This is a genomic window from Crystallibacter permensis (genome assembly GCF_025960875.1).
Lineage (GTDB): Bacteria > Actinomycetota > Actinomycetes > Actinomycetales > Micrococcaceae > Crystallibacter > Crystallibacter permensis.
In genome coordinates this window covers 1-114253 of sequence record NZ_JAODLR010000008.1, presented here as the reverse complement: position 1 = coordinate 114253, position 114253 = coordinate 1, and the positions used below count along the sequence as shown (strand labels likewise).

The following is a 114253-nucleotide window of genomic DNA, read 5'->3' as shown; positions in this document are numbered from 1 at the left end:
GGATCCAAGCCGGACTTCCTCCAGCGTGGTGGCAAAGCCCTGCTCACGGATGGTGTCGAGTTCCTTCGCCAGCCGGCCGGCGTGGATATGCGTATGGGCCGTTGGCCGTTCCAGCTCGCGGTTCAGGTAGGCGATGCGCACCCACTCCTCCTCGAAGGCCAGGATCACCTTGCCGACGGCGGTGGCATGCATCGGTAGCCGCCCGCCGACCCGGGAGGCGCGCGGGACGCGCTTAGTTCCGTAGATGCGCTCGATATAGAGCACCTCGTGCCCCTCGCGGACCGCGAGCTGGGATGTTTCACCGGTGAGGGAGAACAGTTCCTGGACGAAAGGCCGCGCGGCCTCGCGCAGCTGCCGTCCGGCGTTCTGCGCCAGCTCCCACAGCCGGATCCCCAGCTGGTAGCGGCCGTTGGCTCCGCGCGAGAGGAATCCCCAGTCGGCCAGTTCGGCGACCAGCCGGTGGGTGGTGCTGAGGGGCAACCCGGATCCCTCGGAAATCTCCGTAAGGCTGAGCGATCCGCGGGCCTTTTCGAAGGCCTCAAGGATGGCAAGCACCCTGGAGGTCACGGATCGTCCCGCATCGCGGCTCCCGCCCGCCATCGCTGCCTCCTCATCCGGCCGCTCCCGGCCCGGCACCTGCCGCCAGCCGAAACCGAGTCTAGTCCTCCGCCAGCAAGGCACGCCGCTGCGGCCACAGGGTCACCGACTCCAGCGCCGAGAATGCCCGCGCCATGGCTTTCGCTTCCTCGGTGAACAGGTGGCCGTGGACCCGCTGGCTGCACAGCCGCACGGCCTGCTCCCGCTCCAGGCCAAACCAGTCCATCACGGTGTCTATCCCGTGCGGGGTCAACCGCCAGGTCTTATCCGAATCCTTCACAATGGCGTCCTCGACCGAGAGTGCCTCGCGCCGCGAGTCGTGCCCGTCGATGATCTTCAGGATCGCGGGAGCTTTGGCCGCGTCGTAGCCGACCTCGGCCAGAATATCCGCCGCCAGGCGGGCACCTTCCTTCTCATGCAGCAGCACCAGATCCGGCCGCCCACCGCCCGGGGCGATTGCGGAGAGCACCTCGTCCGGGGGCACCTGCGACCAGCCGATGTCGTGCAGCATGATCGCCGGAAGAACGACGTCGGCATCCGCCTCCGGGCGCACGTCCAGCAAGGCGCGGGCAAGGCCGAAGGCGTACAGCGTGTGCGCGTCGTTGTCGCGGACGGCCAGCAAGGGCGCTGCCAGCTCCCAGATCCGGGCGAGGACCGGTTCCAGGGCGATCACGCCGTCGGGATTTGCAGCAATGGCACCGGAGACGTCGTGGCCGTACTGGTTGGCGGCAGGCAGGAGCTTGGTCATGCTCCCACCGTGGACCAGCAGCCGTGGCCGTGGCAACAATCGGATTCCACTGGCCGGAAGCGACGCCCAGCCCGCCTCAGCCGGTGTTGCGCAGACCCGCCGCCACGCCGTTGACCGTGATCAGCATGGCCCGCTGCAGGCTTTCATCCGGTTCCCCGCCCGAGGTCCCGTTCTCGCGCATCCGGCGCAGCAGCTCCACCTGCATGTAGGAGATCGGATCCAGATACTGGTCCCGCACTTCCAACGACTTTTTGAGCACCGGCTGGTTGTCCAGCAACCGCACTTCGCCGGTGAGGCGCCGGACCTCGGCCACCGTGAGCTCGAACTCCTCGCGGATCCGATCGAACAGGTGCTGCAACCGGGCAGGCACCAGCGTGGCCACATAATGCGCGGCGATGTCCAGGTCCGTCTTGACCAGCGTCATTTCCACATTGGAGACCACGGTCTGGAAAAAGTGCCACCGGTCCGCCATCTCCTGCAGCATCTCCCCATGACCGGCCTCGCGCGCGGCCTTCAGCCCCGAACCGACGCCGTACCAGCCGGGCACGATCTGCCGTGACTGGGTCCAGCCGAAGACCCACGGGATGGCCCGCAGCCCTTCCAGTCCGGCGCCCGAATCCGGCCGCATGGAAGGACGTGAGCCGATCTTCAGGGAGCCCAGCTGTTCTACGGGCGTCGAGGTGAAGAAATACTCCGGCAGGTCCGGATCCTCAATGAGCTCCCGGTAGCAGCGGAAGGACGCGTCGGAAACGGTCTCCATCACCTTCCCGTAGCGTTGGCGTTCGCTGGCGGAGGTGCGCGGCTCCCGGTGCAGGGCAGAGCCTTCGAGCACAGCCGCCAGCGCCAGTTCCAGGTTCTCCCGTGCCAGCGTCTGCAGCGAGTACTTGTCCGAAATGACTTCGCCCTGCTCGGTGAACTTGATTTCGCCTTCCAGCACGCCGTTCGGCTGGGCCAGGATGGCGTCATAGGTAGGCCCTCCGCCACGGCCCACGGATCCCCCGCGGCCGTGGAAAAGCCGCAGCCGGACACCGTGTTTGGCGGCTACGTCGCGCAGGACCCGCTGCGTCTGGTGGATTTCCCAGAGGCTGGTCAGCACGCCGGATTCCTTGTTCGAATCCGAGTAGCCGAGCATGACTTCCTGCACGTCGCCGCGGAGCCGGACAATCTCGCGGTACTGCGGATCCGCCAGCAGCCCGTCCAGAATCCGCTCGGACCGGCGCAGCTCCTCCACTGTTTCCAGCAGCGGTGCGAAGCCGATGCGCGCAAACGCGTCCCCGCCGTGCAGCCGCAACAGGCCGGCTTCCCGCGCCAGCACCACGGCGGCCAGCACGTCGTCGGGACCGCGGGTCATGGACACGATGTAGGTCTCCACGACGTTCGAGCCGTAGGTCTCCAAAGCCCGCTGGATTTCGCCGAACACCGCGTACGTCTTGGCTTCCTCGCCTGCCAGCGGGGCCGGCACCGGCGCCAGCGGACGGCGGGAGGCAAGCTCCTTCGACAGCAAGGCCTGGCGCTCGGCCCTGTCCAGGTCCGCGTACGGCCCGGGCAGTTCGCCCAGCCTGTCCATCAACACACCGACGACGGCGTGGTGCCGCTCGGCATGCTCGCGGATATCCAGCGTGGCCAGGTTCAGGCCGACGGCGGACATGATCCGGCGCACCCCCGCCAGCGCTCCATCCGCCGCCAGCGAGGACCCGTGGGCACGCAGCGATCGTTCCAGCAGCCCCAGCTCATCCAGCACCTGCGTGGCGGAGGAGTAGTCCCGCCCGGGCTGGTGCGCGGTGCCGTTCCGGACGCGGGCGGACGTGTTCATCAATTTCGCCTTGATGCACGTGAGCTTCAGCCTGTACGGCTCCTGGGCATTGAGCACGAGCACGCGCTTATCCAGCCCGGGCAGCTTTTCCAGGTCCTGCTGAATGGATTCCAGCAGCTCCGGCTCCGCTTCGGCGAGCGCAGTGGAGTTGGACAACACGGAGATCAGCTCGTCAATCTGCTCGATTCCGATCCGCACGGCGTGCTGGTTCTGCAGGGCGAGGATCTCCCGCGTTACGTCCGCGGTGACGTTCGGGTTGCCGTCCCGGTCGCCGCCGATCCAGCTGCCGAACCGCAGCGGCGAGCGCTCGGCGGACAGGGCGGCGCCGTGGCCGTCCAGCAGCTCCGCCAGTTCGGCCAACAGTTCCGGGACCGCGCCGCGGAAAATGTTGTCGAGGTAGTAGAGGGCGTTGCGGGCCTCATCCACCGGGCTAGGCCGCACCTGCCGCAGCTCGTCCGTCTGCCACATCTGGTCGATAATTTCCGCCAGCCTGCGGTCCTGCCGCCGCCTGGCCACGCTGTCCTCGGCCGTCCGCACCGCCAGCACGTCGGAGAGCTTGCGCAGCTTATCCAGCACCGAACGGCGCGATGCTTCGGTGGGGTGGGCAGTGAAGACCGGCCGTACATCCAGCGCGTCCACGGCCTCCTGCAGCACCGCCGGGCCCGCCTTCGTGGCCACGTCCGCCACCGCCTTGGCCAGCCAGCCGTCCTGTTCCGGCCGGGTCCGCAGGGTCCGGACGCGGTGGACCTGCTCGGCGGCATTGGCCAGATGGAAGTAGAAGGCGAAGGCCCGCACCAACTGCGTCGCCTGGACGGTGGGCAGTCCCGCCAGCAATTCCCGCACCTGGTCCGCCACGTCCCGCGCCGTCCAGGGACCGCTGGCCTCCCCGCCACCGCGGGCCGCCTCCTTGGACTCCTTGGTCAGCAGCCGCACCTGCTCCACCAGCTCCAGCAGCTCCGGGCCGTGCTGGCGCACCAGCGATTGCCCCAGCAGCGTGCTAACGCGCCGGACATCCGCGCGGAGCCTGGAATCGAGATCCCCTTCAGGCATGAAAACCCTCCTGTGCCATCAACCGGCCCTACAGATTGAACGCGGGCAGGTGCGAGGGCTGGTACAGCAGAATGTCGTCGGCGCCGGGCACCCGCAGCATCGCGCCGGTGCCGAAGCCCATGTCCGTTGCTTCCCCGCTGAAGTCCGCGCCGCGGCTTTCCAGTTCGGACATGGTGGCCGCCAGATCGTCGCACATCAGGGCGATCTGGTGGTGGCGCGGGGCGGAAAATTCCTCGCCTTCCCAGACGCCGCTGGTCGGGTGCACGCCCAGCTCGCTCGGACCGGTCTTGAAAATCAGCCAGTCCTCGCCCGAGCCGGCGTCGGGAATCGAGGGCCACTGCAGTACGTCGCGCAGGAACGCCCGGGTAGCCGCTGGATCGTCGGAGTAGATCAGCGTGTGCACGGAAGTGATCATGGATCCTAGGCTAGCGCCCAGCGCTGCCTCCGGTAACCTCCCCTGGACCTCCCGGTGCGGCTTGTCTTGCAGCGGCCCCCGAGGCAGACTGTGCTGATACAGCCCCGGGTGGGCGGTGACCGCCCCAGCCAGCCCCAAGGAGTGCCTTGACCAGCCTGGAAAACGAGATCACTACGGCCGAAGCCGAGTTCGATGCCTGGCACAGAAAGCGCAACGACGCTTTGGCCGAAGACTTCGGGCTGCTGACCCTCACCTCGTTCCAGTGGCTCGCCGCCAAGCCGTCCGCCGTCGACCTTGTCCCCGGGCTGTGGAGCGCGGACCTCCGGATGGCGAGTCTGAACGCCGGTGCCTCGGATGGCTTCGTGACGTACGACGGCGGCACACCGGTCCGCGGGATCCTCACCAAGGCGGTGGCCGAGCGCAGCCAGACGATGTGGGTGCGCTGGTCCGGCCGCACGGAAGAGGTGACGGTGGAGCTGGCCAGGCGCGACGGCCGCTATCTGATCCGCACCCGCGCCGCCTCCACCCCTGCACAGCAGAATTTCAGTGGCGTGCCGGTCTTCGACTTCGATCCGAACTGGATCATCAAGGGCAGCTATGTTCCGCACCTCTCGCCCCAGGTTGTGCGCATCTCCACGGCCCGCAGCGATACCTCGCTGACCGCGGTGTTGGCCGGCGGGATCACCTTCAACTACCAGGGCTCAAGCTACCGGCTGCAAGCCGAGTTCGAACCGCGCACGGGTGCGCTGCGGGTGACCTTCCACGACGCGACCAATGGACTTGGTACGGCAGCCTGGCGCTTCCTCGACATGCCGCCGCCTGCGCTGGACGGAACCGTGCTCCTGGATTTCAACCGCGCGCAGAACTACCCGTTTGCCTTCACCGAGTACGCAGTATGCCCGGCGCCGGTGGGCGTGAACCAGCTGCCCTTCGCCGTCACCGCCGGAGAGAAGCTGCCGGCCTGAACAGGCTGCCGGCTTTTAGGCCGCTCAGACGATCGCGGAAATCCCTGTCACGGCCCGGCCCACAATCAGGCTGTTGATCTCGTACGAACCCTCATAGGTGTAGATCGCTTCGGCATCCGAAAAGATCTTGGCCATCAGGTAATCGGTCACAATCCCGTTGCCGCCCAGAATGGACCGGCCAAGCGAGACGGTCTCGCGCATCCGCGCCGAGGTGTAGGACTTGGCCAGCGCGGCCTGCGCCATGTCGGCCCCGCTGTGCCGGGTGCCCTGCGGGCCGGTATGGACTTCCTCCTGCAGCTGGGCGACCCGGGCCAGCATGCCCAGCGACGCCGTGGCATTTCCGAGCATCCGCACCAGCTGGTCCTGGATCAGCTGGAAACCGGCGATCGGGCGGCCGAACTGCTCGCGTTCCAGCGCATACCGCCGGGCCACCTCGTAGGCCGCGAGCTGCTGGCCGACCGCCTGCCAGCCCACCATGATGCGCGAGCCCCGCAGCAGATGCTTGGTGTCGTCGAAGCTGCTGATCCCGGCAAACCGGTCCGCTTCCGCCACGCGGACGTTGTCCAGGATGATGTCCGCGTTCTGCACCGTACGCAGGGAGATTTTGTTGCCGATCCGCTCCGCCCGGAACCCCTCCAGCTTCGAATCCACAATGAAGCCGCGCACCTGGTTCGCGTCTTCGTCCCGCGCCCAGACCAGCATGTAGTCGCAGAACGTGCCGTTGCCGATCCACCGCTTCGCCCCGTTGAGGATCCATTGGTCACCTTCGCGCCGCGCAGTGGTCGCCATGCCGCCGGCCACGTCGGATCCGTGCTCCGGTTCGGTCAGCGCGAAGGCACCGGTGATACGCAGGGCCAGGGCGTCCTCGAGCAGGCGGGCCTTCTGCTCCGTGCTGCCGAACTCGTACAGCGCCTGCACAAACAGATCGTGGTGGACCATGAAGAAAGTGGCGATGGACGTGTCGGCTCGGGTCATTTCCGCGATGACCAGCCCGGCGAACAGGTGGCTGTAGCCCTGCTGGACCGGTGTGCTCAGCTCCAGCCCGGCCAGCCCCGGCAGCAGCTCCACCGGAAAGCGGCCGCGGTTCCACCAGTCCACCGCATGCGGTTCCACCTCGGCGGCCAGGAACTCGCGCAGCTGGGCCAGCTTCAGCCGCTCCCGGTCGCTGAGCAGGGACTCGAACCCGTAGAAGTCCGGCGGCGGCAGGTCCGCCATGTTCGCACTATTCACAATATTCTCCGTGCCCGGCATTAGCGCGGCGCCATCCGGATGGCGCCGTCCAGCCGGATGACCTCCCCGTTAAGCATGGCATTGTCGATGATGTGCGCGGCCAGATTCGCGTATTCGCCGGGCCGGCCCAGCCGGGACGGATGCGGCACCTGCTGCCCGAGCGAATCCTGCGCCTCCTGCGGCAGCCCGGCCATCATCGGCGTCTCGAAGATGCCCGGGGCAATGGTGACCACGCGGATCAGCGAGCGCGCCAGTTCGCGGGCGATCGGCAGCGTCATGGCGGCCACGGCCCCCTTGGAAGCGGCGTACGCGGGCTGGCCGACCTGCCCGTCGAAGGCAGCCACGGACGCGGTGTTGATGATGACGCCGCGTTCGGGCCCGCCCAGGTCGGTGCTGACCGGCTCCGTGTCGACCATGGCGGCGACGGCCAGACGAATCACGTTGAAGGTCCCGATGAGGTTGATCTGCACCACCTTGCTGAAGTTCTCCAGCGGGAGCACGCCGCCGCGCCCCAGCACCTTGCCCGGGGTGGCAACTCCGGCACAATTGACGACGACGCGCAGCGGGCCGAGCGAAACGGCCGCCTCAACCGCCGCCTGCACATCTTCCTCGCTGGTCACATCGGCTGGCGCGAAGACAGCGCGCTCCCCCAGTTCCGCCGCGTACTCGGCCCCCGCGGCTCCCGGCAGGTCGACGAGCACCACGGAGGCACCGGCGTCGTACAGTCGGCGGGCGGTGGCAGCCCCCAGGCCGGACGCACCCCCGGTCACCAGCGCAACGGAATTGGAAATCTCCACATGAACCTCCTGAAATGAATCCTTTCCGCCAGCCTAGTGTGGTCCGGCGCACAGCGCATTCGGACGGCTGCCGACCGGACATAACGTCCCTGTGAATACCCGGACCGGGACAGTTACGCTGGTCAGATGGTCGCAGAGTCCAGCAAGCTTCCCGGTGAACAACCGCCCCGGCCCACGTTCGCCTCGGGCCGGGCGGACGAGGCCGCCGTCGCTGTGGTCCGGCACTTCGGCCAGCGCCTGTTGGGCCTCCCGTTCACCCATCTCGGTGGGGTGGCCAGGCCCCGGCAGAGCTATCTGCCGCTGGTCGGGCCGTGGCACTACTGGTGGCAGGCGCACTATCTGGACTGCCTGGTGGATGCGGGCTGGCGCGAGCTCGAACGCCAGCAGCACTACGACGGCGGGTTCGGCGTCAGCGCCGGCCAGCTCGGTGCGCGTCTGCTGCGCAGCATCAAGTGGCGCAACTGCTTCCGGTTCACCAACTCCTACTATGACGACATGGCCTGGCTGGCGCTGGCCGTCGGGCGCCTGGACGCGCTGGCCGCCGCGACGGGCAAGCCGCGGTTCCGCAACCGGGCCGCTGCCCGCGCCCTGCTGCCGGCGCTGGAATCAGCCCATACCGCGGACCTGGGCGGCGGGTTGTTCTGGAACACCGCGCGCGATTTCAAGAACACCCCCGCCACGGCGCCGGCCGCCCTCCACTTTGCCCGCATCGGCCAGACGGACCGTGCGGCGGCCCTGCTGGACTGGCTGGATGACAAGCTTTACGGCGTCGATTCCGGGCTGTACCAGGACGGGCTGCGCATCGTGGGCGGCGAGCCGGTGCTGGTGCCGGACATCTACAGCTACAACCAAGGCCCGGTGCTGGCGGCGCTGCTGGACGTGGGCCGGGAGGCGGACCTGCAGCGTGCCGCGGACCTGATCAAGGCGGTGGCCGCCGGGCTCACCGCCGAACATGACGGCCTGCCCGTGCTGCGCACCCACGGCGACGGCGACGGCGGACTGTTCACCGGGATCCTGGCGCGCTACCTGGCCGTTGCGGCCAACTCGGAGCGGCTGCCCGCAGATACCCGGGAGCAGGCGCGCATGCTGGTAGCCAACACCGCCGCGGCGTTCTGGTCCGGGCGCCGGCTGGAGAACCACCGCACGTGGGAAGTGCTGGTGTTTTCCAAGGATCCCGTCCTGCCGGCCAAGACCACCTATCCCCCGGGCAGCCGCGTGCAGCTTTCCACCCAGCTCCAAGCCTGGATGACGCTCGAGGCCGCCGCCGCCGTCGCATGATATCCGGCGTCGTCGTCATGATTCGACAATAAGTCACATGGCTGTTGCTTATTTCGTTCGACTTCTGCCACAATGACGAGCACAGGTCAGCTAAGGCTAACCTAAGCTTTTACCGGGCACTGCGGTGGGGACCGCATCCCGGTCCCCATTTTCCTGAAAGGTTCTCCATGAAGATCCGCTTCCCGCAGCTTTCCGCAGCCGCCATCGTCGCCGCCGCTGCACTGACCCTGTCCGCCTGTGGCTCCGGCTCGACCTCGCCGGCTCCCGAAGGCTCCGCCGCCGCAGCCGGTGAAATCACTGTCTACAACGCGCAGCACGAGTCGATGACCCAGGCCTGGGTGGACGCGTTCGAGGCCGAGACCGGCATCAAGGTCAACGTCCGCCAGGGCAAGGACACCGAGATGAGCAACCAGATCATCGCAGAGGGTGAGGCCTCCCCCGCCGATGTCTTCATCACCGAGAACTCCCCGGCCATGACCCAGGTGGAAAACGCCGGGCTCTTCGCCGACATCTCCTCCACCGTCCAGGAGAACGTGCCCGAACAGTACCGGCCGTCGTCGAACAAGTGGTCCGGCGTCGCGGCACGGTCCACGGTCTTTGTGTACAACAAGGACGCCGTGAAGGAAGCCGACCTGCCGGCGTCGATCATGGATCTGGCCGATGACAAGTGGGCCGGCAAGTGGGGAGCGGCTCCGGGCGGAGCGGACTTCCAGGCCATCGTCTCTGCCATGCTGGAGCTCGAAGGCGAAGAGGCCACTGCCGAATGGCTCAAGGCCATGAAGGAGAACGCCAAGGCCTACCCGAAGAACGGCGCTGCCATGAAGGCCGTCAACACCGGAGAGGTCGACGGCGCTGTCATCTACCACTACTACTACACGGCGGACCAGGCCGAGACGGCCGAAAACTCCGGCAACGTCGCCCCGCACTACTTCAAGAACCAGGACCCGGGTGCCTTCGTCAGCGTCTCCGGCGGCGGCGTCCTGAAGTCCTCCAAGCACCCGGAAGAGGCGATGCAGTTCCTTGAATTCATCACCTCCAAGGAGGGCCAGGAATCTCTGGCTGCCGGCAGCGACTACGAATACCCCGTGGGCAAGAATGTCACCCCGCGCGAAGGACTTGTACCCCTCGAGGAGCTCGAAGCTCCCTCCGTCGACGCCGCCAAGCTGAACAGCCAGAAGGTTGTCGAGCTCATGACGGATGCCGGCCTGTTGTAGAACTGCCCATGTCGGTTCATCCACGAACGTCCACCGGTAGCCGGGCCCCTGCGGTCCCGGCTACCGGTGCGCCGTCTGTTGACGTTTCGGATGGACTGCCCCTGTTGGCTCGGCCGGACTTACCGACGGCGACCGATGCTCTGCCTATAGCCACGGCTGCGTCCGGCGCCGTTCAATCCGGCACTGTGCCAGCCGACACCGTTCCGTCCGGTCCTCAGTTACCCGGCCCGCCGTCTCCGATCCGACGTGCCCTTCAGCGCAGGCGCAGCCGTGCGCGACCGCCGTACGGAACGGTAGCGGCCGCCGTCGTTATTTCGCTGGCGACCCTGGTGCCGCTGGGGTTTGTCATCGTGATGACGGTGGCCACCGGCTGGGAAACGGCGGCCGAGCTGATCTTCCGGCCCCGCGTTGGCGAGCTGCTGTTCAACACCGTGGCGCTGGTGCTGGCGACGGTGCCGCTGTGCATCGTGATCGGCATTGCGGCGGCCTGGCTGGTGGAGCGGACGCAGCTGCCCGGCGCGAGGTTCTGGTCCCTGGTGCTCGCCGCGCCGCTGGCCGTGCCCGCTTTCGTCAATAGCTACGCCTGGGTGAGCACCATTCCGTCGCTGGGCGGGGTTGGCGGCGGCACGCTGATTTCGGTGCTCTCCTACTACCCGCTGGTCTACATTCCCGCGGCCGCGGCCCTGCGCCGGATGGATCCCGCGCTCGAGCAGTCCGCAGCGTCGCTCGGGCTGGGGCGCTGGCGCACTTTCTTCCGCGTGATCCTGCCCCAGCTCTGGCTGCCGATCACCGGCGGCGCGCTGCTGGTGGGCCTGCACCTGCTGGCCGAATTCGGGGCGTTTTCGATGATTCGGTTCCCCACCTTCACCACGGCGATCATGGAGCAGTACCAGTCCACCTTCAACGGCGCGGCGGCCAACATGCTCGCCAGCGTGCTGGTCTTCATCTGCCTGCTGATGCTGCTCGCCGAATCCCGCCTGCGCGGCAACGCCCGCTACGCCCGCCTGGGTTCCGGGGTGGCCAGCCGCCCGCCCGCCTTGCCGCTCGGACGGTACCGGGTTGCCGCCGTCGTTGGTGTGCTGGCCCTGGCGGTGCTGGCACTCGGGGTGCCGCTGGGCAACATCCTGCGCTGGCTGGTGGCCGGCGGGGCCGAAATCTGGAATCTTCCCGTGATCGGCGAGACGCTGCTGCAGACCCTCGGTTTCGGCGTGGCCGGTGCCCTGCTGACCGTGGTGCTGGCCTTCCCCGTGGCCTGGCTCGCCGTGCGGTATCCGGGCTGGTTCACCAAGATGCTGGAGAGCACCAACTACATCACGTCCTCGCTGCCCGGCATTGTGGTGGCGCTGGCCTTTATCACCGTGGCGATCAACTTCGCGCGGCCGCTGTATCAAACGGTGCCGCTGGTCATCGCCGCCTACGTGCTGCTGTTCCTGCCGCGGGCGCTGGTGAACCTGCGGGCCGGGCTGGCGCAGGCGCCGCAGGAGCTCGAAGAAGCCGCGCGGTCGCTGGGCAGTTCGCCGTTCAGGACGTTCTTCCGGGTGACCCTGCGCCTGACCGCCCCCGCTGCAGCCGGCGGGGCCGCCCTGGTTTTCCTGGGCATCGCCAACGAGCTGACCGCCACGCTGCTGCTGGCGCCCACGGGCGTGAATACGCTGGCCACCCGCTTCTGGGCGCTGAGCTCGGAGATCGACTACACCGGCGCTGCGCCGTACGCGCTGATCCTGATCCTGCTCTCGCTGCCGATGACCTACCTGCTCTACACCCAGTCGCAGAAGGCTGCCGGGCAATGACTTTTGTGAAAGGAACCAGCCTGTGAGCCCCGCGGACATTCCGGCGCCGGAGAGGCACCTGGTCATCGACGCAGTCACCAAGTCCTTCGGCGACACATCCGTGCTCCGCGGCGTCAGCCTGTCCGTCCACCGCGGAATTACGACGGCGATCGTGGGCCCCTCGGGCAGCGGCAAGACCACGCTGCTGCGGCTGATTGCCGGCTTCGAGTCGCCCGACTCCGGCTCCATTACGCTCGACGGCGCAGCGGTGGCCAACGGCGGCAGCCTGGTTCCCGCGCACCGGCGGAACGTTGGCTACGTGGCGCAGGACGGGGCGCTGTTCCCGCACCTTAGTGTGGGCCGCAATATCGCCTTTGGCCTGGAGAAGAAGCGGTTCGGCTCCAGGGCTGCGGTGGAAGGCCGGGTGGCGGAGCTGCTGGCCATGGTCTCGCTGGAACCGGAGTACGCCGGGCGCCGGCCGGACGAGCTCTCCGGCGGCCAGCAGCAGCGCGTCGCTCTGGCCCGGGCACTGGCCCGAGAGCCGGAACTGATGCTGCTGGACGAACCGTTCAGCGCGCTGGACGCCGGCCTCCGGGTAGCCACCCGCAAGGCGGTGGCCCGCACTCTCGCGGCAGCCGGGGTGACCACCATCCTGGTCACCCATGACCAGGCCGAGGCGCTCTCCTTCGCGGACCAGGTGGCGGTGATGCGCCGCGGCGTCCTGGCCCAGATCGGCAACCCCTTTGTGGTTTACACCCGGCCCGCGGACCGGGAGACGGCGGAGTTCCTGGGCGATGCGGTGATCCTCAACGCGGAGCTGCAGGGCTCCCTGGCCACCTGCGCCCTTGGCGGCATCCCGGTCCGCCGGCCCACGTGCCAAGGGAAGGTGCACCTGATGCTGCGCCCGGAGCAGATCCGCATTTCCGACGGCGGCCCCATCCGCGGCACCGTGCTGGAGACGGACTTCTTCGGCCCGGAAGTGACGGTGCGGCTGGAACTGCACGGACCCCGGGACGCGCAGGGAAACAGGCAGCGCGGGGAGACCATCACCATCCGCCACTGGAACGCGACGCTGGCCAAGCCCGGCTCGGAACTGTTCCTGCGCGTGATCGGCGAGGGCGTGGCCTTCCCGGCGTCCTGATTGAGTGGCGAGAACAGGGGCGCTGCAACGCTCGGCCGCCCGTGTTCTCGCCACTCAATCAATCAGCAGGCTTTTTCTTCTGCGGGTACGGCGCCTCGTGCCGGGCCAGCATCTCCACGAAACCGGCGATCTTCTTCCGCCGGGCGTCCTCCGTCTTGAGCTGGCTGAGCCGGAAGATCAGCGCGAACCGGTTCTGCGAGGTCAGCACATCGAACATGGCCTGCGCCTGAGGCACGGCCGCGATCGCTGCCGCGAGATCCTCGGGCACTTCCGCTGTCGCCGGTCCGGCATAGGCCTTCTCCCACCGCCCATCGGCCTGCGCCGCCGCGACAGCCGCGCGTCCGGCGTCGTGCATTTTGCCTGCCGCCTCCAACTGCTCGATCCGCGCCACATTGCGCAGTGACCAGATGCTGCGTTTGCCCCGCGGGCTGAACCGCTGGAAGGAACTCTCGGCGTCGCGCCGTTTGGCCTGCCCGTCGATCCAGCCGAAACACAGCGCTTCTTCGAGGGCACCGGCATAGTCGAGCGTGGTGACGGTTCCGCCCTTCTTGTGCAGCACCAGCCACACGCCGGGCGAGCTGCCATGGTTCTCCGCCAGCCAGGCGCGCCAGCTGGCGGCGTCGGGCAGCAGCAGTTCGGGGAGTTCGGCGGCCATGCGCACACACTAGCCGCGCAACCGGCCGCCGCGCCATACTCTGGGAAGAGGCCGCTACCGAGGAGACAAAAAATGCTGCGTGTCCGCCCCGTCCACTACACCTCCCGCATGCAGGAGTACAAGGCCCTGCTGACCGCGCTCGAGCTCGCCGTCACCGCGGACTACGAGACCTGGATGGAGTTCGACGCCGGCCATGGGCGGCTCGCGGTCCACGCCATGCCCGCAGGGCCCGACGACGGCGTCACCTCGCTCGGCTTCGAGGCGCGGGACCTGGAGGAATTCCGCCGCCGGACGGAGGAAGCCGGAACGCGGGCCGAACCGTTCTCTGCGGACCACGGCGGCAGCGTGAAGGTCACCTCGCCGGAGGGCACCGTGTTCCTGGTGGACCGGGCCAACGAGGCGGCCGAGCCACATGACGCGGATCCTTCGCTGACGGTAGCCGCGGTGTGGACCACAACCGAGCTGCCCGCCGCAGCCAAGGTGCTCGCGGATATCGGTGCCCGCCGGCGCCCCACCGCACGGGATGGCGGTCAGACCGGGTCCAGCCAGGTAGACCGGGATCTGACAGACGTGGGTCGGGCAGACTTCATGGCCAAGAACGGCGGGATTATCACGGTGCAGCAGGGCACTGTTGCCGGGATCGCCATCGGCTTCGAGTACGACGGCGGGCTAGAGGTTCTGCGCGACAGGCTGGCCTCGGCTGGGTTCCAGGCGCGGCTGACCGAGGACGCCGGTGGCCGCGTCCTCCTCGTGACGGACCCGGACGGCTCCCGTAGCGCAGGCAGCCCAGGCGGCGCAGGCGGCGGGACCATCAGGATCCGTGAGACACCCCCGCAGCAAGCCTGATCCCGGGTTCCCGCCCCTGCGCAGGCATCTCCGGACGCCAAACGATTCATCCGGAACACACCCCGCCGGCTTACGCTCTACGGAAAACCCGCCGCCTCCCGGCTGGTCACGCGTGACGGGTGCATCAGCGGTGCGGTACAACAAGTACATGAATGTTCGCACTCCCGACCCGTATCCAGGCTGGCTCTCCGAAGAGGATCTCTACGAGGCCCGGCAGCGTTTGCCCATGGTCTATGTGGAGGCCGTTCCGGTGCGGCTGGACTCCCTCGGCTATGTGACCGAAGTCGGGCTCCTGCTGCAGGCTTCCGACGAGGGGCAGATGGTGCGCACCTTTGTCTCGGGGCGGGTGATGTACCGGGAGACCATCCGTGCGGCGCTCATCCGGCACCTGGAAAAGGATCTTGGGCCGCTGGCGTTCCCCCAGTTGCCGGCATCCCCCGTGCCCTTCACCGTGGCCGAGTACTTCCCCTCGCCGTCGGAAACCGGGATGACGGATGACCGCCAGCACTGCGTTGCGCTGGCCTACCTGATTCCCGTCACGGGTGAGTGCGAGCCCCGGCAGGACGCGCTGGAACTGACCTGGATGACGCCGGACGACGCGCTGAGCGCGGGGGTCCAGTCGGAGTTCGTCGGCGGGCGCGGCAACCTGCTGCGACATGCGCTGGCCCACGCCGGCTGGTGCCGCTGACCGCACCTCATCCTGATAACGACGGCGGAGGTCCGGCTTTCGCCTCCGGCGCACCACCCGCTGCTGCCACGTGCTACCGGCGTGGCGCAACTTCGGCTTGCGAGGTAACAAATTCATATACTGAGGTTTGACCCTGAGCTTTGGAGGACCACCCAATGACCGAGCAACAGCCACAGACATACGTCCACAATGTCAAAGCTGAGGCGGTTGAACCGGGCCATATGTTTCTGCGCCGGCGCGGAAAGCAATCGGCCGCGGTGGTGTCCTCCGCCGTCGAAAAGGATGACTTCGGGTCGCCGGCGCTGGTGATTGCCAAGCTGGCCGACGGAACGCAGGTCCGCATCGCCCACGGTTCGAGCATCCGGGTTGCCTCCACGCGGCCCTTCCAGAAGGCTCCGACAGTCCTGACCAACAGCGATCTTGAGCTGATCCCGGCCGAGGAGGGCACGCCGGAGGCGGTTATCGTGGGCACCGCGCGGGCCCACCCGAAGGACATCAGGGTCCAGCGCCTCGCCGCCCGCCTGAGCAAGGGACTGAACACCAAGGCCGGCAGCAATCTGCAGGATGTGCGGGATCTGGCCCACCGGCTGTTCGTCGACTTGGCGGATGAGGACAACGCTCTCAATGTCTGCCGCCTGGTGACGGACCTGCCCTTCGACGGCAACTTCGGCCGTTGGAAGTGGATCCAGTCCACGCTGGCCATCGCCGCCTACATCACCCATGAGGCCGGGGACATCGATGAGTCCCAGCGGCTCGGCGACGCCATGCGCGCCCCGGATGAGGCGGAAGAGGAAGATCCGCTGCGCGCCAAGATGAACGCCGTGGTGCGCCAGCGCCAGCTCAACGAGCCCAACCTCTACGACTCGGAGATCCACCGGGCCATGGCCTCCGGAGACCAATCTGCGGAGCACGAATGGCGCGTCGAACGCCTGTCCACCCTGATGTACCTGCGTACCCATGGCGGCTCCGAGACCCTCGAGCCGGCCGAGCTGGACCGCCGCATCGCCAATGAGCTGGTGGCCATCCGCGCGCTGAACGGCAAGCTGACCGCTCCCTGATCCCCGGCCTGCGCAGACCTCTGGCCAGTCCAAGGGGCCCGGGGTAAAGTCGGCCTCATGACGGATAGCGCTGTGAAAACAGAATCTGGTCCCCGCAAGCTCAGCGTCCACATCAACGCAGACGCCCAGCAGGTATGGGTGATGCTGCGCGAACCGAAACGGCTTGCGCAATGGCACGGCTGGGAGCTGGACGGTCTCGATGAGGAGATCAAAGAGATCTACTTCGCCGGCGCCGTCGAAAGCCCTGACCATAAGAAGCTCACGCTGGGCAACGGCGATACTTTCATCATCGAGCCGGTAGAGGACGGCGTCCAGCTGACGCTCGAACGCGGGCTCCTGGACCCGGCATCGGAGATGGCGCATTGGGACAAGGACCTCACCGAAGGGTGGACCACGTTCCTGCAGCAGCTGCGTTTCATGCTCGAACGGCACCCGAATACGCCGCGGCAGACCACGTACTTTTCGGCCGATTCCGTGCCCGAAGGCGGCCTCCTGCAGAGCCTGGGCCTGTCGGACCTGCCGGAGCCCGGCGAGCCGTACGAGGCAACCCTGAGCACGGGCGAATCGATCAGCGGGAAGGTCTGGTTCCGCACGGAAGCGCAGCTCGGGCTGACGGTCCAGTCCTATGCCGAGTACGGAGACGGCCTGCTGATCCTCGCCACCATGCCCCAACTCATGGACGAAAGGCCCGACGGCGGCACTCAGGTTCTGATTACCACCTACAGCTTGGGTGCCAAGTCGCTGGCCGCCATCCGGGAGGCATGGGACGGCTGGCGGACGCAGTACTTCCCCTCCTCGGAGCCGCTGTCCACCCGCAGCCGCTCCCGTGACGAGCTACCCGTCCGCTAACAGCCGCCAAGCGCGCTGAGTCTGGGACCTGTAACCCTCAGGCCTCGGGATCCCGGTGCTTCCGCAGCCAGCGCCGGCCGCCGAGGTTGTGAGCAGTCAGACAAGGCCCCGGCGGAACCGGCCGGCCCGCTGGATAGGGCAAAATGGATAGGTGCCGCAATCTGATTTTTCCTTCACCGTAGGCAAACGCCTGTCCGAAACCGCCCCTCCCACCGCAGCCCAGGTAGAGGCCAACGGCGGTGAATTCAAGGGGCGAACCGGCACCATCGCCACCCCGCATGGCGAGATCCAGACGCCGGCCTTCATCGCCGTCGGAACCAAGGCCACGGTGAAGGCAGTGCTCCCCGAGTCCATGAAGGACCTCGGCGCCCAGGCCCTGCTGGCCAACGCGTACCACCTTTACTTGCAGCCCGGCCCGGAGATCCTGGACGAGGCCGGCGGCCTGGGGAAGTTTATGAACTGGGCAGGCCCCACCCTTACCGATTCGGGCGGCTTCCAGGTGATGAGCCTGGGCTCCGGCTTCAAGAAGGTCATCAACATGGACGCGGCCGCCGAGGCCGGGGCTGGTTCCGGCGCCGATGACCGCGTGGCGGCGGGCAAGGAACGCCTCGCGCACGTGGATGACGACGGCGTCTGGTTCAAGTCCCACCTCAACGGGGACCGGCACCGGTTCACGCCGGAGATCTCCATGCAGGTCCAGCACCAGCTCGGCGCGGACATCATGTTCGCCTTCGACGAGCTGACCACGCTGATGAACTCCCGCGCCTACCAGGAACTGAGCCTGGAGCGGACCCGGCTCTGGGCCGAGCGCTGCATCGTGGAGCACGAGCGGCTGACCAAGGAGCGTTCGCACCGGCCGTACCAAGCACTGTTCGGCGTCATCCAGGGCGCCCAGTACGAGGACCTGCGCCGCAAGGCCAGCAGCGATCTCGGCGCCATGAACTTCGACGGCTTCGGCATCGGCGGAGCGCTGGAAAAGGAGAACCTAGGCACCATCGTGCGCTGGTGCAACGAGGAACTCCCCGAGGACAAGCCGCGCCACCTGCTGGGCATTTCCGAACCCGACGACATCTTCACCGCCATCGAAAACGGCGCGGACACCTTCGACTGCGTCTCCCCCACCCGGGTGGCCCGCAACTCCGCCTTCTACACCCCGGACGGCCGGAAAAACCTCTCCAATGCCAAGTTCAAGCGGGACTTCACGCCGCTGGTGGAGGGCTGCGACTGCTACGCCTGTGCCAACTACACCCGCGCCTACATCCACCACCTGTTCAAGGCCAACGAGATGGTCAGCCACACCCTGATCTCCATCCACAACGAGCGCTTCACCGTGAAACTGGTCGACGACGCCCGCCTGGCCATCGAAGACGGTTCCTTCTTCGACTTCAAAAGCGAGACCTTGGGACGCTACTACGTCTGACCGCCGGCCGGCGGAACCTGCGGAAAAGCAACCACAAACCAAGTACGACGGCGGCAATCACCACGATCACGAGCGCCGGCAACAGTACGGCAGCTAAGGCGAGCGACAGGCTCGCCGTGTCCTCCACCGTGCTGACCACCGGCGCGGCTGCGCCGACGGTCGCGGCGTTCAGCACCGGCCGCGTCATCATTTTCACCAGGTGGACGGCAAACGCGATAACGATGCCGATGACCACGGGGATCCAGGCGTCGCCGCCGAAGAAGGCATCCGGGTCCGAGACGGTCACCGTTTCCGAGGACACCCCGCTGCCGAAGACGATGCCGCCGGCAGCCGGCCGGATGACGGTCTGGATCCAGTCGTTGATGCTGTCCACCATCGGGATTTTGTCCGCGGCGATCTCCAGCACCAGCAGCAGGCCCACAATCAGCAGCACCCACCCGTTGCCCAGCCACGCCCACTCGGCGGGCAGCTGGACCAGGTCCGTGTAGCGGTCCAGCAGGCCAAGAATCAGCATCGGGATGAACGCATTCAGTCCCGCTGCCGCAGACAATCCCGTGCCGGTCAGGATTTCGAACATGGCATAAGAGTAATCGCAAATCTGCGGGTCCGACGTGACCAAACGCTTCTATACTGGCGCCATGGGACCGTCGCTGGTTTTTGGCGCCGTGGCTTCCAGCGCACTGGTGCTGGGCGCGCTCATCGGAGTGAAATTCGAGCTGCCCAAGCGGTTCCTGGCCATGTTGCTCTCCTTCGCGGCGGGCGCGTTGATCACCGCGTTGAGTTTCGAGCTCTTCCAGGACGCCTACCAGCACGGCGGTATCTGGCGCGCGGCCATCGGGCTCTTCGTCGGCGCGGCCATCTTCACAGCCCTGAGCGCCCTGCTTGACCGCTGGGCCCAGCCCAAGAAGCGGCCCACCCCGGCCGACAAATATCAGGGCAGCGCCAAGCTGGACACCAACGCGGCCGCCGAGGACCGCGCGCCCACCAAGGAATCCACCCGGGGTGCGGCAGGCATGGCGCTGCTGGCCGCCGTCACCCTCGACGGCGTGCCGGAGAACCTCGCACTGGGCGTCTCGCTGACGGAAGGAACCGGCGGGCTGGCCCTGCTGGCCGCGATCTTTGTGTCCAATCTGCCGGAGTCCCTCGTCGGCGCCTCCTCCATGCGCAGCCAGGGCAAGTCCACGGGCAAGATCCTCGGTTTGTGGCTGGCGTGCGCGGTGCTGCTCGTCGTCGCCGTCGTTATTGGGGCCGGTCCCCTCTCGGGCAGTGACCCGGAAACGATCTCCCTGCCGCTGGCCTTCGCCGCCGGCGCAGTCATCGCCTCGCTTGCGGACACCCTCATGCCCGAGGCGTTCGAGCACGGCGGCCCGGCGGTCGCACTCAGCACCGCCGCCGGCTTTGTCCTGTCGTTCGTGCTGTCGCTCGCTTGAGACGCACAACCGATTTCCAGCCGCCATTTTCCGTTGTCCGGACCATTGACGCGTGCCCTGCGAGCGGGTAATCCGGGTTACATGACTCCAACAGGATTAACGCAGGATGCGGGCTGGGAGATGGGCGTCCGGAAGACGGTTGCGGCACCGTTGCCCCAGGTCTGGGACTTCCTCATCGGCGCAGGCCTGCCGCTGTGGCTAGGCGAAACGGACCTCGGCACCCGCCGCCGCGACCAATATGAAACCGCGGACGGCACGCGTGGCGAAATCCGCAGTTTCCACCCGCACGAGCGGATCAGACTGACCTGGGCGCCGCAGGCCTGGGACCACGAATCCATCCTGCAGATCACCCTGATGCAGGTGCAGGCTGGCACCACCATCGGCTTCCACCAGGAGCATCTTGCCAGTGCCGCGGAGCGGGAGGAGATGCTCGATCACTGGCACGACGTCGCCGACCGGATCGCCGCTGCCCTCGGCAAACGGACCGCGCGCTAGGGCGCTGCCGTCAGGGCGCGGCCAGGGTTGAGGACGCCGCCTGCCTTTAGGACGCAACCCCGTACGAAGGTTCCCGCTTCTTCACCCAGCCGATGGCCGCCGTCGTTAGTGGAACGAAGAGGAACTCAACCAGGGTCTTGTAGACAAAACCGACGACGACGTAGTTCACGAACGTGGGGATGTCGGTGATGCCGATGACCGAGGCCGCGATCGAGCAGAAGATCAGGGTGTCCGCGAATTCGCCAACGCCGGTGGAGCCCATCAGCCGCGCCCAGAGCTTGCGCTCCCCGAAGCGCTCCTTCATCTTCACCAGCACCCAGGAATTCAGCGTCTGGCCGACCAGGAAGCCCAGCAGGCTCGCGAGCACAATCAGCGGCACCGGGCCGAGGGCCAGTTCCAGCGCTTCCTGCTTGGCGATGCCGAAATCGTCGTTGAAGCCGGGCAGCGCGATGATGACCCAGTAGCAAAGCGAGGCGAAAACGGACAGGGCGAACGTGGTGAGAATGGCCTTGCGCGCCACCTTGAAGCCGTACACCTCGCTGACCACATCGCCGAGGATGTAGGCCAGCGGGAAGAGGAAGAAACCGCCGTCGGTGATGATCGGGCCGATGGCCACGCCCTTGGATGCGCCGATGTTGGAGAGGATCAGCACCACCGCCATGGCCGCGAGCATGATGCCGAAGTAGGGGCTGCCGATCGAGGCGAACTTGGCCGGAGCGTGGCCGGGGCGGGATTTCTGCAGGTCAGTCATTGTGGTTTTGTACCTTTTTAGAAGTAGTGGTTCGCGCAACGCCGCGATGCTGCCGGTAGTGCCGGCGTCGAAAGCGTTGGCTGTATTAACACTGGGCCCGTCTGCACCCGGACCGTCATCAATTCTCCCACGCCGCAGCTTGAGCGGTTGCGTTAAGGGCGCTTCGATCTATTCTGGGGGTAGATGACCCTCAGTCCGGCGCCGGCAGGGGACAGTGCCGCGGCGACTGTCACTGACCTCGGAAGGGGCACGCAATGACGCAGGACGGGACCAACGCGGATCCTATCGAACCGGGTCTGCCCGAGGACGAGCAGTTCGCTGACCAGCTGCTGGATCACAAGCCCGGCCATCGCGTCACGTTCGGCCCGCTGGCGTTCTTCACCGGTTTCTTCGTCACCATCGCCGCCTTCTCGCTCACCCTGATGCTGATCTCGATCGTCGGCGGCACGTTCAGCTGGCGGCAGGTCTGGCCGACCTTCGGCATGGCGTTTGTGGTGCTGCTCTACGCCGCCGGCATCGGCCTGATCATCGGGGCTCCTATCGCTTTCCTGCTGGGCCTGGCGCTGCGGCCGGTGCGGCGCCAATGGGTCCACGTGCTGGTGTTCTTCGTGGTCATTACCCTGGTGGCCTGGCTGATCTTCAGCGTGATGTACGGCGGGGCGGCGTGGGAGACGCTGCTGCTGGCCGCGCTGATCGGACTGTGCGCCGCCATCGGCCGGGCCTCCGTGTGGAAGCTCGTGACCGTCTACGACTGAGGGGCGCCGGGTCCGATGCAGACGCCGGTGCAGCCGGTGGATCGCGCCGGTTGGCCATCGGCGGGGGTCACGGTGGAAAATGGACGCATGCCTTCTTCCACTGACATTTCCGCCGACGCTGCCCTGGCTGCCCGTCCTGCCATCACGCTGACCATTGCGGGCTCCGAAGCCACCGGTGGCGCGGGTGCCCAGGCAGACCTGAAGACCTTCCAGGAACTCGGTACCTACGGAATCACCGCCCTGACCTGCATCGTCTCCTTCAACCCGAAGGACAACTGGAACCACCGCTTCGTCCCGGTCGACGCGAACGTCATCGCCGACCAGCTCGAAGCCATCCAGACCTGCTACGAGGGCTCGCTGAAGACCGTCAAGATCGGCATGCTCGGCTCCCCCGTCACCATCGATACGGTGGCCACCGCGCTGGGCAACCAGGAGTGGGACAACATTGTGCTGGACCCCGTGCTGATCTGCAAAGGCCAGGAGCCCGGCCACGCGCTGGACACGGACCAGGCGCTCAAGGCGCAGGTCCTGCCGCTTGCCACCTTCGTCACGCCGAACCACTTCGAGGCCGAGTCCCTCGCTGGCATCACCATCAACAACGTCGAGGACCTGGAGAAGGCCGCCCGCATCATCCACGAAGCATCCGGCGCAGCAGTGCTGGCCAAGGGCGGCGTGCGCCTCGAAGGCCCGGACGCCGTGGACGTGTTCTTCGACGGCGAGACCCTGGAGGTGCTGAGCACACCGAAGATCGGCGAAATTGCCGTCAGCGGCGCCGGTTGCTCGCTGGCCGCGGCCGTAACCGCCGAGCTGGCCAAGGGCGCCACTCCGCTGGAGGCCGCGCGGACCGCCAAGGCCTTCGTGACCGAGGGCATCAAGGCACGCGTCTCCTCCCACGCCCCGTTCGACGCACTGTGGCAGGGCTTCGCCAACTAAGGCGCGGGTCCGGCCGCTGGTCGGGTCGCTTTTCACGCGTTTCCGCCCCTTTTCCGCCCTGTTCAGACCCAAGTTTAGGCTTATCTGTCCAACTTTAGGCTTCAAGCATCCCGTTGACTTGGGACGATGTTTCGGGCGCGTTTTAAACGTGGGGAATTAGCGGGAACCAGGTCGAACGACGACGGCGGGGCCGTGTGGGGCAGAGGTCCCGGGATTCCGCTGGTCAGAGGTCCCGGGGATTCCGTGTATCGCGCCGGATCGGGTGGTCCGCCGGGACCTCCACCAGCACGATGCGCACGCCGTCCGGATCGGCGATCCACATTTCCAGCAGACCCCACGGTTCCTCTACAGGAGCACGCAGTACGTCCACCCCGGCGGCCTGAAGCTTTTTCCACTCGGCCTCGATATCGCGGACCTGGATCCACAACTCCAGCCGGCCGGTGCCCTCGTCGCCGCGCTGCCCGGACACCTCGAGCAGGCCGTTGCCGAGGAAGAATACGATGCCGGGGCTATCAGGATCGCCGAATTCACGGTAGACGGCCAGCCCCAGGACGTCGCGGTAAAAGGCCTGGCTCTTCGCCGGGTCGGAAGGCCGCAGGAGTACGCGGCTGCTCAGTGGCTCCATTCCGCGATCTTGTCCCAGCCATCCCCGGGCGTCAACCGCGGGCAGGTCTGCGGTAGGTCGGCGCGGGCCCACTTTGGACGGGAACTGGAACAGCCAGCCCTCCCGCGCTGCCCCTGGCAGGGGTACTCTAGGGCCAGCGCCGACGATGCTTCGACCAAGGAGAAGGCTGTGCCCGGGAACTATGTCGCTACCTCGACAATCTTGATCGACGCTCCGACGAGCCAAGTCTGGTCCATCATCACGGACCCCGAATCGATCCAGGAGTTCATGTTCGGCACCACCGTCGTCACCGACTGGACCGTTGGCAGCCCGATCAACTGGCGGGGCGAGTGGAAGGGCAAGGCCTACGAAGACAACGGCGTGATCCTTGAGGTCGAACCCGGAAAGCGGCTGGTGCACACACATTTCAGCCCGCTCTCCGGTCAGGCGAACGTGCCGGAGAATTACCACACGCTGACCTGGACGCTGGAGAACAAGGCAGACAAGACCAAGCTGACGCTCTCGCAAGACAACAACGCCAGCGCCGAGGAGGCGGAGCATTCGAAGGGCATGTGGGACAGCTTGGTCCAAGGCGTAAAGACGGTCGCCGAACGGAGCTAGCAACGGCCTGGAGCCTCGAGACCGACGACGCTGACCGCGGCCGCAGCTCCAGCAGCAAAGCTGCTGCGCGCTAACCCTTGACTGCCCCTCGCAACGACTGCCACGATGAAGTGCACATGGCGCATCGTTGCGCAGCATGCGCAACTGAAGAGTTCGGACTGGCGCCAAACTCTCGAAGGAGCAGCACCTCATGTCGCAAACCATTCCCGGTTCCGGTCCCGCCCAGCAGGCCGCCGCGAATCTGCCCGGCCCCGTGCCCCACCCCGGTATCACGCTGTACACGCGGCTACGGAAATCGCCCTACTTCTGGAAGTCCCGCGAGCACGGCGTCGCCGCCTATAGCGTCTACAACCACACCTACCACCCGCGCCACTACGGCGACCCGGCCAGCGAATACTGGTCCCTGCTCAACGATGTCACCATGTGGGACGTCGGCGTGGAACGGCAGCTGCAGATCAGCGGCCCGCAGGCTTTCGACTTCACCAACATGCTCACCCCGCGCGACCTGACCAAGTGCCAGGTAGGCCAGTGCAAGTACGTCTTCATCACCGCTCCTGACGGCGGGATCATCAACGATCCCATCCTGCTCCGCGTGGCGGAGGATAAGTTCTGGCTCTCGCTCGCAGACAGCGACGTCCACCTCTGGGCCATGGGCCTGGCGCACGCGGGCGGCTGGGACGTCACCGTCGAGGAGGTCGACGTCGCCCCGGTCCAGATCCAAGGCCCCAAGGCCAAGGGGCTGATGAGCGACCTCTTCGGACCGCAGATCCTCGACATGCCCTACTACCACCTGCAGCACCACACGCTCAACGGGATGGACGTCGTAGTCAGCCGCACCGGCTACACCGGCGAGGTCGGCTACGAAATCTATCTGGACAACGCCACCCTGAACGCAGGGAAGCTGTGGGATACGATCTGGGAAGCCGGGCAACCTCATGACCTCCGTGTGATCGGCCCCTGCCACATCCGCCGGATCGAGGCGGGCATGCTGGCGTACGGCTGCGACATCACGCTGAACACCAATCCGCTGGAGGTCGGCTACGACTACGACTGGATGGTGGATCTGGACCAGGAGTCCGACTTCGTTGGCAGGGAGGCGCTCCGCAAGGCCCGCACCGAAGGGATCGGCCGGCTCATGGTCGGCGTGGAGATCGGCGGCGACCCGTTGGGCAGCTACAACGACGGGTCGATGATCGAACCGTTCCGTGTCACGACGCACGGCGGCGTCCCGGCCGGCGAAGTCACCAGCGCCTGCCACTCCCCTCGGCTGGAACGCAACATCGGCCTGGCCATGGTCCCGATCGCCCACAGCCGCCTCGGCACGGAATTTACCATCCATACGCCCGACGGCGAACGCCAGGGAACCGTCGTCCAGAAGCCTTTCGTGGACCCCACCAAGGCAACGCCGAAGGACTGAGGGGCCCCGCCCGGCCCGGCGCGGCACCCCCGCCCGGGCCGAACACCGCATTATTACGACGCCGGCACGCGTCTTACGTGGCCGGCGTCGCCTTTGCGCGCCTGCGGATAATCTGGACTGACAGGCCCGACGGCGGAAGGAGAGCTGTGGCGGCTCCGGTCATGACTCGGCAGCGCACGGACGCGGCGTGGATCGTCGTCGTACTTGCGGGCATTACCGCAGCCATGCACATCTGGAAGTTGCCCTCGGCGATCCCCGTCATCCAGTCCGAGCTGGACATGTCCCTGGTGGAGGCCGGCGTGCTGCTGGGCCTCGTGCAGGTGGCCGGCATGGCGGGCGGGCTGGCCGTCTCCCTGTTCGCCGAGATGATCGGCGCGCGCCGCTGCCTGCTGATCGGGCTGGGCCTGCTGTTCGCCGGCTCCGTGGTGGGCGGTTTCGCGGAGACTGCCGGACTGCTGATGGCTTGCCGGGCCGTGGAAGGTGCCGGATTCCTGCTGGCCACCGTCGTCGCGCCCGGACTGATCCGCGCCAACACTCCCCTGCGCAGGGTCAACACCGCTGTGGGTTTTTGGAGCGCCTACCAAGGATGCGCCACGTTCGTAGGCTTGATCGCGAGCGCGCTGGTGCTGCAGGTGACGAACTGGCATACCTGGTGGTGGATCATGGCGGCCCTGACTCTGGTGCCGGTGCCGCTGGTGCTCGCGTTTGTCCCGAAGGATCCAACGGGCGATGGCAGCGGACTGAAGGCTGCGGTACGGCGGATCGGCGTAACCGTGCGGTCGCCGAAACCGTGGGTGGCCGGCGTCGTCTTCGGTTGTTACACCATCCAGTGGATGGCCGTGGTTGGCTTCCTGCCCACTATTTACCAGCAGAACGGCGTCACCGGGATCTGGCCGGGAGTGCTCAGCGCGGTGGTCGGCGGCCTCAATGCCGTCGGCGCCATCGCCACGGCCCCGTTGCTGCAACGCGGCGTCACCGCCCGCCGGCTCATCATCCCCACCTTCATCATCATGGGTACGACATCGTTGCTCACCTTTGCGGTGGACTGGACCACGGTGCCGGGAGGCATCGCAATCCAGTTCGCCTGTGTAGCGGCTTTCTCGTTGGTCGGCGCCGCGATTCCCTCCACGCTGACGCGGATGGCCGTCGACCTGGCACCGCCCGGCGGCTCCACGCCGGCGGCCATGGGCCTGATGCAGCAAATCTTCAACGTCGGCAACTTCACCGGACCCGCCATCGTCGCGTGGTTGGCCACTGCCACCGGCGGCTGGAACTCCACCTGGTGGATGACCTGCACCTTCGCCGCCCTGGGGATCGGCCTGAGTCTGTATCTGAGCGAGAAGCGGCTCGGCCTGAGTTTCGCCCACCGCTAACTGTGCCAGCGCCGGTATCAAGCGTGGATGCCGGCGCTCCATTGCTCCCCGACGGCAAGCAGCATTGACTGGAACGCCACCTCCGCCGGCGCCCGCACTCTGTCGTGGCGTTGGGCCAACATGACCCGCCGCGACGGCACAGAATCACCCAACTGCAGCACCTTGACGCCAGGATGCTGATTAACGACGGCGGTCTGCGGCGCCAGAGCGATGCCGAGCCCGACGCTCACCATCGCCTGTGCCTCCTGGTAGTCGTTGGCCTGGAAAGCAATATGTGGCGCGAAGCCGGCGGAATTGCAGCTCCGTTCGAGAACCTCGGCCACCGGATGCTCGTTTGCCCGGACAATCCACTGCTCCTGGGCAAGATCGGCCATTTCCACTTTGCCCAACCCTGCCAGCCTGTGCTCGGCGCCAACCACCAGCACCGTGGGTTCGACGAAGACCTGCGTGAGCTCGAACATCTTCGGATCGAGCCGGTGCCAGTCGTACTCCCAGAGGAGACAGAGCCCCACCTCTCCTTTGGCGAGCAGTTCAACCAGCCCTTCAAGCCTGCTGCTGCGCACGTCCAGCCGGATGGCGGGATACTCCCGGCGGAACCGGCTGATAACGATCGGCAGGAACGATCCGCCCAGCGTCGGAAAGGTGCCCAAGCTCAAGCTGCCGCGCTTGAGTCCCGCGATCTGCGCAAGATCAGCCACGGCTGCGTCCATTTCGCGCAGGATGGAGCGGGCATGGCTGGCAAGAACGTGACCGGCGTCAGTGGGGACCATGCCGCGGGAGCGACGCTGAAGCAGCGGCTGCCCCACCTCTTCCTCAAGTTTGCGCAACTGCTGCGATACCGCTGAGGGGGTGTAGAACAGCTCGTCCGCCGCCGCCGTAACCGAACCCGTCTCCACGACTTTTAGCAATATCTGCAGTCTCTTGATATCCAGCATTCCCTGCCTCCTTAAGTGCTGCTTCAACATACTGTAGAAAACGCATTTCGGCTACATGTACCCCACCCCCCTACGTACTTCACGGCTGGCGGTAGGGCATCTTTCCGCCGAGCAGCATCCCCTTGGCCCTTGACTACCAGTGACTGAAGGAGCACTACATGGAAGTCTACTTTTGGTAACTGGTAATTAACTCTCACTGCCCTCACTATCGAATCAACAAACTTCGTGGGCCCCATCACATCTGGGCGTTTCCACTCCCGATTCGCAAAGTAGGTGAGAACAATTACCAGATCAGTCGACGCCGTCTGGATGCGCGGCGGAACCAGCAAGTGCTGGGTGTTCGAACGAGAGCAGCTGAATATCCCCGGCTACACGGTGGACGAGGTCCTGCTTCGGCTTTTTGGCAGCCCCGATTCACGACAAGTCGACGGCGTTGGGGGCGGGACCTCGACAACCAGCAAGGCTGTCATCCTGAGCCTTTCCCAGGAAACCGATACCGATATTGACTACACCTTCGCCCAGGTCGGCATTGACGAGGGCAAGGTCGATTGGGGCAGCAACTGCGGCAACTGTTCCGCCGTCGTCGCCCTCTACGCGATGGATCGCGGCTGGGTCCAGCCGCAAGGGGACGAGACGCTGGTCCGTGCCCTCAACACGAACACGCAACAGCAGATTGTGCAGCGGGTCGCGACGCCGGGCGGCAAGTGGCAACCGGAGCTAGACACGATGATTCCCGGTGTACCTTTCCCGGGCACCGAAGTGGGCTTGGGCTTCGTCGAGCCGGCCGGCAAGACCACCGGCAGCCTTCTGCCGACAGGCAACGCCGCCGACCTGCTGATGGTGGGCGGCCGCGCCGTCGAGGCCTCAATGGTTGATGCCGGCGCGCCGCTGGTGATCATCTCAGCAACCACGGCGGGGCTCGACGAGACGGATTTCCGGGAGTGGGGCCTGGAGGTACTCCCCGAACTGGAGAAACTGGACGCGATCCGCCGGGCCGGCGCCGTCGCCATGGGCTTGTCCGCCACCCCCGAGAGCGCCGAGCGGGCCATCCCCAAGCTAGCTATCGCGGCGCCACCGGACAGCGCGGGCGATGCCGATGTCCATATCATGATGCTCTCCATGGGTAATCCCCACCCCGCCTTGGCAATCACCGGGAGCATCGGCCTGACAATGGCGGCGGGTACGCCCGGCACAGTTGTCGAACGCGCCCTGATGTCGCCGGTGGACACATCCTTGAATATTCGAACGCCGGCAGGGATCATTTCCACATGGCGCAGCACCATGGACGGCAGCGAAATCGTCGGCTCCGTCCGCACCGCCAGGATCCTTGCCCGCGCTTCGCTTCCGCTGCCCCCACTGCGTGCTGCTGAAGGACACGCCCTGGAACCTGCAAGGCACAGCCAGTCAAAGGAGACACCGATGGTCCAGCTGCCCCATAAAACGCCGAATAACGACGGCGGCAACGGGCGCGTTGATCTGCCGCCCGCCGACAACGAATTGGCCGAGCTGAGCGAACTGGCCGATCCACCGCAGCATTCGCGCCGCACTGTCCTGACCGCCGTCGGGCTCTTCGCGGCGCTCGGCCTTGGTACCACCGTATTCGGCGGCGGCCTGCTGCGACCGCCTGTGACAACAGCCGACGGAGACTATGCCGGCGAGACCATCAAGATGGTCATCCCGCTGGCGGAGGGCGGCGGCACCGACACGTGGGCCCGCTTCATCGGCACGGAAATGGTCCATTTTGTTCCCGGTGTCCCCGGATTCGCACCGACCAATGAGTCCGGCGGTGAAGGCATCACCGGAAGCAACCACTTCGCCTCTTCCGCTAAGGACGACGGCACGGAGCTGCTTGTCAGCACCGCAACCACGGTGGTCCCCTGGGTGCTCGGCCGGCACGCGGTCAAGTACTCCTTCAGCGACCTCACACCGGTTCTGGTCAATGGCACCGGCGGAGTCATCTACGCCCGGACCGCCGCTGGCATTAAGTCCGTCAAGGATCTCATCGGCCGCGACAAGCCGCTGGTCTTCGGCGGCATCAGTGCGACCGGCCTCGACCTCACTACGCTCGTCGCCTTCGACCTGCTCGAGGCGGAAACCACCGCGACCTTCGGCTTCGAGGGACGCGGGCCGGTCAACCTGGCGCTCCAGCGCGGCGAGATCGACATCGACTACACGACCACCTCCTCCTACGGCTCGGCCGTTGAAGGCATCGCCGAGGAAGGAAAGGCTGTTGTGCTGATGTCCTTCGGCCAGCTGGACGCCGAGGGCAAGGTTGTCCGCGATCCGAACTTCCCCGACGTCCCCACCGTCGTCGAGGTCTACCGCGAGCTGCACGGTTCCGAGCCGAGCGGCGAAAAGCTCGAAGCGTACAAGACACTGCTTGGTCTGACCTACACGTATCAAAAGGGCCTGTGGGCACCCGCCGGCACCCCGGAGGAAGCCGTAAAGCTGCTGCGCGACTCCGCGCACAAGATGGCCTCGGACAAGGCCTTCAACGCCAAGGCGGACAAGATTCTGGGCGGCTACCCCATTTCGGCCGATGCACAGTTGCCGGCACGCGTGGCCGACGCCTACACGGTGACGGATGCAACCAAGAAATATGTGCTGCGCCTGCTCAAAGACACCTACGACATCGAAGTCGACTAAGGAATAACAATGCTTGATTCAGCTATGGCCGCATTGGCCTCATTGGCGGACCCGGCGCTGCTGTTAATGCTGCTCGTCGGCGTTGTGGCAGGCCTGGTCATGGGCCTCATCCCGGGCCTCGGCGGAACCGGAGCGGTGGCGATTCTGCTGCCCATTACCTTCGGTATGGAACCCGCACCGGCACTGGCCCTGCTCATCGGAGCACTCGCCGTCGTCCATACCTCGGACACCGTCTCGGCGGTACTGCTCGGTGCACCGGGCTCGGCTTCGGCATCGGTGACGATGCTCGACGGCTACTCGATGGCCCGCAAGGGGCAGGCCAAACGTGCGCTCAGCCTGGCCTTCCTCTCTTCGATGGCCGGCGGCATCATTGGTGCCGTTGGTCTGACGCTGGCGATACCGCTGGCCCGGCCGCTGGTGCTCTCCTTTGCCAGCCCGGAACTCTTCATGCTGACCGTCCTCGGCGTCGCGCTTGCCGCGGTGCTCTCGCGCGGCAACGTAGTGAAGGGCCTCGTCGCCGGCCTCATGGGCCTGTTGCTCGGCATGGTCGGCACCTCGCCCACAACGGCCGAAGAGCGCTTCACCTTCGGCAGCCTGTTCCTCGGCGACGGGCTCTCCCTGGTGGCCGTCGCTCTGGGCATCTTCGGCCTCGCGGAGATCGCTTCACGGGCCAGCCAACGCCGCGGCGAGAATGCTCCGGTCAAGGTCACCGGCGGTTGGGGTTCGGGTATCCGCGAGTGGCTCACCCACTGGTCACAGGTCCTCCGCGGCTCGCTGATCGGTATCTGGGCGGGCGTCCTCCCGGGCGTTGGTGCCACCGCCGGCACCTGGTTGGCCTACGGTCAGGCCGTGGCCACGGCGAAAGACAAGCGGCAGTTCGGCAAGGGCGATCCCCGCGGGATCGTCGGACCGGAAAGCGCCAACAACTCCGTCGAGGCCGGGGACCTGATCCCCACGCTGCTGTTCGGCATCCCCGGCGGCGTTCCCTCGGCGATGCTCCTCGGCATGCTGCTGACCTACGGGATCCAGCCCGGACCGTCCATCATCACCGACCACCTCGATCTGATGTACCTGATTGTCTGGTCCTTCGCCATTGCCTCCGTGCTCGGCGCTTTGTTCTGCTTCCTGACCGTACGCCCGCTGGCGTCGCTGACCAAGGTCCCGTTCGCAGTCTTGGCGTCCGGCCTCGTTGCCATCATGCTGCTTGGCTCCTTCCAGGAAGGTGGCCAGCTGGGCGACCTCTGGGTCATGGTGCTGCTGGGCATTGCCGGCTGGGTCCTGAAGTCCACCGGCTTCCCGCGTGCTCCGTTCCTGATCGGTTTTGTCCTGGCCATTCCGCTGGAGCGTTACTACTTCCTGACGGACAGCCTGTACAACGGTTTCGAGTGGATGCTGCGTCCGGGCACCATGGTGTTCCTGGCAATCCTGGTGCTGCCGATCCTGTGGAACATCTTCAAGTGGATCCGGGCCCGCCGCCGGCTGGACCGCGACGACGACCCGCAGCATGAGAATGCTGTCGACGCCGAAAGCCCCCTAAAGAACTCCACCTGGTCGCTGGCCACCGCACTGGTTGTCATCCTGATTTTCGCTGGGTCGCTGGTCATCTCCTCCGGTTTCTCACCGGAAGCACGGCTGGTACCGCAGCTGGTCGGCTGGGGCGGACTCATCATGGGCCTTGCTCTGCTCGGCCAGGAAATCGTGATCCGGCGTCGGGCCGGGCAGCTCCAAGCCGCCATGCCCGTGCAGGTTGCGGCGGAAGCGGCGGCGTCGTCGTCCGTCGTCATGGGTTCCCCGGGATCCGCTCACGCCGTTGGTTCAACTGGTGCCACTGGTTCTGCCTACACCGGCTCAACCTCCGCCGGACCGATTACCTCGGCAGGTACGGGGACGGGCTCCCGCCGGACCGCCGGCGCCGTGGCCACGGCCGTGCCGTCTGCGGAGTCCATAGCCAGCGACGCCCCTGTGAACGGACAGACGTCCGCAGGGCAAGGGCCGGGCTGGACCAAAGAGGCAGGATTCGCTTTCAAGACGTTCGGCTGGATGGCAGGCTTCCTGATTTTGATCGGCATCCTTGGCTACCTTGTTGCCGTCATGATCTTCGTTCCGGCTTTCCTGCTCATCGTCGCCCGGGCCAAAACCAAGACGACGATCATCTACACGGCGGTTCTCTACGTGGTGCTACTGGCCTTGCCGACGCTGCTGCCCATCGATCTGCCGCAGGGCTGGCTCAGCCAGCTTGTCGGCTGAACCAGTAAACGATACGAAAGCGAAAGGAATCCCCCGATGACAATCCTCGCCTGCTTTACCGATACCCCTGAAGGCCGCTCCGCCGTTCGGCGCGCAGTCGAGGAAGCCGGACGGCTCGACTCCGATGTGCTGATCGCGAATATCGACACGGACAGGCGTGAGTTGTCGCTGGCGGAGTTGGACATCGATCCGGCCGCGTTGAGCAGCGGGGGCCGTACGGTTGCCGTGTTGCCGCCCTCGTCGGTCATCCATGACGCAGCAGACCTGGTGCTGCAGACCGAGCAGGAGCGGAAGATCGCCCTCATCGTCCTCGGCCTGCGCCGGCGTTCCCGGGTGGGGAAGCTCATCCTCGGCAGCCATGCGCAGCGGATCCTGCTCGACGCCGGCTGCCCGGTCCTTACCGTCAAGGCGAACTAACCGGAAATGAAACTCTTCCCCGGGGCATTGCACGCAAGCGATGCCCCGGGGACGAGTTGTTTAAGGCCGCTCAGGCCCGTACCACCGGCAGATCGCTCCACTCGGTGGTGTAGCGCGGGGAGGAGAAGTCCCGCTTCATCGACCACGTGGCCGGAACAGCCAGCCCGCCTTGGCCGAGGCCGATGGCCGCTTCGCCGAACTTCGCGCGGACGCTGCCCAGCAGGTCGCCGATGTGCCGCTGGTCCAGGTCGCTGACAAACGGATCCAGCGTCTGCTGCCCGTCGGCCGGCTCGAGTCCGCTAAATAAAACGCCCGCCCGCACATACTGGGTTCCGGGCGAGATGCAGGTGCGCATTGTTGCCACCGCCGCGCGGGTCAGTTGGATTGGATCCTGCGTCGGCACCGGCAGCCGGGCGCTGGCAGAGGGAAAGGACTTCTCCCCGCCGGCGAACCTGCTGGTTCCCGCGGTCACGGTCAGCACCGAGGCGCTCAGGCCCTCGGCCGCCATCCGGGCGGCGCCGCGCTGGGCGTAAACAGCCATCACCTGGTCCATCTCCTCTGCGCTGGTTACCGGCGTAGAGAAGCTGCGCGAGAACATGATCTGCTGTTTGTCGGCCCGTTCCTCGGAATGCGGGATGCAGGCGGTTCCGTTGAGCTCCAGCACCGTCCGCTGGAGCACCACCGAGAACCGCTTGCGGATCAGCTGCGGGTCCGCCGCCTTCAAATCCGCAACGGTCTCGATCCCGATTGCATTCAGCCGCTTCGCGGTCCGGCCGCCCACGCCCCACAGCCCCGTCACGGGCACGCGCGACTGGATCCGGGCGACCTCCGCGGCCGGCATGGAGTCCAGCGAGCAGACGCCTCGCATGTGCGGGTTGCGTTTGGCGATGTGGTTCACGAATTTGGCCAGCGTCTTGGTGCCGGCTACTCCTACACACACCGGTACACCGACGTGCCGCATGACGGCCGCCCGGATCCGTGCAGCCGTCCCGAGCAGTTGCCGCTCATCCCCGGGCAGCCCCAGGAAACACTCGTCGATCGAGTAGACCTCCTGCCAGCTGCCGAACCGGCCCAGGACCTCCATCACCCGCGCGCTCAGATCGCCATAGAGTTCGTAGTTGCTGGAACGGGCCACCAGCCCCCACCGCCCGGCCTCCGGAGCCACCTTGAACCACGGCGTTCCAGTGGCGATGCCCAGCTGTTTCGCCTCCTCGGAGCGCGCCACGACGCAGCCATCGTTATTGGAAAGTACGACGACGGGGCGCCCCTCGAGCGCGGGGTCGAAGACCCGCTCGCAGGAGACATAGAAATTGTTGACGTCCACGAGCGCGATCCGTTCGCCGGAAGGTGGCTGTCCGCTAGACATGGTGCAGGCACCGGGTGACGACTCCCCAGATGCTCAAGTCGGCGAGCTCGGGCACTTCGGTGGGGACTGCGCCGTCGTCCGTCTGCAGCCTGACGTGGTCGCCGGAAAGATGCAGGCGCCGGATGATCAGTTCACCGTTAACTACGGCCACAACCACGGAGCCGTCCCGCGGAGTAAGCGACCGGTCCACAATGAGCTCATCGCCGTCGCTGATGCCCGATGCCGCCATGGAATTGCCACTCACCCGCATGATGAAGGTGCAGGTACGGTCGCGGATCAGATGCCGGTTCAGGTCGATGCCGCCGTGGAAATAGTCCTGGGCAGGAGAAGGGAACCCGCGCGCATCCCCTGGCCCGCCGCCGTCGTTAATCTCCGGGCCCGGGCCGGACGGTGAAGGCGTCTCCATACCGAACACAGCAGCCGCCACCCTTCGAATCTATCTTCGATAGATAACCTTACCACCGGGATGCGCCGGGAATTTCTTGAGCCAATTTTGCGCAAGAACCGGCCCAACGCTTGAGTTGCCGCTGCCACGATGATGATCCACAGCCGATGGAGACAGCACAGATTCGGGCACGAGCCCCGACCGCCTCCTCGGCTGAGTCATACAGGGTGGGGGCCCCTCAAATGAACGAACCAACGGACAACCGTCCATGCATTGTGATAATCAGCGGCCAGTTGCTGTTCGCAGAACTGCTGTCCGGGGCGCTTGCATCCCACAACCTCATGTCCGGAGGTTTTGCCGGCAGTGCGGCGGAAGGCATCGAGCTGTGCCGCGGCGTGCAGCCGGACGCTGTGGTCCTTGACTATCGGCTTCCTGATAGGGAGGGCCTGGAGGCGGCCGAGCAGATCCTGTCCGATTCGCCGGCAACGCGGATCATCCTGCTGACCGCGCACCCGTCCCACGACCTGCTAGGCCGTGCGGCGGACCTGGGTATCTGCGGACTGCTGCCGCTGCACGGCACCGTTGATTCGCTGTTCGATGCCATCGAGCACGCTCGACCGGGCGCCATGGTGATCCATCCGTCTTTCCTCGTACCGGTTACGCCACCCACCGCCGTGCCCGGCCTGCCGACGCTGAGCAGGCGCGAACGGCAGGTGCTGGCGCTGCTGGCCGAAGGTTGCGACGTCAAGACGTCAGCCAAGCGGCTGAATGTCACGATCAGCACCTGTCGCGGATATGTGAAGTCCGTTCTGTCCAAGCTGGACGCGCACACGCAATTGGAAGCGGTGGCCGTCGCCAGGCGGATGCAGCTGCTGGAACCGAGCCAGCCGGTTTAGCGGTCTGCTCGGAAGGACCGCGACGACGTTCAGTGATAGAAATTGGAAGCATGTCCACGACAACGCTCGCGTTCACGCCACCCTGCGGTCCCGTATGCGGCTGGGAGGACGGCAACGTCATTCGGGCGACCGGTATTCCCTATGCAATTGCCGACCGATTCGCGGCACCAGTCCCGTCGCGGGACTGGACGGAACCTTTTGAGGCCACGGAGCTTTCGCCGGCCTGCCCACAAGTCCGTTCACGATTCCTCACCGAGGTCCTCGGAGACCCGCTGGCCGGTTTACCGCGGGACGAACAGTGCCAAAGGCTTTCGGTGACCTTGCCCCACGATCTGCACGTGGATGAAAGGTTGCCGGTGATGGTCTGGATCCATGGTGGCTCATACACCACCGGGGCCGGCGACGCAGACATCATGGACCCGGCCCGGCTGGTGGCAGAACAGCGAGTAGTGGTCGTGGCCGTAACTTACCGGCTGGGCTTGTTCGGTTATCTGGGTTCAGGCGACGCCCGTCCGGCCAACCTTGGACTGCTCGACCAGCTGCAGGCATTGCGCTGGGTGCAGCGCAATATCTCCGCCTTCGGCGGCGACCCGGAGCAGGTTACGCTGTTTGGTCAGTCCTCCGGCGGTGACGCCGTCGCACATCTCATGGCCGTCCCCGCGTCCATTTCTTTGTTCCGGCGCGCTATTCTCCAAAGTCCTCCGTTGGGCATCTCCCGCGGCCGCCACAAGATGAATGCGGCCATGGCGCAAGCCGCCGAGGTCGTCACTACAGACATGTCAGCAGACGAGGTCGTGGCGCTGCAGGCCGAAGTCCAGAAGCGCGCTTCTTCATACGGTCTCATGGGGCAGATGGCATTCGGCACCCAGTACGGGCATCACCCCCTGCCCGCCGAGAATGAGATCGAGGCCGCCTGGGATCGGGCAGCTCCGCACATCGACATCCTCATCGGTCACACTGCCGAGGAGGCGCGGCTCTATCTCCCCACTGTGCCTGCCCTACAACGGGTCGTCGGTGTCCCACTGGTCGGGCCATTGATCCGCCGCGCTGTAGTAAAGGTCGTAACGGCGGCAGTCTACTCGCGCGCAATCCGCCGGTTCGCGAGGCGCCATGCCCGCGCCGGCGGCACTGCACACACGTACGTGATCTCTTGGGCAGCCCCTGGCAACCCATACTGCGCCGCCCACACTATCGACCTGCCACTGCTGTTCGGCAACGAGCAGGCCTGGGCTGGGTCTCGGTTGCTATCTGGAGCTTCATGGGCGGCCGTCGACGCCCACGGCAAGAAGATTCGAAAGTTGTGGACCGATTTCGCCCGCGGCGCCCCAATCGACGTTGCTGGACAAATCCCCGACGTGCTGAGTTATAGGTCAGCTTCCGGAAGGTAGTCGAGACCATCCCCAAAACAGGGGGACCTTTGGGGATTGATTTTTGGGACTGAGAATTTTCAAAGAATGGCAAGGCATGCTGGGTCCAGTCTTGATCCCCAGAAACCGCTGACACTGGTCCCGAAGCGATCAAGACTCCGGAGTCCGGCGAGGCTCGCCACAGCCCGCCGGACTCCGGATCTAACCCTTTAGGCAAACCGCCAGCAAACGTCAAAGATACCGAACAGGTAGCCGGATTCAGGGGTTACCGGGGTGCGCCGAGACGTCGGCCGGGTCCAGTTCGCCACGGTAACGCAAGTAGCGCAGAGGGTGCCGGAAGGACTGCCCGGACCAGGCTGTATCGGCGGAGACCTCAACAACGATGGGTTCAATCAGCGTAAGTTCTGTCTCTCCCCGAGTTGCGTTGAACCGGTCCATCGCGGTGGACTTCACGCGTTGCGGCCATGGATGCTCGCCGGCCGGTGGCTGCAGCCGCGCCCCCAGAAGCTTTGCCGCTGCCGGCTTGAGCGGAACGGACCGTCCCACTATCCGTAGCTCGCCATCGATGGGCAGGCCGGCGACGACTGCTTGCGGCTTGGCCATCGGACCGATGACGGCTGCGCAGATGACGTCAAGCGTTTCCCGGTGCTTGACCTTGAGCCACTGGCGCTGGCCGCCGTCGTAACTTTGGCCGGCGCCTTTAATGACCAGACCTTCGACGCCGGTTGCCGGCAAATCCCGGAACCACACGACCGCTTTTTCCGGATCGGCAGTTACCGGGGATAGCTCCAACGGGCCGGACCATTCCTTGGCCAGCTCCTCAAGCAGGGCGCGGCGGTCGCGCAGCGGCTCCTGCCGAATATCGTGGCCAGCCACCGCGAGAAGATCGAAGGCGACGAAGTGCGCGGGCTTTTCCTGCACCTGACGCGGCAAGGAACGGGCGGAGGCGCTCAGGCGCTGCTGCAACAGCGAGAAGTCCAGCCGGTCCTCCGACCAGATCACCGCCTCCCCATCCACGAGGCATCCAGGTGGCAGCTGCACGGCGGCTGCCGCTAAGAGGTCCGGGAAGTAGCGGTTGAGGTCCTTCCCCTGGCGGGACTGCAGGACCGTGGCATCTCCGTCCCTGCAGACGAGGAGCCGGTAACCGTCCCATTTGGGTTCAAAAAGGCACCCGCCGGGCAGGGCGCCCGGTTTGGGGATCGTCGGGACACTACGGGCCAATGCGACGTCCAGCGGTGGCCGCAGCTCCGGCGGCAGGCGGTCGGACACTAAGCGAACCGGACTGCCACGCCTACACCGGAGCCCCGGCAGGGCGTCCGTTCGTGGCCCTGCGCAGGAGGTCATTCGCGTCCCTGCGGTCGAGTTCCTGCCGGATCTCGTCGACGCGGAATTCGGTCTCACGGTCGGGAAAACCTGCACGCTGATATTCCAGATCCAACTGCCTGTGCAACAGGCTGTTGAGCACATGGAGCCGCGTATCTGAAAGCGTGGTCAGGTCCGCGGGGAAGGTCGCATCCGGCGGCAGGCTGCTGGCAGTCATCGAAACACCTACCCTGCTGCCGGCCCTGCCGGCCTGGTCGGCTGGCTGCTGTCCGCTAGTTCACCTTGGGTACGGGCCAACACAGGCAGGAGCGCTTTATAGTTCCGGACGGTTACACAGCCGCCCACTTGAATGTGGACCGATGACATATCGGTATCGTGGCACACGCAGACATTCAAACGATGTTCCATTAGTCCTTCTCAAAGGAATGGGAGTTGCGGCGCCTGCTTCACCGCTTCAAGACTAGGCATGAGCTCATCACGTTCACAATGCCTCGTTGCCTTTTTTGACCGCGGCAGAGGAAATACGTCAGGCAGAGGCGAGAGCCCTGCGCAGGAACGAGTCGATCACGCTGCCGGCTGTCTCGTAGACAGTGGTGTCATAGCCGCCGACTTGTTTCAACGTGCACGCTTTGCCGGTCCGGCTCTTGACCCGGTCGTTCAAGCAGAGCAGCGCTGACAACACCTCATCCAGCTCCGCATCCTCGTCTGAGGTGCAGCGAAGCAATCGGGCATGTGCGGCCTGCAGCAGCGGTCCCGGGTTGCAGTGCAGCTCCCGTCGGAACAGCAGCCGGCAGTTGTCGTAGGCCTGCAGCGCTTCGATGTAACGCGCGCCTTGTTCCAGCCCATCCACCAAAGCGGTCCACCCGCGTTCGTTCAGCGGCTCCGCAGCAACGGCCTGCCGCGCCCAGTGCACGGCTTCGTCCGTCTTTCCCAGCCTCACTGCCATCTCGGCTGCCCTGGCACTGCAGTCGGCGACCTGCGCCGCGTGCCTGGCCCGGGCTGATTCCGCCCATTCGAAGGTCAACTCATCGCTCAGCAAGGGCGCTGACGCCAGGTCCAACGCGCTGACGAGCTTGGGGTAGGCCTCCGCCGGCTTGGTGCCGTCTGCCGCGCCAATGGTCCGTTCAAATAGGTCAAGATCCACCTGAACCAGCTTCGGGTCCAGAATGTAGCTTCCCTTATCCGTGCGCAGCGGGCCGTTTTTCGCCTGCCCTGGCTGGATGTTCCTACGGATGACACTGACATAGCTTTCCACCGTGGCGCTGGCCGCCGACGGCGGATTGCCGTGCCAGAGAATGTTGATGATTTGTTCCCGCGGGACCGGCCGACCCAGCTGAAGTGCCAAGATTTCCAGGATCTGGCGGGCCTTCGGACTGCCAAGCTTGGCGGCCGTCAATACCTGCCCCTCACGCTCCACGCGCAAAGGACCGATGAGTTTTATGGAAATACCCACGGATGGACCAATAGATCTGTTCATGATGTGCCCCAACCCCCGATAAACCAACGCCCTAGCGGGCATCTGACCTAATAGTCGGCGCACTGGCGCCCGTTCACCAGCCCATGGTTAAGGGTTAGGTACACCCTCAAATTCGGGGGGAAGGACCCGGGACCTCAGACCCTAGTGCTGAGGGAAGAAATGCACTGCTTGGAAGGCTGTGGAATCAACGCGGCCCGGCCAAAGTTTTTTGCAAGTTTTCGGCGAATCATAGCGACATGTCAGCAATAAATGTCAGCACTGACGGCCGGGCAAAAACCGACCGCCGTCGCATGATCGTCATTCCCTTGGCGCTCGTGGCTGTGCTCGGACTTGTGTTCGGGTACTTGTTTCTCACAGCAGAGGTCAGAACCAGTACTCCGCTGGGTGCATCTGCTGAAGTTGAGGGTGGAGTGGCCAGTATTACCGGGGTCATTCCGCTCGAAAGCGATGGATGGCAGCCACCTTCTCCTGTGGCCGCCCTCCAAAAAGATCCGCAGGATGGTGCACACCGCGTCCGCATCCAGGTGCAATTTACTGCCTTGGACAAGGCCGGCTTGCCGCTCGTTCCGGAAGGATTTTTCGTTGACGGATTGGGCTCGGGAAAGCCCGGCCCGCTGTGGACCTCGTCGTCCTCCACGACGTTGACCCAGGGCGAATCCGTCAATACCACCATGGTGTTCGAACTTCCGGACAAGGCCATCGCCTTGGTCCTCGAAGATGCTGCAGGCAGCCGGCTCTCCCTCGGCGTCGAACATCATACGGCTGGCTAAGCAGCCCAGCCTGATCCAGAAAGTCATCATTGGGAAGTGACTCAATATGTCAGTAACAAGACGACAACTCCTCACCTGGGGAGGTCTAGGAGTTGTCGGGGCCGGATTAGTTACCGTCCCCATTTCCACCGTGTCCGCCAAATCAGCGAGCCAACTCAGTTCGCGGGACATGCCCAGGCCGTATAAGGCCGCGTTTACTAGACCGCCAAAGCTCAAGCCGGATTCAGTCTCGTATGAGTCCGACGGCACCCCGGTCAACCACTACACCATCGCGATGCGACAAGCGCAGGCCCAGATCCTGCCGACGAAAAAGACGGGCATTCTGGGCTACAACGGAATCTTTCCCGGCCCGACGATCGAGCTGGACCAGGGCACCAAGGCCGTGGTACACATGCGCAATAGAATGCCGAAGAACCATCCGCAGTGGAACCACCACCTGCTGGCGGCATCGACGCACCTGCACGGTTCGGCGTCGCTGCCGCATTACGACGGCTACGCCAGCGATGTCATCCAGCCGGGCTTCTGCAAGGACTACCTGTACCCGAATTTCCAGCCCGCGCGGACTCTTTGGTACCACGACCACGGCGTGCATTACACCGCGCAGAACGTCTATTCCGGGCTGGCCGGTGTGTATCTGATGCATGATCCGGTGGAACGGGACCTCCTGCCGCAGGGCGACTTCGACGTACCGCTCGTGGTCAGCGACGCGATGTTCGCGGCGAACGGCTCCTTAGCCTATGACGACCGCGAGCGTTCCGGCCTGTGGGGCGACGTCATCCTGGTCAACGGGCGGCCGTGGCCGGTGATGCAGGTCCAGCCGCGCGTCTACCGGTTCCGGATCCTGAATGCCTCCATCTCGCGGTCCTACCGGTTCGCCCTCAGCAGCGGCCAGCCCTTCCACCTGGTCGGCACGGATGGCGGCCTGATGCCGGCAACGCAGTCGGTCAAGAACTTCCGCCATGGCATGGCCGAGCGGTACGAGGTCCTGATTGACTTCAGCAAATACACGCCCGGAACGCGGGTGGAGTTGAAGAACCTCTCGAACGACAACAACCGCGATTACGACCACACGAACAAAGTGATGAGGTTCGACGTCGTTGCTGCCGCCACCGACATGAAATCGGATCCGAAGTGGAACCACATTCCCACCAAGCTGGTGGACAGCGAAGTCATGTCCCTGACCGACGACGACGCCGAAGAAAAGCGCCGCTTCCGGTTGGAGAAGGACGGAGTGGTTGAACCATGGACCTTCAACGGCGTCACCTGGGAAGACGTGATCGCCAGCAACTTCAAACTGGCGAGCGCAAATCCGGCGCTTAACTCGGTTGAAGTGTGGGAGATCGAGAACAAGTCCGGCGGGTGGTTCCACCCGGTGCACATCCACTTGGTCGACTTCCGGGTCCTCAGCCGCAACGGCAAGGCGCCTTTCGCCTGGGAGCGCGGGCCCAAGGATGTGGTCTACGTCGGCGAGAACGAAAAGGTGGACCTGGTCATGAGGTTCGGCCCGCATGAGGGCCGCTACATGGTCCACTGCCACAATTTGCCGCACGAGGACCATTCCATGATGTTCCAGTTCCGGGTTGGCCTGGGCGAGGACGATCCGGACCCCTGTGATCCGATGACTGCGGCCATGGCGGAACTTGATACCGACCCGGACTAGGCAGTTGTGTCTGCCGGAGCCACGCACCGTCCCTCCGTTTCCAGTCCCCGGAAACTGAGGGGCCGGGGACTGATCCTGCTGGGCTTGGCCAGCCTTCTGGCCGTCCGAATCTGGGTGATGGAACCCGCCGTCGTCGATTCGGACAGCATGGAGCCCACGCTTCACCCGGGCAGCCTGGTGTTTGTCTTCAAAGCGGCACCCCAGCTGTCCGGGATCCATCCCGGCGACGTGGTGGTCTTCCAGTCACCCGAGGACAACTCAACGATGATCAAGCGGGTGGTGGCAGTGGAAGACCAGACCGTGGAAGTGCGGGACGCCGTACTGTACGTCGACGGCATCGCTCCGGATGAGCCGTTTGTGGACCACGAGACCATTGACGGCACCCACTTCTCCTTGCGGCATGTGCCTCCTGGCGAGGTGTTCGTTATGGGAGACAACCGCGAGCGCTCGATCGATTCCCGCGACTTCGGTACGCTGCCGCTTTCCTCCCTTCAGGGCCTGGTGCTCGGAGCGGGAAGTAGAAGCTAACCCGGACGTCTGTTCCTTCGGCGTGCCCGTCGAATTTCTAGCGTAGGCAGCGCCAACACCAGAACCGCCCGTCCGTCACCCAGACGGACGGGCGGTCTGCCGCTGCCAGAAGTGGGCTACAAGCACCCGTTCGATTCAGCGCTCGACGGCGGCAAGAATGGCCGCGCCGAGCTCGGCAGGTTTAGTGAACTGCGGCCAGTGCCCCGTGGGCAGGTCCACGTACCCGACGTCGTGAATCCTTGCGAGCTCCGCTACGTAGGGGTGTCCGGACTCGACCCAATCGGTGAGCACCGATGATGGGAACTCGCACGCGATGACGGTGGCGGGAACGTCGAAGCGCCGCTCGTCCGTCAGGTGCTGCTTGTCGTACGCCACCCCGCGCGGTTGCGGAATGGCCCGTGCACGGAAGGCAGCCCGAAGCTCGTTGTCCAGATCCACGAGGTCGGCATCGTCAAAGCCGTCCCACGGCGGCAGCGGGATTTCGTCCCCTTCCGCCGGCAGCTCATCATTGATGACGCCTCCCTCCGCCAGCGGACCGCTGTCCACGTAGACGGCGCGGGCCACACGCTCCGGCCGCGCGTCGACCGCGCCGTGGATGATGGCCCCGCCTCCGGAATGACCGACAAGTACTACCGGCCCGTCAATCCCGTCGACCGCCGCAATAACGGCGTCGATATGGTCCCGCAGCCCAATGCCCTCGCGTGGTGCGTCAACGGACTCCAACCCGGGCAGCGTGAGCGGGTGGACTCTGTGTCTTGCCGCGACCAGCGGCGGCGTAACCTCCGACCACGAGGAAGCGTCCAGCCAGAATCCGGGAACAAGGATGATATCCATGCCCGGTACCCTACGCTGGCCCACTCGCAATTGGTACGGGCCGAACCGAAACTGCTGCCGCCAGCCCGCAGAAAGAGCCGCCAATCAGACCGTAGATACCCGATCTTTTCCCGGCTGCCGGATCTAGACTTTAAGCCGAACCGCAACTTCGCCGGTCCGGTGGACGAGAGGATTAGACATGCCGCTCTATCTTTCAAAGTTCAGCTACACGCCGGAGACCTGGGCCAGGCTGATCAGCAAGCCGGAGGACCGGCGCCAGGCGGCCCAGGCGTACATCGAGGCGGTTGGCGGCAAGCTCCACGGCTTCTGGTACGCCTTCGGCTCGTATGACGGATACACGCTCTGGGAAGCCCCGGACAACGTCTCCATGGCCGCCGTGGCGCTCGCCATCACCGGAGGCGGCGCGCTCAGCACCTTGGAAACAACCGTGCTGATGACGGTTGACGATACGATGCAGGCGCTGCGGCACGCCGACCAGGTCCGCTACCGCGCTCCCGGCACCTGACCGCACCACGGATAAACGTACGACGGCGGGACGAAGTTAGGCATTCACCCCACGGTCTCCCCCGCTTCCCGCGGCTCGGTGAAGTCGCAGGTACCGGGATGACGTTCCGGCAACAGGCAGGTCCGGCCGGTCGGCAGGTGGAGGTTGGCGCAGCGGCCGGCCCGCGCTACGTCTTCACGGACATGAAGGTTGGCCAAGTCCGGCCGCTCCTGCCCTACGTGATGAGACTGCGGAACTACGGGATCTGGTTCACGGGCGTTCATCTCTACCAACCGATCTTCGTAATGGACGGGTTTGTGCGGGAGTCCAGCCTTAGCGGCGCTGCTTCCAGTCTGGAGCCGGCACGTTAACTTCGGGTTTCATCCGGATTGTCTTTCGGAGACGAATGAGACCGGCAAACCACAGACCTGAGTCTGCTTCGCTCAATTTTTTCAGGTCGGCGGAATAATTCTCCAACATCAGCGTTAACATGAGTCGAAGATACTCAAGTTCCTGAGGAGGATACATGCCATTGTTCTTCGGACCCGCAGCATCAGGCAGCGGATCATTCGACGAATTCCTGGCCCGCTACCTGCAGGGCCAGCGGGCCGCACAGGCCCGGCGCCCCATCGACATCACCCGGCTGCTCAGCCGCCGCTCGCACGAGCTGCTCGGCCACGCGGCCCGCTTCGCCACCGACCACGGCCACTCCGAGGTCGACGCGCTGCACATCCTGCGCGTCATGGTGGAACAGGAGCCGACCGCCACCCATCTCAAGCAGGCCGGCGCCGAGCCCGCCGCCATCGCCAAGGACGCCGAGCAGCGCCTGCCGGAAGAGTCAGACGAAAAGCCGGACACTCCGCCGTCGCTCACCCAATCGGCCCAGCGGGTACTGCTGGACGCCCATCAGGTGGCCCGCTCCTTCGGGTCCACCTACATCGATCCCGAGCACCTCTTCATCGCGTTTGTCCTTAATACGGAATCGCCCGCCGGACAGGTGCTGGCGGCAGCCGGCGTTACGCCCCAGTCGCTGCAGGAAGGTGCCAGGGAAGCCCAGTCCAACGGTGCCGGCGACCGGCAGGGCTCAACCGCGGGCACCGAAAATTCGGAAACCCCGATGCTTGACCAGTTCGGTACGGACCTGACGGCGCTGGCCCGCGGGAACAAGCTGGATCCGGTGATTGGCCGTGCGGAGGAAACCGAGCAGACCATCGAGATCCTTGCCCGGCGCACCAAGAACAACCCGGTGCTGATCGGCGAAGCCGGCGTGGGCAAGACCGCTATCGCGGAAGGCCTGGCGCAGGCGATCGAGGCCGGCGATGTTCCGCAGCAGCTGCGCGGCAAGCGCGTAGTCTCCCTCGACCTGCCCGGCATGCTTGCCGGAACCCGCTACCGCGGCGACTTCGAGGAGCGGCTGACCAAGACGATGGACGAGATCAGTGCCAACAGCGAGAGCATGATCGTGTTCATCGACGAATTGCACACCGTGGTCGGCGCGGGCGGCTCGGGCGAGGGCGGCATGGATGCCAGCAACATCCTCAAGCCGCGCCTGGCCCGGGGCGAACTGCATCTGGTCGGCGCCACCACGCTCGGCGAGTACCGCAAGATCGAGAAGGATCCGGCGCTGGAACGCCGCTTCCAGCCCGTGACCATTGGCGAGCCCAGCATCGAGGATGCCGTAAAGATCCTCGCGGGGCTGAAGGACCGCTACGAGGAGCACCACGGCGTCACCTACACCGATGAGGCCATCCGCGCCGCCGTCGAAATGTCTGCCCGGTACATCACGGACCGCTTCCTGCCGGACAAGGCGATCGACCTGATCGACCAGGCCGGCGCCCGGCTGAGCCTGCAGCGTGGCCCGCGCGTCGACGTCGCTGCGCTGCGCGAACAGGCCGCAACACTGGAGGCGTCCAAGGACGCCGCGGTGGCAGAGGAGCACTACGAGGAAGCCTCCCGCCTGCGCGACGAGATCGAGGCGCTGAACCAGCAGATCGCCGCCGCAGGGGGAACCCAAGCCGGCCACAGCGCAACGGAAGCAAACGACGGCGGGGCGAGCACCGGCGTCGTACGCTCACCGTCCGTGGTGGGTGAGACCGAGATCGCGGCGATCATCGCCCGCGCCACCGGCATTCCCGCCGCACGGCTGACCGAAGGTGACCGCGCCCGCCTTGCCCGGCTCGAGGTGGACCTGCACCAGCGGGTTATCGGGCAGGAGGACGCGGTGACCGCCATCGCCAAATCCGTACGGCGCAACCGGACCGGCATGGGTGACGAGGGCCGGCCCGTGGGCAGCTTCCTGTTCCTCGGTCCCACCGGAGTGGGCAAAACAGAGCTCGCCAAGGCGCTGGCGGAGTCCCTGTTCGGCGACGAGAAGGCCATGGCGCGCTTCGACATGAGCGAGTTCGGCGAGCGCCACACGGTGAGCCGCCTGGTCGGGGCTCCCCCGGGTTACGTGGGCTACGACGAGGCCGGCCAGCTGACCGAACGCGTGCGGCGCCAGCCGTACTCCGTGGTGCTGCTCGACGAAATCGAGAAGGCGCACCCGGACGTGTTCAACCTGCTGCTCCAGGTGCTCGACGACGGCCGCCTCACTGACAGCCAGGGCCGCACCGTGGATTTCCGCAACACGGTGGTCATCATGACCTCGAACCTCGGCTCGGAGTTCCTGGCCAGCAAGGGCGGCGCACTGGGCTTCACCGCGAACAACGACGGCGACGGCTTCGGTTCCGAACCGGAGCTGCGCACCCGGGTGATGGGCCGGCTGCGCGAGAGCATGCGGCCGGAGTTCATCAACCGGATCGACGAGATCGTGCTGTTCCGCAAGCTCAACCAGGAGCAGCTGCGCGAGATTGTCCGCCTGCAGCTGGGCAAGACCGAAGCTCGGCTGCAGGCCCAGGGCATCGGCCTGGCGGTCAGCGAGGAAGCCGTGGCGTGGATCGCCGAAGCCGGCTACGAGCCGGAGTACGGCGCCCGGCCGCTGCGCCGCGTCATCCAGCGCGAGCTCGACGACCGGATCGCGGACCTGCTGGTCACCGAGGCATTGAACGACGGCGGACGGGTCACCGTGAGCGTCGACGGCGGGCAGCTGCAGGTTTCCGCAAGCGTGGAAGCACCGCTGGCCGCTTAAGGTCTGCGGCGCCGGCTGCCTGATCAGCCAGGGAGCCAAAAAAGAGCCGGCCGGGAAGAGTTGCATCTTCCCGGCTGGCTTTCACGCTGCTCCAAGTAGTTTTGCTTCCAGCTTCTCCGTAAATGAAGTATCACTGAGATAGCCACGTCCTACTCGGGTGCTGGAATGACACGCTCTCAGGAGGCAGGCTCATGTCTGACGACAAGGCTCTTGTGCTGGCCTTCAACGACGCGATCGGCCGCCGGGACCTCGATGCTTTGGCCGCGCTGATGACACCAACCCACCGCTTCGTTGATGCGTCAGGTGCAGCGATCGAAGGCAAGGCGGCCTGTATCGACGCCTGGCGCCGGTTCTTCGCGGCCTTTCCGGACTACCGCAACATCTTTGATGAGGTGCGGGCAACCGGGAATGGCCGGGTGGAAGTGCAAGGCCGCTCGGAATGCAGCGTCCCCGAATTGGACGGCCCGGCCCTGTGGCAGGTGTCCGTCCGTGGCGGCTTTATCGACGAATGGCGTGTCACGGAGGTCCCAAGCGCCTGATCGTCCGGTCCGAGTACGACGCAAGGGCCGGCCGGGAAGAGTTTCATCTTCCCGGCCTGGCCGCATCTAGTTGGCGGTCACGCCAACCGTTTCGTCACCGGCTACTGCCGGCTCCGGCTGCGTTTCCCGCCGCTTCGGGATGAGCGCTACAGCCGAGGCTGCCAGCACGGCAATACCGGCAAAGATGATGAAATTCCACTCGAACGGCAAGGCCGCGCTGCCGATCCAGCCGCCGATTAACGGCCCGCAGATAGCACCAATTCGAGCAAAGCTCAGCGCCCAGCCGGTGGCTGTAGCACGCACCTTTGCCGGGTAGTAATCGGCAATGTAGCCGGTCAAGACAAGCGAGGTCGAGATGGACCCGATGCCGGCAAACGCCACGAATACGAGGTTCACCACCATGTTCCCCGGGAAGATCAGCAGCAGGATGCCGCCGCCGCCCAGGAGATAGAAGGCAACCAGGATGAGCTTTTGCCCGTACTTGTCCGCAGCCCGGCCCAGGGCGAGTCCGCCTGCCGCCGAGGCGAGGCTGAAGACCAGCAGGAAGGTCAGCGAAGAACCTAGGTCGTAGCCAGCGGATTTCATGATGGACGGCAACCAAGTGTTCAGACCATACACAAGAACCATGCCGCAGAACAGGGAAATCCAGAAGAACACAGTCGAGCGCAGGTACAGGGGCGAGAACATCGCGGTAATCGTCCGCCACCACGGTTCCGCGGCCGTCACGCCCGCGGTGGGCGCTGCTACCGCCGGAATGTAAGGTGCAATTCCCAGTTGTGCTGCCAGCCGGTCGGCTTCATTGCGCTTACCCTTGGCCTCCAGATAATCCAGCGACTCGGGCAGCAGCTTGGCGATAATCGGAAGCAGAACAACGGGGAGCGCGCCGAAGGCGATTACCCAACGCCAGCCGATGGTCGGCAGCAGGAACAATGCAACCAAGGCCGCAGCAACGATGCCGAGGGAGTACCCCGAGTACATGACCCCATAGTTATAGGATCGCTTTTTCGGCGCCGAATATTCGATGGTCAGGGCGGCCGCAACGGGGATGACGCCGCCCATGCCCAGCCCGCCGATCAGCCGGAAGAGACCGAAGAGCTCCGGTGTGGGCGCAACTGCCGCACCTGCCTGGGTCAGCGTGAAGATCACCATGGAGAGCAGGAGCATCTTTTTGCGGCCGAACAGGTCACTAAGTGTGCCAATGAATAGGGCACCGAACAACATGCCGACAAGCGCGTAAGCGCCGAGGCCGCCGAGCTCCAGCGGCGAAAGGTCCCAGGCGCGGTATTCCGCCAAAGCGGGCAGGACAGCGCCCAGGACCCCGACATCGTAGCCTTCGGCTAGGATCGCCAGCCAACAGCAAAAAAGCACCAGCCTGGTTGTCCGCGGGGGTACGTTCCAATCATTTATGGGCGTCGTTGCCACATGTTTCTCATTTCGTTTTGAAGGGAGGTTGGTATTGCTGAGCTGGGGGCGGGACGGACCGTCAGGCTCCGTCCCGCCCTTCATGTTTACCTGAACCCGCTTCCCTGCGGGAACTACTTTGCCAGAGCAGGCTCTGCCTTACGCGCGGGGCGCCAGCGCAGGTGGGCATTGGCCAGCTCGTCTTCGGTCTCTCGCAGCAGGGACAGCCGGGGCCGGACCGCGTCGGTCCGCGAGCTCGGCGGCTTGCGCCGTCCGGCCCGGAACTGCGGGATCCATTCAGCGCCTTGACCCTTGTAGTCTTGCTCCGCGGCGGCGTGCAGCGTCCACTGCGGGTCATACAGGTGCGTGCGGCCCAGTGCGATCAGGTCGGCGCGTCCGGCGAGCAGGATCGAGTTGACGTCGTCGTACGAGGAGATGGCGCCGACGGCGATCACTGCGATCCCTGCCGGTCCAGCCACTTCCTGCCGGATCCGGTCCGCATACGGGGTCTGGTAGCTGCGGCCATAAGCGGGCTTTTCTTCCTTGCCCACTTGGCCGGTGGAGACGTCGATACCGTCGGCGCCGTGGGCGGCGAAGGCTTTGGCGATCTGAACGGCGTCATCGAGGGTGTTGCCGCCGTCGATCCAATCGGTCGCGGAGATGCGGACTGTGAGCGGTTTCTGTGCCGGCCAGGCGGAGCGAACGGCGTCGAAAACCTCCAGCGGGTAGCGCAACCGGTTTTCGAGGCTGCCGCCGTACTCGTCGGTCCGCTTGTTGGCTACCGGGGACAGGAATGACGAGAGCAGGTAGCCGTGGGCCGCGTGTACCTCGAGCAGGTCGAAGCCGGCTTCGTCGGCTCGGCGGGCGGCGGCGACGAAGTCCGCTTTCACCCGGTCCATTTCGTCGCGGTCCATCTCGCGCGGCGTCTGGCTGCCTGGCCCGTATGGCAATGCCGAGGGGCCCGCCGCTTCCCAGTTGCCGGACTTGAGCGGCTCGTCGATGCCTTCCCACATCAGCCGGGTGGACGCCTTGCGTCCGGCATGCCCGATCTGGGCGCCGATCTTGGCCGAAGAGTTGCCGTGGACGAAGCCTGCTATTTCCTTCCAGCTGTCCCGCTGAACATCGTTGTACAGACCGGTGCAGCCGGGAGTGATGCGTCCTTCTGCCGAAACGCAGACCATTTCGGTCATGACGAGCCCTGCGCCGCCGAGGGCCTTGCTGCCCAGATGCACCTTGTGGAAATCTCCAGGCACGCCGTCAGTAGCCGAGTACATGTCCATCGGTGAGACCACGATGCGGTTCTTCAGTTCCAGCCCGCCGATGCGGTAGGGCTGGAACATGGCAGGGGCTACCTGCGTCAGGCCCTGGGACTCGGCGAACTGCCGGTCCACCCTGTCGGCAAATTCCGGATCACGCAGCCGCAGGTTGTCCTGAGTGATGCGGCGGCTGCGGGTGAGCAGGTTGAACGCGAACTGGGTCGGTTCCTGGTCCTTGTACTGGCCGATGCGCTCGAACCATTCGAGCGAGGCCTGGGCGGCACGCTGGGTGGATTCGACGACCGGCCGGCGCTCGGTCTCGTACGCGGCGAGTGCTGATTCAAGGTCGGCGTGCTCATGCAGGCAGGCGGCCAGTGCGAGGGAGTCCTCCATGGCCAGCTTGGTACCGGAGCCGATGGAGAAGTGGGCGGTGTGCGCGGCGTCGCCGAGCAGGACGACGTTGTTGTGCCGCCAGCTGCGGTTCCGGACGGTGGTGAAGTTGATCCACTTGGAGTTGTTGGCCAGCACCTCGTGGCCGGCGAGTTCCTCAGCGAAGATTTCCTGGATTTTGGCGATCGCCTTCTCGTCCGAGACCCCGGGAGGGAAGACGTCATCGGCGGTTTCGTCGAAGCCGGCGGCATGCCAGACGTCCTCGTGCATCTCGACGATGAAGGTGGAGCCGGCGTCCGAGTACGGGTAACCGTGGATCTGCATGGTCCCGAACTCGGTCTCCTTGACGAAGAACTTGAAGGCCTCGAACACCTGGTCCGTGCCCAGCCACATGAACTTGTTGGGCCGCGGGTCCAGGCTGGGTCCGAAGGAATCGGCGTACTTCGCACGGATCTGGGAGTTCACGCCGTCGGCGGCAAGCACCAGGTCGTATTCGGCTTCCAGTTCTTCCACTGGCGGGGCCATTGTGGAGAAACGCACGTCCACGCCGAGTTCAATACTGCGGCGCTGCAGCAGTTCCAGCAGTTCCTTGCGGCTCATCGCGGCGAAGCCCTGGCCGCCGACCGTAATGGTCTCGTCCTTGAAGTGGATGTCGATATCGGACCAGCGGGCGAACCGGCGGCTCATGTAGTCAGCCACCACGGGATCGGCGTTTCCGATCCCGCCCAAGGTTTCATCCGAAAAGACGACGCCGAAACCGAACGTATCGCTGGCGGCGTTACGTTCCCACACCGTCACCTCATGTGCCGGATCCAGCTGCTTCATCAGTGCCCCGAAGTACAGGCCGCCCGGGCCGCCTCCGACGATTGCGATTTTCATTTTCATTGTCCTTTCAGCGGCCTTGGCCTGCGCCGGCTAATTCTGTGGTTTCTTCCGAGACGGCAGCGCGCAATTTGAAGTGCTGCAGCTTGCCGCTGGGATTGCGGGGCAGCTCGGTCACGAACCGCACGTCCCGCGGATACTTGTACGGAGCGATGGTCGCCTTGACGAAGTCCTGGATTTCTTTGCGCTTGGCGGCGTCAGCTGCGACACCTTCACGCAGCACGATGAAGGCGCAGACCACGCTGCCGCGTTCCGGGTCGGGCCGGCCTATTACGGCGTTCTCCACCACGTCCGGGTGCTGGTCGATCGCGGCTTCGACTTCGGGGGCGCCGATGTTGTAGCCAGAGGAGATGATCATGTTGTCGGAGCGCGCCTGGTAGTAGAAATACCCTTCCTCATCGCGCACGAACGTGTCGCCGGTGACGTTCCAGCCGTTGTGGACGTAGTTCAGCTGGCGCTCGTCGTTCAGGTAGCGGCAGCCGGTCGGGCCGATCACGGCCAGGCGGCCGGGCTCGTTCGGGGCGGCCTCGTTGCCGTCCTCGTCGAAGATCGTTGCGCGGAACCCCGGGATGGCGACGCCCGTCGCTCCCGGACGTATGTCGTCTCCGACGGCGGAAATGAACACGTGGAGCATTTCCGTGGCGCCGATGCCGTTGACCAGCGACAGTCCCGTGGCCTCGTGAACCGCTTCCCAGGTTTCCTTGGGCAGATGTTCTCCGGCCGAGACCGCGACGCGCAGGTTCTTGAGCAGGTCACCCCGGCCTTCTTTCAGGATGGCCCGGTACGCCGTCGGCGCCGTGAAGAGCACGGTGGCACCGGCGGCAGCGGACTGCCGGGCCAAATCCAGCGGTGTGGCCCGTTCGGTCAGCAAGGCCGAGGCGCCGAAGCGCAGCGGGAAGACTACCAGCCCGCCCAGCCCGAAGGTGAAGGCCAGCGGCGGCGAACCGGCGAAGACGTCGTCGGCCGTGGGTTTGAGGATGTGTCGTGCGAACGTGTCGGCGTTGGCGAGGATGTCCCGATGGAAGTGCATGGTGATTTTCGGGGTGCCCGTGGTGCCTGATGTCGGCCCCAGCAACGCCACGTCGTCCGCCGCCGTCGGCACATCCTGGAAGGTCCCGTTCTTCGCGGCGCAACGGACGGTAAGGTCGCTATCGTCGCTAGCGCCGTAAGTAACGACGGCGGTGCCCGCCCCTACGGCGTCCTGCATATCCGCCGAGAAGCGGTGGTCCGAAATTGCCACTACAGGCGCGGTAAGTTCGCAGATCTTGGCAACTTCGCTGGCACGCAGTACCGGCATGGTGGTCACAACCACGGCCCCGGCCTTGAGCACGCCGAGCCAGGCAGCCACCAGCCACGGATTGTTCGGGCCGCGCAGCAGGACGCGGTTGCCCGGCACCACACCGAAGTCCTCAGTCAGAACCTGCGCTACTTGGTTGGCGTGCTGCTTCAACTGGCCGTAACTCCAGGTTTCCCCGTCCGGGGTGTGCAATACGGGCCGGTCTGCGCCGAAGGCCTCGACGGCGTCGTCGATAAGGACCGTCGCGGCATTGAGGCGTTCCGGGTACTGAAGTTCCGGCAAGGTGAATTCAAGTACCGGCCACTGCTCTGCCGGCGGCAGGTTATCGCGTGTGAAGGTGTCCACGTGCGCCGATGGTGATAGTTCCATGGCGTTCCTTTCGAATGCTGGATGAAGCGGAGGGATGCGTCCGGTATCAGTTGCCGGCGCGGATCATGCCTTCCTGGGCAACAGTGGCCAGGAGACGCCCCGAGCGGTCGAAGAACCGGCCGGTTGCGAGACCGCGGTTGCGCTGGCCAGTCACGGCTTCCTGAGCGTAGAGGACCCACTCATCGGCGCGCCCTTCGCGGTGGAACCACATGGAGTGGTCCAAGCTGGCGGTTGCCAGGCCGGGTGTGGACCAGTGCAGGCCCTTGGCGCGCAGGATCGGTTCCAGGATCGTGTAGTCGCAGACATAGGCCAGTGCGGCTCTGTGCAGGTTTGCAGTGCTCTGCGCATCCGGTCCGTCGGGCAGGCGGTCGAAGGCCTTGACCCACACTGCTTGCTGCGGCGTCTGTTCGCCCTCGATCTGCACGTACACCGGTCCCGGTACGTGGCGCATGTCGAAGCTGCGGCCAGCTGACCAGTAGGCGGCGGCGTCGCCGTCGACGCCATCCAGTACCTCGGCTGCACTGCGCAGCGACTCGGGCTCCACTGCTGCCGGCATTTCGGCTTGGAAGTCCGGTCCGTCCTCAGGGACCTGGAACGACCCCATAGCGGCGAACACGGTCTTGCCGCCTTGGTAAGCGCGGACGCTGCGGGTTGAATAGCCCCGGCCGTCGCGCAGGTTCTCCACCTCGTAGCGGACTACGGCGCCGATGTCGACGGGTCGCATGAAGTAGCTGTGCATCGAATGCAGCTGGCGGTCCGCGCCGACCGAGCGCATCATCGCTGCCGCGGACTGGGCCACCATATCTCCGCCGTAGGCCTTGGGCCACGGCACATACTGGGTGGTGGCCTCGTAGGCCTCGTCGAAGACCTGCGGCACCACGGCGTCGAGCTCGATGGCGCGGAGGAAGGTCTCGGCGGTCAGGGATCCGGTTAACGTGTTCATGCCCGGCGGTATCCTTCCAGCGTTTCGTCGGCTACATCATCCAGGTTGACCACGAGGTTTTCCGGCGTGCGGGCTGTCAGCCAAACCAGCTCCTCGGTGACGGACATGTTCGCTTCCACGTGCGGCATGAAGGGTGGCACGAAGACCCAGTCGCCTGCCTTCATATCGATGAACTCGGAGTAGTTCTCGCCGAAGTAGATGCGGCCGCGGCCGCGGAGCACGTAGCCGCCGGTCTCGGCTTCGGCATGATGATGCGGCAGGGATCGGTAGCCGGGGACGTTGGAGACCTGGCCGAACCAGATCTTGGTGGCCGGGGTGTGCTGGATGCTGACGCCGGAAACACGGACGCAGTCGCCTGACTGGGCGGTGTTGGTGTCTTCGCTGCCACCGCGGGTTACCACGGGTACCACCTTGCCGTCGCTGCCGGCGTAGATGGAGTTATCGCCCTCGAGGCGGTACTCGGTAGCTGTCTCAGTCATGTCTTCTCCTTCTTAGTGGAATGCAGGTTGGCGGATCAGAACGCGGTTCTCCAGGCGTCCGATGCCGTCGATCTCAGTAGTAATGACGTCGCCGTCGGCGAGGAAGCGTGGCGGGGTCATCCCCATCCCCACTCCCCCGGGGGTCCCGGTCAGCACGAGGTCTCCCGGGCGCAGTGTTGTGAATTGGGAGATGTAGGAAAGCAGGCGTGCCGGACCGAACACCAAGGTCCGGGTATGGCCCTGCTGAACGAGTTCACCGTTGACGTAGCCGCGGACCTCGAAGCCGCCGCCGTCGACTTCGTCGGGGGTCACCATGACCGGCCCGACCGGTGTGGTCCGGTCAAAGGCCTTGCCCTGGAACCACTGCAGCGTGCGGTTCTGCCAGTCACGCATGGAAACATCATTGGCCACTGTGTAACCCGCGATGGCGGCTTCGGCTTCTGCCTCGTTAGCCCGGGTCAAAGTTGCACCGACCACCACGGCAAGCTCCGCTTCCCAGTCCACCCGGCTGCTGCCTTCCACCACCAGTTCATCGGCAGGACCGGCAAGCGTGTCAGCAAACTTAGCGAAGAGGGTGGGGTATTCCGGCAATTCCCGGCCCATTTCCTGTATGTGGTCGCCGTAGTTCAAGCCGCAGCAGATGACCTTGCCGGCTTGCGGCAGCAGGGGCGCCACGTCAGCACTTGCATAAGTAACACCGGCGGAATCAGTCGCCGCCGCCAGAGCCTCTTCAGCCTTCGCCCGCCAGCCCGGATCGCCAAGCAAGGCGCCAACGTCGTCGGCAGGGAGCGGCAGATAAGCGTCCGAACGCAACTGGATCGCTGCCGTCGTCGTTGCTGGGCCGGTGCGGACCGTGGCCAGTTTCATCTCTGGATCTCCTTTGATTCTGATGTATCGACTTTTTTACGGCCGTCACATATGCTCAACGTAGCACGATCGAAAGGATCTGCACTAGAGGTTTTTCTGAAAATCTTTGAGACGGATAACGCGATGCCAAGGAGGCACAGATGAGCAACCAGACCGCAGTCGGTAACCGCACCATCAACCCGGAATCGCTGCCCAAGCCTTCCGGCTACGCCCATGGGATTCTGGCCGGCAATACAGTTTTCCTCGGCGGCCAGACCGCCCTGGACAAGGACATGAAAATCGTCCCTGGTGGCATTCTTGAGCAATTCCGCCAGGCGTTCTCCAACGTTCTGGCTACTCTGACCGAGGCAGGAGGGCGCCCTGAGGACCTCGTCAGCGTGACCATCTACCTGACAGACGTGGATGACTACATGGCCAACGGCCGGGAAATCGGCAAGCTGTGGCGCGAAATGGCTGGTACGGAATACCCGGCCATGGCCGGCATCGGGGTCAGCCGTTTGTGGCAGAAAGAGGCGCTGATTGAGATCCAGGGAATCGCAGTAATTCCAGAGCGCTGACTCATACAGGTGTTGCCCGGCCAGCTGAAACCGGCCGGGCAACACCTGTTTAAGGCCGCCTTCGCGAGGCCCCTAAGTGGCCTCGGCTTTGTTCACGAGGGACATTGCGTAGGCCTCGGCCATGGGGGCGATCAACCTGTGCACCCCGAAGAAAATCCTCCGGACTTCCGGGCCTTGCCATCCCTCCGGCAGGTATGCGAGCGGCAGGCCTGGGTCCCGGTACGGGAGACGGCGCCACAACGTCAGCATGGGAACGTAGTACCGGAAGGCATCGCGGCGAAGTTCTTCGGAGGAATTGGGCAGCGCCGTTGCCGGATCCTCTCCCACATATCTCGTCCAGTCCGCGAGCGAATTTCGGTAGTACTCCATAAACTCGGAAATCTGGACGCCCAGAGCCTCCAGATCCCACCATTTGGCTACCTTGCTTCGCATATCTCCCTCCGCGGAATAGTTCCCGGTAAAGAACTCCACGTACTCGGCCAAGTCCCGGGCGGCCAGCCGACGCTTGGCGCCTTCGCATACACCCGAGGGGGCAATCCACACGCCAGGAGCCATCGCGCCAAAGCCCAGCCGGGTCAGCTCCGTGCGCAGCTGGTGCCGGCGATCGCGCATCGATTCAGGGACGGAGAAGATCGCGAGTACCCAGTCGCCGTCGGGCGTCCCCCTGTAGGGCTCGAAAATGCGTTCGTCGCCCTCATTCACCATTTCCAGCGAGCGTGGTGACAACTCGTACTTAGCCATGCCGCCGTCTTTGACGCTGTTCAACACACCCTTGGCCTTTAGGCGCGACACGGCCGAACGCACCCCTGGAGCGTCATGACCTAAATCCCCGAGCATGTCGATCAGCACCGAGATGGGCAGAGCGGCTCCACCGCCCCTCCCGTAGAGGCCGTAAATGGTGAGGATAAGCTGCTGGTGCCGGAGCGGTGGCGCCGGAACGGCAATCATGTCCTGTGTTCTCGTTTCTTGCCTGGTTGACTGCATCTGGGCCTATCTTAAAGGGTTGACGACAGCTAAGTGTCAGTGGCCTTTAAACGCTTCGGCAAGCCACCACGCACCGCCGTCGGAAGCAATGCGGGCGTCGATGACCAGCGGAGTGTCCCGCCGTCCGGCCAGCCAGCCGGAGACAGCCTCCAGATCGTCGGTACCCTCCACTACGATTCCTTCGGCGCCATAGCCACGGGCGATCGACGCAATGTCTGTCAAGGGGAACCGCACCACGTCGAGATCCTCGTCGCTGGCATCAAAGTGGTGGACTTCAGCCCCGTAAGCGGAGTCATTGTAAACAATGATCAAGAGTGGAATGTGTTCCCTGACTGCCGTTTCCAATTCGGCAATGGACATCAGGAATCCGCCGTCTCCGGTCCCGAGCACCGGCAGCCGATCCGGCCTCGCGGCGGCAGCCCCGATAGCCGTGTACAGCCCCAGGCCAATGGATTGGAACGCCTGGGTAAAGCAAAAACCGAATTCGTCGGGGACGTCCAGGTAGGTGCTGGGGTATCCCATGAAATTGCCGGAATCGATGGCTACGATGCGTTCTGCGGGCAGCAGCTTGTCCAGCTCCCGACTCAGGACCCGCGGGTCGATGGCCTCCGGGGCGGACAGGTCTTCGGTCACGACAGAGGTCCAACGCGCTTCAGCGGCAATTCGTTGAGCCATCTCGTGGTTACGTTGACCGGGAGCGCTGTATCCCGCTGCCTGCAACTCTGCCTGCACTGCTGCCGCTGTTTCTGCGCAGTCGCCGAGCACGCCCAGATCGATAGGGCGATTAGCTCCAAGGGCACTGTCTTCCACATCCACCTGGACAACCTTCGTGTCCGCTGAAATCAACGAGCCGTGCCGCATTGTCCACATGTTTAAGGCGCACCCCCAGCCGACAATCAGGTCAGCACCTGAAATGGTTTCGGCCGTAAACGGCGAGGAGAAGCCACCGGAGATGCCAAGGTTGAACGGATCGCCCTTGAACAGGCCGTGAGCGACGGCCGAGGTCGCCACGAGCGCACCGGAAATCTCAGCCAGTGCTGCAATCTCCTGGGCTGCGCCCCGGCCGCCTCGACCGGCCACGAAGACCGGTCTCCGCGCGCCGCGGATCAGTTCGGCCAGCCTTGAAACGGCCGTCGCATTCGGCCGGACCGGTTGCGGCGGATCGAGCGGGGATACTTGCCCGCCCGCAGTTGCATCTATTGGAATGGCTTGGATATCGGTAGGCAGCGACAGAACTACAGTGCGCCGCTCATTCACGGCCGTACGGTATGCCCGCACCGTGTCTGCGACCGCGCTCTGCGGCGAGTGTATCCGCTCAGGCACGGCGCCCACGCTACGTGCCAGAGCATCCTGATCGATGTTGAAATTTGACCGGATCGCCGGAGCCGCGGTGTCGGCTGTAAGCACGATCATCGGAGTGCGGCTTTTGGCCGCTTCCCCGATACCTGTCACCGCGTTGGTCAATCCGCACCCCTGGTGTGTGGAAACAATCCCGACCTTGCCTGACATCCGTCCATACGCATCGGCCATAGTCGCGGCACCACCTTCATGCCTCGCCGCGGTGAAGGGAACTCCTGAACGGCGCAACGCATTGGTGACGACGAAATTGCCACTGCCCACCACCCCGAAGACATGCCCGACACCGAGCCGGGCCAGTGTGGAACCGACTAGTTCGGCCACATTTTCCGGCTGGCGCACCCCCACCTGCCCCTCGAGACGTCCCGGCATACTGCGCGTTACCGTGCCACCAAAATTTTCCTGCGTATGGACAGTCATTTGGTCTCTTTCTGAAGCACTAGGCGCCTCTGAGGCGACGAATTAGTTGGTGCGATCAACTGGGTACGGTCGGAGTCCGACAAGGCGGCACGCATGTGTTCCGGCCACGGCTGCGCCCGCTCCGCCCCCTGAGGGACGAAAACGGTGGTGAACGTTCCATAAGCCGCAAGACCGCCGTCGGACTTCTCGTGAGGATGGCCGTGCACCTCGAATACGAACGTCATCGATGTACATCCAATCTCTTCCAAAGCTAAAGTCGCAGTAATGCGCTGGCCGAACCAGAGTTTGGACCGGTAGTTAATAATCTGCTGCACGCGTGGCGCACTGGGAAAGTAGTCCGGAAGAGCGAGTTGACGAAACAATTCCGCCTCGGCGGCCTCAACCCAGCGCATCACTGCAGAGTTATGCTGGTGCCCAGCGGCATCCGTGTCGACCCACTCCACTGTTCGGTCGATACCCGCGCTCACTATTGGCGTGACTTCTTCGTGAACCACGGCTCCCTCTCCTGACCGGCGTTTCTCTCTTTCCATCCATCATATGGTGTAAATTTTACGATCGTACAATTTAATCGAGAAATAGCGGGATCGGAAAAGACTCCGGACAAGGCATCGCTGCCCATCAGACAACGGAGCCGATGGGCAGCGACAATCCAATGACCATTAGCCGTTGTAGGCAAAACGTTCCTGGAGGCGTGCAGCAGTACGGTCGGGGTTCAGCAACAGGATGCTGATGGCACCGACCACCACCAGGTAGATGCCGATCATCCAGAACGACGAATTCATCCCCTCGGCCAGGCGGGCAGCCATCTCTGCTGTATCCGCGACCCCCTTGGCCGCCGGAAGGTAGCCGGCATTGTCCATGAGCATGCCCACCATGGCCGGCGCCACGACTCCGCCCATGGAGGCAAAACCCGTCAGCGTCGCCATGACGGCTGCCCGCTGCTTTGAACATACGGAGAAGGCCAACGCAGTTGGGGCCAGCGGGTAAGTCATGGCAAGGCCGGCACCGACAGTCACGGCGACAACCGCAGCCACACCGCCAAGATGTGGCAGCAGCAGGAAGCACGCTCCGGAACACAGCAGAGTGGCGCCGAAGAGCGCTCCGAGAGCCCAGCGAACCGTCACACCCTTCCGCATCAGGAAGCGCGATCCGTAACCGACCACCAGGAGCGCTACTGCGCCAAAGACCCAAGGGAACGTTGAGACGAGACCGATCATCTCGGGCGACAGCGAGACGACCGACGCCAGATACTTCGGAGACCAAGTTGTCAGGAAGCCTTGCGCCCAGAAGCAGCCGGCTCCGGCCAGGACGGCAGCCACGAACATGCGTGTTCCAAGGACACGGCGGATCGGCACGATCTTAAGCAGATCCGCCGTGTCTGCGATGCTTTCCCCGTTGCGGGGCCGCCCGGCTGTTGTGCCGGCTTCTTCCTGCTGTGTTTCTTCGACCGAATCGCCCGTTTCGGATTCCGGGGTTGAACGGGAGGTGTGGCTATAAGGCCCCTCGCGCCCGATGAACAGCCAGCACAGCGACCACAGGAGTCCGACTATGCCCAGGAACCCAAATGCCCAGCGCCACCCAAGAGCGGGGTTGGCAATAATCCAGGCGAGGACAGGCGCCGCGACGATCGGCCCCAGCGTCGAGCCGACGGCGACCATACTGCTGGGAAGGCCTCGCTCTTTGGCGGAGAACCAGCCGTGTACGTGCTGCAGGCTGATCGGGGTCGCCGGCCCCTCGGCGGCCCCGAGCAGAATGCGGGTGACCAGCAATACCGCGGCGCCGCCGCCAAACAGCATGGGAAACTGCAGTACTGCCCAGGAAATGCCCATGACCAGGAGGATCCACCGGGTGGGAACCTTCCCGGCAAGGAATCCGACAGCGATGGCGGCGACGGCGAACAGGAAGAAAAACGCACTACCGATGAAACCGAACTCACCGGCGGTGAGTCCCAGATCGCGCATGGCCGGGTCAGCCACCAGCCCGATGACGGCTTTGTCGGCGAAGTTGATGATCTGGAAGACCACTAGGGCACCGGTCACCAGCCAGGCACGACGGTTCATTTTTCCGTACTTGACCGCGGCGCGAAGGGTATGCGGCGGGATCTGGCTCTGTGTGGTCATGCCGTTGCCTCTGCTTTCTCCAGTTGGGTTTCGTGTTCAGGCACGACCGGAACCACAAAGCAGTCATTATCTTCGGCCACCTGGACAGGTCCGTCAAAGTCCAGGCTGGCCACCTGCTGCATCTTCTGGACATCTGCCGCACCCGGCGTATTCGGCACAATATGATGCAGCACCAGCTGCCCAACGCCGGCAGCCTGGGCCACCTTGCCAACCTCATCAAACGACGTATGCGATTCACGCAGATGGATCTCGATCCCGTCGCGCGTGGGACCATCCGGGAACGTGGCCAGGATCGCCTGCAGATCCATGACTTCATGCAGCAGAAGGTCCGCGCCGCGCGCCAGCCGGATGCAGTTTTCGGAGTATGCCGTATCGCCAGACACCACCACCGATCCGTAAGCGGAATCGATCCTGAAGGCGAAGGCGGGAAAGCACAGCCGGTGGTCCACGAGGATTGCCGTCACGGTCACCAGTTCGTCCCGGTACACCTCGAACGGCTCCATCTGCGGATGCCGCGCCTCTACCGGATCCGCATTGGCGGCCGCCGGGATCTCGATATCGTGCGCAATGACCCAGTTGTGAGGTTCCTCGCGCCCTTCGTCCGCCATCCGAATGCAGATGTCGGAAGCAAACACCTTATCCAACAAGGCATCAACCACCTCGGTTGTTGCGGTCATTGCCCGCCCAGCAACCCGAGCGTCAATCTGAACCGCGTGCTCAGCATCCAAGGCAGGAACCCGCGACGGACGTCCGGGACCAAAGACTTCGATTGGGCGGCTGAACGACTCGCCCGGCACCTGCCACCCCGTCACCAGGAACGAACCCAGGTCGTAGATATGGTCTGAATGGTGATGTGTGAGGAAAATCCCCCTCAGGTCCGGCCACGCACAACTGGAGCGATAATTGCGTATGCTGCCCATGCCACAGTCGATGACGTAGGCCGCGTCGTCTACCTTGACGACAGTGCTGGTGCCGGCGCGACTGCCCGAGACAATGGGACCGCCTCCGGTTCCCAAAGTGTGGACGGTCATTCCTTGTACTGATTTGCTCATATTTGCCCCTCGTTTCCTCGATGGCGGGCGGCGCCACAGCTGGTCGAAGAAATGCTGTGGCTTGGCGGATGCTTTGACGTCGGACTCGCCGACAAGAGCGTGACTCAAATCATATGTAGCGTTTTTTGCGATCGCAATACCTATTGCATATTGATTTTTCGTCTGCCATGCTGACGGCACCTCATATTCGATGAAAGGACCAGTTATGGAACTGCAGCAAGACCAGGAAATTATTCTCGGTGATCTGCCCAAGGGCATCACGCTGGCCAGCGAGGCCATGGGAAATAAGACGTGGAACGTGCTCGGCCACACCTACCTCGCCAAGGTCGAAAGCTCATCAAGCTTTGCTTGGCTGTCTCTCGACCCCTCGGGCACTGGAGTTCCCCCGCATGTCCATCCCACGCAGGATGAGCACATTTTCATCATGGAAGGCGTCTACACGCTGTACCTCGACGGAGAGTGGACCACGGCTGGTCCCGGCGACACCGTTCGCATGCCGATGGGACTGCCGCATGCCTACTACAACAAGGGCGAAACTCCGGGCAAGTCGCTATTCTGGGTCAGTCCGGCCGGAAAGCTGTCCGAGCTCTTCGACCAGTTGCATGATCTGACGGATCCGGAAGAAGTAGTCCGTCGTTCCGCCCTCCATGACGTGAACTTCCTTCCGCCGGGTTCAGTTCCTGGCGCCTGATAGCCGGACGAATCGCTGACAGTGTGCTGGCGCAGGGAGTCTCGTTCTCCCGGCGCCAGCCCTACGATAAGGAAACTTCCATGTCATCAGGACTTGTCGCGCCTGCATTACAGCTGGCCTATGGTCCCCACACGCAACAGACCGTTGAGTGCTGGGATCCCGCCGGTGGCGGGCCTCCCCAGGGTGTAGCCGTCCTCATCCACGGCGGCTATTGGCGTGCTGCGTTCGACGCTTCCCTCATGGCCCCTCTGGCCCATGACCTGACGCAGAGCGGCTGGGCCGTTGCCAATGTCGAGTACCGCCGTAACGGCAACGGCGGCGGCTGGCCGACGACTGGGGATGACGTCAGGGCTGCCGTTGCTGCCGTCGCCGCAACGCCTTGGCGCGAACAACATGAGGGGCCGGTAATCGGCGTCGGCCACTCTGTAGGCGGACAATTGGCGTTGCTGGCGGTGGACCTGCTGGACGCCGTCGTCGCTCTGGCCCCGGTTACAGACGTCGCCCGCACTTACCGCGAGCGGTTGGGCGAAGGTGCCGCTGCAGAATTCTTCGGCGTTTCCCCGGAAGAGGACCCGGCTGTTTATGAATCGGCGTCGCCGCTCAGCCGGCTCCCGCTATCTGCTCCGACGCTGGTAGTGCATGGGGCGGTGGACCAGCGGGTTCCTGTAGACCACTCGATGGACTTCGTCGCGCGTGCCCGCACCGCCGGAAGTCACATCGATTTTGAATCGCCGCATGACTTGGACCATTTGGCCGCGATCGATCCTTCCACCCGCTCATGGTCGTCCGTACGCAACTGGATGGCGCACATCGGTTCTCAGTCACCTCGCGTACGGACCAACTCTTTGGCGTAAGCCGCTGCCGGTTCTTCAAGAATTCCGTGCAGTGTCAGGAACGCCTTCTTGGCGCGCGGCGCTTTCCAACCTTCGGGAAGGTACTCCAGGGGAAGATTCGGGTCCTGGTACGGAAACTTCCGCCACATCGTCAGCATGGGAACGTAGGTGTGGAAGGCATCCAGCCGGTCCTCGACAGAGAACCCTGCCGCGAGACTCGCACGGTGCTGCCATTCTTGGACGAGACCCTCATAACGGTCGATGAACTCTGAATACTCCTGATCCAGCGTTTGCAGGTCCCACCACTGTGAAACGTGCTGCCGGATCTCTCCGCCCTTGAGGTAGTCACCGGAGAAGTATTCGGCGTAGCCATCCAGCTTTCGGGACGCCAACCGCTCCACTGCCTGCTCCAGCCCCGTACTGGGCGCAATCGCTACTCCCGCAGCGACAAATCCGAATCCCAGACTGGTCAGTTCAGCCCGTAGTTCATAGCGCCGGTTGCGTTCCGCCTCAGGAACCGAAAAGACCACAAGCGCCCAGGGATCGCCCGGTTTGGAGCGCTCCGGCGCGAAGATCCGCTGGTCGTATGCGTTAAAGATGTCAAGGATGTCCCTAGACAGCGCATATCGAGCTACGCCATCCTCTTTCTGGCTGAGCAGGATGCCCTTGGACTTGAGTCGGGAGACCGTAGACCGGGCTGCCTGTTGGTCAATCCCCAGCGCGGCGAGCATAGAGATCAAGGTGGAGACACGCAGCGAACCGCCGGTACCTTCAGCATAAAGCCCGTACAACGTCACGATGAGCTGCTGGTGTTGCATGCGATGGGTGCGGGGCGGTGCCATGGAGGGTCTGCTCTATTCACTGACGATCGGGGATGTACCCCATCCTATGAGTACTGCACGCAAGGTCCTGTGCATCTCCAATAGGCTCGCCGCGGGTGTCACAAATCGGGACCTACCGGTGTCCTATGTGTACATCGGCAACAGCAAAGGAGAGAACGGTGTCTGCATATCAGCGAGTAGTCATTATCGGAGCCGGTTATGCGGGGGTTATGGCGGCCAATCGCCTGGCCGGCAGCAAGAGCCTAGCCGGCCAAGTCCAGGTGACCGTGGTCAATCCGCACGCGGAGTTTATTGAACGGATCCGGCTGCACGAGGTGGCCGCCGGAAGCCGCGAGTCGGCAGCGGTGCCGATGGCTTCTTTGCTCAATCCGGCCGCCGCCGTCGTTGTTGGAACTGCAGCGCGGATCGATCCGCACGCCCGGCTGGTGCAGTTCGCGGACGGCCGCGACCCGCTGGCGTACGATCTGCTGGTTTACGCGGTGGGCAGCGCCAGCGCAACCGCCGGGGCCGGCTCGGAGGGCTACGGAGTGCAGTCTGCGCAAGAAGCTGCACGGCTGCGGATCAGGCTGGAGCAGCTTAATGCCGGCGCCGTGGTCACCGTGGTGGGCGGCGGCTTGACCGGGATCGAGACTGCTTCCGAAATCGCGGAGCGGCATCCGCGGCTACGTGTGCGGCTGGTTTCCAAGGGTGGCATCGGCGCGGATCTGTCCACAACCGGGCGGCGGGAACTGCAGCGGACGCTGCGTGCGCTCGGCGTCGAACTCGTGGAAAACACCGAAGTGGAAAATTCGGGCGAAGGCCAACTAACGACGTCGTCCGGAGCAAGGCTCGAGTCGGACTGCACGGTTTGGACCGCGGGATTCAGCACGCCGGACCTCGCCCGCGCCAGCGGACTGCCCATCGATCCGGACGGCCGCTTGCTGGTGGATGAAACCCTGTCCGTCCCGGAGTTTCCGGAAATCTTCGGCGCTGGCGACGCCGTCCGCCCGCCGGATTCGGTGGCCGCGCACCTGCGGATGTCCTGCGCCGCCGCCATGCCGATGGGAGCGCATGCGGCGGACAATATCATCGCCCGGCTGGAGCGGCGCGCTCCCCAAGTGTTCTCCAACGGGTTTCTGGCGCGGTGCATCAGCCTTGGACGTACGGCCGGCCTCATCCAGTTTGTGCATGCCGACGACCGGCCGCGCCCCTTGGCCATCGGCCGGCAGCCCGGCGCTTTCCTGAAGGAGCAGGTGTGCCGCCTGGCTCTGAGGTGGATGCGGAACGAGCTTCGCCGCAGCGGGTCCTACAGCTGGCCGAAGGGCCCTCGGGCAGCGCAGCCACAACTGGCGGAGGCACGGTAGATGGGATCGCCGGAGGTCTTCGAGCAGCACCGCTCCCTGCTCTTCGCCATTGCCTACGAGATCACCGGCGCCGCCGCGGACGCGGAGGATGTGGTGCAGGACAGCTACCTGAAATGGGCCGAGGTGAACGACGACGGCGTGGGCAATCCCCGCGCCTACCTCGCCAAGATCGCCACGCGCACCGCGCTGAATGCGCTGAGGTCCTCGCAGCGCCGTCGGGAAGAATACGTGGGTCCGTGGCTGCCCGAGCCGATCCTGACCGGGCCGGATGTGGCCGAAGATGCGGTGCTGGGCGAGGCGCTCTCCGTGGCTATGCTGGTGGTGCTCGAGTCCCTGACGCCGGACGAGCGGGCCGTCTTTGTGCTGCGCGAGGTCTTCGACTTCCCCTACACCGAGATCGCCGAGGTTACCGGTAAGTCCCAAGCGGCAGTCCGCCAGCTGGCGCACAGGGCAAAAGAGCATGTAAGCGCCCGGCAACCACGTTTCGAAGTTGGCACGCGGCAGCAGCGCGAGGTGGCGGACCGGTTTATGGCGGCAACCCTCGGCGGCGACCTGCAGTCCCTGATGGATGTCCTGGCCCCGGGCGCCGTTCTGCTCGCCGACGGCGGCGGCAAGGTCTCCACTGCACGCAGGCCCGTGCACGGCCCGGAGAAGATTGCCCGCTTCCTCGTGGGTGTCCACTCCCGCCCGCTGCCCGACATGCGGGTGGAGTTTTCCACCCTCAACAACATGCCCGGCCTGCTGGTGTTCAGCGGCGGTCGGCTGGATGTGGCGGCCATGGTGGAAGTCCACGGCGGACAGGTCACCGGCGTCTACGTTGTCCGCAACCCGGACAAGCTGGTGCTGCTGGCCCGCGGCACACGCGGTGTGTTGGGCTGAGGCTGGCGCTCCGCTTTGCCGCCGCGCCGGGATTGTCCATCAGCCGCAACAGGCCGGCTCCGGCCGGCCGCCGTGGAAGGAATGTACTTATGCCCACCTACCAGATCGGTTATTTCGTCGGGAGCCTCGCCAGCGGCTCCATCAACCGCACTCTCTCGAAGGCTCTGATCAAGCTGGCTCCAAAGGACCTGGAATTCAACGAGATTCCCATCAAGGACCTCCCCCTTTACAGTTCGGATTACGACGCCGACTTCCCCGCCGAAGGCCGGGCGCTGAAGGAAGCGGTTGAAGCCGCAGACGGAATCCTGTTCATCTCGCCCGAATACAACCGGTCCATCCCCGGTGCTTTGAAGAATGCGATCGATTGGGGCTCGCGTCCGTGGGGAACCAATTCCTTCGCCCACAAGCCCACCGGCATCATTGGCGCTTCCCCGGGCGGCATCGGCACGGCGGTCATGCAGTCGAACATGCGCAGCGTGCTGAGCTTCCTCGACGCCCCACAGCTCAACACCCCCGAGGCCTACATCAGCTTCAAGCCGGAAGCCTACGGCGACGACGGCGAGGTCAAGGACGAGTCCACGCAGAAATTCCTGCGGCACTACATGGACGAGTACTGCGCCTTCGTCCAGCGTGTCCTCGACGCCAACGCGGCCGGGCACATCGGTGACGAGGATGCTGAATCGCGCAAGTAATCCCGTCTAGCCCGCCGTCCCGCCGCGCCGTCGAATGGAGTTACCTAGATCGCCTTGCCGGGGTTAAGGATGCCCTGCGGGTCCAGCGCGCGGCGGATGGCGTGCTGGACCTCAAGCGAGACATCGCCGAGTTCGTCCCGGAGCCAGTCGCGCTTCAGCAGTCCCACGCCGTGCTCGCCGGTCAGCGTTCCGCCCAGGCTCTGGGCCAGGCGGAACATTTCGCCCAGTGCCGCTTTGGCTGGCCCTTCAGTCACTGATTCGTCCGGATCCACCACGATAATGGGGTGCAGGTTGCCGTCTGCGGCGTGGGCAATCGTGAAGATGCGCACCCCGGTCCGCCGGGAGATGTCCGCCAGCCCGGTGACTGCTTCGGCCAACCGGCCGCGCGGCACGCCGATGTCCCCGATGGATACCCGCCCCACCATTTCGAGCGAAGGAATAGCTTCGCGCCTGGCCGTCAGGAGCGCCTCTGCCTCCGCTGCATCTGCCGCACGCTCCAGTTCGGCGGCGAACGGCTCGACGGCGTTGACCAGCACGTCCATCTCGAGGTGGGCGCCAAAGCCGTCGGTCTGCGCGAGCAGGAAAGCACCGCCGCGACTGCGGTAGTTGGTTCCCAGCGCGGCGTCGATGGCGGCGAGGGTCGGGCCGTCCACCAGTTCCAGCACCGAAGGCTGGAGCCGTGCGGCTATCACAGCCGAAGCTGCCGCGGCTGCGGTGGCCACGTCGGGGAAAAAGGCGGCCACGGTCGCCGTCGTTGTTGGTAGTGGGCGCAAGCGGAGCGTCGCTTCAACCACCACGCCCAGAGTCCCTTCCGACCCGATCATCAATGCGTTCAGGTCATAGCCGGTGACGCCCTTGATGGTGCCGCGGCCCGTGCGCAGTTCCCGCCCGTCGGCCAGCACCACACGCAGCCCCAGTACCGATTCGCGGGTCACGCCATACTTAGCGCAGCGCATGCCACCCGCGTTGGTGGCGATATTGCCGCCGATCGAACAGATGGCCGTACTGGCCGGGTCCGGCGCGTAGAACAGCCCGTGTTCGGCCACCGCCTGGTTAAGGTGAGCATTCAGTACGCCGGGTTCGACGACGGCGACCTGCTCGACCGGATCGATGCTGAGGATGCGGTTCATCCGGGACAGATCCAGCACTACCTCCCCCGCCGACGCTGAGGATGCACCTGCCAGTCCGGTTCCGGCGCCCCGCGGCACCAGCGGAACCTTGTGCGCGGCAGCCAGCTTCACCGCCTGCACCACATCCGCCATCGATTCGGCGAACACCACCCCGTCCGGCAAGGACTGCGGGACGAAGCCCGAGCGGTCCGTATTCACAGCCGCGCGATCCGCGTAGTCAGCCGATGAGCTGCGGGCAGCATCCAGGACGGCGGCTGACGCTCCCAGGACCTCGGGTGCAACATCCATTCCCACGAAGACTCCTTCGTTTCCTCCGGCAAGTGATGCCGATCATACGTTTCCCTTGCGCCGTCGACAATCGTTACGAGCCTTGCCTGTCGTGCACCCGAAGCTGAAGCAGCGCCAGCCTCGCCAACGGGACCGCGGCTTCAAGGGCCTCTGCCCGGGCAACGAACTGCCCCAGAATGTGTTCGCCCTCGTGTGGATGGCCGGCGGTTACATCGCGGTACAGGGAGGAAGTAAACACCGATCCGGCCTCGGTCAGTATGGCTACGCCCATCGCATGTTCGCTCTCCGGGACGGGGTAGCCCGCTGCGGTTGCCACAGCTTCCGCCTCCGAGAGGGCGGCGAGGGCGAAGTCCTTGCCGCCGGGACACGCCATGATGTCCCCGATCGAACCACGCATAAGGCAGGTGATGACCCCGGCGGCAGCTATGAAGGCCCATTTATGCCACATTGAGGCGACGATTTCCGGGGCCAGCGACAACTCGAAGCCGGGCACAGAGAGCTCCCGATACAGTTCCTCGATTCGCTGCGTGCGTTCACCGGATTGTTCTCCGATGGACATCATCGCCATCGGTTTCATATGCAGGATGTGGCCGTCCTCCGTCACTGTGGTCACGACCTTCACCAGTCCGCCGAGGACGCGGTCCGCGCCGTAGCGGTCCGTCAGATCGCCGAGGTGCGACATCCCGTTGAGGATCGGCAGGATCATGGTGCCAGGACCGACGGCGGGAGCGATATCCTGTGCCACGGTTTCCAGCGCTTGTGCCTTGACCGCAACGATGACCAGGTCATACACCGAATCCAGGTCGTTAGCGGTTACGGTCTTGACCGGAATGGTGTCATCGTTGCCCACTCCAAAGATCCTGAGTCCGCCGGTCAGCTCTCCGGCCCGGCGCGGACGGACGAGGAACGTCACGTCGCGGTCTGCCTGTACCAGGCGCCCGCCGAAGTAGCCACCAGTTGAACCGGCTCCTGCGACCAGAATTTTCATGACGCTCCCGTCAGAGTAGGTCAGGCTCGGATGAAGCAGCTTGCTTGGTGCAAAATCACCGGCTTCAACGCCAGTGTAGGTCAGACTCGGATCAGCAGCTTGCCGAAGTTGCGTCCCTCCAGCAGTCCGGCAAAGGCCGACGGCGCGTTCTCCAGCCCGTCGACAATGTCCTCGCGGTACTTCATCCTGCCGTCGGCGACCAGCTCAGCCATGTCCCGCTGAAAGTTGTTCCAGTGCTTGGCCCGGAATTCCGTCTGGATAAAACCGCGCACGGTCAGGCTTTGGTTCAGGACGGTGCGCATGAAACCGGGCAGCCGGTCCGGCCCCTCCGGAGCGCCGGTCGCGTTGTACTGGGCGACCATCCCGCACACCGGCATCCGCCCGTACAGGTTCAGCAGCGGCAGAACCGCTTGGAGCACCTTGCCGCCGACATTCTCCCAGTACACGTCGATCCCGTCCGGGCAGGCAGCCTTCAGCTCGTCTGCGAAAGACTCGGAGCGGTGGTCCACGGCGGCGTCGAACCCCAGCTCATCAACCAGGTAGGCGCACTTCTCCGGCCCGCCGGCGATGCCGACCGCCCGCGCTCCCGCCGCACGAGCCAACTGCCCGACGGCGGAACCCACCGGTCCGGCTGCCGCTGCGACCACAAGGGTCTCCCCTGCCCGGATGCGTCCGATCTCCGCCATGCCCGAATATGCGGTAAAGCCCGGCATGCCCAGCACACCCAGCGCGGTCGATTCCCGCAGTCCGTTGTCGCTGACCGGACGCGAGTACTTACCAGGAACGACGGCGGCGCTCTGCCAACCGCCGTACGTCGCCACCAGCTGGCCCGGCTTAAAGTCGGGGTCGCGGCTCTCGACGACCTCGGCAACCGTCTCGGCCGGAAGGACGTCGCCCACCGGCGTCGGCGTGGCGTAGGACTTCGCCGCGCTCATCCGCCCGCGCATGTAGGGGTCCAGCGAAATGTACCGGTTGCGCACCAGCAGTTGCCCGTCTGAGAGCGTGGGAAGCTCTGCCGTTTCCGTCCGGAAGGTCTGATCCGTCGGTACACCATGTGGCCGCTCGGCCAGCACGATGCGGGTGGTGTGGTTTGCCGTCGTCGTTGTCATGTTCTCCTTAAGCGCGGCCTTTTAGAATCAAATGCCAGTAGATCTGAGGGAAGATCCGCCTGTCCAGCGCCCATGCCCAGCGCCGCTCCTTGGCTGGGTTCAGCCACGGGATACTTGGCATTGGGCGGTATTGGTGGTCGAACTCGGCGAAAAGAACGGTGTGGCGGGTGAGCGTGAAGGGGCAGACGCCGTAGTGGTTGTACCGGCTCTCCGGCTCGTTCCCGTCCAGTACCGCCTTAAGATTTAGTGCCAGCATTTTGGTTTGCTTGCGCAGGGCACCTCCGCACTTTGAGTTCAGGGTTGCGGCGGCATCTCCCAGGGACCAGACATTTGGGTAGCGGCGGTGCCGCAGCAGTTCCGGGTCCACTTCCACACAACCGCTTTGGTCGTCCGGGGCCGGCAACGTGGTGGCCTTCAGCCAGTCCGGCGCTGATTGCGGGGGCACCACATGGAGCAAGTCATAGCCGAGGTCTTCCCCGCCTCCCGGTCCTTGCAGCCGGATGATACGGTCCGCTGCCTCTATGGAGGCAACGGTAGTGGAGGTCCGCAGCTCAATCCCGTACTCGGCGATTTTGCGCTCCAGCACCGCATCAACGCCGTCGACTCCGTAAACGGTGGGCGTTGGCACCACCAGGACCACCCTGATGTCTCCGAGCACGCCCTGCTCACGCCAGAAGTCGCACGCCATGTAGGCGATCTTCTGTGCCGCCCCGGCGCACTTGGCCGGGGCCGGAGGCTGGGTGAAAACCGCAGTGCCCGAGCGCAGGCGGCGGATCAGCTCCCAGGTCTTGGTTGGCATCCGCGACTCATAATTCGACGTTCCGAAAGGAGACTCGATGGCATCGGCCATTCCAGGAACGGTATCCCAGTCCAGTTGCAGTCCCGGACAAACCACCAGATGGTTGTAACGCACCCGCTGGCCGTCAGCGAGCACCACCGCGTTCTCATCAGGTTGGATGTCCGCGGCCGCACCACGGATCCAGTTGACCCCGCGGGGCATCACCTTCCGCTGTTCACGGACGGCTTCCTTCATCTGGGCGGCTCCGGCACCGATGTGGGAAAACAACGGCTGGAAGTAGTGCCACGGGCTCGGTTCAACCAGCCCGATATCCTCGACCTTGTAGCGCCGGAGCCGGGCGGCCAGCGAGATGCCGGCATTGCCGCCGCCAATAATCAGCACATTGTGATGGGTGTCCACCTCAACAGTGCACAGCACCGGACAGTGCCGGTCAATGGGAACCGGGCAATTCGCCACACGCCATATTAAGGGGCGATGCCGGAGCTAAGCGGATTCTTGCGGGAAGTGGAACTTCCGGTGCAGCGCCTGGACGTCGCCGGCCAGCTCCATTGCCGGACCATCGACCTCCACTCCGGGCGCCACGGCCTGGACGGGCAGCGGGTTGACCGGTCCCGGAGCGACTTCCCACTCCTTCAGCCAGTTGCCCAGCTGCTCCGACGATGTCGCGTAGACAATCCGTCCCAGCCGGACCCAGGCGTGCGCGGCAGAGCACATAGGGCAGTGCTCGCCGGAGGTGTAGACGGTGGCCGCTGCACGATCCACCGGGCTCAGGTTGTTGGCGGCCCAACGCGCTATCTCGAACTCCGGGTGCCGCGTCTGGTCGCCGTCCTTGACCCGGTTCCTGTCCTCGAAAAGCACGCGGCCTCCTGCGTCGACGAGGACCGATCCGAACGGCTCGTCGCCATCTTCGAGTGCTTCGCGCGCCAGATCAACGCATCGGCGCAGGTGTTCAAGGTCAGTCTCGGTGATACCCATGGTCTCGATTATGGCCCATGGCCTTTTACCTACGTAATGGTCCAAGATGGCCACATGGGCGATCTTATCGATTTCCTGCTAGCCAAAATCCAGCAGGACGAAGCTCGGACAAGGGCGTTGATGACCGACGTCGGCATGGTGGGACAAACCGTCCTGCGGCACCACCTGACACAGAACCTGGCCGAGTGCGACGCCAAGCGGCGGATGATCGCGCATGTGAAGGACGTTGACTGGGACCACGAACCGGCCAGCGACTACGACTACATGCTGGCCTTCCTGCAGCATATGGCGCTCCCCTACCAGACTCACGCCGGCTACCAGTCCGCCTGGCGACTCTAACGGCCGGTTTCCGGCACCTTGGGCTGGGCGCAACCCTGGACTTAAGCCGGAGCGGCGGCCGGGCAGGTGGATTCCCCCTGCCCGGCCGCCGTCAGGTAGCCGCTTTCCGCGGTCGTTAGCTATCCGCCGTCGTTAGCTATCCGCCGTCGTTAGCTGGAAACGGACGCGGTTTCCTTCACCTCGGCATGGTCTGCGATGACGCCTGCCTTGAACGTTTCGTAGCGGGCTGCATGGAGCGGGTTGCGCCGCAGGATAGCCCACGCGGCTCCCAGCACCGCGAACCAGATGGGCGTGATCAGCAGGGCCAGCAACGTATCCGGTTGTGTGGTCAGCGCCCACAGCACGAAGGCGAAGAAGGCGAAGACCACCCACACCATGACGGGGCCACCGGGCATCTTGAATTTGGAAGCCTGGTGAAGGCCGGGCCGGCGTTTGCGGAAGGCAAGGTAGCTGGCCAGGATGATGGACCAGACGAACATGAAGCACACGGCGGAAACCGTGGTCACCATGCCAAAGGCCTTGCCGACGTCGTCGCCTGCGTAGAGCAGAGCCACGGATGCGAACAGCAGCACGCAGGTCAGGAACAGCGCGTTGCGCGGCACCTTCTGCAAGGACAGCTTGCCGAAGAGTGACGGAGCGTCGCCGTCCTGCGCCAGGCCGAAGACCATGCGCGAAGTTGAGTAGATGCCGGAGTTGGCGCTCGACATGGCGGAGGTCAGGACCACCAGGTTGATCACCGTTGCTGCCATGCCCAGCCCGGCCAGCGAGAACATGCCGATGAAGGGGCTGTGTCCGGCCTCGAATTGGGTCCAGGGGGTCACGGCCATGAGGATGATGAGTGCGCCTACATAGAAGAGCAGGATGCGGACAGGAATCGAGTTGATGGCCTTGGGCAGGTTCTTCTCGGGATCCTTGGTTTCGGCAGCGGTGGTACCCACAAGCTCGATGCCCACGAAGGCGAACACGGCGATCTGGAAGCCCGCCACAAAGCCCATGAACTCGTTGGGGAAGAAGCCGCCGTGGATCCATAGGTTTTCGACAGTGGCCGGTCCGGCCTCGGACTTGAAGCCCGAAAGGATCATGAACAGACCGGTGAGGATCAAGGCCACAATGGCGACGATCTTGATCAGCGCGAACCAGAACTCCGTCTCGCCGAAGGCCTTGACCGTGACCAGGTTCAGCACCAGCAGGATGCCAATGGTGACCACGCCCGGAATCCACAGCGGAATGCCCGGAACCAGTTCGTTGGCGTAGCCGGCGATGGCGATGACGTCGGCAATGCCGGTCACCACCCAGCAGAACCAGTAGGTCCAGCCGGTAAAGAACCCGGCCCAGGGACCCAGCAGGTCGCCGGCGAAGTCGCTGAAGGACTTGTAGTGCAGGTTGGACAGCAGCAGTTCGCCCATCGCCCGCATCACGAAGAACAGCATGAAGCCGATGATCATGTAGACGAAGATCACCGACGGACCGGCTGCCGAAATGGTTTTCCCAGAGCCCATGAAGAGGCCCGTGCCGATGGCACCGCCGATCGCGATCAGCTGGATGTGGCGGTTGCTCAGTTGTCTTTCCAGATGGGGTGCGCCGGATGACTGCACTGGTGCCTCTTTCATTTACTACTCCTTCAAAGCGAGGGTATTTCGCATGGCTGCATGGCCCGGGTTTCGGGTTGCATGCAGGGTGATCAGGGTGCCGGCTGCCTCCCCCAGGTCGGTGACCGGCACCCCGCACAGGGGCCCCGCGGTCCCTGTTTCCGGGTTAGGCGCCGGCGGTAGCCAGCGGTGCCACGCCCGGGTAGAGCGGGTGCGCGGCGGCCAAGGCCTCCACGCGGTTACGCAGTTGAGTCAGGCTGGCCTCGTCGTCGGCAATCAGCGCCTCAGCAATGATGTCAGCTACCTCAACGAAGGCCGCTTCGCCGAAGCCGCGCGTGGCCAGCGCCGGCGTGCCGATCCGCAGGCCGGACGTGACCATCGGCGGGCGCGGGTCGAACGGAACCGCATTGCGGTTGACGGTGATGTCGATGGCCGCGAGGCGGTCCTCGGCTTCCTGGCCGTTCAGTTCGCAGTTGCGCAGGTCCACCAGCACCAGGTGCACGTCCGTGCCGCCGGAAACCACGGAGATTCCCTTGGCGGCGACGTCGGGCTGCATCAGACGCTCGGCCAGGATGCTTGCTCCGGCGAGTACGCGCTCCTGGCGCTCCTTGAACTCCGGCGAGGCGGCGATTTTGAAGGCCACGGCCTTGCCGGCAATGACGTGCTCCAGCGGCCCGCCCTGCTGGCCCGGGAACACTGCCGAGTTGATCTTCTTGGCGACGTCGGCGTCGTTGGTCAGGATGATGCCGCCGCGCGGGCCGGCCAGCGTCTTGTGCGTGGTGGAGGTGACCACGTGGGCGTGCGGCACCGGGCTGGGGTGCAGTCCGGCGGCGACCAGACCGGCGAAGTGCGCCATGTCCACCATGAGGTAGGCACCGACGGCGTCGGCGATACGGCGGAATTCGGCGAAGTCCAGCTGGCGGGCGTAGGCGGACCAGCCGGCCACAATCAGCTGCGGCTTGTGCTCGTGGGCCAGGCGCTCCACTTCCACCATGTCGATCCGGTGGTCTTCCTCGCGGACCTGGTACGGAACCACGTTGTACAGCTTGCCGGAGAAGTTGATGCGCATGCCGTGGGTCAGGTGGCCGCCGTGGGCCAGGTTCAGCCCCATGATGGTGTCGCCGGGCTTGATCAGCGCGTGCATGACCGACGCGTTGGCCTGCGCACCGGAGTGCGGCTGGACGTTGGCGTAGGCCGCCCCGAAGAGGTCCTTCACGCGGTCGATGGCCAGCTGTTCGATGACGTCGACGTGCTCGCAGCCGCCGTAGTAGCGCCGTCCCGGGTAGCCCTCGGCGTACTTGTTGGTCAGCACGGAACCCTGCGCCTGCATGACTGCGGCGGCGGTGTGGTTCTCGGAGGCGATCATTTCGAGGCCGTCGCGCTGGCGGGTGAGTTCGTCGTCGATCTTGGCGGCGACCTCGGGGTCCAGCTCAGACAGCTGGCTGTTCAGGCTCGGGGACACGACCTGCTCGAAAGCAGCCGAAGCGGCGCCAGGGTGCCCGGCAAGGGTGGACGGTGACTGGATCGTCATAAGGAACTCCATGTTTCAGGCAGCGCACAGCACGCCACGATGATTTCGGGTTCCTCCCCGCTCTGTCTGGGACCTGAGAGTTTCCGCCGCCCGTGGGGGCCGCTTGCACCGTCGGTGAGCCGGTTGCCCGGCTGCTTTCCAGAGTTGCCTAGCCGCGGCGGTACGTGGGCCTGAGAGATTCCTGGGGAGGAGTTGCTCCTACGGCGCCTGACGAACGTACCGGCAGGACTCTCCCGCCGCAGATCATAAGCGTTGGGCCACAGCTTCGTGACCCGCCTCACACACATTAGCGGCAGGGCGGGAGGGAACGCAACATCATTTCCTAACCGCCTAGTCAGCGGCAGATCCCCCTGCAGGAAATGTTCGACGCCGGCACTCACCTGAGTGCCGGCGTCGAACCTTGAGGGTTCAGAAAGGCGGGGAGGATGGGCAAACGCTATTGCCCGGTTTCGGTCTGTCCGGTCTCCGCTTGACCGCCGTCCAGCGGTGCCGGATCGACGGCGCCGCTGTCTTCAGGCACGGTCTCTTGTTGTCCCGTGTCCTGCTGGCCGGTGCCCGGGTCGGTGATGACGTCTGGCTCAGAAACGTTGCCAGAGTCGGGCGCTGGAACCGGCTCGGGCACGGTCTCCACCGGCGCAGTGTCGTCGGTCTGTCCGGTGGCGGGGTCCTCGACTCCCGTCGAACCGTCTGTACCGCCGGAGGTTTCGCCGGTGGTCCCGGTCTGGCCGGCGCCGTCGTCGACCTGCCCGGGCTCGGCCTCGCCGGGTTCCGTGGTTCCGCCGTCATCCTCGGCTGGGGCGGCTGTCCCGGTCAGGACGCGGCCCAGGGTTGTCTGCTGCTCCGCGGCCGGGGCGCTGCTGGACGACGATGCAACCAGTGCCGAAATTGGCTTGCTGGTTCCCAGTTCGACCATCGTGATGCCGGCCATGGCGATCAGGAAGGAGGCAGCGCTGACTACTCCGATCTTGGCCCAGGTCCTGGGTGTAAAGCGGCGGCTGGCGAGCTTCGCCTTGAAATCCGCGACGGCGCGGGGAACACCGGCGCGCTCGGTTCCATCGTCGCTCGCCGGAAGGCCGCCGTTGCGCAGGCCGCGCAGCCGCGGCACGGGAAGTGTCTTCTTGGCCGCGATCGCGGCCGAACTCAGCGTCCTGACGTAGATCGCGGCGGCCACGGTGGCGACGATCGAACCAAGGGCAGCACCGATCAGCGTTCCCGCGACACCGAGGAAGGAACCAGCGAAGGCCGAGGTTACAGCGGCCAGGGCGGAGGCAATAGTTTGGGCGCCGTTGAGGCCGAGGAGTTTCGGCTTGTCGTCGGCAGAGGAGTCTTCGGCCATTTCACACACACTTCAGGTAGGCAGTGTTACGGAAGGGTAACGCCAGCCCTCCCGAACCAGTTCCCCGCCTGCCGCGATTCTTCCTGAGATGCTCATCACATTCTGATCATCTTCACCATTAGGCCAGATCAGGACGTGGCAGCGGCCTCCGTGCTGCGGCGGCAGCTTTAGTCCGCAGCCGCGCCTGCGTCCTTGTCCGCACCCGGCCCTGCCTCTGCCTCTGCCTCTGCCTCAGTGTCCGGTTCCTCTTCTTCGGGCAGGGTCACCAGCAGTGCGGTCCCCTGGTATGGCTCCAGCTGGATGTAGAAACTGTGCAGGTCATCCACGCTGCCCACCTCTTCGCCGCTGAACAAGTCGGTCACGAGGGCTCCGGTTTCCAACTGTTCCGAGCGCACCGTGCCGGCCATCTCCTGGTCCGAGAAGTTCAGGACCGTGACTTCGCAGTGGCCCGATTCGAGCTGGTGCACCATGACGAGCATGCCCCGGTGCGAGACATCCGGAACATCGAGCAGCGCGCTCTTGGCAATGCCGTACTGTTCGCGGACGGCCAGGATTTTAGCCAACTGCCGGGCGAAAGAGGACTCGTCCGCGAGCTGGTCCGGCAGCGTCCCGTACAGACTGACCGCCCTGGGCATGCCGGAGGTCGGGGCCTGTCCGGTGTTGTTGATGCCCATCAGGTCATGGGCGCCCCGGTTGATCCAGCGTGTATCGCCGCGGGACAGCAGCGGGGCAACCTGCGATCGGTCCAGCGTCAGCATGCCGCACAGGTCCCACCCGGACAGCGCGAAGACTCCCGGCTGCAGCGCGTTGTACATGGCCAGCAGCAGGTGCACCTTACGGACCTCGATGGTCTGTTCCGGGGTGATAGTGCTCAGGTCCTTGATGCCCAGTACCGCGGTGATTACGCTCGCCGTCGTACACGCAATACCGTTGACGGTAAAGACCAAGTTATAAGGAGCGGCCTCACCGGTGATGCCGTCACGCAAGGTCTGCTGCACCTTGAAGGCGAGTTCGGCGCCGGTCAGCTCCTCGCCGTCGAGCTCATAAATATCGTCTTTGTGCTTGGTGGTGAAGTGCACCAGCTCATAGGTCAGTTCGTCATGGTTCTGCAGCGCGTGGACCAGGGAGGCCTGGTCCACGCCGATCTCCATGGCCAGGCGCAGGGTCAGCCGGAGGAATTCGGTATCCGCGGTGACCAAGGCGTGGTGGTAGCCGGGACGGGTGACGAAGTCGTAGGACAGGTCGGGGCCGTTGGCGGAGGTGGACTTGATGTCGTCGATGCTCAGGTTCAGTTCCTGGAACGTGAACCCGCCGACCTTGCGGACCATGCTGCCGATGATCTGGTTCGCAGCCTCGGAAATCGGATGGCCCTCTGACCAGCCCGGCGTCTCCTCGGCACTCTTCTCCACCCCCAGGAAACCATTGGCATCCAGCCGCAGCGCGCCGGTACCCAGGTCCACCAGCGAGTGCAGGGCGTCGCCCATCACCAGGCGCATACCGGAGAAGGTGGGATCCAGCCAGTTGATCGACGGCTGGCCCGCCTTGAAATAGTGCAGGTACACCCACCGCCGCAGTTGGCCGGTGGTGTCCAGGACCGGGCCGGTGGCGCTCCAGTTTGTTTCCTTGACGCCGGGCTCGTAGAAAATGACCCGCTGCAGTTCGCCGATGATGTAACCGGCCTTCTGGAGAGCGCGTTCGGTTTCGGCGTCGATGTTGACCGCATCTTCGCCCTCGGGCACGTCCGGCAGCAGGTGCCAGTCCGATTCGGGGATGTCGATCATGTGGTAAATGCCCGGATAGTCCTTGAAGTTCATCTCGGCCAGCCGGAAGTCAGCGCCCTTCCCGGTGTGCCCGGGCACGATGTCATCCACGACCGTTCCGCCGTGGTCGTTGGCAACTTGGCACATCTCGCGGAACTCGTCCTCGGTCCCGAACATCGGATCGATGGCCATGCTGATCCGGTCGAAGTGGCCGTCCACGCTGGGTGTCTGCTCCCAGCCGGTGAGCCCACCGGCAAGTTTCACCGGCCCGGTATGGATGGCATTGATGCCGATCTTCTCAAACGCCTCCCACAGGTCCGCGTCCCCCAAAGCCCCGAGGAAGGACTGCCCGGGCTTGGTCATGAAGGAGAGCGGGTACGCCGTGAACCACACCGAAGCCCGCTCCACCGCGGCCCGCGGATTCGGCCAGGCGAAGGGGTTCTGCCACATGCTGGCCTGACCCGAGAGCTGGCGGGCCAGCACCTTGGCGTCACCCAGCATGGACTGGTTGCGCAGCCACTCCACGTAGACATTGTTGCGGGCGTCCGGCTCGAACGGCGGCTGCCCGGGATTGAAGTGGCGCCGCCGGGCCTTGGGACGCAACGCCCGCGGACGCGCCGGATAGAACTGCTCATCGAAGTTGATCTCCGGGATGGGCGCCTCGAGAACTTCCTCCTGCACGGCATCAGGTTCGGCAGCTTCGGGGCCACCGCCAGAGCCGTCGTCAAGGTGTTCCGTCGAAGAAAGCGAATCGACCATCGAGATATCTCCTTGATCATCTGCAGGCACCGGCCAGTACTGACTCCTTCCACACTGCCAGACGCAGGGAAACCAGACCAGTGCACCTCCGCAATAGGGCGTGCAACGGACAAAACGGCGGCGTGGCTGCGTAATGTCCGCAGGTACTGACACAAACCCACCCGCCGCCGTCGTCGTTGTGAGGAAATAACGACGGCGGCGCCCGGCCGGGCTCAACGTACAGTGTGGAGATGACGCCAACGTCGAACTCCATGGCGGCCGCCAAGCTCCCAGCCGGGGCGGTCGGCCTGGCCGCACTGCTTGCCACCAGCGCCGCCAACCACTTCGCCAGGCCTGCTTTCTACTATCCCGTCGTTCCGGCGGCCATCACCACTGCCTCGGGGCCGCTCACCCGCGATGGCTGGGTGCAAATCAGCGGAGCGCTGGAATTCGCAGCCGCCGCCGGGCTGTTGCTCCCGCAGACCAGGCGCGCCGCCGGCATCTGCACGGCAGTGATGTTCGCCGGTTTCACCGCCGGACATCTCAGCGCCTTAAAGCGCGCGTTCGGAACTGAGGGCACCAAGCAGGCACGCATCATCCACAGCCTCCGGCTGCCGCTGCAAGTTCCACTCGTGGTTTGGGCGTGGCGCACGCGGCAAGCGTGATCCGGCGCAGCCCCCTTCCGGGACAGCTCTTGGCCACGGCCGAGCGCCCTGAACGCGAACTGGCCAGTAATGGTGCCGTCACCTTCCGGGCCGTTGTTACGATGAGACGAATTGCGCCCTCCGCTTGGGTGCAGGCATCTTGCGCAGCCGCCAACTGCCGTGGAAACGCCTGAAGAAAACGAGGAAACAATGCCAGCACCCGTCCTGCTGACCGACGAGCAGCGCGCCCGCATGCATGACCTCTACCGCCAGCTGCATGCCAATCCCGAACTCTCCATGCAGGAGCACCGGACCGCCGCGCTGGTACAGGCCGAGTTGAAGCAATGCGGGCTCGACACTTTCAGCTGCGGCGGCACGGGAGTGGTCGGTGTGTTGCGCAACGGCGAAGGACCGGTGGTCGCGTTCCGCGCCGACATCGACGCGCTGCCGATCAAGGAAGACACCGGCCTGCCCTATGCCAGCACCGCTACCGGCACCCTGGCCGACGGCACAGAAGTTCCCGTCATGCACGGCTGCGGCCACGACGCCCACGCCGCCGCCCTGTTGACGGCCGCGCAGTTGCTCGCTGGCGCCAAGGACCGTTGGGCAGGAACCATCGTGTTCATTTTCCAGCCCGGCGAGGAAACCGCGGCCGGCGCCAAGGCGATGGTCGAGGACAGCCTGTGGGCGAAGGCGCCGAAGCCGGAGGTCATCTTCGGCCAGCATGTCATGCCGGGGCTGGCGGGCACCGTCCAGTACGTGCACGGCCACCCCATGACTCAGGCGGATTCCTGGAAGGTCACCCTGCATGGCCGGCAGTCCCACGGCTCCCAGCCGCAGGACTCCATCGACCCCATCGTGCTCGGCGCCCACATCATCACCCGCATCCAGACGATCGTGTCCCGCGAGGTGGATCCCCGCCGCCCGGCCGTGGTCACCGTCGGCACCTTCCACGGCGGGCTGAAGGAAAACATCATTCCCGCCAGCGCCGAATTCACCCTCAACGTCCGCACCTTCGACGAGACGGTGCGCGCCACTGTGCTCGGCGCGCTGCGGCGCATCATCAAAGCGGAGGCCGATGCGTCCAACGCGCCCGAACCAACCATCGAGGAGCTCTACTCCTTCCCGCCGAACTCCAATGACCAAGAGGCAACCGACGACGTCGTCAAGGCGCTGCGGCAGGAACTCGGCGAGGAAAACGTCATCGAGGGCGAACCCGTGATGGCCTCGGAAGACTTCGGCAACCTGGTTGAACCCATCGCTGTTCCTTCCGTCTACTGGTTCTTCGGCGGCCATCCGGCGGAAACCCTGGCCGCCGAGCGCGTCCCGGTCAACCATTCGCCGCTCTTCGCCCCGGTAATGGAACCGACGCTCTCGACCGGTGCCCGCGCCGCCGTTGCGGCAATCCTGTCCAAGGTCGGTCTTGAACGTTAGGCAGCAAGGGGTGCAGCCGTGGACATCCTGCTGATACTGGATCTTTTCGGCACGTTCTTCTTTGCCATGTCCGGCTGCCTCTTGGCCGCCCGCCGGAACTTCGACATTGTCGGTTCCCTGCTGCTCGGATCCCTGGTGGGGCTCGGCGGCGGCGTCATCCGCGACCTGATCATCTCCCAGTCCGTGCCGACAGCCTTCGTCGAACCGATCTACCTGCTCGCCCCCGTCCTGGCCGCCGTCGTGGTGTACTTCCATGTGCTCGGTGTGCAACGGTTCCGACGGACACTGCTTATTTTCGACGCCGGCGGGCTGGCCCTGTTCTGCGTCACCGGCACGCTGAAGGCCCTGGAATCCGGCATGGGTCCGGTGACTTCCGCAGTGCTCGGAATTACGACGGCGGTGGGCGGCGGCGTGCTGCGCGACGTGGTGGCCAACGAAGTGCCCCAGATCTTCAACCCCCACGGTGTGTACGCCGTGCCGGCCATGCTCGGCGCTTCACTGGTCACCCTGTTCTCCCACCTGGGCTGGTTCAACGCCTACACGGGGACCGCTATCGCTGCCCTCGTTTTCGGATTGCGGGTGCTGTCGCTGAGGTTCGATTGGCGGGTTCCGCTCGCGGGCGGGGCCAAAGACGTCGGGCCCGCCATGGACTAAGCAGCCTCGTCCAGCGGCGCCGCGCTTCCCCCCTTCGGCCGGCCATTCCCCCCTTCGGCCGGCCATTCAAAATGTCCCTGATCATCAGTAGGCTGAGGTTTCCGACGTCGTGAGAAAGAGGTCTGCCATGAAGGCTGCACGCTACTACGATCAGAGGGATATCCGGATCGAGGACATTCCGGAACCGGAGCTCAAGCCCGGAACCGTCGCCATTGACGTGGCCTGGTGTGGCATCTGCGGCACCGACCTGCACGAGTATCTCGAGGGGCCGATCTTCATTCCGCCCAAGGGCTCTCCGCATCCCATCTCCGGTGAAGAGGCGCCGGTGACCATGGGACACGAATTCTCCGGCACCATCACCGCCCTCGGGGACGGTGTGAGTGACCTGGAAGTGGGCCAGAACGTCGTCGTCGAGCCCTACATCATCCACGACGACGTCGACACCGGTCCCGGGGAGGAGTACCAGCTGTCCAAGGACATGAACTTCATCGGGCTGGGCGGCCGGGGCGGCGGGCTGTCCGAGAAGATCGTGGTCGAGCGGCGCTGGGTCCACCCGATCGGGGACATTCCCTTGGATCAGGCTGCCCTGATCGAACCGCTGTCTGTGGGACATCATGCCTTTGTCCGCAGCCAGGCGAAGTCCGGCGACATCGCCATTGTCGGCGGTGCGGGTCCCATCGGTTTGCTGACCGCCGGCGTGCTCAAAGCCTCCGGCCTGACCGTCTACATCTCGGAACTCAGCGAGGCCCGCAAGAAGATGGCCCGGGACACCGGTGTGGCGGATCAGGTGTTCGACCCGCGGGAAGGCGACGTCGCGGCGAAGGTCCGGGAGCTGACCGGCGGCAAGGGCGCGGATGTCGGCTTCGAGTGCAGTTCCGTTCCGGTGGTCCTGGACATGCTGATGGACGCCGTTCGGCCCGGCGGCGTCATCGTCAACGTCTCGATCTGGGGCCACAAGCCCGAGGTGGACATGCCTTCCCTGGTGCTCAAGGAGATCGACCTGCGCGGCACGATCGGCTATGCCAATGACCACTCCAGCACCATCAAGTTGGTGCAGGAGGGCAAGCTCGACCTGGCCCCGTTCATCACCGCCAAGATTCCGCTGGACGAACTCATCACCGGCGGCTTCGAGCAGCTCATCAACAACAACGAGGAACACGTGAAGATCCTGGTGAACCCAAACGAATGATCACCACGGTCGCCGGTGTGCGGCCGGACGCAAGCAACCCTCCGCTGGCTAACGACGGCGGAGGGTTGCGGTGCACCTATCCGGCAGGGACTGTTGCGGCCTCATCGGTCACGGTGGCTGCCTCGCTCACCAGCAGTGCCGCGGCGCGTTCGCCGATCATGATCGTCGGGGCGTTGGTATTGCCGGTGGGCACCAGCGGCATGATGGACGCATCCGCGATCCGCAAGCCGTTGAGTCCATGCACCTTGAGCGTGCGCGGATCCACCACCGCGTCCTGGTCCAGCCCCATCCGGCAAGTACCGACCTGGTGGTGGTAGGTCACCACGGAATCGCGCACGTACTGCTCCAGGTCCTCGTCGCTGTCTGAGACCTCCGGGCCGGGATGGAGTTCCTCCGCGCCCCAGTCTGCCAGCGCCGAACTGCGTCCGATCTCCCGGCACTGCCGGACCGATGCAACCAGGGCGTCGACGTCGGCCTGTTCCGACAGGGCGCCGAGGTCGATGGTGATCGGATCGCTGGCTTTCGGCCCGGTGAGCCGGATTTCGCCACGGCTCTGCGGCCGCACGAGCCCGCCGAGCATCGAGAAGCCGTTCTCCGGCCCGGTCATCTCGCCCTTCCCGTAGCCCTGCGAGTACATGGGCACCGAGAAGAAGATCGGCTGGGTATCGGGCACGGCCAGATCCGGGCTGCTCTTCGCGAAGAAGTGCACCTCCGCCGGGGCCACTTCCGAAGCCGGCACCGGCTTGCTCGTGGTGAAGACCACCGGGGAGAGCAGATGGTCCTGCAGGTTCTTCCCCACGCCGGGCAGATCGTGCACCGGGCGGACGCCGGCTTCGCGCAGTTCGTCGGCCGGTCCGATCCCCGAGCGCAGCAGCAATTCGGCCGAGTTGATGGCACCGGCGGACAGGATGGTCTCCGGTGCCCGCAGCGTCTTGGTTTCGCCGTCATGCTCGAACTCGACGCCGGCAACCGTGCCGTCCTCGACGATCAGCCGGCGGACGTGCGCGCCGGTGAGCAGCGTGAGGTTGGCGTTGTCGACCACGGGCTTGAGGTAGGCATGCCAAGTGTTGAAGCGCTTCCCGGCGCGGACGTTGAGCTGCATCCGGGACACACCCTCGACGTCGCCGGAGTTGTAGTCCTCGTTGAGCTTGATGCCCGTTTCCACCGCTCCTTCCAGCATTGCTTCCTGGATGGGATTGCGCGGGAAATCCTGGGTGACATCAAGCAGACCCGAGTCGCCACGCGTTTCGGAGGCCCCGCCGTCGTACTTTTCAATGGTTTTGAACACCGGCAGCACGTCCTCCCAGGACCAGCCGGGGCAGCCCAGGTAGGCCCACGTGTCGTAGTCCTGCTTGGCGCCGCGGACCCAGATGGTGGCGTTCAGGGCGTGTGAGCCGCCCATCACCTTCCCGCGTGGCAGGTGGAGCTGCCGCCCGGAACATCCCTGCTGCTCGGTGGTCTGGTAGTCCCAGTCCTGCGGGCTGTGCCAGAGGGCGCCGAGGTTGTAGAGGTGCGCGATGTTGGGATTGGTGTCATCATCGCCAGCCTCGAGGACGGCGATGCGCTTGCCCGCGTCGAGCAGGCGACGGGCGATGACATTGCCCGCCGAGCCTGCACCGACAACGATGTAGTCGAACTCCTGCGCGTTCACTGGCTGATCACCTGCGGAGTGCCCAGGGCCTTGAGGCCGGCGATGCCGAATTCGAGGCCGTAGCCGGACTGCTTGGCGCCGCCGAACGGGACGCGCGGGTCAACGGCGCCGTGCTTGTTGATCCAGACCGTGCCGGCCTCGATCCGGGCGGCGACTTCGCGGGCCTTGGCCGGGTCGGAGGACCAGACCGAGGCGCCGAGGCCGACGTCGAGCCCGTTGGCCATGCTGACTGCCTCGTCGACGCTGTTGTAGCGGATGATCGGCAGGGCCGGGCCGAACTGTTCCTGGGCCACCAGCGGGTTGTCGTTGTCGATTTCCGCGACCAGGGTGGTCGGGTAGAAGTAGCCGGGCTGGCCGGCCTCCGGGTTGCCGCCGGTAAGAACCTTGGCCCCGCCGTCCTTCGCCTTCTGGACCAGGTCCGCGACGATGTCGAACTGGGCCTTGTTCTGCAGCGGGCCCAGCACGTTGTTCTCGTCCAGCCCCACACCCATCGGCATGGCCTTGGCGACCTCCACCAACTCCTCGCAGACCTGGTCGTAGAGCGAGTCGTGGACGTAGAGGCGCTTGAGCGCGGCGCAGGTCTGGCCGGTGTTGATGAATGCGCCCCAGAACAGGTCCTGCGCGATGGCCTTGGGGTCGGCGTCCTCGAGCACGATGCCCGCGTCGTTGCCGCCGAGCTCCAGGGTCAGCCGCTTCACGGTGTCCGCGGAGGAGCGGATGATGGCCTTGCCCGTGGCGGTGGAGCCGGTGAACATCACCTTGTCGATCTCCGGGTGCGAGGCCAGTGCCTCGCCGACCTCGCGGCCGCCGGAGACCACGTGCAGCAGGTCCGCCGGCAGCGCCTGGTTGATCACCGCGGCGAGCGCCAGCACGCTCAGCGGCGTGTATTCGGACGGCTTCACCACCACGGTGTTACCCATGCGCAGCGAGGGCGCGATCTGCCAGACGCTGATCATCATCGGCCAGTTCCACGGGCCGATGGCACCGACGACGCCTAGCGGGCGGTAGTGCACCTCGGCATGGCTTTCGCCGTCGTCCACCACGACCTCGGGCTCCAGGACGAACGACGCCGTGGCGCGCAGCCAGGCCGCGCAGGCACCGACCTCGAAGCGCGCGTTCGGGCCGTTCAGCGGCTTGCCCTGCTCGCGCGAGAGCAGCTCCGCGAGCGCTTCGGCTGAAGCCTCGATGGCGTCCGCGGCCTTGTTCAGGTACTCGCTGCGCTTCTCGTGGCCCAGCGCAGCCCACTCCGGCTGCGCGGCACGGGCGGCAGCAACGGCTGCCTCCAGATCAGCGGTGGTGTGGACGGGGGCTTCGGCGACGACTTCGCCCGTGGCCGGATCCTTGATCGGCCGGGACTCCCCTGCCGGCGCGATTGCGACCAGCAGGTCCTGGTAAGTCTGGAAGGCGGTGCTCTGGGTCTCGGTCTGTGCCGACATCGACGTCTCCTGTTCATCCGGCGCCGGTCTGACTCCGGCGTAGTAGTCACTCACTCCCTACTGTGCCTTGGACCACAGTGCACCGTCTTGTGTTTCCCGGCAGGCCCCTTGTCTACCAGCGCCGAAGTTCTGCTGGGCTTGGAAAAAAGACCAGACGCTAAGCTGCGGCCTGACCCTCATGCTGGCGGACTGTTTCTCGCAACTGGTCGGCGTATTCGTAAATCTCATCAAGGGAGCTGATGGGATGACGCGTTTCGGTCTTGTCAGACCCGAAAACGCCCAGGTATTTCTGGCTCCGGTTGAAGTGCAGCCTTGCAATCGGCTTTCGATTGTTGTCATCGAGCAGAACCGCGAAGTAGGACTTCGCATCCCGATGAACAATCCGGTTCGGCTTCACGTCGCTGCAGACAATGGCGCGGACAATCTGAAAGCCTTCCAACTCCTCTATGGTCGTGTCGACACCGTCTTGGGCCAGGTCGTCTTCCACTGGCTTCTCGCTGGTGACAGTTGCCGCGAGCGTAGCGTCAGTAACTGCCGGAATCGACGATTCACCCAACGCAGCTTTGAGCCGGTCATTCACTTGATCACTGAGGAACTGCCGCGTCGCCTTCACGACAAGGCCCGTGAACTGCTCGCGTACTCGCTGAGTGAAGGCTCCCTCATAGACCTTCGCCGTCAGGAATTTGACCCAGTCATCCTCTGGAGACTGGAACTGTGCGGCGATCGCTCGCTTCAGCTGGCCGATGTACTTGAGCTCCTCTGCGGCGCTAATAATTGAATCCAGATCGAAGACATCCTTCGAGAGCTTCATGATCTCTGGAATCAGGGTTTCGTCGACGTCATTGAGATCCAAAATCAAGAAGGGCTTTGCGTCCATCCGGTTTGGCGCATCGAGGTCAGTGTAGAACTGGTAGACCTCGCCGTTAGTCAGGATGGCGATGCGAGCATTGGTTGCGGCAAAGTAGCGGAACAGTTGGGAGGCATGTTCAATACGCAGGTCGCCGAGCGATCGCTTGCACTCGATCAGAATCTGGACTTCCCCATCGCGGACGATGGCATAGTCGATCTTCTCCCCCTTCTTTATCCCAACGTCGGCAGTGAACTCGGGAACAACTTCGAGAGGGTTGAACACGTCGTATCCGAGGACCGTCGAGATGAAAGGCATCACGAAGGCGTTTTTCGTGGCTTCCTCCGTCTCAATGATTCCGCGCTGCTGCTTTATCTTTGCCGCCAAAGCTGCAAGCCGTTCTGACAACTGCATGATTCCCCCAGAGAAGTTGTGACCTCGATGACCCTCCCAACCTAGTTGGGACTGCCCACAAAAATGCCGGGTTAAAGGATGCGTTGTAGGAACGTTAGGTAGCCGTCTGGTGCCGCTCCTCCAACAGCCCCATGAACATGGTCCGATGCAGGATGCCCACATGCTGTCGCGAAACCTCGACGGCGGAGCAAACGTCCTTCCCCCGCAATGCTTCGACAAGGCGGATATGGTCGCGGTTTGAAGCGTGCAAATGCTCGATGGGATAAGGCAAAAAGTAGGCGTACAGCTCTGCCAGCGCATGGTTGTACTCGTCGACTGCGCTGCCTAGCCCCGATGCACTCGCAACCAGGCGGTGGAACTCGTCGTCGGCCTGGTGGTACTCGGACCACCCTGTTGCCTCAGCCATCGTTGCGGTCAGCCTCTCCAACTCATCCAGCTGCCTGGAACTCGCATTGAGAGCGGCAAAGTGGGAGATCGAGCATTCGAACAGCAGTCGCTTGTCCACCAACTTATGGATGGCCGCGAGCTCACTGGGTGCAGCGGCGATCTCCTGCAGAATCTCCCGCGGGGGCTCGTCCGCCACAAAGGTGCCGCCGCCTCGTCCCCGACGCCGCACCACAATGCCCTGTTCGGCCAAGGAAGTCAGCGCACGGCGGGCCGTGATCGGGCTGACTGAGAGGCCGAGTGCTACATCCTTCTGGTCCGGCAATCGTTCCCCGGGCTTGAGCAACCCAAGCAGGATCGCCATACCGATCCGCAACCTGACGGCATCGATCGCACTCCTGCGATCAATACCGGCCAGCGGGCCCTCCTCGATAGGGGACGCAACCAAGTCAACTGTGCTGCTCATAGACACCACCTTACGAGCTGCACTTGCACCACTTCCTTTATTGGTTCAACTTGATCTATTATGTCATGAGTCACAACAACCAACAGGAAGCCCGCACCATGCAACGCATCCTCCCCCTGGTCGCCGCGCAGGCACCGCCCCGCCTCATCGGTGAATCGATCTCCGCATTCGCAGAGGAAACCAGCAAAGCCCTCGCGCATCACCCGTCCGCAAAGCTTGTGGTCTTCCCCGAACTGCACCTGTTCGGCGACGGCAACCCCGATCTGCAGCGCACCGAGGCATTACAGGAAAGTGCCGAGCCGCTGGACGGACCCCGCATCTCGGAGCTCAGGCAGATTGCCGGGGACCTCGGCATCTGGCTCGTCCCCGGCAGCGTCTGCGAGCGCGGACCCCAAGGCCAGCTGTTCAACACCCAACTGGTCCTCTCGCCCGAGGGCCAGTTGGCTGGCTACTACCGCAAGATCTTTCCGTGGCGTCCCCACGAGCCATACGATCCGGGCGACCGCTTCGCCGTCGTCGATGTGGGCGGCACTACGCGGGTCGGCCTGAACATCTGCTACGACGCCTGGTTCCCGGAAACCACCCGCCAATTGGCTTGGATGGGGGCAGAAGTGATTCTGAACGTCGTGAAGACCACTTCGCCGGACCGCAAGCAGGAAGTAGTCCTCGCACGCGCCAATGCCATCGTGAACCAGGTCTTTGTGGTGAGCGTCAACTGCGCTGGCCCCACCGGCCAAGGGCGAAGCCTAATTGTCGACCCGGAGGGCAACGCAATCGTCGAGGCCGCCGACGCTGAACCAGTCCTGCTGGCAGCTGACCTGGACTTGGCCGCCGTCGACCGTGTCAGGACGCACGGCACCGAGGGCGTCAACCGGATGTGGTCGCAGTTCAACTCCGGCGAGCCCGCTATCGACTTCCCCGTCTATCAAGGCCGCATCGATCCAGCCACCTGGACCCCGCAGTCCCCCGACTTGAGGAACAATCCGTGAGCACTCCAACCTCAACCTCATCGACCACGCTGACCCGCACCCTGAAGCTTCCCTCACTGGTGCTCTTCGGACTGGCGTACCTCACCCCGCTCATCGTGCTGGGCATTTTCGGCGTCATCGCCGAGGCCACAGGCGGCGCCTCACCGTCGGCCTACCTCGTCGCCCTGATCGCCATGCTCTTCACGGCGCACAGCTACGGCCGCATGGCCATCACCTACCCCGTGGCCGGTTCCGCCTACACTTACGTCCGCAAGTCGATCGATTCGCGGGCAGGCTTCCTGGTCGGCTGGGCCATCCTGCTGGACTACCTGTTCCTGCCGATGGTGATCTGGCTTATCGGCGGTGCGTACCTGTCTGCCCAGTTCCCCGGCGTGCCGTTTGCGTTATGGATCGTCGGGTTCATCCTGATTACGACGGCGTTGAACGTCCTCGGCATCAAAGTGGCGGACAAGGCGAACTACCTGCTGATGGCGTTCCAGCTGCTGGTCATCGTCTTCTTCGTGGCGCTGTCCATCGGGCACGTAGTCGGCAATTCCGGCGCTGGCGCCCTCGTCAGCCCGGAGCCGTTCATGAATCCGGACTCCGGCTTCGGGGCGATCACCGCCGGCGCAGCGATCGCCGCCTATTCCTTCCTCGGCTTCGACGCAGTCACCACCCTGACCGAGGAGACCGTTGAGCCGCGCAAGAACATGCCCCGCGCCATCATGTTGATCGCGCTGATCGGCGGCGGCATTTTCGTCGTCGTCTCGTACTTCACCCAACTGGTCCACCCGGGCGGTGTTTTCGAAGACTCTGCCTCCGCGGCGAGCGAGATCGCGGTGCAGATCGGCGGCCAACTCTTCGGTGCCGTCTTCCTCGCCGGCTTGGTGGTTGCCCAGTTCGCCTCCGGGCTGGCGGCACAGGCCAGCGCCTCCCGGCTGCTCTACGCCATGGGCCGGGACTCGGTGCTCCCCAAGGCCGTGTTCGGTCGGCTCAACCCGCGCTTCCACACGCCGGTACTGAACCTGATTATCACCGGCACGGTGGGCCTCATCGCGATCTTCCTCGATGTCGCGACCTCGACGTCGTTCATCAACTTCGGCGCCTTCACGGCATTTACCCTGGTCAACCTTTCGGTGGTCTTCCACTTTGTCAGGCAGCGTCGTGCCGGGAATATGCTGAACCCGCTCAGCTACGTGGTGATTCCGGCCGTCGGCGCTATTGTCTGCGCGTACCTGCTCTCGCGGCTGGACAGCAACGCCATTACGCTGGGCCTGTACTGGCTGGCGGTCGGCGTCATCGTCCTGGCCGTGATCACCCGCGGCTTCCGCAAGGCGCCGCCGGAGATGAAGGCGACCGAAGAAGTCGCCGCCTGAGCCTGCACCTGTTACCACGACGGAAGGAACGCGGACCGTGCGCATCGCTCTAGGCCAGCTGGCATCCGGAACGGACATCCATGGCAATCTCGCGGCCATCGCAGGCTTTGCCCGGCAAGCTGCCGACGGCGGCGCCCGGATCCTGGTTCTGCCGGAGTACGCAACGTACGAGAAGAAGGTACTGGACGCCTCCTTCCCGGAAGTAGCCGAGCCGCTGGACGGGCCGGTTTGCTCCGAATTGTCGCGCATTGCCCAGGCGCATGGCATCGCTCTCGTCGCCGGTGTGGTCGAAACCAGCGACGAGAGCCGCCGCGCCTACAACACGCTGGTGGCCTTCGGGCCGGACGGCGGGCGGCTGGCCGCGTACCGGAAGATCCATCTCTTCGATGCGCAGGGCTATGCCGAGTCCACGTACATCAAGCCGGCGCCCCTGGCCGAGCCCACGTTCTTCGATTTCGACGGCGTCCGGTTTGGCCTGATGACCTGCTACGACCTGCGGTTCCCGGAGCTGGCAAGATCATTGTCCGACGCCGGCGCTGAGGTCCTGCTCACCTGCGCCGCTTGGGTTCCCGGCAAGCATAAAACCAACCAGTGGCGCTCACTCACCGCCGCCCGCGCAATAGAGAACGGTGTCTACTTGGCCGGAGCATGCCAGGCTCCGCCCGTGTCCATTGGGCACAGCGTGTTGCTGGACCCCATGGGTGCCGTCATCGAGGAGCTCGGTATGGATCCTGCGCTGATCGTCGCGGACATTCCGCTGGATGCCGTCACGACCGTCCGGAACGAATTTCCCGTGTCCCGCCAGCGGCGCCTACTACCGCAGCACGAAAGCCGCGCAGGATAACCGGCCCGAACTAGACAGACACAGCCCGAGCCTCGACAGCTAGCTGCGTATCTTCGACCATCAGGTCGGCGTTGATCATGGCACCCGTGTTGACGCCCGCGGCAGCGGCCACGATCACCTGGGCCGACAGGTTTGTGACGTTGCCGGCAACGTAGACTCCTGGCACGGAAGTAGCACCGGTCGGTTCGGACGGGACAAAGGTTCCCATGACGAAGTCGCCGAATTTCTGCTCTGCCACTTCCAGTCCCAGATCGTCGAGGAAACCCGCCCGCGCATCCATCCGCGTCGCGACCGCAACCGCCTGCCGGGCAAAGACTTCCCCGCTTGTCAGGCGGACACCTGCCAGCACATCCGACTCCGTCTCCACGGCAGCAACCTCGCCCGTAACCACTGTGATGCCGCGTGCTTCCAGCTGCTCTGCCTGCTCCGGCGAAGGCTCCTCGGCGGTGTGCAGGAACAGTGTCACGTCATCGGTCCACTGGCGCCACAGCAGCGCTTGGTGCATGGCCAACCCGATGTTCACAGCGATGACGCCAATGGCCTGGTCGCGAACTTCCCAGCCGTGGCAGTACGGGCAGTGCACTACGTCGCGTCCCCACCGCTCCGCCAACCCCTCGATGGGAGGCAGCCTGTCAACCAGACCGGTCGTCACCAGCAGGCGCCGGCTCCGCACGGAACGTCCGCCGTCGATCCCGACCCGGAACCCGCCGTCGTTCTCCTTGCTTGCGGTAGTCACCGTTCCCGAGACAATCTCCGCGCCGTAGCCGAGAACTTCTTCACGGCCGATGGCGTACAGCTCGCCCGGCGGCGTGCCCTCGCGGCCGAGGTAATTATGCACGTGTCCGGCCGGGGCATTCCGCGCCTCGCCCGAGTCGATGATCAGCACCGAGCGGCGAGCCCGCGCGAGCGTCAGCGCGGCACCCAGCCCGGCAGCACCACCACCCACGATAACGACGTCGTACAGCTCCTTGGCCGGCACAGTTTCCGTTGTTTCAGTCATGTCTTTGTCCTCCATGTTCAAACCGTCCCGCCGATCCTGGAGATCCGGCGGTCTCTTAAGTGTTCGCTCTGGGGACGAAAAGTGGCAAGTAAGTTTGCTGGAATGGCAAAATAGAGTCCATGAACGAAGACTTGGGCCCAATGCTCGACGCCGTTGGCCCCCGGCTGAAGTCCCTGCGGCAGGAAAGGGAGACCACGCTGGCTGAGCTGTCCGCGGCAACCGGAATTTCCGTCAGCACGCTGTCCCGGCTGGAGGCCGGGCAGCGGCGGCCCACGCTGGAGTTGCTGCTGCCGCTGGCGCAGACCTACGCGGTGCCGATCGACGAACTGGTCGGCGCCCCGCCGACCGGAGATCCGCGGGTCCACCTTCGCCCCATCAAACATCACGGCGCCACGGTCTTGCCGCTCACCCAGCGGCCCGGCGGACTGCAGGCCTACAAGTACATCCTGCCCGCCGTCGACCACCCGGCCCAGCCTGATCCGCGGTCGCACGAGGGCTACGAGTGGCTCTACATTTTGAGCGGGCGGCTGCGCCTGGTGCTGGGTGACAAGGAGCTGGTACTGGTGCCCGGCGAGGCAGCCGAGTTCGATACCCGGCTCCCCCATTGGATGGGCAACGCCGATAAAGAACCTGTCGAGTTCCTCGCGCTCTTCGGACCGCAGGGAGAACGGGCACATCTCCGGGCCCGCCCCAAGCGCGCAACTTAACCGGCGTCGGGATCTTCCTCGATGAGGTCGGGGCCGTTGTTGCGGACGCTGTTGACCTTGCTGCTGACGCGGCGCGGGATCAGGTGCGGTTCCGGAATGGCGTCGAGCAGTCCCTGCACCTCCGCCTTGTCCGTCAGCTGCGGGTTCAGCCAATCCTCCTGCAGGTCCCGCGGCACAATAAGCGGCGTCCGGTCGTGGATGTGCCCGAGGGCATCCGCGGCAGCAGTGGTGATGATGGTGCAGGACATCAGCCACTTTTCCGGATGGTCCTCGGGGAGGGCCGGGTCGGGCCACCATTCGTACAGGCCGGCGAACGCGATCAGCGGCTCCGATTCGGAGAACAGGTACGTGGGGATTTTCCCGCCGTCGTCCTTCTTCTCCCATTCGTAGTAACCGGCGGCCGGGACCAACGCCCTGCGCTTGACGGCGGCCTTGCGGAACGACGGCTTCTCGGTGACCGTCTCCATCCGCGCGTTGATCAGCTTGGCGCCGGATTTGGGGTCCTTGGCCCACACGGGAACCAAACCCCATTTCGCCGTGGCGAGCCGCCGGGACAACTCGCCGTCGTGGTTCAGCCGCTCGGTCACGATCCGAACCCCGTCGGTCGGCGCGACGTTCCACGACGGCGGCACATCATCCCCCACCGTCTCGTCGGTCCGGAACGAGGCAACCAGGTCGGCCGTGGCCTTGGCCATTACGTAGCGTCCGCACATGGCTCCATTGTGCCGCAGCCGAGCGCCGGCTCACATCAGAACAGGAGAAACGCGATCGGCGTAACCAGGATTAGTGTCAACACGACCCGCTGGAACCAGATGACCACCAGCTTCCACAGGGGAATCGGGATGTCTGTGGCCATGATGCAGGGCACCAGGGCCGAGAAGAAGATGATGCCGGAAACGGAAACGACGCCGATGACGAACTTCGCCACAATTGCGGACTTCGCGACGATCAACGCCGGCAGGAACATCTCGGCAATACCGACGGCGCTGGCTTTCGCCACGAGCATCGGCTCCGGAATCTGCAGCGCCCAGGTGAAGGGGTAGAACACGTAGCCAAGCCAGTCAAAGACGGGCGTGTAGGTGGCAAGCACCAGTCCCAGCAGCCCGATCGAGAGGATCGAGGGCAGGATGGCCATGGTCATGAGGACGCCATCGCGGACGTTGATCCAGATGTTCGTGCCCAGCGAGGGTGCCGCTGCCACCGTTTCCTGCGCCTCGCGCCAGGCGAAGGACAGGCGGCTGCCGCTGACTTCTTCCTCCGGCTGCGGCTTCGCGTCCGGGTGGTAGGTGTCCGGCACCGCATTCAACGGCCAGATCCGGACGGTGATGGCCGTGACCAGGAACGTGACGAGGAAGGTAACCCAGAAATACGTGTTCCACTGGCCCATCAGGTCCAGCGTCTTGGCGACGACGACCATAAACGTCGCCGAAACCGTGGAGAAGCCGGTGGCGATGATGGCGGCCTCCCGGGCCGTGTACTTGCCTTCCTTGTAGACCCGGTTGGTAATCAGCAGGCCGAGCGAGTAGCTGCCGACGAAGGAAGCCACGGCATCAATCGCGGAACGGCCCGGCGTCTTCCAGATGGGCCGCATGACCCGCTGGACCATGACCCCTACGAACTCCAGCAGCCCGTAACTGACCAGCAGCGCCAGGAACACGGCTCCGATGGGAACCAGCAGGCTGACCGGGATCACCAGTTTGTCGAACAGGAACGGACCCATGTCCTTCGCGAACAGCCAGGCGGGACCAACCTTGAAGACCATCATGAAGCCGACGACCATGCCCGCGACTTTGAAGAACGAGAACACTGTCTCGACGACGGAGTTTTTCCAGGTCCCCGTGACGAAGGGGTACACCGCGCCCGCAACGATGACCGCCAGCGCATAGTACGGCAGTGCCGGCCCGATGGTGGATTGAAGGAAGGTGACGATATGGTCGAGCATGATCGTGTTCTTGCCGCCGATGGTGAGCGGAACAAAGAACATGAATGCGCCGATGCCGCTGTACACGAACAGCTTCCACATCTGGCGCTGTTTAGTCTGCGGGGCCGTCGACGTGATGGCCATGATGGACTCCTAACGCTGGGCCGCGGGATCATGCGACTCGTTTTCTGTTAGAACCATGGGACCCTTTGACCGGTTGCGGGGACAATGGAATACCGGCAGAAGCTGTCTCATATATGAGATCCTGATTACATCCGAGGGGAGCGCCATGGCAGAGGACCCGGCCAGTTCCCTACGGGCGCTGCGGATCTTGAGCTTTCTCGCCACCCAGGCCAACCCGGTCTCCGCGGTACGCATAGCGGATGCCATTGACGCTCCGAGGTCTTCAACCTTCCGGCTGCTGCGGGGAATGCAGTCGCTGGGGTTCGTGACCCACCTCCCGGAACTGCAGGCCTACGCATTGGGCATCGCCGCACTTGAGATCGGCCAGGCATTCGGCATCCAGGTTCCGTTGGCGAGATTCGGGCGTCCAGTGCTGGAACGACTCGTGCAGCGGCTCGGGGAAACGGCGCATCTGGCCGTCCTGCACGGACACGAAACGCTCTACATCCACGAGGAGGCTTCGCCATTTCGGCCCGCGCTGGTGACGGCCAAGAACGTCCGGTTGCCGGCGCACCTCACTGCGTCCGGCCGGGTCATTCTCGCGGGCCTCGAACAAGACCAGCTCAAGGCACTCTTCCCGCCTGACTACGCCTTTATCCTCAGGACCGGCAAGGGCCCGACGACGCACGCGGAGTTTCTGCAGCAGCTGGCCGCCACGAGAAGGCAGGGATTCGCCCGTGAATTCGGGGAAGTCACCGAAGGCCTGGCTTCTATTGCCAAACCCGTCCGCGACCGCACCGGCCGCATAGTCGCCTCCATCGCCGTCACCCATTCCTACAACACGCAACCGCTGGCCTTGCCCGCCGGGCTAGGTGACGCGCCTTCCCAAGACGTAATTCTGGCCGCCTTGGAGCGCGTCACGCGGGAACTAAGCCGCCGGTTGGGCTGGGAGCCGTAGAAGGCGCCCTGCCGGCAAAGGGTTTGCGTGAGAATACTCAGGCGCCTTCCCGGCGCGCATCGGCCCAGTTCTCGGCGGCGGCCAGATGCCTTCGTGCCGCAGTGACGACGGCGTCCGGTTGCGGATTTCTCCACGCCTGCTCTAGTTCTGAAAGCGATCCGGCGGCGGCATGGCGGGCAGACGCCGCCACCGCCGACTCTTCCGGCCTTATTCCGACAACTGGTGTTGTGCTCATGCTCTGTATTCGCAGCCGGGGTCGGTTCGGGATTGGTGACATGGCGCGGGACATGCTGATGTGTGCCTTCAGAAGCGTTGAGCGACTCTACTTAACGTTGCTTAATGCGTAAGCCCGGTCTGTAATAGTCATCACAGCAAGGCGCAATTCACGTCACTAAAGGTGACCATCGATGCACAGACACTATGAAGCGAATCCAGGACATCAGCAGGAAGGAGAATCCCATGACCGACATTCAAACGGAGCCGGCCCTGCGTCCTCCCAAGATGTCCGCAGCCGCTATCGCCCGCGCTTGTGGGGTTTCACCCGCAACGGTCAGCTACGTTATGAACGGCAAGCCGGGTGTCTCGACAGAAACCCGCCGCCACATCATCAAAGTCGCCAACGAATTGGGTTTCCGACCTAACCGAAATACCGGGCAGGATGGCATTCACCTCGACCCGCGTCTCAACCGGGTCATCGGCTTGATCCTGCCGAACATCGTCAACCCGATGTATACAGGCTGGGCCGAGAACATCATCACGGCCACCGGCCGGGACGGTTTCGAAGTCTTCGTCGCCACTACGCAGGACAACCCCGATACACTCGCGCAGGTTGCCGCGACCTTTGCAGCGCGCAATGTGGACGGCATCATCATCGCAGCGGCCCTGCGCGAGGATTCACGGGCACTTCGCACCCTACGCCAGCGGCGCGTCCCCTACATCTGTCTTTCCCGCCGCTCGGACCACCTCCCCGGGGACTTCGTCGGCATTGACGACGACGCTGCGGCCACCCAACTCATGCAGCATGTCCTCGACCACGGCTACCGCGAGATCGCCACCGTCAGTGGTCCGCGTTTTTCCACTGCCTCTCTCGCCCGCGAACAGGCCTTCGTGCGCACTGCCGCAGCCGCGGGCGTCACGATCACCGGCGAGCGGAAGATCAGCACCCGGCTGAACCGCGACGGTGGACGGGTCGCTGCGGAAAAGCTGCTCGCCTCAGCGAACCCGCCGCGGGCAATCGTCTGTGGGGCGGACGAGATCGCCATCGGAATTATGGAGCATGCCCTCTCGATGGGGCTGCGCATCCCCGAAGACCTCGCAGTGGTTGGCAGTGACGGCCTGCCCCACAGCCGATCCGAGCTTGTTGGCCTGACGACCATTGTCCAGCCGGTCCAGGAAATGGCTAACAACGCGTTCAGCCTGCTGCTGGGTCAGATCACCCATCCGCGCAACACTTTCACGCACATCCTGTGTGAACACCGGCTGCACTTGGGCCGGACCTGTGGCTGCCCACCAGGCGCCACGAGAAATAACTAGAACAGCAAGCACTCTGCAAGGACCGGCATCCACCCGGCCCTACCTGACTACGCCCTCCAACAGGAAGTCCTGATCATGTCGACCACCACGAATGCGACGGCAAAGAGGCCACCGCACGTTATCAACAAGCTCATCTTCCGGCGCATCATGCCGCTGCTGATCGCCGCCTATGTCATGGCATTTCTGGACCGCACCAACATCGGTATGGCCAAGGACCGGATGGAGATCGACCTGGGCATCTCCGCCACGGCCTATGGCATTGGTGCCGGCCTGTTCTTCCTGACTTACGCACTTTCTGAAATCCCCTCCAACCTGATCATGCACAAGGTGGGTGCCCGCTTCTGGATCATGCGTATCATGATCACGTGGGGCATCATTTCCGCCTGCATGGCTTTCGTTCAGGGGGAATGGTCTTTCTACATTCTGCGCATGCTCCTCGGTGTCGCCGAGGCCGGCCTGTTCCCGGGTGTGATTTACTTCCTCACCCAGTGGTTCGTTGTCCAGGACCGGGCCAAAGCCAACGGAATGTTCCTGCTCGGTGTTTCCATCGCGAACATCGTCGGCGCCCCGCTTGGCGGCCTGCTGCTGACCATGGACGGTGTTGGTGGCCTGCACGGCTGGCAGTGGATGTTCATCATCGAGGGCCTGCCGGCCTGCGCCCTGGCGTTCATCGTCTGGAAGTACCTGCCGAACAAGCCGACAGATGCGAAGTTCCTCAGCCGCGCCGAGGCAGAGGACCTGGAATCCCGCATCGCGGCGGAGGAGAAGGCCGGTGCCGAGGCTTCCGGCAACTCTAAACTGCGCCACGTTCTGAAGGACAAGCAGATCCTGCTGGTGGTCGGCATCTACTTCACCCACCAGATCGCCGTCTATGCACTGAGCTTCTTCCTGCCTTCGATCATCGGCACCTACGGGGAACTGAGCAGTATCCAGATCGGCCTGCTGACCTCGGTGCCCTGGATCTTCTCCGCTGCCGGCGCCCTGCTGCTGCCCCGCCTGGCCACCAATGCCACCCGCTCCCGGACGATCGCCACCTGCACCATGGTCGGCATTGTCGCCGGCTTCACGCTCGGCGCCCTCGGCGGACCCGTACTCGGCCTCATCGGCTTCTGCCTGGCCGCGTTCAACTTCTTCGCCCTGCAGCCGATCCTCTTCACCTACCCGGCCACCCGCCTCTCCGGCGCGGCACTGGCCGGCGGCATCGCCTTCGTGAACACCGTGGGCCTGTTCGGCGGCTTCCTAGGCCCGTACGTCATGGGCCTGATGGAAGAGACCACCGGCAGCAAGTTCGCCGGCCTCTGGTTCATCGTGGCCATGTGCGTCATCGGCGCGCTGCTCACCCTGCGCCTCAAGCGCGGCACGGAAGACCCGAGCAAGGCCGCCGTCGGCGGCCACTGAGCAACGCAAGCGTACGACGGCGGTACTCGCCGCCGTCGTACGCATCCTAACGCTTCACCCGCCTACCCCAACCTTTTACAGGAGCACAAACCTCATGGATTTCACCGGACGCAAGGTCCTCGTCACCGCAGGCGCAGCAGGCATTGGCCGGGCCATCGCCAACCGTTTCCGTGACCTTGGCGCAGAGGTCATGGTCACCGACATCAACCCGGCGGCGGTCGACGCAGCCAAGCAGGATGGGTTTACCGCCGCAATCAGCGATGTCTCTGACGAAACACAGGTCCGCGAACTTATGGAGGACGTCCGCAACCGGCTCGGGGGACTGGACGTGCTGGTCAACAATGCCGGCATCGCTGGACCAACCGGCCCCATAGAGACCTTGGACGCGGAGGCGTGGAAGACCACGTTTGATGTGAACATTCACGGCCAGTTCTTCTGCATCAAGCACGCCCTGCCGCTGCTCCGCGAGGCGCAGGATGCCTCGATCGTCAATCTCTCGTCCGCCGCGGGCCGGCTCGGCATGGCAGGGCGCAGCCCTTATTCGGCGTCGAAATGGGCCGTCATCGGGTTGACGAAGACCTTGGCGATTGAGCTAGGGCCCGAGGGTATCCGCGCCAACGCCATCTGCCCCGGGGCGGTGAACGGCCCGCGCATCGACGCCGTGATCGAGGCCAAGGCCACGATGCTGGGACAGCCTGTCGAAGAGGTCTCGGACCTGTACCACAAGCAGTCCTCGCTGGAGCGCCTGGTCGAGGCGGACGATATCGCAAACATGGCTGCCTTCCTCGCCAGCGACCTTGCCCGCAACGTCAACGGTCAGGCGATGGCGGTCGATGGAAACACCGAAAAGCTCTACTAACCTCCCTCCGTACTAAGGACAGATTCACCATGGCCAGCAAACGTAAAGTCATCATCACCAGCGCCGTCACCGGTGCCATCCACACTCCCACCATGTCCCCGCATCTGCCGGTTACCGCAGAGGAAATCGCCGATGCAGCCATTGGAGCTGCGGAAGCCGGCGCGGCGATCGTGCACATGCACGCCCGCGATCCGAAGGACGGGCGCCCTTCACAGAAGCCGAAGCACTTCCAGCCCATTCTGGACAAGCTCAAAGCCAACACGGATGCCGTCATCAACATCACCACTGGCGGCTCGCCGCACATGAGCGTGGAAGAGCGGATGCTCCCAGTGGCTACGTTCAAGCCGGAACTCGCTTCGCTGAACATGGGATCCATGAACTTCGGGCTTTACCCGATGCTGGACCGTTACCCTGAGTTCCAGCACGAATGGGAGCGCGAAGGCCTGGAGAAGTCCCGCGATCTGGTCTTCAAAAACACCTTTGCCGACATCGAAGCCATCCTGAACATCGGCAATGGCAACGGGACGCGCTTCGAGTTCGAGTGCTACGACATCTCTCACCTGAACAACCTGGCCCACTTCCACGGCCGAGGCCTGGCCAAGGGGCCGCTGTTTGTCCAGTCAGTCTTCGGGCTGCTCGGCGGCATCGGCGCCCACCCAGAGGACCTAATGCACATGCGCCGCACAGCAGACCGGCTGCTCGGCGAAGACTACCAGTGGTCCATCCTCGGTGCGGGCAAGAACCAAATGCCGCTGGCCACCATCGGCGCCGCCATGGGCTCACATGTGCGCGTTGGCCTGGAGGACTCGCTCTGGATCGGCCCCGGCCAACTCGCCGCCTCCAATGCGGAACAGGTCACGCGTATCCGCACGATCCTTGAGGCGTTGAACTTCGAAGTCGCAACCCCGGACGAAGCCCGCGAGATGCTGAACCTCAAGGGCCGCGAAAACGTCGGATTCTGATCACCACCATGAAAATCCTGATCGCGCCGGACAGCTTCAAAGGCACCTACCCGGCAAACGAAGTGGCCGCCCACATCGCCAGCGGCGTGCGCGCGGCAGGAGGCACCGCCGTCGAACTCCCCGTGGCCGACGGCGGCGAGGGAACCTACGAGATCCTTCGCGACGCCCTCGGTGCCGAACAGGTTGATGCAGACACCGTGGGGCCATGGCGCGATCCACTGCGCACTTCCTACGCACTGGCTTCGGACGGAACGGCGGTGATTGGTCTGGCCGCTGCCAGCGGAATCACCCTCCCCTGCTCCGGCGAGCGCAGTGCCCTCACCGCCGACACGTACGGCACCGGGCTCCTCATGGCCGACGCTGCGCGCCGCGGAGCCACCCGGATCATCGTCGCGGCCGGAGGGAGCGCGACGACGGACGGCGGCACCGGCGCTGTGACGGCCATCGAAGACCATGGCGGCCTGCACGGGGCGAAGGTGGTGGTCTTGAGCGACGTGACCACCGTATTCGAGGACGCCGCAATAGTATTCGGCCCGCAAAAAGGGGCCGACCCGGCCCAAGTTCAGCACCTGACCGAACGATTACACCAGCAGGCTGCCGGCTACCCGAACGATCCCCGCGGTCTGGCACGAACCGGTGCTGCAGGAGGTTTCAGCGGCGGCATGTGGGCCCATTACGGAGCTGAACTGGTCTCCGGCGCCGACTTCATTCTCGACACAGTGGACTTTGACCGGCACGTAGCAGAGGCCGACGCCGTCGTCGTCGGGGAAGGCCGCCTCGACTCACAAACAGGCCAAGGCAAAATCATCTCGGCGATTCTCGTCCGCACCGCCCGCAAACCGGTTTTCGCCGTCGTCGGAAGCGTTGACCCTGAGCTCGGTGAATACGCGGACAAGTTCACTGGCATCATTGTCGCCACCGAGGAAGTAGCAATGCATGCGGCCGGGCAGCGCGTCCACAAACATTTACTTCGTAGTTTGCAAGCCCAATACCATCAATGACTATTGACCCTAGAGGATGCTCTGGCAACGCTTGGTTTGTCCCAATCACTCGCATGAGGAGAAACCAGTGAGCAATTTCGCCAGAAGTCCCCGCAGATTACTCGGCGCCATTGGTGCAGCAACGATGCTGTGCACGATGGTTACCGCTGTCCCCGCCGGAGCCGCCCCAGGGGAATCCAACGCGCCAGGGGCAGGTATCTGCAAGACTTCCGATGATCCTCAGTTCAGTGGCTGGACCAGTTATGCGGAGCTCGGTCCACGGCTCGAGCGCATTGAAGAGAACAGCAGCGGCCGTGTAGAAGTCGAAGTGGTGGGCCAATCTGCGCTCGGCCGTGACCTCTACACGGCCCGGGTCGGAACGGGTGACCGCGTGCTGCTCGTCCAAAGCGCCATCCACGGCAATGAACGGACCGGCACCGAGGCCCTCCTGGGGATCCTCCAGAAGCTGGCCTCCAGTAACGATGAGGAAACCCGGCAAGCGCTCGAAGGCGTCACGTTGGTCGCCATGCCTATGGTGAATCCCGACGGCGGCGAACTCAACCGCCGCACCAATGTCATGTCCTGGGACGACGTCGAAAGTCTGCATCCGCAACTCGAAGGATCCCAGCCGGCTTGGTACCACCGATTGAGCAACGGCGGCATCGACCTGCCCGGGTTCGACTTGAACCGCGATTTCAACGCAAACCTGGACTACGTGCCTCAGCCCGGAGATCTACCGGGCCTGCAGGAGGATGCAGGATTCTTCCTCGCGCCGGAGTCCCGGACCATCAGGGATGTTTACGTGGACCTGCAGGAAGAATTCGGCGAGGTGGACGCCGTCGTCGATCTGCACCATATGGGACCGTGCGACCAGCAGACGGGAGGCGAACAGGACGGCAAGCACATTTCCGTCGCCCTGGACTACCCGCCGCTGGGTGTCAACGACGGCGCTGCGTATCAGGAGGACTGGCCGTTACTGGACCAGGACAAGTCCCGCCGGTATGCGCTGGCAGTGGCCGATGGGATTAAGGACAGCTACGGCTCGCAATCCCCGCTTGCCGCCGTCGGACGTTATTTCCATCCAGAGGAGCGGGAGTATGCGGGGCAGGGCCGCTCAGCGTTTGCGCTGAACGGCTCGGCGACCGTGCTTTTCGAGGTGCGGGGCCAGTCCGACGACTTCGGCCAAAAGATGAAGGGCATGCTTGTCCAGACCGTCCAGACCGGACTGGAGTCGCTGGTTGATTCAATGGCCACCGGCCAAGTCGATTCGCTCGACGGCGGCGACTTCTTCGACTACCCCGACTATGGCTGGGACCAGACGGCGGACTGAGTACAAGCTTCGCTGAACTCGAGCAGGAGCCACCGCCTATCCGGCGGTGGCTCCTGCCTCTTCGATGGTCAGAGCCCGATCTCGTCCAGGTCTGACCCAATGATCAACTTCCCGCTGAAGCCCTTTTGGGCGGCACGCTGCCACTTGCCTACAGGCCAGTCGCCGGGCACAAAGTGGTTCAGGACCAGGGTGGAGACGCCCGCCTCTTCGGCAATGGCGCCTACTTCCTCCACTGCGGTGTGGGACTGGATCAGATGCTGGTAGGCCGCTTCCGCTTCAGGACTGCGCGGTTCCGGATAGCGCTCGGCTGCCCACTCCTCCGCGATGACTTCGTGGACCAGGATGTCCGCGTCCTGGGCCAGCTCCACAAGGTTCTCGCTGGGACCGGTGTCACCGGAGAAAACCACAACGCCGTCGTCGGTCTCGAAGCGGAATGCTAGGGCAGGAAAGACCGGGGCGTGTTGGACTAGCGTTGTCGATACTTTCACCCGGTCGTCTTCATAGAAGGGCACCGGGCTCATCCGCGGATGGGGGTTGCCGTTCGGGTCCGCCAGGTACTGTTCGGGGATCGGAATGTCTTGGCCTGCAAACAGCTGCTGCGGTACCGGTGTCCCGCCGTCACGCGCTCGGTCGTTAAAGTCCGTGGCAAACGTGCGGACTATCGATTCCACCGTCTCCTTGGTTCCCGGCGTCGGGCTCTCCGGCGATACAACCGGCGGCGCGGGCCGGTCACCGGCCACCGGCGGAAGGTCGCCGCGGTTGCCGGGACCCCAGATCGGCACAGGCCTGTCCGCGGCCGACAGTCCGTTATAAAGGCCCAGGCTCAGGATGTTGGAGAGGTCGCTGATGTGGTCCGAGTGCAGGTGCGTTACGAAGATGGCGCGAAGTCCGCTCAGCGCAGCCCGGGCCTCCCAGTTGCCCAGCTTCGCTTCCATGAGCCGGAAGCCGACGCCTTCACCGGCGTCGATCAGGTAGTAGCGGTCCCCCACGACCAACGCGGAGGCAATGCCCATCCGCGGCGGCTCCGTGAGGCCCCATCCCGGCCCGCCATTCGTGCCCAGGAGAACGGCTTTGGTCCGGGTAGCCGCACGCAACGGCGCCCGTCTCGTAGAAGCGGCGGCGGTTGCAGGCACGAGCAGGGGCAGCGCACCCGCGGCTGCTACCCCTCCGAGCATGGCACGTCGGGACAGAGCTGGTTTTTCTGATGATGGCATGACGAACTCCAAAATCGATGTGAGGTACACCTCAAAGCGTAGTCCCGTGTACATGCTCAACCCAATAAACATTAGCTACCATTGCCGCCCACCGGTGCCCGGCATAGACTCCCCCTGTTGCCATCTCCACACCATCGATAGGAGAACCGCTATGCCCAAGCCCGACATCACCCCCGGAGCGCCGTGCTGGATCGATCTGATGACCTCGGATCCGGAAAAGGCCAAGAACTTCTACACCGAACTATTCGGCTGGACCTACGAGACCGGCGATGAGGAAAAGTACGGCGGCTACATCATGGCCTTCAAGAACGGCCAGTCCGTCGCCGGCCTGATGAAAAACGACGGCCAGTCCGGCTACCCGGACGTCTGGACCACCTACCTGCGCGTGGATGACATCGACGCCACCACCCAGGCCGCGGCCAGCAGTGGCGGTCAGGTTTTCATGCCGCCGATGGAGGTTCCCGAGCAGGGCAAAATGGCGATGATCGGCGACGCCGGAGGGGCCGCCGTCGGCGTTTGGGAATTCGGCGGCCATACCGGCTTCCAGCTCGCTGCCGAACCGGGTTCGCCAGCCTGGCACGAAATCTTCACGCGCGACTATCCCTCCACAGTGAAGTTCTATCAGGACGTGTTCGGCTGGGACACGGACGTCTTGAGCGACACCGATGAGTTCAAGTACACCACCCTCGGCGCGGGCGAGAATGCCAAGGCCGGCATCATGGACGTCAGCTCCTTCCTGCCCGAAAGCATCCCTGCCCATTGGCGCATCTACTTCGCCGTCGAAAACACCAACGCCGCGATCGAGAAGACCACCTCGCTCGGCGGGCAGGTGGTGCAGCCGGCAGAAGATACCCCGTTCGGCCGCGTCGCCACCCTGACCGATCCCACCGGTGCCATGTTCCTCATCGTCCAGGAACTGCCGCAGCAGTAGCGCTCAGAACCCAAGCAGCCGGGCACCGTTTGCCGTCAAACAACGACGGCGGCGCCGATGAGCATAAGCGCTCAGCGGCGGGCACTGTTGCAGCAGCCCTCCGCTCCGAATAGCACCAACAACGACGGCGGGGGCTCGCCTCGGTGCGCCCCGCTGTCGTCGTGGAATCACTGGCTTAAAGCCTGCCTTCTCTTGCGCGTACCCCCTCGATCACTTCATCGCGCTCATACGAGTTGGGCAAGCCAGAGCCGGTTGTGATCAGATGCCGCAGGCTCCCGTTGATGTACTCGCCCCACGCGTCCGAACAGACATCGAAGCATTCGTGCGCGGGCAGCAGGCCCTCGTGGGTGAACCTCAGCTGCGTGAGGCCGTCCCGTTCGAAGAGCTCGAAGTTGACCGTCGTTCCGGTCCATTCTTCCTTGTCGTGTATGAAGCTGAGATAGCTGTCCAGGACCAGCCAAGCGACCTTCTTCGCTGGGACCAGCTCGGTGATCCTGAATTTTGAGTAGTGGATGCCCTGGACGCGGTAGGTGAATTCGTCGCCGAGAGTCTCGGTTCCTCCTTCAATCTCTCCTGACCACCACCCGCGCACATTCGTTATCGCACGGAAGGCTTCTTCGGGAGTCTGATCGACCGAAAAGGTCTTGGTGAGGCTGTTCATGACGACTTCCAATCATCTTCGCGCCGACCATGGGTTGCGCCAACGGATCGACGCGCTACTTGTGTGATGCAAGTCATACTACTCCGCGACACTTTCATCATGCAAGCGTTGTGGGTATGCTCTTTTATATGCTCGGCAAGACGTATGAATCCCAAGTGTGTTCCATCGCTCGCGCTCTCGAAGTGGTAGGTGAACGCTGGAGCTTGTTGATCGTCCGCGATGCCCTCTTTGCAGGGGTGACCCGCTTCAACGATTTCCAGCACAACCTGGGCATCGCGACCAACATCCTCAAGGCCCGCCTCGATGCCTTTCTCGCGGCTGGCATCATGGAGCGACGTCAGGTCTCAGAGCAGCCGACGCAGCACGAATACCTGCTGACCGCCAAGGGCCGCGACCTTGCCCCGGCGTTGATCGCACTCACGCAATGGGGAGACCGCTGGGCCGCTCCCGGAGAGCCACCTATCCTCTACGACCACTCGGCATGCGGCGGGGAGGTCAGGCAGGCAACTGTATGTGCCAAATGCGGACCGATAGATCCCGCCGAGGTGAAGGTGCGGATCGGGCCAGGAATGCCAGCCGAGTACCTCAAGAACCGGCGGCCCCGGCGACCAGCCTGAGCCAGCGGGAGCCGAAATTCCTGCCGGGCAGACGGTCGGGGTGCGCTCACTCCTGCTGCCAAGTGACCGGGAGCCGCTTGGGGCCGTAGATGATCGTGCTGTCCACTCGTTCCAGCGGCTGATCCGGCACCACCGAGATTCCGGGCAAACGGGAGAGCACGGACTGCAGCGCGATCCTGGCCTCCAGCCGGGCCAGCGGGGCCCCGAGGCAGAAGTGGACCCCCTGGCCGAAGGCGAGGTGGTGGAATGGCGGGCGGTCGACGTCGTACTCTTCCGCCCGTTCGAACTGCTGCGGGTCGCGGTTGGCCGAACCGATCCAGGCGATGAGTACGGAGCCAGCCGGAATGCGCTGGTCCCCCAACACGGCATCGACGGCAGTTGTCCGGTACATGGCCTGGACCGGGGACCGATAGCGCAGCACCTCCTCGATAGCGTGCGGCAGCAGTTCCGGCTCGGCCAGCAGTCGCTCGACGGTGTCGGGATGTTCGGTAAAGGTCAGCACGGCGTTGCCGATCAAGTTGGTAGTCGTTTCGTTGCCGGCCACCAGCAGCAGGGCACAGAAGCCCAGCAGTTCGGGGACGGTCAACTGCTGCCCGTCGATCTCCGCCGCCAGCAATGCGCTGATCAGGTCGTTTCCCGGGGTTCGCCGTCGCTGTTCGATCATGGCCAGGAAATACTCGACCATCTCACCGTAGAGCGCATGGTCGGCTTCGCCGTCACCGCCCGTGGTCTGGCTGACGATGGAATCGGACCAGAGCTTGAAACGGTCGCGGTCTTCGGGCGGTATACCCATCAGTTCCGCGATCACGATCACCGGCAGCGGATAGGCGAGTTCCTTGACCAGGTCGGCCGTTCCTGCCGAGGCGAACCGGCCCAGCAGTTCCCCAGTCAGCTCCGAGATGCGCGGGCCAAGTGCCTCAACTGCCCTTGGCGTGAACGCTTGACTGACCAGCGAGCGCAGCTGCCGGTGCCGCGGCGGATCGGTGTTGATCAGGCTGGCCGCGAACAGCTGGCCCGTCTCCGACTGATCACCGGGCGGCATCTGGGAGGAAAACGTGGCGTGCTCGGACAGGACGCGGTGAACGTCGTCGTACTTGAAAACGTGCCAGATGCCGGTTTGCTCATCGTGGAAAACCGGCGCGGTTTCGCGCATCGCTTCGTAGTGGGGGTAGGGATTCATCGACTGCTCGAGGGCCCGAATGTGCTCCATGGCTGGCCTTCCTGCTCAGCCCGGCAATATTTCGGCCTGCTCCCGGCCGAAGCGCCAGGACGGGCCGGCCTTCCGGCCCGATGAGGCCTGATCTTATACCCGCTGCCGCTTCGGTTCCATCAAAAATCTGCCTCCCGGACTTGGAGAGGGCCTGTCCCGGAGGCCTACGGCGGCAGCTGAAGTTCCGGCCTGGTTTTCGCCACTTCTGCGAGCACCAGGGCAACCGCTTCGCGAACCACTTCGCCCTCCGTGCCGGCGTCTTGGGACTGTTCGAGCAGGATCTTCGCGCGCCGGGCAAACCTGTCCCAGTCCCCTCCGCCCTTCCGAAGAGCCCGCAACGGCGAGAGTACGACGGCGCGACGCAGCCACACGTCGTCGTCCTCCGCCCAGCGGTCCAACACCGCATCCGCGCGGACACGCTGCGGTACACCCAGCCCCTCGACCATGGGGCCGACGACGTCCACGGCCAGCGGATCGACCAGGGATGGCATGCGGGCCGAGCGCACAAAGCCCTCCAGCCGCGTGAGGTCCGAATTGTCCAGCAGACGGAGGTTGGATTGCAGCAGAACGACGGCGGCGAGGCGGCGCTCAAACACCGGCACCGCCCACAGCTCGGAGCTCAGCGCCGTGATCTCGTCGTGCGACAGCCTAGGGTAGCGCCTGCCGGCGTCGCGCACTGTTCCGCGGACAGCGCCTACCGACGCACCGTAGTAACTCAGGCCGTCACCCAGCTGCGCTTCCCAGGCCTCGGCACGTTCCCAAGACGATTCATGCTGGAGCGCGGCGTCCACGAACTCACCGGCGTCACTCACTCAAGAGTCCTCTCGTCGGGTTGTTGATTCCTCATCCGCCAGCACGTACATGTTCACCGGCCACAAATAGAGTAGGCGCATGAAGACCCTCGGCATCGATCTTGCCGCAGATCCGAAGAAAACCGCTGCGGCCGTCCTCGATTGGGCACCTGATGCCGCGCGGTTGACCCATTTGCAGCTCGGCGTCACCGACGAAGACATCGTCGGCCTCTTCGCGCGCGCGGATGCAACCGGCGTTGACTGCCCTGTCGGCTGGCCGCAAGCGCTGCTGCCATTTCTCACGGGCCACCTGAACCGCGACGCGAGTTCAGTGCTCCAGCACGACGGAATTGCTGGCCGCCGTCTCCTCGCTTACCGGGACTGCGACCGGTTCGTCACGAGCATCACCGGCTTGATTCCGCTGAGCGTTTCGGCGGACCGACTGGCCCACCCTGCCATGCGCTGCGCGGTCATCCAAGCCAAAATTGCCAAGGAACACGGATACCAACCCCTTGATGGATCTGGCCTGCTCATAGAGGTCTACCCGGCGGCTTCCCTCAAGTTGTGGAACATCGAAGCGCGGAAATACAAGGGCAAGGGAACACCTGAATCGGAGGTCCGCAACCTCATTCTGAAACAGCTGGAAGAGCTGGCACCGTGGCTGGACCTCGGACCACATCGGAATGCCCTGATTGCATCGGATGACCTGCTGGATTCCCTCATCGCATCTCTGACAACCCGCGCCGCCCTCATGGGAGCAACACTGCTGCCGGGCGACGAACACCTCGAAGCTGCCCGTCAGGAAGGATGGATCCATCTGCCCAGCGGCCCGCTCGGCGATCTGCTCTTATCCAAGCGGAAGTATCGGGATGGACAGCGGCACCTCAAGCCGAAGTGAAAAAAACATGACGATTTGATTCCCAACGCCAGGGGATCCATCTGCCTCATCAGCTTTCTTCCATAACCGGCAGAAAGTCGGGAACTTCGCCTAGACTCCGATATAGCTATCCATCACGTCGTAAGCGCAAAATCGAGATCTCTCAGGAGAACAATGATCGACGACTTCGCTGCAACCGCCGATGAACCGATTCCGAAGTGGGGCGAGTTCCTGCATCCTGTCCTCCAGGTTCTCGCTGATGGCAAACCGAGAGTTCGCCGTGACCTCGTTGCTGAAGTTCTGGATGAGGCGGGGATAACTCCTGAGCAGCGGGCCATTATGCTGGCTTCAGGTCAGTCGAAGGCAGAAAACCGTATTGGATGGGCGATGTCCGATCTAACTCGGGCTACTGCAGTAGCCAAGCCGGAGCGAGGCCGGTTTGTTATTACGGATCTCGGTAAGCAACTGCTCGCTAAATATCCTCACGGCTTTAGTCAGAATGAGCTGAAGGAAATCCCAGCATATCGAGACTACGAACCGCGAAGGCAGAACGTCTCGAAAGCAGATCCGGCTGACACTTTTGACGAAGACTCCGAGCTTGACCCGACGGAACAGATCGACCGGGGAATTGAGTTGCTTCGGGCGGACCTTGCCACTGATCTCTTGAAGCGGCTACAGGAAAGGCACCCCGATTTCTTTGAAGAGGCCGTGGTCAAGCTCATGCTCGCCATGGGATATGGCGGCGCAGAGAACCGTGGCCGGCGGATCGGGGGATCAGGAGACGGTGGCGTGGATGGTGTCATTGACCAGGATGCCCTCGGTCTCGACCAGATCTATATCCAAGCCAAACGCTACGCTCCAGAGGTCACGGTCGGACGCGAAGCGATCCAGGGATTCGTCGGCGCACTTGCTGGTCGGGGAGCAACACGTGGAGTCTTCATTACGACCAGCAGGTTTTCTAACGGGGCGCTGGAATACGCTAAATCGATTCCAACTAGGGTCATCCTTATCGATGGAAAACAACTCACAGATCTCATGATCCGACATGGCGTCGGCGTTCAGGTCGCCAAGACTTACACTGTCGCAGAAATTGATGAGGACTTCTTCGAGTAGTCGAGAGCCTATTGCGACGCAAGCGCGCCCATCACCATGAGCGCGGACATGCCGAGGAACGGCAGGGACAGCACCGCATGCATAACTTTGTGTTCGAGCCTGCGCTTGTCGCGGCGCCGCAGCCACACGTAGCGGGCTTGTGTGGATGAGCAACCGGCACGACACCTCGCGCACCTATGTTCTCTTCGGTGATCGCGTCGTCAGCAGCGATCTGGTACCGCGAGAGGATGGCAAACGCGCGTTCGCCTTCCCGAATCAGCTCGACTGGCTGACACTGCGGTTCCAAGCTCTCGGCGTTAACATCGTCGGAAATCCCGCGCCCTAGCGGACGCACGCCACTCGGTACGCATCCGCTGCCGTCATCGTCTTACTTTGACTCGGCTAGGCCTGCAGTACACCAGCGAAGAAGGACGCCAATTCCTGGTGCGCCCTACTCGCTGAGCGGGCCAGGCACCGATATACCCCACATTCCCCCTTTCGCCGAAACAGTAGTTGTTACGTGCGTCATGTTTGCCTTACAGTATTTACACCGAAAGCTATTCGATTATCGAGCGTCATGTTCTATTATTGAACACCGAACCAGCCGACAACGGCACAACGAAGTGAGGAAAGCCCGTGCAGTTTCATCACCACGGTTACGTTTCAGGTGACCCGAAAGTCCAGCCGGCTGCCGGTGTCGGCATCGACCGCCCCTCGGAACTCCCCGACGAGGTCGACGTCCTCATCGTGGGCTCCGGGCCGGCAGGCATGCTTGCTGCCGCCCAGCTCGCCCAGTTCCCGAACATCAACACGCGCCTGGTCGAACGCCGCGGCGGACGGTTGGAGCTCGGCCAGGCGGACGGCATCCAGGCCCGCAGCGTCGAGACTTTCCAGGCCTTCGGCTTCGCCGAGGAGATCACTGCCGAGGCTTTCTGGCTCACGGAAATGAACTTCTGGCGCCCGGACACGGACAACCCCAAGCACATCGTCCGCGGCGGCCGCGCCCTCGATGACGAGCACGGCGTCAGCGAATTCCGGCACCTGATCGTCAACCAGGCCCGCGTGCTGGACTACTTCGCCGAGTTTGCCCACAACTCCCCGGCACGCCTGAAGCCCGATTTCGGCTGGGAGTTCAGCAGCCTGGAGGTCACCGACGAGGGCGATTACCCCGTTAAGGTCACCTTGGTACGCAGCGCCGGACCGGACGAAGGCCAGCAGCGCGTGGTGCACGCCAAGTACGTTGTCGGCTGCGACGGCGCCCGCAGCAAGGTGCGCGCCTCCATCGGTTGCACCCTCGCGGGAGACGCGGCCAACCATGCATGGGGCGTCATGGACGTCCTCGCGAACACCGACTTCCCGGACATCCGCACCAAGTGCGCCATTCAGTCGCATGACGGCGGTTCCATCCTGCTGATCCCCCGCGAAGGCGGATACCTCTTCCGCATGTACGTCGATCTCGGCGTCGTGCCCGAGAATGACAAGGGTGCGGTCCGCAAGACCTCCATCGAGCAGATCATCGCCAAGGCCAACGAGATCCTGGCTCCCTACACCCTCGATGTGAAGAACGTTGCCTGGCACAGTGTCTACGAGGTGGGCCACCGCCTCACCGACAGGTTTGACGACGTGCACCTTGAGGACCTCGGCACCCGGACCCCGCGCGTCTTCATCACCGGCGACGCCTGCCACACCCACAGCGCCAAGGCCGGCCAGGGCATGAACGTCTCCATGCAGGACGGCTTCAACCTCGCATGGAAGCTCGGGCATGTGCTGGAAGGCCGCGCTCCGGAGAGCCTGCTGTCCACCTACTCGGCCGAGCGCCAGGTTGTGGCCAAGAACCTCATCGACTTCGACAAGGAATGGTCGACGCTGATGGCGAAGAAGCCCGAAGAGTTCAGCTCCCCCTCCGAGCTTGAGGACTTCTACGTCCGCACCGCCGAGTTCCCCGCGGGCTTCATGACCGAGTATGCCCCCTCGATCCTGACCGGCGAGAACGCGCACCAGGACCTCGCCACCGGGTTCCCCCTCGGCAAGCGTTTCAAGTCCGCCAAGGTCTCGCGCGTCTGCGACACGAACCCGCTCCACCTCGGACACCTGGCCACCGCCGACGGCCGCTGGCGCATCTACGTCTTCGCTGACCAGGCGAAGGCCGGGGCAGCCTCGCCGGTCGCCGACTTTGCCGAATGGCTGAAGAACGCCCCTGACTCGCCGCTCGCGGCCACCCCGGAAGGCGCGGACCTCGACGCCTGGTTCGATGTGAAGGTCATCTACCAGCAGAAGCACGAAAACGTCGACATCAATGCGGTGCCCGACGTGTTCAAGCCCAACGTTGGGCCGTTCCAGCTGACCAACCTTGAGAAGGTCTTCGGCGTTGGCAAGGATGAGGACATCTTCGAAGCGCGCGGTCTCGACCGCGGCGGCGTCGTCGTGGTGGTCCGGCCGGACCAGTACGTGGCCAACATCCTGCCGCTGACGGCGACTGCGGAGCTGGCCGAATTCTTCGCCCCGCTCCTGCGGGCCCGCCAGCTCAAGAAGGCTTAGGCCGAAGTTACGTGGGCTGATCGCCCTGGTTCCTTGTGGTTCCGGGTGATCAGCCCTCTTTTGTACCACCGTTTGTAGCCACTAAATTGTGGTGTG

Annotated in this window: 107 protein-coding genes and 1 riboswitch (1 of these 108 cut by a window edge); of the genes, 56 read left to right on the top strand and 51 right to left on the bottom strand. The window is 64.5% G+C overall.

Annotated features, from left to right (window positions below):
• From B0G38_RS11600 to B0G38_RS11585, 4 genes are all read right to left on the bottom strand, one after another.
• Nucleotides 1-600, bottom strand: partial view of an IclR family transcriptional regulator gene (locus B0G38_RS11600; protein ID WP_264669594.1) — the 5' portion only. 186 nt of this gene lie to the left of the window's left edge; 600 of the gene's 786 nt are visible here — the first part of the coding sequence; its start codon is at nucleotides 598-600; its stop codon lies beyond the left edge, outside the window.
• Between the two features lie 58 nt (nucleotides 601-658).
• Nucleotides 659-1345, bottom strand: a complete 687-nt coding sequence (locus B0G38_RS11595) for an HD domain-containing protein (protein WP_264669593.1) — start codon at nucleotides 1343-1345, stop codon at nucleotides 659-661.
• A gap of 76 nt (nucleotides 1346-1421) precedes the next feature.
• On the bottom strand, nucleotides 1422-4208 hold the full coding sequence (ppc, locus tag B0G38_RS11590; RefSeq protein WP_264669592.1) for a phosphoenolpyruvate carboxylase: 2787 nt from the start codon (nucleotides 4206-4208) through the stop codon (nucleotides 1422-1424).
• A 28-nt stretch (nucleotides 4209-4236) separates the two neighbouring features.
• Nucleotides 4237-4623, bottom strand: a complete 387-nt coding sequence (locus tag B0G38_RS11585) for a VOC family protein (protein WP_264669591.1) — start codon at nucleotides 4621-4623, stop codon at nucleotides 4237-4239.
• Between the two features lie 146 nt (nucleotides 4624-4769).
• Here B0G38_RS11585 and B0G38_RS11580 point away from each other — a divergent pair, with 146 nt between their 5' ends.
• Nucleotides 4770-5588 carry a DUF1684 domain-containing protein gene (locus B0G38_RS11580; protein ID WP_264669590.1) on the top strand — a complete coding sequence of 273 codons (819 nt, stop codon included), beginning with the start codon at nucleotides 4770-4772 and terminating at the stop codon, nucleotides 5586-5588.
• 24 nt (nucleotides 5589-5612) lie between these two features.
• On the opposite strand, the gene B0G38_RS11575 is transcribed toward B0G38_RS11580, so the two are convergent.
• Together B0G38_RS11575 and B0G38_RS11570 are read right to left on the bottom strand one after the other, a co-directional pair.
• The gene (locus B0G38_RS11575) at nucleotides 5613-6839 is read right to left on the bottom strand and encodes an acyl-CoA dehydrogenase family protein (protein WP_413542058.1); all 1227 of its coding nucleotides are present in this window, start codon (nucleotides 6837-6839) and stop codon (nucleotides 5613-5615) included.
• Nucleotides 6839-7615, bottom strand: a complete 777-nt coding sequence (locus B0G38_RS11570) for a 3-hydroxyacyl-CoA dehydrogenase (protein WP_264669589.1) — start codon at nucleotides 7613-7615, stop codon at nucleotides 6839-6841. The genes B0G38_RS11575 and B0G38_RS11570 overlap by 1 nt, the downstream gene beginning before the upstream one ends.
• A gap of 126 nt (nucleotides 7616-7741) precedes the next feature.
• On the opposite strand from B0G38_RS11570, the gene B0G38_RS11565 reads away from it, so the two are divergent.
• The 4 genes from B0G38_RS11565 to B0G38_RS11550 all read left to right on the top strand — a co-directional run bounded on the left by B0G38_RS11565 (nucleotide 7742) and on the right by B0G38_RS11550 (nucleotide 13017).
• Nucleotides 7742-8893 carry a glycoside hydrolase family 76 protein gene (locus B0G38_RS11565; RefSeq protein ID WP_264669588.1) on the top strand — a complete coding sequence of 384 codons (1152 nt, stop codon included), beginning with the start codon at nucleotides 7742-7744 and terminating at the stop codon, nucleotides 8891-8893.
• 167 nt (nucleotides 8894-9060) lie between these two features.
• Nucleotides 9061-10107: an iron ABC transporter substrate-binding protein gene (locus B0G38_RS11560; protein ID WP_264669587.1), complete on the top strand. Its 1047-nt coding sequence runs from the start codon at nucleotides 9061-9063 to the stop codon at nucleotides 10105-10107.
• A 353-nt stretch (nucleotides 10108-10460) separates the two neighbouring features.
• A complete protein-coding gene (locus tag B0G38_RS11555) occupies nucleotides 10461-11897 on the top strand; it encodes an ABC transporter permease (RefSeq protein WP_413542059.1) in 1437 nt (478 codons plus the stop codon).
• 22 nt (nucleotides 11898-11919) lie between these two features.
• Entirely contained in the window at nucleotides 11920-13017 is a 1098-nt protein-coding gene (locus B0G38_RS11550) for an ABC transporter ATP-binding protein (RefSeq protein WP_264669586.1), read from the top strand.
• Nucleotides 13018-13075: 58 nt separating this feature from the next.
• On the opposite strand, the gene B0G38_RS11545 is transcribed toward B0G38_RS11550, so the two are convergent.
• The gene (locus B0G38_RS11545) at nucleotides 13076-13672 is read right to left on the bottom strand and encodes a YdeI/OmpD-associated family protein (RefSeq protein WP_264669585.1); all 597 of its coding nucleotides are present in this window, start codon (nucleotides 13670-13672) and stop codon (nucleotides 13076-13078) included.
• Nucleotides 13673-13744: 72 nt separating this feature from the next.
• On the opposite strand from B0G38_RS11545, the gene B0G38_RS11540 reads away from it, so the two are divergent.
• From B0G38_RS11540 to tgt, 5 genes are all read left to right on the top strand, one after another.
• Complete coding sequence (locus tag B0G38_RS11540) at nucleotides 13745-14518, top strand: VOC family protein (protein ID WP_264669584.1); 774 nt, start codon at nucleotides 13745-13747, stop codon at nucleotides 14516-14518.
• Nucleotides 14519-14666: 148 nt separating this feature from the next.
• On the top strand, nucleotides 14667-15206 hold the full coding sequence (locus B0G38_RS11535) for an NUDIX hydrolase family protein (protein WP_264669655.1): 540 nt from the start codon (nucleotides 14667-14669) through the stop codon (nucleotides 15204-15206).
• A 155-nt stretch (nucleotides 15207-15361) separates the two neighbouring features.
• Nucleotides 15362-16264, top strand: a complete 903-nt coding sequence (locus tag B0G38_RS11530; RefSeq protein WP_169992847.1) for a DUF6707 family protein — start codon at nucleotides 15362-15364, stop codon at nucleotides 16262-16264.
• A gap of 72 nt (nucleotides 16265-16336) precedes the next feature.
• Nucleotides 16337-17113: an SRPBCC family protein gene (locus B0G38_RS11525; protein WP_319801243.1), complete on the top strand. Its 777-nt coding sequence runs from the start codon at nucleotides 16337-16339 to the stop codon at nucleotides 17111-17113.
• 151 nt (nucleotides 17114-17264) lie between these two features.
• Entirely contained in the window at nucleotides 17265-18533 is a 1269-nt protein-coding gene (gene tgt / locus B0G38_RS11520; RefSeq protein WP_264669583.1) for a tRNA guanosine(34) transglycosylase Tgt, read from the top strand.
• On the opposite strand, the gene B0G38_RS11515 is transcribed toward tgt, so the two are convergent.
• Nucleotides 18499-19152 (bottom strand): DUF4126 domain-containing protein, encoded by a 654-nt coding sequence (locus B0G38_RS11515; RefSeq protein ID WP_413542057.1) that lies wholly within the window; start codon nucleotides 19150-19152, stop codon nucleotides 18499-18501. The genes tgt and B0G38_RS11515 overlap by 35 nt on opposite strands.
• A gap of 19 nt (nucleotides 19153-19171) precedes the next feature.
• Between B0G38_RS11515 and B0G38_RS11510 the strand changes: the two genes are divergently transcribed.
• Both B0G38_RS11510 and B0G38_RS11505 read left to right on the top strand, forming a co-directional pair.
• On the top strand, nucleotides 19172-19963 hold the full coding sequence (locus B0G38_RS11510; protein ID WP_264669652.1) for a ZIP family metal transporter: 792 nt from the start codon (nucleotides 19172-19174) through the stop codon (nucleotides 19961-19963).
• An 81-nt stretch (nucleotides 19964-20044) separates the two neighbouring features.
• The gene (locus tag B0G38_RS11505; RefSeq protein WP_264669582.1) at nucleotides 20045-20458 is read left to right on the top strand and encodes an SRPBCC domain-containing protein; all 414 of its coding nucleotides are present in this window, start codon (nucleotides 20045-20047) and stop codon (nucleotides 20456-20458) included.
• A 46-nt stretch (nucleotides 20459-20504) separates the two neighbouring features.
• On the opposite strand, the gene B0G38_RS11500 is transcribed toward B0G38_RS11505, so the two are convergent.
• Complete coding sequence (locus B0G38_RS11500) at nucleotides 20505-21209, bottom strand: queuosine precursor transporter (protein ID WP_169992835.1); 705 nt, start codon at nucleotides 21207-21209, stop codon at nucleotides 20505-20507.
• 254 nt (nucleotides 21210-21463) lie between these two features.
• Here B0G38_RS11500 and B0G38_RS11495 point away from each other — a divergent pair, with 254 nt between their 5' ends.
• Together B0G38_RS11495 and B0G38_RS11490 are read left to right on the top strand one after the other, a co-directional pair.
• Nucleotides 21464-21964, top strand: a complete 501-nt coding sequence (locus tag B0G38_RS11495; protein WP_264669581.1) for a hypothetical protein — start codon at nucleotides 21464-21466, stop codon at nucleotides 21962-21964.
• A gap of 87 nt (nucleotides 21965-22051) precedes the next feature.
• Entirely contained in the window at nucleotides 22052-22897 is an 846-nt protein-coding gene (locus tag B0G38_RS11490; RefSeq protein WP_264669580.1) for a hydroxymethylpyrimidine/phosphomethylpyrimidine kinase, read from the top strand.
• Nucleotides 22898-23120: 223 nt separating this feature from the next.
• Here B0G38_RS11490 and B0G38_RS11485 read toward each other — a convergent pair whose 3' ends face one another.
• On the bottom strand, nucleotides 23121-23522 hold the full coding sequence (locus tag B0G38_RS11485) for a VOC family protein (RefSeq protein WP_264669579.1): 402 nt from the start codon (nucleotides 23520-23522) through the stop codon (nucleotides 23121-23123).
• Nucleotides 23523-23690: 168 nt separating this feature from the next.
• Here B0G38_RS11485 and B0G38_RS11480 point away from each other — a divergent pair, with 168 nt between their 5' ends.
• From B0G38_RS11480 to B0G38_RS11470, 3 genes are all read left to right on the top strand, one after another.
• Nucleotides 23691-24122 carry an SRPBCC domain-containing protein gene (locus B0G38_RS11480; protein WP_264669578.1) on the top strand — a complete coding sequence of 144 codons (432 nt, stop codon included), beginning with the start codon at nucleotides 23691-23693 and terminating at the stop codon, nucleotides 24120-24122.
• A gap of 190 nt (nucleotides 24123-24312) precedes the next feature.
• Entirely contained in the window at nucleotides 24313-25539 is a 1227-nt protein-coding gene (locus B0G38_RS11475; protein WP_264669577.1) for a glycine cleavage T C-terminal barrel domain-containing protein, read from the top strand.
• 161 nt (nucleotides 25540-25700) lie between these two features.
• Complete coding sequence (locus B0G38_RS11470; RefSeq protein WP_264669576.1) at nucleotides 25701-26912, top strand: MFS transporter; 1212 nt, start codon at nucleotides 25701-25703, stop codon at nucleotides 26910-26912.
• 17 nt (nucleotides 26913-26929) lie between these two features.
• Here the strand turns inward: B0G38_RS11470 and B0G38_RS11465 are convergent, their stop codons facing one another.
• Nucleotides 26930-27847, bottom strand: a complete 918-nt coding sequence (locus tag B0G38_RS11465; protein ID WP_264669575.1) for a LysR family transcriptional regulator — start codon at nucleotides 27845-27847, stop codon at nucleotides 26930-26932.
• Between the two features lie 273 nt (nucleotides 27848-28120).
• On the opposite strand from B0G38_RS11465, the gene B0G38_RS11460 reads away from it, so the two are divergent.
• Genes B0G38_RS11460 through B0G38_RS11450 form a run of 3 tightly spaced genes read left to right on the top strand, consistent with a single transcriptional unit; the run spans nucleotide 28121 to nucleotide 33157 of the window.
• Entirely contained in the window at nucleotides 28121-30493 is a 2373-nt protein-coding gene (locus B0G38_RS11460; RefSeq protein ID WP_264669574.1) for a PrpF domain-containing protein, read from the top strand.
• 9 nt (nucleotides 30494-30502) lie between these two features.
• Nucleotides 30503-32740 (top strand): tripartite tricarboxylate transporter permease, encoded by a 2238-nt coding sequence (locus B0G38_RS11455; RefSeq protein WP_264669573.1) that lies wholly within the window; start codon nucleotides 30503-30505, stop codon nucleotides 32738-32740.
• 36 nt (nucleotides 32741-32776) lie between these two features.
• Complete coding sequence (locus B0G38_RS11450) at nucleotides 32777-33157, top strand: universal stress protein (protein WP_264669572.1); 381 nt, start codon at nucleotides 32777-32779, stop codon at nucleotides 33155-33157.
• Nucleotides 33158-33227: 70 nt separating this feature from the next.
• Here the strand turns inward: B0G38_RS11450 and B0G38_RS11445 are convergent, their stop codons facing one another.
• Together B0G38_RS11445 and B0G38_RS11440 are read right to left on the bottom strand one after the other, a co-directional pair.
• Nucleotides 33228-34523: a Y-family DNA polymerase gene (locus B0G38_RS11445; protein ID WP_264669571.1), complete on the bottom strand. Its 1296-nt coding sequence runs from the start codon at nucleotides 34521-34523 to the stop codon at nucleotides 33228-33230.
• A complete protein-coding gene (locus tag B0G38_RS11440; RefSeq protein ID WP_264669570.1) occupies nucleotides 34516-34950 on the bottom strand; it encodes a LexA family protein in 435 nt (144 codons plus the stop codon). The genes B0G38_RS11445 and B0G38_RS11440 overlap by 8 nt, the downstream gene beginning before the upstream one ends.
• Before the next feature lie 200 nt (nucleotides 34951-35150).
• Between B0G38_RS11440 and B0G38_RS11435 the strand changes: the two genes are divergently transcribed.
• Both B0G38_RS11435 and B0G38_RS11430 read left to right on the top strand, forming a co-directional pair.
• A complete protein-coding gene (locus tag B0G38_RS11435) occupies nucleotides 35151-35804 on the top strand; it encodes a response regulator transcription factor (protein WP_264669569.1) in 654 nt (217 codons plus the stop codon).
• A gap of 50 nt (nucleotides 35805-35854) precedes the next feature.
• The gene (locus tag B0G38_RS11430; RefSeq protein WP_264669568.1) at nucleotides 35855-37192 is read left to right on the top strand and encodes a carboxylesterase family protein; all 1338 of its coding nucleotides are present in this window, start codon (nucleotides 35855-35857) and stop codon (nucleotides 37190-37192) included.
• Nucleotides 37193-37429: 237 nt separating this feature from the next.
• On the opposite strand, the gene B0G38_RS11425 is transcribed toward B0G38_RS11430, so the two are convergent.
• From B0G38_RS11425 to B0G38_RS11415, 3 genes are all read right to left on the bottom strand, one after another.
• Nucleotides 37430-38440, bottom strand: coding sequence for an ATP-dependent DNA ligase (locus B0G38_RS11425; RefSeq protein WP_264669567.1), 1011 nt, complete (start codon nucleotides 38438-38440; stop codon nucleotides 37430-37432).
• Nucleotides 38441-38462: 22 nt separating this feature from the next.
• Nucleotides 38463-38711 carry a hypothetical protein gene (locus B0G38_RS11420; protein ID WP_169992806.1) on the bottom strand — a complete coding sequence of 83 codons (249 nt, stop codon included), beginning with the start codon at nucleotides 38709-38711 and terminating at the stop codon, nucleotides 38463-38465.
• A gap of 309 nt (nucleotides 38712-39020) precedes the next feature.
• Nucleotides 39021-39971 (bottom strand): AfsR/SARP family transcriptional regulator, encoded by a 951-nt coding sequence (locus B0G38_RS11415; RefSeq protein ID WP_264669566.1) that lies wholly within the window; start codon nucleotides 39969-39971, stop codon nucleotides 39021-39023.
• Between the two features lie 236 nt (nucleotides 39972-40207).
• Between B0G38_RS11415 and B0G38_RS11410 the strand changes: the two genes are divergently transcribed.
• The 3 genes from B0G38_RS11410 to lepB all read left to right on the top strand — a co-directional run bounded on the left by B0G38_RS11410 (nucleotide 40208) and on the right by lepB (nucleotide 42929).
• On the top strand, nucleotides 40208-40741 hold the full coding sequence (locus B0G38_RS11410) for a hypothetical protein (RefSeq protein ID WP_264669565.1): 534 nt from the start codon (nucleotides 40208-40210) through the stop codon (nucleotides 40739-40741).
• 169 nt (nucleotides 40742-40910) lie between these two features.
• Entirely contained in the window at nucleotides 40911-42401 is a 1491-nt protein-coding gene (locus B0G38_RS11405) for a multicopper oxidase family protein (protein WP_264669564.1), read from the top strand.
• 6 nt (nucleotides 42402-42407) lie between these two features.
• On the top strand, nucleotides 42408-42929 hold the full coding sequence (gene lepB / locus B0G38_RS11400) for a signal peptidase I (RefSeq protein ID WP_264669563.1): 522 nt from the start codon (nucleotides 42408-42410) through the stop codon (nucleotides 42927-42929).
• A 135-nt stretch (nucleotides 42930-43064) separates the two neighbouring features.
• On the opposite strand, the gene B0G38_RS11395 is transcribed toward lepB, so the two are convergent.
• Nucleotides 43065-43763, bottom strand: coding sequence for an alpha/beta fold hydrolase (locus B0G38_RS11395; RefSeq protein ID WP_264669562.1), 699 nt, complete (start codon nucleotides 43761-43763; stop codon nucleotides 43065-43067).
• A 178-nt stretch (nucleotides 43764-43941) separates the two neighbouring features.
• Between B0G38_RS11395 and B0G38_RS11390 the strand changes: the two genes are divergently transcribed.
• Nucleotides 43942-44268 carry a GYD domain-containing protein gene (locus B0G38_RS11390; protein WP_074699899.1) on the top strand — a complete coding sequence of 109 codons (327 nt, stop codon included), beginning with the start codon at nucleotides 43942-43944 and terminating at the stop codon, nucleotides 44266-44268.
• Nucleotides 44269-44312: 44 nt separating this feature from the next.
• On the opposite strand, the gene B0G38_RS11385 is transcribed toward B0G38_RS11390, so the two are convergent.
• Nucleotides 44313-44465 carry a hypothetical protein gene (locus B0G38_RS11385; RefSeq protein ID WP_264669561.1) on the bottom strand — a complete coding sequence of 51 codons (153 nt, stop codon included), beginning with the start codon at nucleotides 44463-44465 and terminating at the stop codon, nucleotides 44313-44315.
• 308 nt (nucleotides 44466-44773) lie between these two features.
• On the opposite strand from B0G38_RS11385, the gene B0G38_RS11380 reads away from it, so the two are divergent.
• Both B0G38_RS11380 and B0G38_RS11375 read left to right on the top strand, forming a co-directional pair.
• Nucleotides 44774-47374: an ATP-dependent Clp protease ATP-binding subunit gene (locus B0G38_RS11380; RefSeq protein WP_264669560.1), complete on the top strand. Its 2601-nt coding sequence runs from the start codon at nucleotides 44774-44776 to the stop codon at nucleotides 47372-47374.
• Nucleotides 47375-47565: 191 nt separating this feature from the next.
• Entirely contained in the window at nucleotides 47566-47913 is a 348-nt protein-coding gene (locus B0G38_RS11375) for a YybH family protein (protein WP_264669559.1), read from the top strand.
• 66 nt (nucleotides 47914-47979) lie between these two features.
• Here B0G38_RS11375 and B0G38_RS11370 read toward each other — a convergent pair whose 3' ends face one another.
• From B0G38_RS11370 to B0G38_RS11345, 6 genes are all read right to left on the bottom strand, one after another.
• On the bottom strand, nucleotides 47980-49335 hold the full coding sequence (locus B0G38_RS11370) for an MFS transporter (protein WP_264669558.1): 1356 nt from the start codon (nucleotides 49333-49335) through the stop codon (nucleotides 47980-47982).
• Nucleotides 49336-49448: 113 nt separating this feature from the next.
• Complete coding sequence (locus B0G38_RS11365; RefSeq protein WP_264669557.1) at nucleotides 49449-51839, bottom strand: bifunctional salicylyl-CoA 5-hydroxylase/oxidoreductase; 2391 nt, start codon at nucleotides 51837-51839, stop codon at nucleotides 49449-49451.
• A gap of 13 nt (nucleotides 51840-51852) precedes the next feature.
• Nucleotides 51853-53508 carry an AMP-binding protein gene (locus B0G38_RS11360; protein ID WP_264669556.1) on the bottom strand — a complete coding sequence of 552 codons (1656 nt, stop codon included), beginning with the start codon at nucleotides 53506-53508 and terminating at the stop codon, nucleotides 51853-51855.
• 46 nt (nucleotides 53509-53554) lie between these two features.
• On the bottom strand, nucleotides 53555-54451 hold the full coding sequence (locus tag B0G38_RS11355; protein ID WP_264669555.1) for an acyl-CoA thioesterase: 897 nt from the start codon (nucleotides 54449-54451) through the stop codon (nucleotides 53555-53557).
• Nucleotides 54448-54930 carry a cupin domain-containing protein gene (locus tag B0G38_RS11350; protein ID WP_264669554.1) on the bottom strand — a complete coding sequence of 161 codons (483 nt, stop codon included), beginning with the start codon at nucleotides 54928-54930 and terminating at the stop codon, nucleotides 54448-54450. The genes B0G38_RS11355 and B0G38_RS11350 overlap by 4 nt, the downstream gene beginning before the upstream one ends.
• A 12-nt stretch (nucleotides 54931-54942) precedes the next feature.
• Nucleotides 54943-55797: a fumarylacetoacetate hydrolase family protein gene (locus B0G38_RS11345; protein WP_264669553.1), complete on the bottom strand. Its 855-nt coding sequence runs from the start codon at nucleotides 55795-55797 to the stop codon at nucleotides 54943-54945.
• Between the two features lie 140 nt (nucleotides 55798-55937).
• On the opposite strand from B0G38_RS11345, the gene B0G38_RS11340 reads away from it, so the two are divergent.
• Nucleotides 55938-56354 (top strand): RidA family protein, encoded by a 417-nt coding sequence (locus B0G38_RS11340; protein ID WP_264669552.1) that lies wholly within the window; start codon nucleotides 55938-55940, stop codon nucleotides 56352-56354.
• Nucleotides 56355-56426: 72 nt separating this feature from the next.
• Here B0G38_RS11340 and B0G38_RS11335 read toward each other — a convergent pair whose 3' ends face one another.
• The 5 genes from B0G38_RS11335 to B0G38_RS11315 form a co-directional block, all read right to left on the bottom strand.
• A complete protein-coding gene (locus B0G38_RS11335; RefSeq protein WP_264669551.1) occupies nucleotides 56427-57302 on the bottom strand; it encodes a PaaX family transcriptional regulator in 876 nt (291 codons plus the stop codon).
• 72 nt (nucleotides 57303-57374) lie between these two features.
• Nucleotides 57375-59066: a thiamine pyrophosphate-binding protein gene (locus B0G38_RS11330; protein ID WP_264669651.1), complete on the bottom strand. Its 1692-nt coding sequence runs from the start codon at nucleotides 59064-59066 to the stop codon at nucleotides 57375-57377.
• Nucleotides 59067-59110: 44 nt separating this feature from the next.
• Nucleotides 59111-59608 carry an acyl-CoA thioesterase gene (locus B0G38_RS11325; RefSeq protein ID WP_264669550.1) on the bottom strand — a complete coding sequence of 166 codons (498 nt, stop codon included), beginning with the start codon at nucleotides 59606-59608 and terminating at the stop codon, nucleotides 59111-59113.
• A 165-nt stretch (nucleotides 59609-59773) separates the two neighbouring features.
• Nucleotides 59774-61234, bottom strand: coding sequence for an MFS transporter (locus tag B0G38_RS11320; protein ID WP_264669549.1), 1461 nt, complete (start codon nucleotides 61232-61234; stop codon nucleotides 59774-59776).
• A complete protein-coding gene (locus B0G38_RS11315; RefSeq protein ID WP_264669548.1) occupies nucleotides 61231-62466 on the bottom strand; it encodes an MBL fold metallo-hydrolase in 1236 nt (411 codons plus the stop codon). Before B0G38_RS11315 ends, B0G38_RS11320 begins: the two co-directional genes overlap by 4 nt.
• Nucleotides 62467-62491: 25 nt before the next feature.
• Between B0G38_RS11315 and B0G38_RS11310 the strand changes: the two genes are divergently transcribed.
• Nucleotides 62492-62977 carry a cupin domain-containing protein gene (locus B0G38_RS11310; protein WP_264669547.1) on the top strand — a complete coding sequence of 162 codons (486 nt, stop codon included), beginning with the start codon at nucleotides 62492-62494 and terminating at the stop codon, nucleotides 62975-62977.
• 80 nt (nucleotides 62978-63057) lie between these two features.
• Complete coding sequence (locus B0G38_RS11305; protein WP_264669546.1) at nucleotides 63058-63831, top strand: alpha/beta hydrolase family protein; 774 nt, start codon at nucleotides 63058-63060, stop codon at nucleotides 63829-63831.
• Here the strand turns inward: B0G38_RS11305 and B0G38_RS11300 are convergent.
• Nucleotides 63795-64652 carry a PaaX family transcriptional regulator gene (locus B0G38_RS11300; protein ID WP_264669545.1) on the bottom strand — a complete coding sequence of 286 codons (858 nt, stop codon included), beginning with the start codon at nucleotides 64650-64652 and terminating at the stop codon, nucleotides 63795-63797. The genes B0G38_RS11305 and B0G38_RS11300 overlap by 37 nt on opposite strands.
• Nucleotides 64653-64810: 158 nt before the next feature.
• On the opposite strand from B0G38_RS11300, the gene B0G38_RS11295 reads away from it, so the two are divergent.
• From B0G38_RS11295 to B0G38_RS11285, 3 genes are all read left to right on the top strand, one after another.
• Entirely contained in the window at nucleotides 64811-65995 is a 1185-nt protein-coding gene (locus B0G38_RS11295; protein WP_264669544.1) for an NAD(P)/FAD-dependent oxidoreductase, read from the top strand.
• Nucleotides 65996-66874, top strand: coding sequence for an RNA polymerase sigma-70 factor (locus tag B0G38_RS11290; RefSeq protein WP_264669543.1), 879 nt, complete (start codon nucleotides 65996-65998; stop codon nucleotides 66872-66874).
• A gap of 89 nt (nucleotides 66875-66963) precedes the next feature.
• Complete coding sequence (locus B0G38_RS11285; RefSeq protein WP_264669542.1) at nucleotides 66964-67566, top strand: NADPH-dependent FMN reductase; 603 nt, start codon at nucleotides 66964-66966, stop codon at nucleotides 67564-67566.
• Nucleotides 67567-67610: 44 nt separating this feature from the next.
• Here B0G38_RS11285 and B0G38_RS11280 read toward each other — a convergent pair whose 3' ends face one another.
• From B0G38_RS11280 to B0G38_RS11260, 5 genes are all read right to left on the bottom strand, one after another.
• Entirely contained in the window at nucleotides 67611-68984 is a 1374-nt protein-coding gene (locus tag B0G38_RS11280; protein WP_264669650.1) for an FAD-binding oxidoreductase, read from the bottom strand.
• Between the two features lie 73 nt (nucleotides 68985-69057).
• Nucleotides 69058-69972, bottom strand: a complete 915-nt coding sequence (locus tag B0G38_RS11275) for a 2-dehydropantoate 2-reductase (RefSeq protein WP_264669541.1) — start codon at nucleotides 69970-69972, stop codon at nucleotides 69058-69060.
• Nucleotides 69973-70052: 80 nt separating this feature from the next.
• Nucleotides 70053-71081, bottom strand: coding sequence for an NADP-dependent oxidoreductase (locus B0G38_RS11270; RefSeq protein ID WP_264669540.1), 1029 nt, complete (start codon nucleotides 71079-71081; stop codon nucleotides 70053-70055).
• Between the two features lie 7 nt (nucleotides 71082-71088).
• Nucleotides 71089-72279: an NAD(P)/FAD-dependent oxidoreductase gene (locus tag B0G38_RS11265; RefSeq protein WP_264669539.1), complete on the bottom strand. Its 1191-nt coding sequence runs from the start codon at nucleotides 72277-72279 to the stop codon at nucleotides 71089-71091.
• Nucleotides 72280-72363: 84 nt separating this feature from the next.
• On the bottom strand, nucleotides 72364-72855 hold the full coding sequence (locus tag B0G38_RS11260) for a nucleoside deaminase (RefSeq protein WP_264669538.1): 492 nt from the start codon (nucleotides 72853-72855) through the stop codon (nucleotides 72364-72366).
• Between the two features lie 54 nt (nucleotides 72856-72909).
• Between B0G38_RS11260 and B0G38_RS11255 the strand changes: the two genes are divergently transcribed.
• Nucleotides 72910-73194 (top strand): DUF6221 family protein, encoded by a 285-nt coding sequence (locus B0G38_RS11255; protein WP_169992759.1) that lies wholly within the window; start codon nucleotides 72910-72912, stop codon nucleotides 73192-73194.
• Between the two features lie 149 nt (nucleotides 73195-73343).
• Here B0G38_RS11255 and B0G38_RS11250 read toward each other — a convergent pair whose 3' ends face one another.
• The 4 genes from B0G38_RS11250 to treS all read right to left on the bottom strand — a co-directional run bounded on the left by B0G38_RS11250 (nucleotide 73344) and on the right by treS (nucleotide 80169).
• Nucleotides 73344-74804, bottom strand: coding sequence for an amino acid permease (locus B0G38_RS11250; RefSeq protein WP_169992757.1), 1461 nt, complete (start codon nucleotides 74802-74804; stop codon nucleotides 73344-73346).
• Nucleotides 74805-74949: 145 nt separating this feature from the next.
• The gene (gene glyA / locus B0G38_RS11245; RefSeq protein ID WP_319801242.1) at nucleotides 74950-76314 is read right to left on the bottom strand and encodes a serine hydroxymethyltransferase; all 1365 of its coding nucleotides are present in this window, start codon (nucleotides 76312-76314) and stop codon (nucleotides 74950-74952) included.
• A 148-nt stretch (nucleotides 76315-76462) separates the two neighbouring features.
• A riboswitch (glycine riboswitch) is annotated at nucleotides 76463-76560 on the bottom strand.
• A gap of 190 nt (nucleotides 76561-76750) precedes the next feature.
• The gene (locus B0G38_RS11240) at nucleotides 76751-77650 is read right to left on the bottom strand and encodes a hypothetical protein (protein WP_264669537.1); all 900 of its coding nucleotides are present in this window, start codon (nucleotides 77648-77650) and stop codon (nucleotides 76751-76753) included.
• Nucleotides 77651-77817: 167 nt separating this feature from the next.
• Nucleotides 77818-80169: a maltose alpha-D-glucosyltransferase gene (treS, locus tag B0G38_RS11235; protein WP_264669536.1), complete on the bottom strand. Its 2352-nt coding sequence runs from the start codon at nucleotides 80167-80169 to the stop codon at nucleotides 77818-77820.
• Nucleotides 80170-80399: 230 nt separating this feature from the next.
• Here treS and B0G38_RS11230 point away from each other — a divergent pair, with 230 nt between their 5' ends.
• From B0G38_RS11230 to B0G38_RS11215, 4 genes are all read left to right on the top strand, one after another.
• Nucleotides 80400-80813: a DoxX family protein gene (locus tag B0G38_RS11230; RefSeq protein WP_264669535.1), complete on the top strand. Its 414-nt coding sequence runs from the start codon at nucleotides 80400-80402 to the stop codon at nucleotides 80811-80813.
• A gap of 189 nt (nucleotides 80814-81002) precedes the next feature.
• Nucleotides 81003-82226, top strand: a complete 1224-nt coding sequence (locus B0G38_RS11225; RefSeq protein WP_264669534.1) for an amidohydrolase — start codon at nucleotides 81003-81005, stop codon at nucleotides 82224-82226.
• Nucleotides 82227-82244: 18 nt separating this feature from the next.
• Complete coding sequence (locus B0G38_RS11220; protein ID WP_264669533.1) at nucleotides 82245-82880, top strand: trimeric intracellular cation channel family protein; 636 nt, start codon at nucleotides 82245-82247, stop codon at nucleotides 82878-82880.
• 127 nt (nucleotides 82881-83007) lie between these two features.
• Nucleotides 83008-84069, top strand: coding sequence for a 2,3-butanediol dehydrogenase (locus B0G38_RS11215; RefSeq protein ID WP_264669532.1), 1062 nt, complete (start codon nucleotides 83008-83010; stop codon nucleotides 84067-84069).
• A 76-nt stretch (nucleotides 84070-84145) separates the two neighbouring features.
• Here B0G38_RS11215 and B0G38_RS11210 read toward each other — a convergent pair whose 3' ends face one another.
• The 4 genes from B0G38_RS11210 to B0G38_RS11195 all read right to left on the bottom strand — a co-directional run bounded on the left by B0G38_RS11210 (nucleotide 84146) and on the right by B0G38_RS11195 (nucleotide 89267).
• The gene (locus tag B0G38_RS11210; protein WP_264669531.1) at nucleotides 84146-85720 is read right to left on the bottom strand and encodes a GMC family oxidoreductase; all 1575 of its coding nucleotides are present in this window, start codon (nucleotides 85718-85720) and stop codon (nucleotides 84146-84148) included.
• On the bottom strand, nucleotides 85717-87156 hold the full coding sequence (locus B0G38_RS11205) for an aldehyde dehydrogenase family protein (RefSeq protein WP_264669530.1): 1440 nt from the start codon (nucleotides 87154-87156) through the stop codon (nucleotides 85717-85719). The genes B0G38_RS11210 and B0G38_RS11205 overlap by 4 nt, the downstream gene beginning before the upstream one ends.
• A 157-nt stretch (nucleotides 87157-87313) precedes the next feature.
• Complete coding sequence (locus tag B0G38_RS11200; RefSeq protein ID WP_264669529.1) at nucleotides 87314-88417, bottom strand: type I restriction endonuclease; 1104 nt, start codon at nucleotides 88415-88417, stop codon at nucleotides 87314-87316.
• A 94-nt stretch (nucleotides 88418-88511) separates the two neighbouring features.
• The gene (locus B0G38_RS11195) at nucleotides 88512-89267 is read right to left on the bottom strand and encodes a FadR/GntR family transcriptional regulator (protein WP_264669528.1); all 756 of its coding nucleotides are present in this window, start codon (nucleotides 89265-89267) and stop codon (nucleotides 88512-88514) included.
• A gap of 98 nt (nucleotides 89268-89365) precedes the next feature.
• On the opposite strand from B0G38_RS11195, the gene B0G38_RS11190 reads away from it, so the two are divergent.
• Genes B0G38_RS11190 through B0G38_RS11180 form a run of 3 tightly spaced genes read left to right on the top strand, consistent with a single transcriptional unit; the run spans nucleotide 89366 to nucleotide 92455 of the window.
• Nucleotides 89366-90256 (top strand): carbon-nitrogen hydrolase family protein, encoded by an 891-nt coding sequence (locus B0G38_RS11190; protein WP_264669527.1) that lies wholly within the window; start codon nucleotides 89366-89368, stop codon nucleotides 90254-90256.
• Nucleotides 90253-91611 (top strand): APC family permease, encoded by a 1359-nt coding sequence (locus tag B0G38_RS11185; RefSeq protein WP_264669526.1) that lies wholly within the window; start codon nucleotides 90253-90255, stop codon nucleotides 91609-91611. The genes B0G38_RS11190 and B0G38_RS11185 overlap by 4 nt, the downstream gene beginning before the upstream one ends.
• A gap of 37 nt (nucleotides 91612-91648) precedes the next feature.
• Nucleotides 91649-92455, top strand: a complete 807-nt coding sequence (locus tag B0G38_RS11180) for a carbon-nitrogen hydrolase family protein (protein WP_264669525.1) — start codon at nucleotides 91649-91651, stop codon at nucleotides 92453-92455.
• 10 nt (nucleotides 92456-92465) lie between these two features.
• On the opposite strand, the gene B0G38_RS11175 is transcribed toward B0G38_RS11180, so the two are convergent.
• Nucleotides 92466-93455, bottom strand: coding sequence for an NAD(P)/FAD-dependent oxidoreductase (locus tag B0G38_RS11175; protein WP_264669524.1), 990 nt, complete (start codon nucleotides 93453-93455; stop codon nucleotides 92466-92468).
• Between the two features lie 119 nt (nucleotides 93456-93574).
• Between B0G38_RS11175 and B0G38_RS11170 the strand changes: the two genes are divergently transcribed.
• Nucleotides 93575-94162: a helix-turn-helix domain-containing protein gene (locus tag B0G38_RS11170; RefSeq protein WP_264669523.1), complete on the top strand. Its 588-nt coding sequence runs from the start codon at nucleotides 93575-93577 to the stop codon at nucleotides 94160-94162.
• Here B0G38_RS11170 and B0G38_RS11165 read toward each other — a convergent pair.
• Nucleotides 94159-94875 (bottom strand): SOS response-associated peptidase, encoded by a 717-nt coding sequence (locus tag B0G38_RS11165; protein WP_264669522.1) that lies wholly within the window; start codon nucleotides 94873-94875, stop codon nucleotides 94159-94161. The two genes, B0G38_RS11170 and B0G38_RS11165, sit on opposite strands and share 4 nt — an antisense overlap.
• A gap of 35 nt (nucleotides 94876-94910) precedes the next feature.
• Nucleotides 94911-96227 (bottom strand): YjiH family protein, encoded by a 1317-nt coding sequence (locus tag B0G38_RS11160; protein ID WP_264669521.1) that lies wholly within the window; start codon nucleotides 96225-96227, stop codon nucleotides 94911-94913.
• 145 nt (nucleotides 96228-96372) lie between these two features.
• Here B0G38_RS11160 and B0G38_RS11155 point away from each other — a divergent pair, with 145 nt between their 5' ends.
• Nucleotides 96373-97164: an IclR family transcriptional regulator gene (locus tag B0G38_RS11155; RefSeq protein ID WP_264669520.1), complete on the top strand. Its 792-nt coding sequence runs from the start codon at nucleotides 96373-96375 to the stop codon at nucleotides 97162-97164.
• Between the two features lie 37 nt (nucleotides 97165-97201).
• Here B0G38_RS11155 and B0G38_RS11150 read toward each other — a convergent pair whose 3' ends face one another.
• A complete protein-coding gene (locus B0G38_RS11150; protein ID WP_264669519.1) occupies nucleotides 97202-97399 on the bottom strand; it encodes a hypothetical protein in 198 nt (65 codons plus the stop codon).
• 224 nt (nucleotides 97400-97623) lie between these two features.
• On the opposite strand from B0G38_RS11150, the gene B0G38_RS11145 reads away from it, so the two are divergent.
• From B0G38_RS11145 to B0G38_RS11120, 6 genes are all read left to right on the top strand, one after another.
• Nucleotides 97624-98697, top strand: a complete 1074-nt coding sequence (locus B0G38_RS11145) for a LacI family DNA-binding transcriptional regulator (RefSeq protein WP_264669518.1) — start codon at nucleotides 97624-97626, stop codon at nucleotides 98695-98697.
• A gap of 75 nt (nucleotides 98698-98772) precedes the next feature.
• Nucleotides 98773-100095, top strand: a complete 1323-nt coding sequence (locus B0G38_RS11140; RefSeq protein WP_264669517.1) for an MFS transporter — start codon at nucleotides 98773-98775, stop codon at nucleotides 100093-100095.
• A gap of 94 nt (nucleotides 100096-100189) precedes the next feature.
• A complete protein-coding gene (locus B0G38_RS11135; protein ID WP_319801241.1) occupies nucleotides 100190-100954 on the top strand; it encodes an SDR family oxidoreductase in 765 nt (254 codons plus the stop codon).
• A 29-nt stretch (nucleotides 100955-100983) separates the two neighbouring features.
• Nucleotides 100984-101916, top strand: a complete 933-nt coding sequence (locus B0G38_RS11130) for a beta-keto acid cleavage family enzyme (RefSeq protein ID WP_264669516.1) — start codon at nucleotides 100984-100986, stop codon at nucleotides 101914-101916.
• Between the two features lie 8 nt (nucleotides 101917-101924).
• The gene (locus tag B0G38_RS11125) at nucleotides 101925-102917 is read left to right on the top strand and encodes a glycerate kinase (protein ID WP_264669515.1); all 993 of its coding nucleotides are present in this window, start codon (nucleotides 101925-101927) and stop codon (nucleotides 102915-102917) included.
• Between the two features lie 67 nt (nucleotides 102918-102984).
• Entirely contained in the window at nucleotides 102985-104226 is a 1242-nt protein-coding gene (locus B0G38_RS11120; protein ID WP_264669514.1) for a M14 family zinc carboxypeptidase, read from the top strand.
• Nucleotides 104227-104294: 68 nt separating this feature from the next.
• Here the strand turns inward: B0G38_RS11120 and B0G38_RS11115 are convergent, their stop codons facing one another.
• Entirely contained in the window at nucleotides 104295-105440 is a 1146-nt protein-coding gene (locus B0G38_RS11115) for an MBL fold metallo-hydrolase (protein ID WP_264669513.1), read from the bottom strand.
• A gap of 151 nt (nucleotides 105441-105591) precedes the next feature.
• Between B0G38_RS11115 and B0G38_RS11110 the strand changes: the two genes are divergently transcribed.
• A complete protein-coding gene (locus B0G38_RS11110) occupies nucleotides 105592-106371 on the top strand; it encodes a VOC family protein (RefSeq protein WP_264669512.1) in 780 nt (259 codons plus the stop codon).
• Between the two features lie 175 nt (nucleotides 106372-106546).
• Here the strand turns inward: B0G38_RS11110 and B0G38_RS11105 are convergent, their stop codons facing one another.
• Entirely contained in the window at nucleotides 106547-107032 is a 486-nt protein-coding gene (locus B0G38_RS11105; RefSeq protein ID WP_264669511.1) for an SRPBCC family protein, read from the bottom strand.
• 116 nt (nucleotides 107033-107148) lie between these two features.
• Between B0G38_RS11105 and B0G38_RS11100 the strand changes: the two genes are divergently transcribed.
• A complete protein-coding gene (locus tag B0G38_RS11100) occupies nucleotides 107149-107649 on the top strand; it encodes a winged helix-turn-helix transcriptional regulator (RefSeq protein ID WP_264669510.1) in 501 nt (166 codons plus the stop codon).
• A 46-nt stretch (nucleotides 107650-107695) separates the two neighbouring features.
• Here the strand turns inward: B0G38_RS11100 and B0G38_RS11095 are convergent, their stop codons facing one another.
• Together B0G38_RS11095 and B0G38_RS11090 are read right to left on the bottom strand one after the other, a co-directional pair.
• Nucleotides 107696-108859, bottom strand: a complete 1164-nt coding sequence (locus B0G38_RS11095; protein ID WP_264669509.1) for a cytochrome P450 — start codon at nucleotides 108857-108859, stop codon at nucleotides 107696-107698.
• 164 nt (nucleotides 108860-109023) lie between these two features.
• Entirely contained in the window at nucleotides 109024-109671 is a 648-nt protein-coding gene (locus B0G38_RS11090; protein WP_264669508.1) for a DNA alkylation repair protein, read from the bottom strand.
• A 79-nt stretch (nucleotides 109672-109750) separates the two neighbouring features.
• On the opposite strand from B0G38_RS11090, the gene B0G38_RS11085 reads away from it, so the two are divergent.
• The 4 genes from B0G38_RS11085 to B0G38_RS11070 all read left to right on the top strand — a co-directional run bounded on the left by B0G38_RS11085 (nucleotide 109751) and on the right by B0G38_RS11070 (nucleotide 114157).
• On the top strand, nucleotides 109751-110548 hold the full coding sequence (locus B0G38_RS11085) for a DUF429 domain-containing protein (RefSeq protein WP_264669507.1): 798 nt from the start codon (nucleotides 109751-109753) through the stop codon (nucleotides 110546-110548).
• Nucleotides 110549-110701: 153 nt separating this feature from the next.
• Nucleotides 110702-111640 (top strand): restriction endonuclease, encoded by a 939-nt coding sequence (locus B0G38_RS11080; RefSeq protein ID WP_264669506.1) that lies wholly within the window; start codon nucleotides 110702-110704, stop codon nucleotides 111638-111640.
• Nucleotides 111641-111785: 145 nt separating this feature from the next.
• Entirely contained in the window at nucleotides 111786-111965 is a 180-nt protein-coding gene (locus tag B0G38_RS11075; RefSeq protein ID WP_264669505.1) for a hypothetical protein, read from the top strand.
• A 290-nt stretch (nucleotides 111966-112255) separates the two neighbouring features.
• On the top strand, nucleotides 112256-114157 hold the full coding sequence (locus B0G38_RS11070) for an FAD-binding monooxygenase (RefSeq protein WP_264669504.1): 1902 nt from the start codon (nucleotides 112256-112258) through the stop codon (nucleotides 114155-114157).
• Nucleotides 114158-114253 lie beyond the last annotated feature (96 nt).

Coding starts and splice junctions, on each gene's coding strand:
- B0G38_RS11595 (WP_264669593.1), bottom strand. CDS start 1,345: ATGACCAAGCTCCTGCCTGCCGCCAACCAGTACGGCCACGACGTCTCC.
- ppc (WP_264669592.1), bottom strand. CDS start 4,208: ATGCCTGAAGGGGATCTCGATTCCAGGCTCCGCGCGGATGTCCGGCGC.
- B0G38_RS11585 (WP_264669591.1), bottom strand. CDS start 4,623: ATGATCACTTCCGTGCACACGCTGATCTACTCCGACGATCCAGCGGCT.
- B0G38_RS11575 (WP_413542058.1), bottom strand. CDS start 6,839: ATGCCGGGCACGGAGAATATTGTGAATAGTGCGAACATGGCGGACCTG.
- B0G38_RS11565 (WP_264669588.1), top strand. CDS start 7,742: ATGGTCGCAGAGTCCAGCAAGCTTCCCGGTGAACAACCGCCCCGGCCC.
- B0G38_RS11560 (WP_264669587.1), top strand. CDS start 9,061: ATGAAGATCCGCTTCCCGCAGCTTTCCGCAGCCGCCATCGTCGCCGCC.
- B0G38_RS11555 (WP_413542059.1), top strand. CDS start 10,461: ATGACGGTGGCCACCGGCTGGGAAACGGCGGCCGAGCTGATCTTCCGG.
- B0G38_RS11545 (WP_264669585.1), bottom strand. CDS start 13,672: ATGGCCGCCGAACTCCCCGAACTGCTGCTGCCCGACGCCGCCAGCTGG.
- B0G38_RS11540 (WP_264669584.1), top strand. CDS start 13,745: ATGCTGCGTGTCCGCCCCGTCCACTACACCTCCCGCATGCAGGAGTAC.
- B0G38_RS11535 (WP_264669655.1), top strand. CDS start 14,667: ATGAATGTTCGCACTCCCGACCCGTATCCAGGCTGGCTCTCCGAAGAG.
- B0G38_RS11530 (WP_169992847.1), top strand. CDS start 15,362: ATGACCGAGCAACAGCCACAGACATACGTCCACAATGTCAAAGCTGAG.
- B0G38_RS11510 (WP_264669652.1), top strand. CDS start 19,172: ATGGGACCGTCGCTGGTTTTTGGCGCCGTGGCTTCCAGCGCACTGGTG.
- B0G38_RS11505 (WP_264669582.1), top strand. CDS start 20,045: ATGACTCCAACAGGATTAACGCAGGATGCGGGCTGGGAGATGGGCGTC.
- B0G38_RS11500 (WP_169992835.1), bottom strand. CDS start 21,209: ATGACTGACCTGCAGAAATCCCGCCCCGGCCACGCTCCGGCCAAGTTC.
- B0G38_RS11495 (WP_264669581.1), top strand. CDS start 21,464: ATGACGCAGGACGGGACCAACGCGGATCCTATCGAACCGGGTCTGCCC.
- B0G38_RS11490 (WP_264669580.1), top strand. CDS start 22,052: ATGCCTTCTTCCACTGACATTTCCGCCGACGCTGCCCTGGCTGCCCGT.
- B0G38_RS11485 (WP_264669579.1), bottom strand. CDS start 23,522: ATGGAGCCACTGAGCAGCCGCGTACTCCTGCGGCCTTCCGACCCGGCG.
- B0G38_RS11475 (WP_264669577.1), top strand. CDS start 24,313: ATGTCGCAAACCATTCCCGGTTCCGGTCCCGCCCAGCAGGCCGCCGCG.
- B0G38_RS11470 (WP_264669576.1), top strand. CDS start 25,701: ATGACTCGGCAGCGCACGGACGCGGCGTGGATCGTCGTCGTACTTGCG.
- B0G38_RS11465 (WP_264669575.1), bottom strand. CDS start 27,847: ATGCTGGATATCAAGAGACTGCAGATATTGCTAAAAGTCGTGGAGACG.
- B0G38_RS11455 (WP_264669573.1), top strand. CDS start 30,503: ATGCTTGATTCAGCTATGGCCGCATTGGCCTCATTGGCGGACCCGGCG.
- B0G38_RS11450 (WP_264669572.1), top strand. CDS start 32,777: ATGACAATCCTCGCCTGCTTTACCGATACCCCTGAAGGCCGCTCCGCC.
- B0G38_RS11445 (WP_264669571.1), bottom strand. CDS start 34,523: ATGTCTAGCGGACAGCCACCTTCCGGCGAACGGATCGCGCTCGTGGAC.
- B0G38_RS11435 (WP_264669569.1), top strand. CDS start 35,151: ATGAACGAACCAACGGACAACCGTCCATGCATTGTGATAATCAGCGGC.
- B0G38_RS11430 (WP_264669568.1), top strand. CDS start 35,855: ATGTCCACGACAACGCTCGCGTTCACGCCACCCTGCGGTCCCGTATGC.
- B0G38_RS11420 (WP_169992806.1), bottom strand. CDS start 38,711: ATGACTGCCAGCAGCCTGCCGCCGGATGCGACCTTCCCCGCGGACCTG.
- B0G38_RS11415 (WP_264669566.1), bottom strand. CDS start 39,971: ATGAACAGATCTATTGGTCCATCCGTGGGTATTTCCATAAAACTCATC.
- B0G38_RS11410 (WP_264669565.1), top strand. CDS start 40,208: ATGTCAGCAATAAATGTCAGCACTGACGGCCGGGCAAAAACCGACCGC.
- B0G38_RS11405 (WP_264669564.1), top strand. CDS start 40,911: ATGCCCAGGCCGTATAAGGCCGCGTTTACTAGACCGCCAAAGCTCAAG.
- B0G38_RS11395 (WP_264669562.1), bottom strand. CDS start 43,763: ATGGATATCATCCTTGTTCCCGGATTCTGGCTGGACGCTTCCTCGTGG.
- B0G38_RS11390 (WP_074699899.1), top strand. CDS start 43,942: ATGCCGCTCTATCTTTCAAAGTTCAGCTACACGCCGGAGACCTGGGCC.
- B0G38_RS11380 (WP_264669560.1), top strand. CDS start 44,774: ATGCCATTGTTCTTCGGACCCGCAGCATCAGGCAGCGGATCATTCGAC.
- B0G38_RS11375 (WP_264669559.1), top strand. CDS start 47,566: ATGTCTGACGACAAGGCTCTTGTGCTGGCCTTCAACGACGCGATCGGC.
- B0G38_RS11365 (WP_264669557.1), bottom strand. CDS start 51,839: ATGAAAATCGCAATCGTCGGAGGCGGCCCGGGCGGCCTGTACTTCGGG.
- B0G38_RS11360 (WP_264669556.1), bottom strand. CDS start 53,508: ATGGAACTATCACCATCGGCGCACGTGGACACCTTCACACGCGATAAC.
- B0G38_RS11355 (WP_264669555.1), bottom strand. CDS start 54,451: ATGAACACGTTAACCGGATCCCTGACCGCCGAGACCTTCCTCCGCGCC.
- B0G38_RS11350 (WP_264669554.1), bottom strand. CDS start 54,930: ATGACTGAGACAGCTACCGAGTACCGCCTCGAGGGCGATAACTCCATC.
- B0G38_RS11345 (WP_264669553.1), bottom strand. CDS start 55,797: ATGAAACTGGCCACGGTCCGCACCGGCCCAGCAACGACGACGGCAGCG.
- B0G38_RS11340 (WP_264669552.1), top strand. CDS start 55,938: ATGAGCAACCAGACCGCAGTCGGTAACCGCACCATCAACCCGGAATCG.
- B0G38_RS11335 (WP_264669551.1), bottom strand. CDS start 57,302: ATGATTGCCGTTCCGGCGCCACCGCTCCGGCACCAGCAGCTTATCCTC.
- B0G38_RS11330 (WP_264669651.1), bottom strand. CDS start 59,066: ATGCCGGGACGTCTCGAGGGGCAGGTGGGGGTGCGCCAGCCGGAAAAT.
- B0G38_RS11320 (WP_264669549.1), bottom strand. CDS start 61,234: ATGACCACACAGAGCCAGATCCCGCCGCATACCCTTCGCGCCGCGGTC.
- B0G38_RS11310 (WP_264669547.1), top strand. CDS start 62,492: ATGGAACTGCAGCAAGACCAGGAAATTATTCTCGGTGATCTGCCCAAG.
- B0G38_RS11305 (WP_264669546.1), top strand. CDS start 63,058: ATGTCATCAGGACTTGTCGCGCCTGCATTACAGCTGGCCTATGGTCCC.
- B0G38_RS11300 (WP_264669545.1), bottom strand. CDS start 64,652: ATGGCACCGCCCCGCACCCATCGCATGCAACACCAGCAGCTCATCGTG.
- B0G38_RS11290 (WP_264669543.1), top strand. CDS start 65,996: ATGGGATCGCCGGAGGTCTTCGAGCAGCACCGCTCCCTGCTCTTCGCC.
- B0G38_RS11285 (WP_264669542.1), top strand. CDS start 66,964: ATGCCCACCTACCAGATCGGTTATTTCGTCGGGAGCCTCGCCAGCGGC.
- B0G38_RS11280 (WP_264669650.1), bottom strand. CDS start 68,984: ATGGATGTTGCACCCGAGGTCCTGGGAGCGTCAGCCGCCGTCCTGGAT.
- B0G38_RS11275 (WP_264669541.1), bottom strand. CDS start 69,972: ATGAAAATTCTGGTCGCAGGAGCCGGTTCAACTGGTGGCTACTTCGGC.
- B0G38_RS11270 (WP_264669540.1), bottom strand. CDS start 71,081: ATGACAACGACGACGGCAAACCACACCACCCGCATCGTGCTGGCCGAG.
- B0G38_RS11260 (WP_264669538.1), bottom strand. CDS start 72,855: ATGGGTATCACCGAGACTGACCTTGAACACCTGCGCCGATGCGTTGAT.
- B0G38_RS11255 (WP_169992759.1), top strand. CDS start 72,910: ATGGGCGATCTTATCGATTTCCTGCTAGCCAAAATCCAGCAGGACGAA.
- B0G38_RS11250 (WP_169992757.1), bottom strand. CDS start 74,804: ATGAAAGAGGCACCAGTGCAGTCATCCGGCGCACCCCATCTGGAAAGA.
- glyA (WP_319801242.1), bottom strand. CDS start 76,314: ATGACGATCCAGTCACCGTCCACCCTTGCCGGGCACCCTGGCGCCGCT.
- B0G38_RS11240 (WP_264669537.1), bottom strand. CDS start 77,650: ATGGCCGAAGACTCCTCTGCCGACGACAAGCCGAAACTCCTCGGCCTC.
- treS (WP_264669536.1), bottom strand. CDS start 80,169: ATGGTCGATTCGCTTTCTTCGACGGAACACCTTGACGACGGCTCTGGC.
- B0G38_RS11230 (WP_264669535.1), top strand. CDS start 80,400: ATGACGCCAACGTCGAACTCCATGGCGGCCGCCAAGCTCCCAGCCGGG.
- B0G38_RS11225 (WP_264669534.1), top strand. CDS start 81,003: ATGCCAGCACCCGTCCTGCTGACCGACGAGCAGCGCGCCCGCATGCAT.
- B0G38_RS11215 (WP_264669532.1), top strand. CDS start 83,008: ATGAAGGCTGCACGCTACTACGATCAGAGGGATATCCGGATCGAGGAC.
- B0G38_RS11205 (WP_264669530.1), bottom strand. CDS start 87,156: ATGTCGGCACAGACCGAGACCCAGAGCACCGCCTTCCAGACTTACCAG.
- B0G38_RS11200 (WP_264669529.1), bottom strand. CDS start 88,417: ATGCAGTTGTCAGAACGGCTTGCAGCTTTGGCGGCAAAGATAAAGCAG.
- B0G38_RS11195 (WP_264669528.1), bottom strand. CDS start 89,267: ATGAGCAGCACAGTTGACTTGGTTGCGTCCCCTATCGAGGAGGGCCCG.
- B0G38_RS11190 (WP_264669527.1), top strand. CDS start 89,366: ATGCAACGCATCCTCCCCCTGGTCGCCGCGCAGGCACCGCCCCGCCTC.
- B0G38_RS11175 (WP_264669524.1), bottom strand. CDS start 93,455: ATGACTGAAACAACGGAAACTGTGCCGGCCAAGGAGCTGTACGACGTC.
- B0G38_RS11170 (WP_264669523.1), top strand. CDS start 93,575: ATGAACGAAGACTTGGGCCCAATGCTCGACGCCGTTGGCCCCCGGCTG.
- B0G38_RS11165 (WP_264669522.1), bottom strand. CDS start 94,875: ATGTGCGGACGCTACGTAATGGCCAAGGCCACGGCCGACCTGGTTGCC.
- B0G38_RS11160 (WP_264669521.1), bottom strand. CDS start 96,227: ATGGCCATCACGTCGACGGCCCCGCAGACTAAACAGCGCCAGATGTGG.
- B0G38_RS11155 (WP_264669520.1), top strand. CDS start 96,373: ATGGCAGAGGACCCGGCCAGTTCCCTACGGGCGCTGCGGATCTTGAGC.
- B0G38_RS11150 (WP_264669519.1), bottom strand. CDS start 97,399: ATGAGCACAACACCAGTTGTCGGAATAAGGCCGGAAGAGTCGGCGGTG.
- B0G38_RS11145 (WP_264669518.1), top strand. CDS start 97,624: ATGACCGACATTCAAACGGAGCCGGCCCTGCGTCCTCCCAAGATGTCC.
- B0G38_RS11140 (WP_264669517.1), top strand. CDS start 98,773: ATGTCGACCACCACGAATGCGACGGCAAAGAGGCCACCGCACGTTATC.
- B0G38_RS11135 (WP_319801241.1), top strand. CDS start 100,190: ATGGATTTCACCGGACGCAAGGTCCTCGTCACCGCAGGCGCAGCAGGC.
- B0G38_RS11130 (WP_264669516.1), top strand. CDS start 100,984: ATGGCCAGCAAACGTAAAGTCATCATCACCAGCGCCGTCACCGGTGCC.
- B0G38_RS11125 (WP_264669515.1), top strand. CDS start 101,925: ATGAAAATCCTGATCGCGCCGGACAGCTTCAAAGGCACCTACCCGGCA.
- B0G38_RS11115 (WP_264669513.1), bottom strand. CDS start 105,440: ATGCCATCATCAGAAAAACCAGCTCTGTCCCGACGTGCCATGCTCGGA.
- B0G38_RS11110 (WP_264669512.1), top strand. CDS start 105,592: ATGCCCAAGCCCGACATCACCCCCGGAGCGCCGTGCTGGATCGATCTG.
- B0G38_RS11105 (WP_264669511.1), bottom strand. CDS start 107,032: ATGAACAGCCTCACCAAGACCTTTTCGGTCGATCAGACTCCCGAAGAA.
- B0G38_RS11100 (WP_264669510.1), top strand. CDS start 107,149: ATGCTCTTTTATATGCTCGGCAAGACGTATGAATCCCAAGTGTGTTCC.
- B0G38_RS11095 (WP_264669509.1), bottom strand. CDS start 108,859: ATGGAGCACATTCGGGCCCTCGAGCAGTCGATGAATCCCTACCCCCAC.
- B0G38_RS11085 (WP_264669507.1), top strand. CDS start 109,751: ATGAAGACCCTCGGCATCGATCTTGCCGCAGATCCGAAGAAAACCGCT.
- B0G38_RS11080 (WP_264669506.1), top strand. CDS start 110,702: ATGATCGACGACTTCGCTGCAACCGCCGATGAACCGATTCCGAAGTGG.
- B0G38_RS11075 (WP_264669505.1), top strand. CDS start 111,786: ATGAGCAACCGGCACGACACCTCGCGCACCTATGTTCTCTTCGGTGAT.